Raw genomic sequence first — 115,343 nt, 5'->3', positions numbered from 1 at the left:
CTCACGGGCATCCGTGCTGCGTGATAAACTGTCTACCTCGTTGTTCCAATTCCGCTTGAATTCACGATACGGCAAAAATACGTTATGATAGAAGGTAACAAGATCCTGCTGCTGGTAAGATCCGGAGAATTCCTCCGATGCGCCGTCAGCTTCAATCAGGTGGGAATATTTAGCTTCTGTCTTGTCTGCACCTACTTTCACTCCCGTAAAGAAAGCGGCGAAAGCGCATATCAGGAAAAATACAAAACCTAGCGTGTATAACATTTGAGTGCGGGAGGTACGACTGTTCATAATTAGTGCTCCTTCTTCTATGGAAATTATCTTATGTAAAAACAATATAGAACAGGCAGGTTACAATGAAAAAATTCAAATTAGGTGACATAAAGATTAAAAAAGCCGATCCTCAAGCGTTAACCGACAAGCTGCTGCTGATCAATCTCTACATTACACAGGGCCTTACCTTATTTATCGGTTTGATATGGATATTATTGCAGAAAAGAAATCCGTTTGACATATTAAATTTTCCTAACGGTGTAAATTTTGTGTACTGGGGCCTTGGTTTGGCAGGAATTATGCTGATTGTGGATTTTATTCTGACTTATATTGTACCAGAAGAAAGCATGGATGACGGAGGAATTAACCAGTTGTTGTTCGGCAACCGCCCTTTGTGGCATATTGTTGTTATTGCAGCGGTTGTTTCAGTTTGCGAGGAACTTCTGTTCCGCGGTGCCATTCAGCATGGACTGGGTCCCTACTGGACGAGCATTCTTTTTGCAGTTATTCATGTGCGTTATCTGCGGCACTGGATTCCGACCGGGTGGGTATTCCTCAGCAGCTACGGCCTTGGTTATATATACATCCATTCCGGAACGATTTGGGCACCGATTTTATGTCATTTCTTCATCGACCTGTTCTCAGGTCTGGTGATTCGCTACAGGAGGGTATCATGAGTGACGACTTAAGCCGGGTGAAATCCCGCCAGAAAAAATATAAAGGCGAAGGCCAGGCTCCGGTCAAAGGTAAAAATAGAAAGCAAGCTGCGGTATCTCCCCCCCATGAGTCGGAAGCGCCTGCTCTTGTGCCTGGTACGCTGTCAAGGAAGGCCCGGCATTCCAGCACCGCAGCTAGAACCTCTGTGAAGCATGATAGAGCAGACCAGGAGGGGGAGGATACGCCTTCCCGTGCGCAGTCTTACCCTTCGGAACGTATCCGCCTGAGTAAAATCTTCGTCAACTCGTTGATTGTAATGTTTGTCATGCTGCTCGCTTCGCTCTTTTGGTGGGGATTTGAAGGAGCTCCTGAATTGAGGACTCTATGGTAACCGGCTGGGTAATAATTATTATGGCGGCCCTGCTCCTGTTGCTGGGCGTAGTAGCTGCAATTATGGTAGTTTCGGCATTTAAAAAGAACATTATTGCCGAGGAAATATCTCTCGGTTCACTTCCAGCGGCATTTGACGGTTACCGGATTCTGTTTATCACAGATATTCATCGCCGCCGGTTACCCAAAAAGCTGCTCGACCCCTTACATGGAAAAGTGGATGCTGTTTTTCTGGGAGGTGACCTGACGGAGAAGGGGAGTCCCATAAACCGTCTCGTTGATAATATGGCGCTTGTGGCTTCACTTGCACCTGTGTATGCCGTTCACGGTAACCATGATTACCGGGCAAATATTTCGCTGGTAGACAATATTATCCGCGGCAGCGGGGCCAGCCTGCTGATTGATGAGAATATAACCCTTGAACGGGGAAATGAATGTCTGCTGCTGACCGGTGTGGATTTCCCGAAGAAAGGCGGCAAAAAAGCGTATGCCCCTCTGGCTCCGGTCCCTGAATCACTCTCTTCATGCTGCCGGATTATTCTAGTTCATGATCCGCTTTGGGTGTCCCAGCAGCCCAGCTTGCCCGCAGATCTCATTCTGGCCGGTCATACGCATGGTGGACAGGTGGTTCTGCCATTGATCAGGCAGAGGCATACAGATTTGTTCTATCAACAATATAATGCCGGAATGTACCGGCTTGAGCGGCAGGACAGCTCGGGAGCAATCGTCCAAATGCTAATCAGCCGCGGCTTCGGCACCGCTCATCTCCCGCTGCGCTGGAGCAGTCCGGCAGAAATGCATGTACTGACCCTGCGCAAAGTGCAGGAACCGCTTGAGCAATTTGGCTAAGAGAGCGGATTAGCGGCGCTGGATCGGGTTATGTATACAGATAAACAAGAGGTATCCTCCGCAACATGCGCTGGATACCTCTTGTTTATTGTGTTCTATTAGAACTGAGCTGCAGCAATGCTCAGCGCATCTTCAGCTCAATGCTGCGCGGATCTACGAAGCTGTAACCCTTGGCTTCCAGCTTCGTAAGCAGCGTATCCAATGCTTCCACGGTCCAGGGAAGCTCATGCATCAGGATGTTGCTTCCGGAATGAAGCTGGTCGGTTACATTCGTAATCAGCTTCTCCGTTTTATTGGCATCCTTTTCTTTCATTTCCCAGTCAAGTGATCCTACGGACCAGGTCATATAGAGAAGTCCGTTCTCTTCCGCCACCTTCTTGCCGACATCGCCGCCTGCTCCATGCGGGGGACGGAAGAAATGCGGGGTTTCGCCTACAACTTCTTTGACTATCTTCTGCACATCCTCGATCTGTTTCTTCACCTCTGTATAGGGTTCGTCCTTCAGCTTGATATGATCCCAGCTGTGATTGCCTATAATTCCGCCCCGGCTATGGATAAGCTCAAGCAGCTCGGGATGTTCTTTGACGCGGTAGCCGTTCACGAAGAAGACCGCTTTAGCCTTGTGTTTATCCAAGGTATCCATCAGCGGATTGATCATTTCCGCTTCCTTCGGGCCATCATCGAAGGTCAGCAGGATGACTTTCTTGTTGGTGCCTTCTTCATTCGGAACAATGTCGTAATTTTTGTTCATATGGTACAGAAGCGGGATTTCAGCAGGATTTGTCTCTCCGCTCGCAGTCCATCCAGTGTTTGAAGAGCCGGCTGGTGTCGCCTGAGGTGAGGCGCTTGCCTCCGCAGCATCATTCCCCTGAGAGGCTTGTGCCGTAGCTGATGGCGATGCTGTTTCAGTTGCCGCCGCTGTCGGCTGAGCATTGTTGTTCACTGTCTTGCCGTTGTTGTCGCCGTTGCTGCAGGATGCCAGCAAAATGGCGGCCAGCAGCAGTGCTGATGTCGCTTTAACCACTTTTTTCATCTCGCTTTCTTGTAACTTTGCTGTATGAGTCGGAATCTTTTCGCGAACACTAAGCATGATTTTACCATACAAGGAGGTTAGAGATATGAATACTTCGTCATTTTTATGCGGAGTGGTGATGGGTGCAGCCGCCAGTATGATTATGTCCAAAAAACGCAGCGCCATGATGTCCTCGCTCGGATCAAGCGGTTCGATGCAAGGAGCCGGTGAAAAAGCGAAGGACAAAATTCTGGGCATGGCCATGACCGGATTCGGAAACACCGCAGCCGGCGCCAGCTCCCAGGACAAAGGCTCGCATGAGCCGAAGAGCAGTGCCGATCACAAGGGGGAGTCCACGGTTAAATCCAAGGAAGCCAACCTCAATATGCTGAAGGATTTCATCCGCAGCAACCCTGATGTTAAGCATGAAGTAGAGCAGATTCTCAAAGAAACACATACAGCGATACCGGGTTTGTAACCGCAAAGCAAAGCGTTAGAATCATTTTGGGGAGGATTCCATCCGCAAAATGATTCTTTTTTTATCAATAAACCGCAACAATTGGGTGATTAAATATATTTATTTACGTGCATTTATGGCAGCAAAATGATAACATACATACATAGTAACCATTTTTGGCTCATTACTCGGGACTCATCATACATTAATATCAAATGAGCTTGCAAAAGGAGGATCCTGTCATGAGAATAGAGCGATTAAGTCAAGATAAGATACGGATTTTCCTCACTTTTGACGACCTGAGCGAGCGGGGCATCCAGAAGGAAGATATGTGGCAGGAAGTTCCCAAGGTGCATGACCTTTTTACGGAAATGATGGATCAAGCGTATAGTGAACTTGGTTTTGACGCTACCGGTCCGCTTGCCGTAGAAGTGTTCGCAATGCCCGCGCAAGGTATGGTCGTTATTGTGACCCGGGGGAAATATGATCACCATCAGTACGGTGCGCCCGGTGAAGAAGAATTGCCTGAAGAGATCTATGAAATGGAAGTTACTCTTGAACAAAGCGACTCCATTGTGTATGCATTCCGCGATTTTGAGGTTCTGGTTGAAGCGGCACATGTACTCATCGGCAATATTACTTCCCAGGGGAAACTGTATTCTTATAACAATAAATGGTATCTTTACTTCGATCCGAAGGAATTTGAGGAGCCGGCATTGTCTGGACTTGTTGCCGTATTGGCAGAGTTTGGCGATTCTTCGCCGGTTACCGAGGCCGTACTGGATGAATACGGAAAGACGGTTATGGCCGAAAATGCGATCCAATTGTTGTGCACTCACTTTAAGCGCCAGGAATAACAAATTGAGGAACGGCAGGACAGCGGATGCTTTCTGCCTTCCTTCGACCATTGGAAGATAATGCAGGAGAAATGGGTATAGTTTCAGGGGAGGTTATTCGGTGCTTTGGTTATCGGTGATTTCGTCGGCAGTGGCACCGGGACTTGCCCTGCTGACTTTTTTCTATCTGAAAGACAAGTACGATCAGGAACCGCTGCATATGGTGGTCAAGGTGTTTTTGCTTGGACTGCTGATTGTTTTTCCGGTAATGATCATTCAGAGAGGTCTTACGCTTGGGCTGGACAGTGGACCTTATGTCGATTCTTTTCTGATTTCCTCCGGGGTGGAGGAAGGGTTGAAGTGGTTTGTGCTGTACCATATGATTTACAACCATACCGAATTTGACGAGCCATATGATGGAATACTATACGCCGTGGCGATTTCGCTCGGTTTTGCAACAATAGAAAATGTAATGTACGCCTGGTACAGTCAAGCTTCAATAGGTTCAATGATTATGCGTGCGCTGCTTCCGGTGTCGGGACATGCAATGTTCGGGGTCATTATGGGCTACCACATGGGCAGGGCCAAGTTCTCGAAACCGGGCAAAGGCAGAGGAATATTGCTGGTCTCTCTGCTGCTGCCTTGGCTGTGGCATGGAATCTATGATTTTATCCTGAGCACGTCGCCCAATTACTGGATTTGGTATATCGTACCTTTGATGGCCGTACTGTGGTATGGAGGAATGGGCAAGGTGGCGCGGGCCAACAACCGTTCGCCGTTTCGTTTTCTGAAGCGGGAGGAAGAGGTTAACCTGTAATAGAGATGGACACACTTAAACTTGAAGGGTAGTTCCCGTATGCAAGGAATTCCAGAGAGGAGCGAGGTGTCTTTTTTTTGCGCGTAAAAGTTCGGATTGTCTGTAAGCAGTGCGGCGAGAGCTACATATTAAGAGGAAACAAGGAAGAGGGAATCATCCAGACCGGCTTCAAGCAATGTCTGTGCAACAGCAGCAGCGGATTTCAGATCGAGGAATGTGGCTAAAATGCTGCTTGGAAGTATTCTCTTGATATTATCAGCCTGCCCGGTGCATAAGACTTCTCAGTTATTGTCAAACTAACGGCAATAAGCTACCGAAAGGAGTCTTGCAGCCCTATGTACAAAAGATTAAGTGCCATAATGTTCCCGCTTACCGCGCTTTTGCTGATTGGCGCACTGGTGTGGGGGTATCAGGAGAACCAGGAGAAAAATTCGATTCTGATTAAAGCGGAGAACCAGTATCAACGGGCTTTTCATGATCTCTCCTATCATGTGGAGCGGCTTCATGGAGAGCTGGGAAATACACTTGCCGTCAATTCAGCCTCTAACGGTGTGCACCGCAAAGGACTTGTCAATGTATGGCGGCTTACCAGCGAGGCGCAGAATGAGATCAACCAGCTGCCGCTTACGCTGCTGCCGTTTAGCCAAACGGAGGAGTTCCTCTCCAAGATCTCTAATTTCTCTTACAAAGCGGCTGTCCGCGATTTCACCAAGAAGCCGCTGACTGAGGCTGAGATGGGGAATTTAAAGGCGCTCTATAAGAATTCGGGTGAAATCTCCAAGGATCTGCAGGAGGTACAGAACAAGGTCATCAGCAATAAACTGCGTTGGATGGATGTCGAGTCAGCTCTTGCTACAGAAGAAAAGGCGGAAGACAATACAATTATTGATGGCTTCAAAACGGTAGACAAGCGTGTGGCGGCCTACCCTGAGCTGGACTGGGGCCCCTCTGTTGCCAGTATTTATGACAAGCGTTCTGTCAAGAAGCTCGGGGGTAAACCTGTCACAGCAGAGGATATCAAAGCCAAGGCTGTAAAGTTTGCCGATAGTGGTGCTAATACCAAGGTGGATGTTAGGGAAAATGGTAAAGGAACCGAATGGGCTTCCTATACAGCTACCTTGACATCTCCGAATCACAAAGCTCCCATCAGTATGGATTTCACGGTGGAGGGCGGAATGCTGATTTCGTACAATGACAATCGCGAGGTTGGACCAGCCAAGGTTTCCATGAAGCAGGCTGTTGCCAAGGCCGGGGAGTTTCTGAAGCAGAAGGGCTATGCCGGCATGACGGCAGTCAGCGCTGACAGATATGATAATTTGGGGAATTTAACTTTTGTAAGCAGCAAAGACGGTGTATTGATCTATCCAGAGAAAATGACGCTGCGCGTCGGGCTGGATACCGGAGAAACCGTTGGTTTTCAAGCCAGCGATTATGTCCGTGAGCATCAGGAGAAACGTGAAATTCCAAAACCTGAGCTGTCCCTCGCCAAGGCCAGAGAGAAGCTGAATCCGGAATTCAAGGAGCTGTACAACCGGATGGCCTGGATCGAGAATGAGGATGCCGTCGAACTGCTGACCTATGAATTTGGCGGCAAAATCAACGGTTCACAGTATCGGATATACCTCAATGCGGCGGATGGAAATGAAGAAGCGGTCGAAGAGATTCGCACCTCTTCGGGAGCTCAGGATAAATAAATGAAGCCTGACTGCACAGGATAGTGGAGGGAGAGGCGGTTCCTTTGGGGGATGCCGCCTCTTTTTTTTCTTTCTGTTGTGCAATAATATTTCTAACCGGAGGACAAACGGCCATGCTATAATCATGAAGAATTAATTACTAACTCTGTGGCGGTGACATGATTGTATCCCAAAATTAACGAATATCTATACATACAGATTGCTTCCAGCGATGCGGCTGAAGCAGAACTAGAATATAGATCCAGAATTGCAGATATGGAAGATGAGGCCCTGCTGATTGAAATTCCAATGCAGGCCAGCAACGGGCGGCTGAAAAAGCTGTTTATAGGGGACGAGCTCTCTGTATATTTTCTTACCGAAGGCGGAATCAAAAATTATTTCAACACGCATGTACTCGGCTTTAAAGAGGATGTTATCCGGATGGTCCGGGTGCGCAAACCGGAAACGGATGCCATCTTCAAAATACAGCGCCGCAGCTTCTTCCGTGTAAATGCCGAGCTTGAACTGGCAGTGAAGGATTCGCTGGGCAGCCGTTTTCTGGTGCGGACCGATGATATCGGAGGAGGCGGAGCTTCTTTTCTCAGTGATCCCAAAGTAAAGGTGGAGGTGGGGGACAAACTGTTCTGTTGGCTGCTGGTCCCTTACCGAAATGGCAGCACCGAGCATGTGAACTTTGAAGGTGAGATTGTGCGGATAAAGCAGCTGGAAAGCGGGCGTAATCTAGTCATGTTAAAGTTTGCCGCCATCACGGATTCCGAGCGTCAAAAAATAATCCGTTACTGCTTCGAACGCCAGTTTGATTTCCGCGACCGTTAATGATAGCCGTCTAAACGCCCGGAAAAGGCATCAAAATAGCCTTTTTTATGCTGAATTAATGCTATGCCATTTTGCACTGAGGTATAAACTGTGGTATAATTTTATAAGTCGCAGGCAATGCCTGCTTTTTTCTTGATAAGATCATCAAGTCCCTAGAGATACGTCGGTGGACGTATTTCTTAATGAAAGCGTGTTTGAGGAGGAATGCCCCGTTGGTTAGGCAGGGGACACATACTTACGACAGAATCAACGTCGCCATCGACGGACCTGCCGGGGCAGGCAAGAGCACTGTAGCCCGATTGGTAGCCCAGAAGTTGTCTTACATTTATGTTGATACGGGTGCAATGTACCGGGCCATTACCTGGGATATGCTCCGCAGAGGCATTCAGCCGGAAGATCATGAATCAGTGGATCAAAGGGTCCGCGATATGGTGATTGAGCTTATCCCGGAGCAGGACATCCAGAAGGTGCTGATCAATGGGGAGGACGTAACCCCGCATATCCGCAGTCTTCAGGTTAGCGGCCAGGTGTCGCAGTATTCGAAGATCGAGGGTGTTAGATCCAGACTCAGTCATTTGCAGCGTCAGATGGCGCTTCGCAAGGGGGTCGTAATGGATGGCCGCGATATCGGTACGACCGTGCTGCCGGATGCCGAAGTGAAGATTTTCATGACGGCAAGTGTGGAGGAACGGGCTCTCCGCCGTTACAAAGAGCTGAAGGACACGGAAACAATAACTCTCCAGCAGCTTGAACGCGATATTGCAGCCCGTGACCGTCTTGATGAAGGACGGGAGATTTCACCGCTGCGCCGTGCAGAAGATGCCATTCTTCTTGACACGACCTTTATGGATATCAGGCAAGCCGTGGAAGCCATTGTCTCCCACTGCAGATCTCATGTTGACGGGGAGAGAAATCATTCATGATTTATGCCATTTGCTGTGGGTTGCTTCGCTTGATTTATGCCATCCTGTTCCCGCTGAAGATTGTCGGGAAAGAGAATGTGCCAAAGGAGGGCGGGGTGCTGCTCTGCGCCAACCACATCAGCCTGCTAGATCCAATGACGATCGGCATTAAGCTGGACCGCCAGGTAAAGTATATGGCCAAAGCAGAGCTGTTCAAGGTTCCTGTGCTAGGCTGGCTCATTAATAAGTTGGGCGCTTTTCCGGTGAAACGCGGCGGCGTAAGCAAAGAATCCATCAAAACGGCCCTTAATACGCTTCGCGGCGGACATGTTATGGGTATCTTTCCGGAAGGGACGCGAAACTCTGATTCCGGTGTGGCTAAGAAGGGCGCAGCGAGTTTTGCGCTTCGCAGCGGTGCAGCAGTTGTTCCAGCCGCTATCGTCGGATCCTACAAGCCCTTTCGCCGAATGACTGTCATTTATGGAGCTCCCATTGACCTTAGTTCGTTCGATGGAAAGGGAAGCGAGTCTCTTGAAGAAGTCACTGATGTAATTATGGGGCGTATCCATGAGATGGCCAAGACCGGCAGGCCCAGTGCAAGATAAACGTTGAATCATGTCGCTTTTTTACGGATACTGAGGAATAACGGCATAACCGCTATTTTTTGGAACATACTAACTTAAAAATGTAAGTGATATTTAGGTAATGCTTGTTTTGAACTCTGCTCTACGCGGGTTTAAATAAATGGGGTTTTGAATCGAGGAGGGTAATCACATGTCTGAAGAAACTAGAAATCAGGAAGCTGCGGCTAATGTTGAGAACAACGAAGCCGTAGAAGCAACAGAAACAGTGGAATCCGCTGTACCCGCTGCAGGTAACGAAGAAGAAGTGACAAGCCAAGAAGGTTTGGAAATCATTTCGTTGAAAAAAGGCGATACCGTGAAAGGAACAATCGTCAAAATCGAAGATAACCAAGCTTATGTAAGCATTGGATATAAATACGACGGCGTTATTCCTATTCGCGAATTGTCTTCCGTCCAACTGGACAATGCTGCAGCAGCAGTAGAAGTTGGACAAGAAGTTGAATGCAAAGTTGTCAGCATCAATGACAACAAGGAAAGCCTGGTTCTCTCCAAACGTGCAATTGACAGCGAGAAATCATGGGAAGATCTGGAGAAATATTTTGCTTCCCAGGAAGCGTTCGATGTTACTGTGGCTGACGTTGTCAAAGGCGGCCTCGTAGCTGATGTCGGCGCGCGCGGATTTATTCCGGCTTCCATGGTTGAACGTCACTTTGTAGAAGATTTCAGCGACTACAAAGGCCGCACTCTACGCGTGAAAGTGAAAGAACTGGACCGTGAGAACAGCAAGGTTATTCTTTCCGCCAAAGAAGTGCTGGAAGAAGAATTCGAAGCCAACAAATTGAAGATTATGGCTGAGCTGTCCGAAGGACAAATCATCGAAGGTACTGTGCAACGTCTGACACAATTCGGCGCATTTGTTGATGTGGGCGGCGTTGACGGATTGGTTCACGTATCCGAAATCGCTTGGAACCATGTCGAAAAACCTTCCGATGTTGTTTCCGAAGGCGACAAGGTTCGTGTAAAAGTGCTTAAGGTTGATCCTGAAAAGGGCAAAATCAGCCTCAGCATCAAAGCTGCTGCTCCAGGTCCTTGGGATTCTGCAGCTGGTAAAATCAACATTGGCGATGTAGTTACAGGCGAAGTAAAACGCCTTGTAAACTTCGGCGCGTTTGTTGAACTGCTTCCAGGCGTGGAAGGCCTTGTGCATATCTCGCAAATCTCCCACAAGCACATCGGTACTCCGCATGAAGTGCTCAAAGAAGGACAAGAAGTACAAGTGAAAGTGCTTGACTTCAATCCATCCGAGAAACGCGTCAGCCTGAGCATCAAAGAAACCGAAGAAGCTCCGGCTCCTACAGCAAGACCGGAACGCAGCAACAGCAGAGACAGAGCTCCTAAAGAAGTGCTGAACAATCCTAACGTATCGCTCAGCAACGAAGGACTCAGCTTCACGCTTGCTGAACGCTTCGGCGACAAGCTGGACAAATTCAAGGGTAACAACTAATCCTTTAGATTGTCATACCGGGTAAAGTAATCGGCGAGCCCTCGATAAGAGGGTTCGCCGATTGTGTTTTTACAGGCATGTAAGTCCAAAAGGTACAAGGTACAAGCTGGTTAGCCAATTTAATTGTTTTTTGCTATGATGAGTTACGTAAGGATGACAGGAGGAATGAATATGGCAAGACCCGTTGTGGCCATCGTAGGAAGGCCTAACGTCGGAAAGTCGACGATATTTAACAGGCTGATTGGCGATAGACTGGCCATTGTAGAAGATAAACCGGGGATTACACGCGACCGGATTTATGGCGTTTCAGATTGGAACGGCAAAGCCTTCAGTGTAATTGATACCGGTGGGATTGAAATTGACGGTGAAGACGCGATTCTGAAATCAATTCGTGTTCAGGCGGAGCTGGCGATTGAGGAAGCGGATGTCATCGTCTTTATGTGCGAGGCGAAAAGCGGACTGACCAATGCGGATGAAGAAGTGGCACAAATTCTTTTCCGTTCCGGCAAACCGGTCGTGCTTGCAATCAATAAAGTGGACAATATGAAGCGCACAGATGATATTTATGAATTTTACACCCTGGGAATCGGCGATCCTATCGGCATCTCCGGCAGCCATGGTACCGGAATCGGCGATTTGCTGGATGCGGTAACCGAGAAGCTTCCAGAGCCAACTGAAGAGGAATACGACGAAGATGTGATTCGTGTGGCCCTGATCGGCCGGCCGAATGTAGGTAAATCTTCTTTGGTCAACGCCATTTTGGGTGAAGAACGCGTAATTGTCAGCGATGTCGCAGGGACTACACGCGATGCCATTGATACTCCTTTTGAACGGGACGGGCAGCGCTATGTTCTGATCGATACTGCGGGTATGCGCAAACGCGGCAAAGTATATGAAACCACGGAAAAATACAGCGTGATGCGCGCAATGCGGGCCATTGAGCGGGCTGATGTTGTTCTGGTGGTAATCAACGGCGAAGAAGGCATTATCGATCAGGATAAGCATATTGCCGGTTATGCTCATGATGCCGGGAAAGCTTCGATCTTTGTGGTCAACAAATGGGATGCTGTCGAGAAGGATGACAAGACGATGCAGAACTTTGAGACCAAAATCCGTGATCACTTCCTGTTCATGAGCTACGCACCTGTAGTGTTCTTGTCCGCATTAACGAAACAGCGTCTGCAGAAACTGCTGCCGGTGGTGCAGCATGTCGCCCAGCAGCATGCTCTGCGGATTACGACGCATTTGGTCAACGATGTGGTATCCGATGCTGTGGCCATTAATCCTCCGCCAACGGATAAAGGACGGCGCCTGCGCATCAATTATGTCACTCAGGTTGCTGTCAAGCCGCCGACGATTGTGGTATTTGTCAATGACCCGTCGCTGATGCACTTCTCCTATGAACGATACCTGGAGAACAAAATCCGCGCGGCGTTCAATTTTGAAGGAACACCAATCCGTCTGTTTACACGGCGCAAATCCGAAAACGAAGGTTAGGGGAGAAGAGTAGTGGCGTTTGAACTTCTGGTGATCGTTGTAAGCTATTTGCTTGGCTCTGTCAGCTTCAGTGTATTGCTCGCCCGGCTGCTCAAAGGTATTGATATCCGTCAATACGGAAGCGGCAATGCCGGAGCGACCAATACGCTGCGTGTGATGGGGAAAGGACCGGCAATACTGGTGCTGGTTCTGGACGTACTGAAGGGAATTGCCGCAGTTTGGCTCGGAACCTGGGCTGGCGGCTGGGGAACCTGGATCGCGGTGGCTTGCGGGGTCGCAGCCATCATCGGGCATAATTGGCCGCTCTACTTTCACTTTCGCGGCGGGAAGGGCATTGCAACTACAATTGGCGTAATGGCTACGCTTTGTTTTTGGCCTGCGCTGATCGCAGGGATCATTGCCATCCTGGCCATCGTTATTACCCGCTTTGTGTCGCTGGGCTCCCTGATTTTTGTTGCGCTTACCCCGGTATTCCTGCTGTTTACCGAATTTACAACACCTGAATTGTGGGGAAGCATTATCATTGCAGTTTTCGCTTTCTGGCGGCACCGCAGCAATATTGTGAAGATCTCCCAGGGAAGAGAGAATAAAATCGGCGCTAAAGTCAAGGAGGGGAATCGCGTTGTCTGATAAAGTAACCGTGCTGGTCGCGGGCAGTTGGGGAACTGCGCTGGCTACTGTGCTGGCGGCTAACCACTCGGAGGTTTATCTATGGACACGCAGGTCCGAACAGGCTGCCGAGATTAATGAGGCTCACACGAATGAGCACTTCTTGCCCGGGATTTCTTTGCCCGCTAATATCATCGCAACTACGGATATGGAGACAGCGGTCACCGGTTCCAAGGCGGTGGTTATTGTTGCCCCGTCCTCTGGAATGCGCCAGGTCGCCCGCAGCCTCAAACCTTTCTGGAAAGAAGATATGCTCTGTGTACATGCTACAAAGGGCTTCGAGACGGAATCCATGAAACGGATGTCCACCGTCATTTCCGAGGAGCTGGGCTGTGCTGAAGGCCAGGTGGTTGTTCTATCCGGACCTAGCCACGCCGAAGAGGTGGTGCGCCTGTGTCCTACAACGGTTGTGGTAGCTTCACCGGACGACAGATGCGCTACAGAAGCACAAAGTTTATTTATCAACAATGATTTCCGTGTGTACACCAATCGAGATCAGGTAGGCGTTGAACTGGCCGGAGCACTGAAGAATATCATAGCGCTTGGGGCAGGTCTGTCTGACGGTCTGGGCTTTGGCGATAATGCCAAGGCGGCATTGCTCACCCGCGGTCTTGCCGAGATTTCCCGCGTCGGTGTCGAGCTGGGTGCTAATCCGCTAACCTTTGCGGGTTTGGCTGGACTCGGTGACCTTGTGGTAACAGCAACTAGCCAGCATAGCCGCAACTGGCGGGCCGGTTCGTTGCTTGGCCAAGGGAAACCGCTCTCTGAAGTGCTGGAGTCCATGGGCATGGTAGTTGAAGGGATACGCACCACGGAAGCCGCATACGCTATTTCGCTTAAGCTGGGCGTGCAGATGCCGATCACTGATCAGATCTATCATGTGCTGTTCAAAGGCAAAACGCCGCGCAGCGCCGTCGAGGCCCTGATGGGACGCGACCGCAAGACGGAGATGGAAACGATCTCGCAGGAAACTTGGGAGCAGTGGCATTCCTGATCACGTTCACCTTTTGACGGGGATCCTCATATGTTGTAATGGGGATTGACGGAGGAGGGATGAAAAGTGAGCAAAGATTTTTCCAAGGATGCATTGAACGCCATCAATAAAAAAGCGGGCAAAAACATCACACCAGGTGCCGTCCAAAAGCTGGCCAGTACGGTCAAACCGGGAACAATGCAGAATGAAGCCCAGCTCCGCCAGTTAATTAAGCAGGTGTCATCAATGGCGAAGGTACCGGTCAGCGAGGCTACGGTGCAGGATATCATCAACGCTGTCAAAAAAGGCGGCGCGAATTCGGGCACCATGGAGTCTTTAATGAAAATGATGCTGAAAAAATAGCATTACTCTTCGCGGAGCAAAGAGCAGATGATCCGGAATCAGTCCTGATTCTGTGATCTTTTGCTCTTTTTTTTGAACCCTTAGACTTAGTAGGTTTCATGCCGTAGTCTTCATGATATAATAGTCGCAATCAAATATTGCCGGATGGAGGCGGTTTGTCCATGGATCCGATGACGAAAATGTGGTTGTCGCTAATAGCGATTCTGGTAATGGGATTGTCCGTATTTCTGATAACCTTTGCGCGCAGCAAGACAAAAGGCCTGCTGAGAGCTATATTATCATTAATTGCCTTTGTCATTATGCTGATCGGGCTGTTGGGTGGAGCCGCTTCAATTATGTAAGCATTTACATTGAATTCAGGCAGAAGGTTCTTGGAAGAATCACTGGACTTTTTTTGCAGGAATAGGAAGTGAGTAGATGGCAGATTCGGGAATTCCCTACATATTGGAAGCAGCGCTAGCCTCTATATCCGAGGTGTTAGACCTGAGCTGGCTGGAGAAGCCGCCTGTATGGCTACTGGGAGGAAGCTGCGGGCTTCTGCTGCACGGAGTGCAGCTGAGTGCACCTCCGCGCGACATCGACCTCTACGCCGATCTGGAGGATGCTGAAGTACTTCATTCGGCTCTGAGCTGTTATTCGGTGGACGGAGGTCCGGAAGAAGATTATAGTGGAGGCTGCTATTCGCTGCGCAGCCGTTACCGTATCGGAGATGCGAGGGTAGAACTGGTATGTGGTTTTCAGATCAGCTCGGGCACGCGCCGGTATGCCGTGGATGTTCAGCAGCTTCTGCCGCATGCACTCATCGAGGATTTTAACGGTATCGGCTTCATGCGCCTCATGCCTGCGGCTCACGAGCTGGTGTTCAACCTGCTGCGGTGCAGGGTGGAGCGGTGCAGTGCTATTGCCAATTTTATGAAGGTCAATCTGGCTGTTCATTTACCACTGCTGCAGCAGCTAGTTCTGGAGAATGGACTGGATGAAGCCTTTGGACTGCAATTGGAGAAACTGCTCGGAGTGTCGACATCGATACAGATTTAACAAGAAGCAAAGGAAGGAAGCTATGTCATGAAGCCGCAAAAAGGATGGACTGTCACCTTCCAGCCTGAAGGACGAAAAACAGTAGTGCAGCACGGGGTAACCCTGCTGGAAGCTGCGCGCAAGGCGGGAGTGGTCCTGCCTACCCGCTGCGGCGGCAAAGCCGGTTGCCTGATGTGCAAGGTGACGGTCCCACAGGAAGAGGCGGCTGCCCTTCGGCCGCCGGGGGATGCCGAGCAGCGGAAGCTTGGCGGCTTGCTGGATTCAGGCGTCCGTCTGGCGTGCCAGGCAGCCGTCTGGAACGATTTGAGCGTCATTGTCCCCGAGGACCCGCTCAAAGCCGCAGTACGGCGCAGGCTGGAAGCAGCGCGTCGTGGGGAAGAGGACGGGCTGTGGTAAGCTTGTGAAGTAACTTTTGGAGAATGCTGGAGCAGAAAGGGGCGGACGGAGTGCTTTTCACAGATGGACAGAAGACATCCGGAATCAGAATGGGCTTGCTGCTGGGGATAAGCTTACTGCTCTTAGTTCTCACGGGCTGTATGTACCGCGGAGAACAGAACCAGCCTGCCGGCAATTTCCGCGAGAGTGTCAAGCGGGTTCAGGCGGCAGTGGATGATTATCAGCAGGAGGAAGGTCTGCTGCCGATTCTGAATAGCGAGGAATCTACTCCACGCTATGAGAAATTCGTAATTGATTTGGAGAAGCTGCGCCAAAAAGGCTATTTGGATGAAATTCCGGCTGCGGCCTTTGAGAAGGGCGGCAGGGCCTATTTTCTTATCTTGGACGAAGAAAGTGATCCTACCGTGAAGCTGATGGATCTCGTTACCGTGCAGAAGGTAAATGATGTCTCCCGCCAGGTTAACCGCTACAAATCAGCGCATGGAGGCGCACTCCCGGCAGGGGAGGAACGGTATCCGGGCTTCTTCACCATTGATTCCAAAATGGCGGGAACGGCTGCTATAACGCTGAAGAGCGTCTATTCCGGACAGCCGCTGGAGTTTATCATGGACAAGAACGGTGAAGTGTATGTCGACTACAGCTTTGATATTATGTCTGCCATCGACAAGGAAGGCGCAACACCTGCGGCCAATCAGGATCTGCGGATTGAGCTGGAGCAGGCTTCTTATTATGTACCGGTGAAGTCGTTGCCGTATTTGTGGATTAATGGTCAGCCAGTTCCTCAGCCTCCGGACAGTCCATAGACCGTTTCCAGCCGGCAGCAGTTCCAGAAGTTATTCTGGGACTGTTTTTTTGTATTATCCAGTGCTTCTGAGGAAGCGGCCACATGCAAGGAGAGAGGTAGTTCTACTTGCTACTCCGCGCTCATATGATTGATGAGAAGACTTCCGGGCGTCATGACGCCTGCGGGGGTGCAGAACCTCATTTCGCAAATTACTATACAAATTGCGCAGCTGCGGGTCATAAATCCGTTCCGGATACATATGATGATACTAGTCCAAATGCATGTCCGAGCATTCGGAGTTTAGCGCGGGGCAAAAGTGTTCCGCCCTTAAGCAGCAGCTAGGCTTCGGGCGGACATACGAAAGTCCGGTGGATGTCCTGCAAGGGTCAGATTGCCGGCGGAACGCGAAGTCGATGCTCTTCAGGCATTTTTTCTTCGGAGTAATATGAGGAGGGGATCTCTTTTGGAAAAAGTGGATATTTTCAAGGACATTGCCGAGCGTACCGGCGGAGACATTTATCTTGGCGTCGTCGGCGCGGTTCGCACGGGGAAATCGACGTTCATCAAACGGTTCATGGAGACGATTGTCTTGCCGAACATCACCAGCGAGGCAGACCGGGTAAGGGCAGTGGATGAACTTCCGCAAAGTGCAGCGGGTAAAACTATTATGACAACTGAGCCGAAATTTGTACCGAACAACGCGGTGCAGATCAAGGTTGCGGAAGGGCTGGAAGTGAATGTCCGGCTGGTCGACTGTGTAGGATATGCTGTGGAGGGTGCAAAAGGGTATGAGGATGAGAACGGCCCTCGCATGATCTCCACTCCTTGGTTTGAGGAACCGATTCCTTTCCAGGAAGCGGCGGAAATTGGCACGCGTAAGGTGATTCAGGAGCATTCCACGCTGGGTGTAGTTGTGACTACAGACGGCACGATTGCTGAAATCCCGCGGAACTCTTATATTGATTCCGAAGAGCGGGTCATTGCGGAGCTGAAGGAAGTAGGCAAGCCGTTTGTGCTTGTGATCAACTCCACCCGGCCGCGCAGTGAAGAGGCACAGCAGCTGCGCAGTGAGCTGGCCCTTAAATATGATATTCCCGTTATGACGCTTAGTGCCGCGAATATGACGGAAGACGATGTGACCGGTGTGCTGCGCGAAGTGCTGTACGAATTCCCGGTCCATGAGGTCAATGTGAACCTGCCTAGCTGGGTGATGGTGCTGGGCGAAAATCACTGGCTGCGCAGCAGCTATGAGAATTCCGTCCGCGATACTGTGAAAGACATCCGCCGCCTGCGTGATGTTGACCGGCTGGTCTCCCAGTTTACGGAATATGATTTCATCGATAAAGCAGGGCTTAGCGGAATGAACATGGGCCAAGGTGTAGCCGAGATTGACCTGTATGCGCCGGAAGAACTGTATGATCAGGTTCTGATGGAAGTGGTAGGGGTTGAAATCCGCGGAAAAGATCATCTGCTGCAGCTGATGCAGGACTTCTCCCATGCCAAACGCGAGTATGACCGCTTCTCCGAAGCGCTGGAAATGGTCAAAACAACCGGCTACGGGATAGCCGCTCCTTCACTCGCGGAAATGGCTCTCGATGAGCCGGAGCTGATCCGCCAGGGCTCGCGTTTCGGGGTTCGCCTGAAGGCGACAGCACCTTCGATTCATATGATCCGCGTGGATGTGGAATCGGAGTTCTCGCCGATCATCGGCACAGAGAAACAGAGCGAAGAGCTGGTGCGCTATTTGATGCAGGACTTTGAGAATGACCCGATCAAGATTTGGGAGTCGGATATTTTTGGCCGCTCGCTGCATTCGATTGTGCGTGAGGGTATTCAGGGCAAAATTGCCATGATGCCGGATAATGCCCGCTACAAGCTGCAGGAAACACTTGGACGGATCATCAACGAGGGTTCTGGCGGCCTGATCGCCATCATTTTGTAAGGCATATCTCATAACAAAAAGAGAGCAGGGATTTCCGGCTCTCTTTTTGTTATGTCCGGAGTGGGGGCATATGACATCCGATGGCTTCCCCTCCGCGCTCTTTTCACACGGAAATGCTTCTCTACTTTATGGTTAATAGGAATTTCTTCCATTAATAGTCTCTCATTTTCGGCCTTATTGAGGGTTTAGTAGATACTTTCTGCTCCTTTTTTGAGGAACGCCTTGAAATTATGGGTGGGCTGTATTACTATAAGTTTGTTGCGCTTCTAGGAAGAAGGGCGCCAGTATCTAGCAATAAACGGGATTATCACGTATATTTTGCGTTGAAACGGAAACAGTGTATGATACCGGAAATTTACCCAGGGAGGTGAGAAAACATGAATAAATCAGATTTGATCAACGTAGTAACAGAAGCAACTGAACTTCCCAAGAAAGATGCTACTAAAGCGGTAGATGCCGTTTTCGAAGCGATCACAGGTGCTCTGCAAAGCGGCGATAAAGTACAACTGGTTGGATTCGGAAACTTTGAAGTGCGCGAACGTTCCGCACGTAAAGGCCGCAACCCGCAAACTGGTGAAGAAATCGAAATTCCTTCAAGCAAAGTACCGGCATTCAAACCCGGTAAAGCGCTTAAAGACGGAATCAAATAGAGATTTCTACATATCGATCCTATAGTCTTCCGAGTAACAACTATGCCGCCCTCCAAGGCGGCATTTGTTTTTGCAATCTTTATCCGCAATTGCTTAGAGAAAGCGTATACTCACACAAAACTTAAGTGAATGCTTCCGAAGCTAGTTTTGTACGAAGAAATTTCAAGGAAGTAGATGCTCACAAAACTTAAGTGAATGCTTCCGAAGCCAGTTTTGTACGAAGAAATTTCAAGGAAGTAGATGCTCACAAAACTTTTAGGAGGATCAAAGATGACCGAGAAGAATAATGGCGTTAGCCCTGCACCGTCAGGCAGCGAGTACATCGTGGTGAAGGCCAAAGAGAACGGCGTTCAGGTAATCGGGCTTACCAGAGGACTGGATACGCGCTTCCACCACACAGAGAAGCTGGACAAAGGCGAGGTGCTGATCGCTCAATTCACCGATCATACCTCAGCTATGAAAATCCGCGGCAAGGCGGAAATATGGAGCAAACACGGACAACTGGAGAGCGAAAGCTGAAAAGCAGGCATAGCCTGCTTTTTTTCAAAATATAACTAAGTATAGGCAAGTCCGCAGGATCGTATAAACGCACGGCAAGGCGGAAATTATGGATAAGGGGGCAGGTCATGAACCGGGGCTGGCTAATCGGAACTGTATTGCTCGTGACCACGGCTTCTGCCGTAATTCTGCCGCTGCTGGCGGAGCTCGAACCTTCCTTGCAGAATCAGCGGGGAGTAGTGGAAACCTTCAGCGGTGCAAATACGATTCTCGATAATGATAATCTTGTAGATATACTGAACGGGATCCCATTTACCCTGTCCATTGATAGCGTAGACTTTGATCAGAGCGTCTTGTCACTGGATCTGAAGGTAACAGGCAATAACCACGAGCCTAGGGAACTGTATCAGAATATGGCTCAGGCGATCTCCTTTGCTTTCCAAGACACGGGGAATGTCGATCAGCTGCTCCTGCGCATCGTTGCCGAGGACAAATGGCTGGACACCCGCCGTCTATTGCTTGCCGGGGATATCAGACGCATGGAGTGGTCGCTTCAGCTGCAGCAGAAGCTGGAGGCGTCCGGGAATGATCCGCTGCCAGATGCGCTCAAGAAAGGCTTCCGTATTCGTGAAAGCGAGCTGTGGAAAAGGCAGTTCATTTATCCCTGATGTGGGTAAATGAAACTAGAACGCCCTAGAGTGCGTGACAAAAAAACATGTGATATAATAGACAAGATTGTGAACAAAGATATTGTCATAACGTCAATGGCTTCGGAGGCTGAAATGAAACCGTACCGCATACCACAACTTGCTAAACCTTACACCGACTACGATATGATTCAGCGGCATACGGAATTACCGCCGTTTTCCGATGGGCGTGGTCATTTGTTATATATTTTTCTGAATCACGGCACCCCGGACGGTGCACAAAACGGTGAGTTGTATACTCTGGTAACAGCACTTGTGCAGCTAGGTCTTGATACACATGAGAGCATCGATATATCCCTTGAAGAACCGGGGGGAGACCAGATGCGTTCCCGTCAGCTCAAGGTGCTGGCCGGCGATTACTTCAGCAGCTGGTTTTACCATTTGCTTGCGAAACGTGAACAGATTGAGATGGTGGGCATCTTAAGTACGGCCATTGCCGACTTTAACGTGATGAAAGCCCATCTTTACGGCAAAATGAAGGGGATGCTGCTCTCCGCTGAACAATACCTGCGGCACACGGTACAGCTCAATATGCGGCTGTTCCTTTCTTTTACACCGATGATTGAGGAGTCGCTCACCCAGCTGTGGGAGAAGCTGCTGGCTGAATTCAGCCACTGCGAGACCTTATGTCTGGAACTGCGGCGGTCTGGTAATCCGGCAAGTGCCCGGGAAGGCTATTGTTACTGGAAGGTGATGGAATTAGCCACCGAAGAAGAGCGGCAGCTGCTGGGCGAGCAGAATCTAGATCTGAAGGATTGGAAGAAGCTGAAGCTGAAATATAAATGCGATTCCCTGCTGACCGACAAGCTGCATGGGTCGCTCCAGTCCATACAGGGACTGCTGAAAGACATTAAGGACGAGTACCTGATCAGCGAGCTTAGCTCCGCGCTTGACCACTTTCTCCTGCAGACGAAAATTTCCGGACAAGCGGCCGTGGAGGGGTAGAGAATGACTATAGAGAAAACGTCACCTTTGGGTGACCAGGGCATCAAACCGAAGGAACAATTTGTACACTCCGTATTTGAGAGCATCGCCGGCAAATATGACCTGATGAATGATATTCTAAGCTTCCGCCGCCATAAAGCGTGGCGAAAGTTCACGATGCGCAAGATGGGCATGAAGCGCGGCGATTCCGCTGTAGACTTGTGCTGCGGTACCTGTGACTGGAGTATTGCCTTGGCTGATGCCAGCCAGACCGGAAGTGTTATCGGGCTTGACTTCAGTGCAGGCATGCTGGAGGTAGGCCGCCGCAAGGTGGAAGAGCGCAAACTGCAGGACCGCATTTCACTGGTCCAGGGCAATGCGATGGACCTGCCTTTCGGTGACAACAGCTTTGATTATGCGACGATAGGCTTCGGACTTCGCAATGTGCCTGATCTCGTTCAAGTGTTGAACGAAATGAAGCGTGTAGTGAAGCCGGGAGGAATGGTTGTCTGCCTCGAGCTTTCCAAGCCGATGAAACAGCCGTTCAAAGGCATTTATTATTTTTATTTTCAGCGTGTACTTCCGCTCCTTGGGAAACTGTTTGCCAAAAGATACGAGCAATATAAATGGCTTCCCGAATCATTGGCCCTATTTCCGGACAGAGAGCAGCTTGCGGTGATTTTCCGTGAAACCGGTCTTGAGCAAGTGGAATCCTATCCCTTGACCGGCGGCATCGCAGCATTACATATTGGGCTCAAGGAGAACTGTAATGTTTAAAAAAGTCGGCGTTTTTCTGCAAATGATCAAGTTTGAACATACTGTTTTTGCATTACCCTTCGCATTTATGGGCGCATTGCTCGGTTCAGTTGTCATGTTCGGCACACTCCCTTCCTGGGCCCAGATCGGCTGGGTTGTTATCGCCATGTTTGGCGCCCGCAGCGCGGCCATGGGGCTGAACCGGCTGATTGACCGGATCAGCGACGCCAAGAATCCGCGGACCGCTGGAAGAGCGATTCCCGCAGGGCTGCTGAAGGTTGGAGAAGTAATTATCTTTATTGGGATCTCATTCTTTTTACTATTCTGGGCTGCTTTCAAGCTTAATCCCTTGTCGGCCAAATTGCTGCCGATCGCTGTTTTTCTCCTTGTTTTTTATTCCTTCACGAAGCGATTTACCTGGGCCTGCCATCTGATACTCGGGCTAACCATCGCCTTGGCTCCGCTTGGGGGCTGGGTTGCCGTCACGGGCACTGTGGACTGGACAGCCATGATCTTTTATTTCACGATTGTGTTTTGGACTGCGGGTTTTGATATTATCTATTCCTGCCAGGATGTTGAATTTGATACGAAGGAAGGCCTTTACTCCATTCCGGTTCGCTTTGGTGTTCCACGGGCGCTGGACATTGCGAAGGTATTTCACTTTCTTACGGGCATCGGATTCGTTTCGCTCCTTTTTATCACTGATTTAAGCTGGTGGTATGTAGCAGGGATGCTGATTGCTTACATCATTCTTTTTTATGAGCATCACATTGTGTCTCCAAGTGACTTAAGCCGCTTGCAGACTGCGTTCTTTACCATGAACGGGGTGCTGAGCATCGTGGTGTTCTCATTTACTTTGATTGACCTGGTGGTGCAGTTTTACAAATGACAGAGCAGAAGCCTAAAAATTTCGTTGTAGGAATTACCGGAGCGAGCGGAGGCATTTATGGCGTTCGTCTGACGGAAACCCTGCTTTCATTGGGGTATACGGTCCATCTCGTTGTGAGCAATGCGGGCTGGCGTGTTTTTAAAGAGGAGCTTGGCTTTGCCGCCTCTGACCGGGAAGGCTTTCTGAACGAAAAGTTCAGCGGCTATCCCGGTTCTCTGCTTTATCATAAAGTACAGGACATCGGGGCATCGATCGCCAGCGGCTCCTTCCGCACGGAAGGGATGATTATTATGCCTTGCTCCATGGGTACACTTTCTGCTGTGGCGCATGGCAGCTCCGATAATTTGATGACAAGGGCTGCCGATGTCATGCTGAAGGAAGGGCGCCCCTTGGTCCTCGTCCCCCGGGAGACACCGCTGCATGCCATTCACCTGGAGAATATGCTGAAGCTGTCCCGGCTGGGCGTCAAGCTGATCCCGGCAATGCCTGCCTTTTATTTTGGCCCGGGCAGCATGGATGATCTGATTAACTTTATGGTGGGCAAGGTGCTGGACAGCTTTAACATTGAGCACACTTTATTTCGCAGATGGGGGGAATGAGGGATGGTCAATTCGCAGCATACCGTTATCGGTAAAATCAGCTATACCAACTCATGGCCGGTATTTCACAATTTTCACCCCTCTTCGTTAAGTTATCCTGCAGAGATGGTGAGTGAAGTGCCTGCCATTCTTAATCAGGGCATGGCTGAGGGCACTATCCATGTGGGTGCATTATCTTCCTTTGCCTATGCAGCAGCCAGTGACCGTCTGCTGCTGCTTCCGGATCTATCCGTCAGTGCGGAGGGACCGGTCAAATCAATTCTGCTGTTCTCCCGGATGCCTGTTCAGCAGCTTGGAAACGCGAGGATTGCCGTAACTAATACCTCCGCAACATCGGTGAATCTGCTGAAGATTCTGATGGAGAAAGCCGTTCATGGCAAACCGGAATATATCAGTGCAGAGCCTGATCTGGATCACATGATGGATCAGTCGGACGCCTGCCTCTTAATCGGTGACAATGCGATCAAAGCCTCGTGGCAGAATCAGGGCTACATCGTTACTGATTTGGGTGAACTGTGGAATGAGTGGACTGGACTCAGCATGACCTTTGCCGTCTGGGCGGTAAACCGGGAGGCAGCGAACAGTAAGCCTAAAGCGATTGCCGAAATTGCCGAGGCCTTTGCGGAAAGTAAAAGACGCGGAATCCGCGAACTCGCGCCAGTTATTCGGGAGGCGTGCATGGCTATCGGCGGAACGGCTGCCTACTGGGAAGGATATTTCCGTAATTTATGTTATGACTTTGGGGAAAGGCAGCAGGAAGGTCTGAACCTCTATTTCCGCTACGCCTATGAAATGGGCCTGCTGCCGCAGGAAGTGAAGATGGAGCTTTGGAGCCACAATCTGCTGACACGGGTGAAAGAATGAAACGAATGCAAATATTCGGTTTGCTGAACAAGGATATGGATCTGATCGAAAAAGAGCTGTACCGCAGCGTTCAAGGCGATGATGGTCTGCTGACAGAGACTTCCCTGCATCTGCTGAAGGCGGGCGGCAAACGTCTGCGTCCAGTATTTGTGCTGATGGGCGGCAAATTTGGCCAATATAATCTGGAGAAGCTGAAGCGTGTAGCTATCCCGCTTGAGCTCATACATAGTGCTTCGCTCGTTCACGATGATGTGATCGACGATGCAGAGCTGCGGCGTGGAGAGCTTACTGTCAAAGCGAAGTGGGGCGACAAGATCGCCATGTACACCGGGGACTATATTTATGCGAAAGCGCTCGTTATGACTTCGGAGCTGAAAAATCCCCGCATCCACCAAATCCTTTCCAAGGCGATGGTTGAAATGTCCATCGGAGAAATGGAGCAGATCCGTGATTTCTTCAACAGCGAGCAGAGTGTGCGCCACTATTTGCGGCGGATCCGCCGCAAGACGGCCTTGCTCATCGCGATCAGCTGCCAGCTGGGCGCGCTGGCAGCTGACGCGGAGCCGGAGACAGCCCGGCTGCTCTATAATTACGGATACAACGTCGGTATGGCGTTTCAGATCCGTGATGATCTGCTCGATCTTTCCGGAACGGAGAAGCAAATCGGCAAACCTCCGGGCAGCGATATGCGCCAGGGTAACATTACACTTCCCGTGATCTACAGCCTTGAGGACGACCGGCTTCGCGATTCGCTGCTGGAGGAGCTGGAGCTTATCCGTGAAGGGCAGCGGAGTGTGGGCCGGGCCATTGATCTGATCCTGTCAGGAGAAGGTATTGCCCGCGCAGAAGAGCTGGCTTCACGCTATATAGCCAAAGCACTGGCGGCGCTGGATGAGCTTCCGAACAACAAAACAAAGCGCAATCTGCGGGATATTGCATTTTTTGTAACAGGCAGAGCCTATTAGACTTCGCTCCTCTTTGAAATATAAGCGTTCACAGATGACCGGGTTTCTGATAATATCAGAAAATAAACCACTTGAATTCGCAGCGATGTACTAACCTATTCATAAAAATGGAGAGTGACTCTATGGAAAAAACGTATCTGATGATCAAGCCGGACGGAGTACAACGCGGATTGATCGGGCGTATTGTCGCCCGCCTGGAGGACAAAGGATTTAAGCTGATTGCCGCGAAGCTGATTACTGTCACAGAAGCACAAGCCAAGAAGCACTACGCAGAACACGAAGGTAAAGATTTCTTTCCTGAACTTGTGGGCTTTATCACCTCCGGTCCTGTGTTTGCCATGGTGTGGGAAGGCGATGATGTAGTGGCGCTGTCCCGTCTGCTGATAGGGAAGACCAAGGTAGGCGAAGCGTTGCCGGGTACAATCCGCGGCGATTTTGCCAGCCATACACCGCTTAACCTTATTCATGGATCGGATTCACCGGAAAGTGCTGAACGTGAAATTGCCAATTTCTTTGCTCCGAATGAACTGGCTCACTACAACAAAGACATCCAGGCATGGATGTAACATCAGGCGGGAGGCAGGAGAAGTCATATGGCAGAACGTGAAGAGATTGAAGCAGCAGATCCGGATTACACCGGGTTTATCCATAACGTCAAGCAAAGTACGGGAATCGATCTCGCCCAGTACAAGGAAGCACAGATGAAACGGCGTTTAACTACGCTGCGGATGAAGAACGGCTATCATTCATTTCAGGATTTTTATGCCGCAATGATGAAGGACAAGGCTTTATTTTATGAATTTCTGGACCGGATGACGATTAATGTCTCGGAGTTCTGGCGCAATCCGAACCGCTGGGAAGTCCTGCGGGATGTCATTCTGCCTGATTTGCAGCGCTCGGGGCGCCGGTTAAAGCTATGGAGTGCCGCCTGCTCTACCGGGGAAGAGCCCTATACGCTGGCGATGATTTTATCCGACAAAAATCTTCTTTCCCAGACCGGTATTCTGGCTACTGACATCGATGATGGAGCTCTGGCCAAAGCAAAGCAGGGCCTCTACTTGGAACGATCCTTAAAGGACGTGCCAAAAGATGTAGCCGCCCGTTATTTCGCACCGGAGGGACCGGTGTTCAAGGTCAGCGAGTCACTCAAAAAAAGTATTGATTTCCGCAAGCAGAACCTGCTGCTTGATAAGTTTGACGAAGGGTTTGACCTGATCATTTGCCGGAATGTGATGATCTATTTCACAGAAGAGGCTAAGAATAAGCTCTATCATAAGTTCTCGGACAGTCTGCGCCCGGGCGGATATTTGTTCGTGGGCAGTACGGAGCAAATCTTTACACCTGCGCAGTATGGCTTTGAATCGACGGAAACGTTCTTCTACCGGAAGAAATAGTGCTGTACCGCCCGATCTGGTAAACGTATACTTTCGCTTCTTTTCAGTGATACTGAGTAGTAGATACCCGTACGCTATGCGAAAGGTCGTAAATCCAGATGGACAAAAGCAAGGTCATTGCCGCGTACAGACGCGGCTTCCTTACCGTCCGCGAATGCGGGCAGATTCTAGGCATTGAGGAGCTGCAGCTGCAAAGCCTGCTGCAGCTTGAGGAGAGCAAGACGACATTACCTCCGTCAAACCGGAGGATCGGGGGCTGATTAGAGGCTCTTGACCCCGGACGCTCTGCAGCGCCGCTTTACTCGGAAGAGTATGGCGGCGCTGTTCTTTTATGGATGCGGGGCACCTGATTAGAGGCCATCCCTTTCTTGTCAAAGCGGATTCCCTATACTATAATGAGCAAAGACATTTAAGATTTTAGCGGTTTACAGTTTAAAAGTGTGAAGGGGGAACGCAGCATGAGTTTACGCTATTTAACAGCGGGGGAAACGCACGGCCCCCAGCTTACAGCAATTATTGAAGGACTGCCCAGCAATTTGACACTTAATTTCGAAGAGCTCAATTTTCAATTGCAGCGGCGCCAGAAGGGCTACGGCCGTGGCCGCCGGATGCAAATCGAGAAAGATACCGCACAGATTGTCGGCGGTGTACGCCATGGCTCTACGACAGGAGCTCCTGTAGCGCTGGTAGTAGAGAACAAGGACTGGACACACTGGAAGAACATTATGAATATCGAACCGATTCCCGGCAGCGACGAAGAGAAGCGGCGGGTAAACCGGCCGCGTCCAGGGCATGCGGATTTGAACGGCGGACTGAAATATAATCTTACCGACCTGCGGAATGTGCTGGAACGCTCCAGCGCCCGTGAAACGGCAGCAAGAGTAGCCGTAGGCGCTGTGGCCCGGCAGCTGCTGGCCGCTTTCGGAGTGAAGATTGCCGGACAGGTTATCCGGATCGGCGAGATTGAAGCGCCGGCCAACAATCTTCCGATTGATGAACTGATCGAGCTGACCGAAGCCTCTTCTGTGAGAGTTGTTGATAAAGAGACCGAACAGAAGATGGAGGCTTACATAGACAAGATCAAGGAGGAAGGCGACTCCATCGGTGGAATCGTGGAATGCGTCGTTGAAGGATTGCCTACCGGTCTTGGAAGCTATGTGCAATATGACCGTAAGCTGGATGCAGCTATCGCTGGAGCGGTAATGTCGATCAATGCCTTCAAGGGTGTTGAAATCGGTATTGGTTTCGAGGCAGGTGAACTGCGCGGCTCACAGGTCCATGATGAAATTATGTATGAAGCCTCACGAGGTTACTACCGGGCAAGCAACCGGCTGGGCGGCTTTGAGGGTGGCATGACGAACGGAATGCCGGTTGTTGTCCGCGGAGTGATGAAGCCGATACCTACACTTTACAAACCGCTGCAAAGCGTTGATATTGATACCAAAGAGCCTTTCACCGCGCAGGTGGAGCGTTCGGATGCCTGCGCTGTTCCGGCAGCTTGTGTTGTGCTGGAGAATGTCGTGGCTTGGGAGATCGCGAAGGCATTCCTGGATAAATTCGGCGGCGATTCCCTGGAAGAAATCAGAGCCAACTATAATAATTACTTGTCCCAACTGGAGAGCTACTGATTATGCGCAGTATTACTGTAGAATTGGGAGAACGTTCTTATCCGATCCATATCGGCAGCGGTTTGCTTCAGGGTATCGGTGAACGCTGCCAGGAAGCCGGATTTCCACTGCGCAGTCCGCTGCTGGTTGTCAGTGACAGTGAAGTTGCCCCACATTTTCTGGCCACGGTGGAAAGCTCCTTGCAGACTCAGGGATATACGGTCGTAAGCCATATTATCCCTGCCGGGGAGGCTTCCAAATCTCTGGCCGTATATGAAGAGGTTATCACAACAGCCATTCAGGCTGGTTTGGACCGCAGCTCGGCGGTATTGGCACTCGGTGGCGGTGTGGTCGGTGACCTGGCGGGTTTTGTGGCCGCTTCTTACATGCGCGGTATCGGCTTCCTGCAGATTCCGACAACCATCCTTGCCCATGACAGCAGTGTCGGCGGGAAGGTGGCTGTTAATCATCCGCTAGCCAAAAATATGATCGGCGCCTTCTATCAGCCGTCTATGGTGCTGTATGATCTGGACACGCTCCGTACCCTTCCGCTGCGCCAGATTTCTTCAGGGCTGGCCGAGGTTGTAAAACACGGCCTGATTCTGGACAGGGATTTTGCCTACTGGTGCCGTGATCATGCGGCAGAACTGCTTGAGTTGAACGTAGAAGCGCTTGGTTATGCGCTCGAGCGGGGCTGTGCGATCAAAGCCGCCGTAATCGGCAATGATGAGCGTGAGCATGGACAACGGGCCATACTGAACCTTGGTCATACCATTGGGCATGCGATCGAGGCAGTGGGGGGTTACGGTGTATTCCTGCACGGGGAAGCGATTGCCATCGGAATGGCCGGATCGGCTCTTTTAGCGGCCAAACTGGGCAAAGATAAGTCCATTTATGAAGACACGGTATCTATGCTGTCGGCGCTCGCCTTGCCGGTAAGACTGCCGGCGCAATATGGTGAGGATGAACTGATGGCGGCGATGATGCATGATAAGAAATTCAAAGAAGGCAAAATGACCTTTATCGTGCCAGATTCCATAGGTTCGGTCAGTATTGTCAATGATGTGCAGCAATCATCTGTTCGTGAGGTTATAGCGCAGCTTAAGAAGGAGGAAAGCCCATGGTAAACCGGGGGATACGCGGTGCAACAACCGTAGCGAAAAACGAGGAAAACGAGATCCTGCGTGAAACGGTTGTACTGTTGCGGGAAATCGTCGAACGCAATGACGTGATTGCAGAGGATATTTGCAGCGTATGGATTACGATGACTGCTGATCTGGATGCTACCTTCCCGGCAAGGGCGATCCGTGAGATTGAAGGCTGGGAGATGGTGCCGCTCATGTGTTCCGTCGAAATCCCGGTCAAGGGGAGCCTGCCACAGTGCATCCGCCTCATGGTGCAGGTCAACACCGATAAATCGCAGCGGGATATCCGCCATGTGTATCTGAACGAAGCCCAGAAGCTTCGCCCGGATCTATCACAGAGCAAGTAATAATTTGCAGATGCGGGGTTGTCAATGACCTCCATCATCATGTATAGTGGAGTTAGCCGAGTGAAGCAGAGTTTAGTTTAGATGAGATGAGTATAGCTGAGTTGAGTGCAGGATTTAGTTCGTATAGGCAATCCATTTATTTGTGATTCCCTTCTGGGATTATTTTGGTGTAGAGTTTCACAGCGCTACCCGTCTATTCCCACATAGGAGATATCCGCATATATGGCTCATAATGCCGGTCCTGAGCGCTTTTTCACATACTTACACTTATACAAACCTCTACTTCGGTAGAGGTTTTTCTGTATTTCGGACATAATATCAGATCCCAAGGAGGGTTTTCAAATGACGAACCCAAGAGTCGAAGAAGTAGTGGCGTTGTCCCGGGAGTATAACTTAATTCCGGTCGTAAAGCGGCTGCTTGCCGACATGGAGACGCCGATCCGGCTGTTCCAGCGTTTTGCCGAACAGGATCGTGCATTTTTGCTGGAAAGTGTAGAGGGCGGCATTCAATGGGCCCGTTATTCCTTTATCGGCAGTGATCCGTTCCTCATGATCTCCGGCAAAAAAGGCATCATTCACGTTGAAGTCGGCGGAGAGAAAAAACGGCTCTTGGGCAAGCCGGTCGAGGAGCTTAAAGCGCTGCTCCGCTCTTACCGCAGCCCGAAGCTGGAAGAAATGCCTCCCTTTACAGGCGGAGCCATCGGATTCTTCGGCTATGATCTGCTGCAGTATTACGAGAAGCTGTCGGCACATGCCGTAGATGATCTTAATATGGACGACATCCGCTTTATGTTCTGCGACCGGATCATTGTCTTTGATCATGTGAAGCAGCAAATCCTGCTTGTCGGCAATCTGCACATCAAGGACGGAGATACGGACTCGGACATCCGCGCAGGCTATGAAGAGCTTAGCCGCAAGCTGGAGGTTATGGCTGAAGAGCTGCAGAAGGAAGGACCGAAGGAAAACGTCAACCGGCGCAGCATACCGCAGGATATCGAGCTGGGCCAAATCCACTCCAACCTGACGAAGGAGCAATATATCGGCAATGTGGAGCAGGCCAAGGAGTACATCCGGGCCGGGGATATTTTTCAGGTGGTGCTGTCACAGCGGCTGCACATAGAAACGGAAGTATCGCCACTCCATGTGTACCGGATGCTGCGCACATTGAACCCTTCGCCGTACATGTATTATCTGAAGATGGATGAAGAGATCATTGTCGGCACTTCTCCCGAAGCGCTGGTGAAGGTGGACGGTGACCGGGTCAAAACCCGCCCGATTGCCGGAACCCGTCCTAGAGGCGCGAATGAAGCAGAGGACCGGGAGCTGGCTGAGGAACTGCTGCATGATGAGAAGGAACGGGCAGAACATCTGATGCTGGTCGATCTGGGGCGCAATGATTTGGGCAGGGTCTCCAAGTTCGGCACCGTCAAATGCGATTCCTTCATGGAAATTGAAAAATACTCCCATGTGATGCACATAGTTTCGAACGTATCCGGAACGCTTGACGAGAACAAGGATTTCTTCGACGCCTTCCTGTCCTGCCTTCCTGCCGGCACCGTTTCCGGAGCACCGAAGCTGCGGGCTATGGAGATTATCTCGGAGCTGGAACGCGAAGCAAGAGGCGCGTATGCCGGAGCCATCGGTTATCTCGGATTTTCCGGAAATATGGATTCCTGCATTACGATCCGCACCATTATCTTCCGCAAGGGCCGGGCTTATGTGCAGGCCGGGGCGGGCATTGTCTGGGATTCTGTTCCGGAGAAGGAATATGAGGAGACCCTCAACAAGGCAAAAGGGATGCTGAAGGCGATCCGCATGGCGGAAGCGATGTTCCCGGCTGAGGTGAAAGAAAAACAGGTAATCAACCAGGATTACATGTACGAATATACCCCTTAACCAGGGAATAGCAGAGATGAGCAGAGCAGAGAATGCTCCATAAAACCTAGTGAATGCTTACGAAGCGAGTTTTACTACGAAGATGAGCAGAGCAGAGAATGCTCCATAAAACTTTTAGCGTATGCTTCCGGTGTCAGTTTTGTTCGACGCGGGTTCAGGCTGCATATGCTCACAAAACTTAAGCGAATGCTTACGAAGCGAGTTTTATTACGAAGATGAGCAGAGCAGAGAATGCTCCATAAAACTTTTAGGAGGAAAAGAACTATGGAAGCAAGTCAATTGATGCAATCAGGAATTGCCGGACTGATCGAGGGCAGGGATCTAACCCGCACAGAGGCTCGTGAGCTTATGGGAACAATAATGGAGGGATCGGCATCGCCGGCGCAAATAGGCGCCTTGCTGACCGCATTGCGGATCAAGGGGGAAACGGTGGAGGAGATTACCGGTTTCGCTGAAGCCATGCGCGGTTTCGGCACTCCAGTGCTTACGGAGCGCACCCGGCTGCTGGATACCTGCGGAACCGGCGGTTCCGGAATCCATAAATTCAACATTTCTACGGCCTCGGCGATCATATCCGCAGCCGCTTCGGTCCGGGTCGCCAAGCACGGCAACCGTTCTGCTTCCGGCAGAGCGGGCAGCGCTGATGTGCTGGAAGCGCTGGGCGTCAACATTCATCTGAATGCGGAGCAGGCCCGGCAGTGCCTGGACAGCATCGGTATCTGCTTCCTGTTCGCACAAATCTATCATCCATCCATGAAGCATGCCGCTGCACCCCGCCGTGAGCTCGGCGTCCGGACCGTATTCAACATGCTTGGACCGCTGACCAATCCAGCGGGAGCCGACCGGCAGCTGATGGGCATTTATGACCGCAGCAAGACGGAAACAGTTGCGAATGTGCTGAAGGAGCTCGGCTCCAAGCGGGCGATGATTGTAAGCAGTCTGGATGGTCTCGATGAAATCAGTATTTCGGCACCTACACAGGTATCCGAGCTGAAAGACGGGGCTGTGTTTACCTATGAAGTGACTCCAGAGGAAATGGGCCTCAGCAGACATCCGCTGGAAGATGTGCTTGGCGGAGATGCAGCTGAAAATGCAGCGATTATCACCGCCGTGTTGGCCGGAGAAGTTAATCCTTACCGTGATATTGTATTGGTCAATGCAGGTGCTTGTATCTATGTCGCCGGATTGGCGGATACATTGAGAGATGGCGTAGAGAAAGCAAGAGAAGTAGTAGATTCAGGCGCGGCACTGCTCAAGCTGGAGCAGCTGAAAGTCATGACGAAGGAGCTTGATTATGTATCTTGAACGGATTGTTGCCACCAAAATCAAAGAGGTAGAGGCGCTGGCCGCGACTTTTTCGCTGGCTCAGGCTGAACTTGAAATTTCCGGGCTGCCGTCCACAAAAGGATTCCGTGATGCGCTCACGAAGCGGCGGAACAGAGAGATGGGGCTGATTGCGGAAGTAAAGAAGGCTTCCCCGTCCAAAGGTCTGATCCGGGCGGATTTTGACCCGGTTTCCATAGCGCAAGGCTATGAGGCGGGAGGTGCTGACTGCTTATCCGTTCTTACGGACAGCGAGTATTTTCAGGGCAGCGGTTTATACCTGCAGCAGGTTAGAAAGGCGGTAAGTCTTCCACTGCTGCGCAAGGATTTTATTATCGACGAGAAACAGATTTATGAGGCGCGTCTGCTGGGAGCGGATGCCATCCTGCTGATCGCGGCTATTCTGGACCCGAACCGGCTTGCTAACTTCACAGAGTTGGCTTCCTCACTGGGAATGGACGTACTTATTGAGATTCATGACCGCAATGAACTGGAAATGCTACTGGAGACCGGCAAAGCGGCACATCCGAATGTGCTGCTGGGAATCAATAACCGCAACCTGCATACCTTTGAGACCTCGCTTGCGACTACAGCAGAGCTGGCCACGCTTGCACCTAAGGGAGTGCCAGTGATTAGTGAGAGTGGAATTGCCGGGCCCGGCGATATAGATTATCTGAGCACAACCGGCGCCCTTGGCGTGTTGGTTGGAGAATATTTAATGCGTAAGCAGAACGTGGAGCAGGCGGTGAATGAGCTGCTGGGTCCGGTGCAGGCAGGGAAAGGCCGTGCCGTGCATGAGTGAGACAATGGTAAAAATCTGTGGACTTCAGGACGTTGAAGTGCTAAAATCTATGAAGCGATTACCACTGGATTATGTCGGTTTTGTCTTTGCTCCCAGCCGCCGCAGAATAACCTCGGAGCAGGCAGCAGTGCTTGCCGCGCAGCTTGCGGACTGGCAGGCAGACAAGGCTCCGGAAGCCGCAGGTGTGTTTGTGAACCCTGAACTGGCAGAGCTTCGGGAAATCATGAACGCAGTTCCACTGGGTGTGATACAGCTGCATGGGCAGGAAAGTGCGGAATTCTGCCGTGAGGTTAAGCTGGCGTTTCCGCAGGTACAGGTCTGGAAGGCTCTTTCTGTGGTCAGCCGTGATACGGAACAAGCTTCGGATAGCTATAGTAGCCTGGAAAGCTATGCCGGTGTGGTGGATGCATTGCTGCTGGATACTTATGATCCGCAGGGCGGCGGTTCAGGCCGGACATTTGATTGGGCACGTATTCCTCACTTCCAGCAGGCGGCAGCGGCGTATGGGCTGCCTTTATTTATCGCCGGGGGTCTGGAGCCGAGGAATGTCAGTGAATTGCTTACGGGCTACGCCCCGGATGGCGTGGATGTTTCCAGCGGAGTGGAGAGCGGCGGAATTAAGGATATTGTTAAAATGACAGCTTTTGTGGAGAGGGTGAAGCAATCATGATACAAGTACCGGACATCAATGGGCGTTTTGGTTCTTTTGGAGGCCGCTTCGTTCCTGAAACTTTAATGAATGCACTGATTGAGCTGGAGGAAGCCTACCGCAAGTATTCGGGGGAACCGGCTTTTCAGGAAGAAATAGATTATTTGCTGAAGCAGTATTCCGGACGGGAGACTCCGCTGTATTATGCGGAACGTTTCAGCAAACATATCGGTGAGGCTAAGATCTATCTAAAGCGTGAAGACCTGAATCACACCGGAGCACATAAGATCAACAATGCGATCGGTCAGGGAATATTGGCCAAGATGATGGGCAAAACGAAGGTTATTGCCGAGACAGGTGCAGGCCAGCATGGCGTAGCTACGGCTACGGTGGCAGCGCTCCTTGGGATGGAGTGCAAGGTGTTTATGGGGGAGGAGGATACTCGCCGCCAAGCGCTTAACGTTTTCCGTATGAAGCTGCTGGGGGCAGAGGTTATACCGGTGACTTCCGGATCACGGACGCTCAAGGATGCAGGGAATGAAGCGCTGCGCTACTGGGTCAGCAATGTTGAAGATACCTTTTATATCTTAGGCTCTGCAGTTGGGCCGCATCCTTATCCGATGATGGTCCGCAACTTCCAGCGGATTATCGGCGATGAGACCCGCCGCCAGATTCTGGAGGCCGAAGGCAGGCTGCCGGATCTGCTGGTTGCTGCCGTAGGCGGAGGAAGCAATGCAATCGGTATGTTCTATCCGTTCATGGAGGATGAGAATGTCGGCATGATCGGAGTAGAGGCTGCAGGCAAGGGGATCGATACCCCTTTTCATGCTGCGACAATGAGCAAGGGAACCCATGGAGTATTTCAAGGCTCCCTGAGCTATCTGCTGCAGGATGAACATGGACAGGTTACAGAGGCGCATTCCATCTCTGCCGGATTGGATTATCCGGGAGTTGGCCCTGAGCATTCCTACCTCAAAGACATAGAGCGTGCCCGATACGTGCCGGTTACGGATGAGGAAGCGCTTGAAGCTTTGAAGCTGCTGTGTATGACTGAAGGCATTATTCCGGCTCTGGAGTCGGCCCACGCTTTGGCGCATGTTGCTAAGATCGGACCCACGCTCACCAAGGATGATATTGTAGTCATCTGTCTGTCCGGGCGCGGCGACAAAGACGTGGAATCTATAATGGCCTATACGGAAGGAGCGGGTAAGCAATGACAACGGACACGACAAACCGGATGGATTTGACCTTCCGGCAGCTTAAAGAGGCCGGACGGACGGCCTTGATTCCTTTTCTAACGGTAGGCGATCCGGATCTGAAGACCACGCTTGATATCATTGCCGAACTGGAGGCAGCGGGTGCAGATATTCTGGAGCTGGGCGTTCCTTACTCCGACCCGCTCGCGGATGGTCCGGTGATCCAGCGGGCATCGGCTAGAGCGCTGCGAGGCAGCATTAACCTTCGAACCTGTATGGAAACGGCACTGAAGGCCCGACAGGCGGGAAGCGAGCTTCCGTTCATTTTGTTCACCTATTATAATCCGGTTATGCAGATGGGCTTGGACACCTTTTTTGCAGAGCTTGAGACCCACGAAATCAGCGGCCTGATCATTCCCGATCTGCCTGTGGAGGAGTCCGGGGAGATGCGCCTGCGTAGCCGTGAGGCTGGTGTGAATCTGATACCGCTTGTCGCGCCGACCTCCAGTGAGCGGATTGCCAAAATTGTCTCCGGTGCCAGCGGTTTTGTCTATTGTGTCTCCTCCCTTGGTGTGACAGGCGAAAGATCGTCGTTTCATACCGGAGTGGATGACTTTATTGAATCCGTACGCCGGGCAACAGACTTGCCGGTAGCTGTTGGATTTGGCATCTCGACGGGCGAGCAGGTGGCACGGTTTGCCCGCATTTGCGACGGTGTGGTCGTAGGCAGTGCCATTGTCCGCAAGGTGGAGGATGTGATTCCGCTGCTGGACAATCCGGATACCCGCAGCCAAGGACTGTTGCAAATTCGTGAATTTGTGGCACAATTAAGACCATAACGGTCTGCTAACAGATCTGAGAGCAGCTATCTTACCCATGGAGAGCGAGGAACATAAATGAATCCGAAACCAAATATTATCAACCTCCCTGTCTACAAGCCAGGCAAACCTATTGATGAGGTTAAGAAAGAACTGGGCTTAAGCGAGGTCATTAAACTGGCGTCCAATGAGAACCCCTATGGACCTTCGCCGAGCGCAAAAGCTGCTATTATTGCCGATCTGGACAATCTTTTTCTGTATCCTGATGGCGCGGCCGCTGATTTGACAAGCGCACTGGCAAGCCACCTTGGCGTGGAGAACGACAATATCATATTCGGCTGCGGCTCCGATGAAATCATCGCCTTGATTACACGTGCCTTTTTCCTGCCGGGTGACGAGACAATTATGGCAGATCAGACCTTCTCCGTATACAAGAGCAATGCCGATATCGAAGGTGCTGTTTCGATAGAAGTGCCTCTGGCAAAAGGTACACATGATCTTGATGCGATGCTGGCTGCAGTGACGGAACGGACAAAGGTGATCTGGATCTGTAATCCCAATAATCCAACCGGTACGATTGTGCCTGAAGAGGCGCTGGTCACTTTCCTGAACGCGGTTCCTGCGAATGTAATGGTGGTGCTCGATGAAGCCTACTCCGAATACGTAACAGACCTTTCCTATTCCGACGGAATTAAGCTGCTCGCTAAGTATCCGAATCTGGTTGTGCTGCGCACCTTCTCCAAGATTTATGGGTTGGCTGCACTCCGCATCGGCTATGGTGTTGCAAGTCCGCAGATTATCAAGCTGATTAATCAGGTTCGGGAACCTTTCAACACCTCCCGTCTAGCCCAGGCTGGCGCCTTGGCTGCACTGGCTGACCAGGATTATGTGCAGGAATGCCGCCGTCTCAACAGCGCGGGCATCATTCAGCTTCAGGGAGAATTCAAACGCCTGAGCCTGGACTTTTTCCCGGCACACGGTAATTTCATTATGGTAGATGTACGCAAGCCTGCAACCGAAGTATTCGACGCCTTGCTGCGCCAAGGCATCATTGTAAGAGCAGGCCACAGGCTTTACCCGACTTATATCCGTGTTACTGTCGGGTCGACAGAGCAGAACAAGGCTTTTATCGCCGCTTTGGAGCGGGTCCTTAAAGATCAGAAGGTACAGGTGTAACCTGTACAGACAAGACGATACCTATAGAAGGCAGGTAGTACAAAGAACATGACGACAAAAATAGCCATTTTCGGTGTCGGTCTGATCGGAGGCTCACTGGCCCTTTGCTTCAAAGGCAAGAAGGGCCTGACCGTCGTAGGCCATGCCCATCGTCCTGAATCCGCAATTAAATATGTCAGCAGAGGTGTTGTCGATCAGGCAACACTTTCTGTTGAAGAAGCGGCGCTGGACGCCGATTTTATTTTTCTATGCGTGCCTGTAGGCATGCTGGAGGATTATTTGCAGCAGTTAAGCAAGCTTCCGCTGAAACCCGGCTGCATCATTACGGATGTCGGCAGCACCAAGGCCAGCATTGCCGCCTGCGCGGTTTCACTGGACTTTCCTGATGTGCATTTCATAGGCGGGCATCCCATGGCCGGTTCCGAACGCTCCGGTGTGGAAGCAGCCTCCTCACTGCTGTTTGAGAATGCCTATTATGTGCTGACGCCTCCGCCGGGAGTGCCGGAAGAAGCATATCATGCACTTGAATCCTTGCTATTACATACAAGAGCGCAGATTGTCCGGCTCGATCCTGAACGCCACGATGAAATCGTCGGTGCGATCAGCCATCTTCCGCATATTATTGCCGTCGCGCTTGTGAATCAGATTCACGCCTATGATAATACGGATTCCCTGTACAGTACTTTGGCTGCAGGCGGTTTCCGCGATATCACACGGATTGCTTCCAGCGATCCGATCATCTGGCGCGATATTCTGCTTAACAACCGTACGGTGATGCTGCGCTTGCTGAAGGATTGGAATCAGGAGGTATCTTCATTTATCCAATTGCTGGAGACGGCGGACGGAGAAGGCATTGAGGAGGCTTTCAGCGAAGCTAACGGCTTCCGCAGCCAGCTGCCGGAGCGCCGCAAAGGAATGATTACGCCATTGTTCGATCTCCATATTGATGTTCCCGATCATCCGGGTATTATCGGGCGAATCGCTACGGAGCTGGGGGATCAGGGTATCAACCTTAGCAATGTGCAGATTATTGAAAGCCGTGAAGACGTTCCCGGCATTATGCGGCTGTCTTTCCGTCAAGAGAATGACATGGAGCGGGCTAAGATTCTGCTGCAGCACAACGATTATACGGTATATGTGTAGAAGCCGGGGCGAATGCCCCGGCTTTTTTAAAAATATAGGAATTTATATGCTTCACGCTATATAAATTGTAGTAAGTTATCGGACTCCACGCAAATTAACTGAGTAAACTTCGAAGTCAAAACCCTGTTTGTTTTAGGTTACAGCGCACCTCTGCCTGAAAATGGACAAAAAAAGACCGCTTACAAAGTAAGCGGCTACAATTCACAATGAATTGGAATTGTGCAGTGTTTGGATAGGAGTGGAGAGAAACCATACTGTACTTTTATTATATGTATCCGTTTACATTTTGTCAACACTTTATTTAAACTTTATTTTCCAAATCGCAGGTCAGGCCATTCGGAATTGATAAGAAAGAGCGTTTCGATGACTTTTTATGTGCACAGATGGCAGGCTTTGGAATGAAGCAGGATTCGACTTAATATCCTAAATGTAAAATAGTGTGTTGTTGCCTCGAGTCTATTAATGTCATCCTGTTAGAATCTATGCTATACTGGGTTAAGTATGTTAATAGATTCCTTTCCATAATCATCAAAAAAGAGCCGTGCGGGATGTAAGGAAACCTGTAAAGATGCGTATTTATTTCTGTATTTACATGTGGCATGCCTTTTTTACCGGGTATTTGAATATACATAGGAAGTATTTCATAAAACGGTACAAATTTAGCGTAATAGCGCAACTTTTTAAGCCCCGACCGGTATAAGTAGTTACAGACCGGCCGGGATTAAACGTGCAAGGGCGAGGAGGGCCGAACTCACCATGACGGATTCCCAGTTGATCCAGCTTATTAAGCAAGGAAACACAGAATTATACTCGGAACTGATGCGAAGATACCAACGAAAAATATTGGCTTTTGTCTATCATATGCTTAAGAATTCCCATATGGAGCTGATTGCTGAAGATCTCTGCTCGGAGACCTTTTATAAGGCGTTCCGCAGCTTGCATTCCTTCCGTGAAGTGGATGCTTCATTCTCAACATGGCTGTATACAATCGCCCGCAATACGGTGCTGAGTGAGCTTCGCAAGAATCGTGCAGGCAATGTATCTCTTGAGGAAAGCGGCTATACTCCTGTAGCTCCGCCGGAGGTAGCGCCGGAGCAAGCGGCACTTCGTAAGGAACGGATGATGCTGGTCCGTGAAGCGATCAATAATCTACCGGAGAAGCAGCGTTCTGCACTCATTCTGCGTGAATATGATCAAATGGATTATCAGGAAATCGCCATTATTTTGGATCAGAGTGTCAGCTCCGTGAAATCATTATTGTTCCGTGCCAGGAGCAGTGTGAAGCTCCAGCTCGAGTCCTATTTCTATGAGCCTGAACTTGAAGAGCAGGCTGAGAGGGTGTAAGGCCAATGAACTGCAGGGAAGCGCAAGATTTCATTCCGCTATTGTGGGACGCTCCCCCCACCGACCCCAAGCGGATTGAACTTGAGAGGCATATTGCAAGTTGCCCGTACTGCGCCTCCGAGTGGGCATTGTGGCAGGAGAGCAGTGAGCTTATGCTTGAGGCGAAGGTAGAAGTCAGCGAAGAACGTGCGGAAGCTATAAACCTTAGGGTTATGGAGCGGATTTATCTCGAGAGTCCCTGGCTGATGCCCGGGGACGGGAAATCTGCCGGTAATTCTACAGTTTTCCGCCGCCGGATAAGCCTTTGGATTGCCTGCTTTCTGGCAGTGTTTCTATCGAGCTTCCTATATTTCACTATGTTTAAGACATCCCATAACACAACCACAGCGCAAAGCGGAATTGTGGATACGGGTGTGGCCGGCCTTTCACTAGGATGGTCACCGGCTTATCCTGTTCTTGAATCAGAAGGCGGCATTATCGAGCCGCTTGTAGTAAGTATGGGGCCAACCCATCCACAATATTGGATGATGCTGTCCATGCTAGGGGTAGGCTTATCGATATTTTTGCTCATCCGGTTGAACCGTTACCGCAGACAATGAGGGGCTCCCTTTACTACCAAGTAAAGCGGGCTTTTTTTGTTGTCTTGTTTCCGTGCAGGAAGAGCGAAAAGGCATAATAATCTTTCGAAAAGAAGACATTTGTTTTCATTCATGATACATTATTAAGCAAACATAAAGGAGGGGAAGGGTGATGGCAATGCTTATCGGCTTAGTACGCCATGGGCTGACCGATTGGAATGCGGAAGGAAAGATACAGGGGCAAAGTGATATTCCGCTTAACGATGAGGGCCGGAGGCAGGCTGAGATGCTGGGAGACAGGCTTCTGCAGGAACCTTACCGCTGGGACTACTGCATTACCAGCAGTCTTTCCCGTGCAGCGGAGACAGGGAAGATCGTAGCTGCCAAGCTGGACATTCCACTGCTTGAACCCGATCACCGGATCCGTGAGCGTGCCTATGGGCAGGTGGAAGGCATGACTGCCATGCAGCGGGAGGAGAAGTGGGGCAAAGAGTGGAACCTGCTGTCGCTGGGTCAAGAAACGGATGAACAGCTGCAGGTACGCGGTCTGGCTTTTCTAGAGGATCTATCGGCCCGTTACCCGGAGAGCAATGTGCTGGTAATTTCCCACGGCGGCTTTCTGGCTCAGCTGTACACCGCGCTTTATAAGGACAAGTACACAGAACGTCTTGGCAATCTGTCGCTGACCATTCTGGAGAAGAAGGAACTGGAATGGAGTCCGCTGTTATACAATTGTACACGTCATATCTTGCAAAATCAGCGTTAACCCGAAGCCTCGGGTTATTTTTTTTGCGTAATAAGGAATAAAAAGGGCTGTATTTCCCATAATGGTAGTAAAACGGTGAGGCGATAAAAGATGAATCTGGCGGATATGCTCACTTACGCAGACATTGGTCAGCTTACCGCCATTGCGGGGCGCTACCAGTGCGATTGCAAACGAAATTCTAAACATGATTTGATTCAGAGTATACTGATCACGCTAGGAAGCCGCGATTTCATGGAGACTCATATCCGGGATTGCACCCCGGAGGAACTGCGGTTTCTCAACACACTGTTGTTCGACGAACGCAGCAAATTCAGTCTTGAAGATTTGCTGGCTGCCGCGAGGCAGGCCTGCTTTGATGCACCTGCCGGCAAAACCGGCGGTTACCGTGAGATGGTCAGCCGGTTCAAAAGCGGCGGATGGCTCTTCAGCGGCGCCTCACAGCAGAGCAGATACCTCTTTCAGGTGCCGGAGGATCTGAAGAACCGTTTCCGCGAGAGGATGGGCCAGCATATCAAGGAACATGTGGTCCGGAGCAGCGAGCCAGCGGTATACCGCGGGGAAGGTGACCTGCTGGCGGGCGATCTGCTGATGTTCCTGCGTTATGTGATGGACAATGAGCTGGAGCTGAACCAGGAGGGTGCCCTCTATAAACGTTATCAGCAGGGCGTAATGAACGCGATCCAAGTTCCTGAGCCGCTGCTGGGCAAGGGGGGCTGGAGATTCGGTTACGGCAGAGCATGCGAGCATTATCCGCCAAGAATGGCGCTTCTGTATGATTATGCGAGGCACCGCCGCTATATTTCGGAAGAAGGTTACCGTTTGAAGTTGACCTCGGCAGGTGAGACGCTGCTTGCGGAAGGAAAATCAGAAAGACTGATGCAGTTATTCACCTTTTGGTTAAAACTCTATAAAGGTGCTGTTCCTAATCTTCCATCGCTCGTATACTGGATTAGCGTAAGTGCGGAAGAGTGGGTGAGCGTTTCTTCCTTAGTGGAGGGATTGGGCTGGCTGATCAAACCGTTTTATTATGATGATGCCGCATCGATCCTGGAACAGCGTATTTTGCGGATGATGCTGCATCTTGGAATGATCCGGCTTGGGGAGACACCTGAAGGTCCGGTAGTCCAAATGACGCCATGGGGGACAGAAGCTGCTACTCCGAAGCGACTGCCGAAGTAAGGGGGAGGAAAATGCGGATTGCTTATGGGAATTACATACCGCAGCTCGATGAATCTGTTTACGTGGCAGAAGGGGCTAAGCTGGTAGGGAATGTGAGTGTAGGACAGTATTCAAGTATTTGGTTCAATGCGGTGCTTCGGGGCGATCTTGCTCCAGTCATTATTGGAAAAGGCTGCAACATTCAAGATGGGGTTGTAGGCCATGTGGCGGAGAATTTGCCGCTGATACTGGGGGATGACATATCGGTAGGGCACTCCGCAATCATTCATGGTTGCAGGATAGGCAGAGGCACATTAGTCGGAATGGGTGCGATTGTGTTGAACGGAGCAGAGATTGGTGAATATGCTTTAATAGGAGCCGGATCTCTTGTAACCGAAAACAAAGTGATCCCGCCGTACACCCTTTCCTTGGGTACCCCCGCCAAAGTGGTCCGTGAATTGACCGAGCAGGACTTACTGAGAATGTCACGAACCAGCGAGAGTTATGTGAACAAGGCGAAGGAATATGGAAACTTCTAAACAGCGGAGGTGTATCGAATGGACAAAATGAAGGCTACCTATGAAGTGATGCTAGGGCTTGCGGCAGAAATGGTGTGGGATGAAGCGCTGCGAAAGCGTCGTACCGACATCTTGTACCGGGAGATTGACACAGCGCTGGCGGCCGGAGATAAAACGGCTTTCCGGTATCTGACTGAAGAACTGAAAAGTTTGGCATAAGAGATGCGCTTGGCGCATTTCTTTTTTTGTTTTCCTGTAAAAGAGGGATTTAGCAGTGTCTTCGAGAAAGCAAGGAGAAATGGTTGTCAAAAATGTTTGAACATTTCAGGTTGAGGGGAATGAACAGTAATGAAATTTAGTGATTTTGACAAAAGCAGCTGGGAGGCAAACTGCAAATACTTCGATACCTGCCTGATTCCGTTTACTGGCCTGAAGGGTACGGAGAGTCCGCCGGAGGCGGCAGAGGCACTTGAACGGTTGCGTGATTTGCTGGACTGTATTGAACAACCCTTTCAAGGGCGCATTGTAACCTACCCGGCAATTCAGTACAGCTCAGGTGACAGTTCTCAATACGTAAATGAGATTTGCCGAAAAGTCAAATCCAGTCACTTCCAATATGTCATTGTGGCTTCATCCGATTTGGAACTGTTGTCCAACGAAATTGTTGAAAGCGATTTATTCCTTTCCCTGACTGGATTTGACGCGTCCCGGATAATGTCCTTTAAGAGTCAGATAGGGAGGAAAATTGAGCAGATGTGGCAAGAAGATAAATGAGTTAAATGTGACAAAAAATCAACAATTTATAGAAAAGCACCCCAATATGCCTGTCACAATTTAGACAATATTCTTGACGGGTTTTGGACCCTACGCTATGATTAGGTTGAACTTATATGTCGTGTGACTTATATCATTGTAAACGGATTATTTACAGGAAAAACCTCTGGATAACACTGCAGGTGCCTTCTCCAATTTCTGAATAGGGGGTTACACACAGTATGAGCAGCCATGAAGAAGAGCAGGAGCCGCATCCGCAAGGACCGCCCAGCCTAAAAGAGATGTCACGCAGACAGTTTCTAACCTATACCCTTGGCGGAGCTACCGCTTTTATGGGGGCCGGGGCAGTCCTGCCGATGATCCGTTTTGCCGTAGACCCGATATTACATAAAAAAGGCGAGGGTGAATTCATCAAAATTGCGGAGACCTCTAAAATTACCGATGAACCGCAGGAGTTTACGTTTGAGCTGAAACAGCAGGACGGATGGTATGCCAGTACAGCTACGCTGACAGCCTGGATCCGTAAAAATGAGAGCGGAGAAATTTATGCGCTTTCACCGATCTGCAAGCATCTGGGATGTACGGTCAGATGGAACAATAACAAGTCCTATCCGGATGAATACCATTGCCCATGTCATGGAGCGAGGTATACCAAAGTAGGCAAGAATCTAGAGGTAGCCCCGAAGCCGCTTGACCAGTACAAGACCAAGATTGATGGAGGCTGGGTCTATCTTGGCGATATCGTCCCCAACACCGAAGCTAAGAAGGAGGCGTAAATCTGATGTTTAAAAATGTCTACAACTGGATTGATGAACGTCTGGATATTACGCCGATTTGGAGAGATGTAGCCGATCATGAGGTACCTGAGCATGTCAATCCGGCACATCACTTTTCGGCATTTGTTTATTGCTTTGGCGGACTTACTTTCTTTATTACAGTCATTCAGATCTTATCGGGTATGTTTCTGACCATGTATTATGTTCCAGATATTATAAATGCCTATGCCAGTGTGGAATATTTGCAGACGAAGGTGGCCTTCGGGCAGATCGTCCGAGGTATGCATCACTGGGGCGCAAGTCTCGTCATCGTGATGATGTTCCTTCATACAATGCGTGTATTTTTCACCGGTTCCTACAAGGCACCGCGCGAAATGAACTGGATCGTCGGTATGCTTATCTTTTTCGTGATGCTAGGGCTTGGACTGACCGGCTATTTGCTGCCTTGGGACAACAAAGCTTATTTTGCAACCAAGGTTACACTGGAAATTGCTAATTCTGTACCCGTTATGGGGCCTGTGCTGAAGGAACTGATGCAGGGCGGCACTATTGTCGGCGCAGAAACTTTAACCCGCTTTTTTGCACTGCATGTATTTTTCCTCCCGGCGGTCCTGCTTATTCTGCTCGTCGGACACTTTATTATGATCCGCAGACAGGGTATCTCCGGTCCGCTGTAAGTCAATTGACAGAAAGGGGGAACTGCAGATGGCACACAAAGACAAGGACAACACCAAAGAAAAAGTCGTATTTGTCGGCGATTCCCGTGTCCGCAAGGGTAACGGTTTCATTACACCGCCGGACTATACGGCATATCCGGGCAAATCGGAAGCGTTTATTCCCAACTTCCTATTGAAAGAATGGATGGTCGGTGTTGTCGTGCTGGTGGGCATCCTGGTGCTGACCATTTCAGAGCCGGCGCCGCTAGGCTTCCCTGCGAATGCCAGTGCAACTGTAATTCCGATACCAGACTGGTATTTCCTGTTCCTGTATCAATATTTGAAGCTGCCCTATGCCTCTGGTGACTATATTGTGCTGGGCACACTCGGCGTTACAGGTGTAGCCTTTGGAGCGCTTTTGCTGGCCCCCTTTTTGGATACGGGCCGGGAACGGCGGTTCTACCGCCGGCCGATTGCTTCCTCTTTAATGTTCCTCTCGCTCGCAGCGATCATTTATTTGACGAATACAGCCTGGACGGAATATAAGCATGAAATGGCGTTAACGGATCAAATTCCTGAGGATGTGCAGCGTGAGGAAAAGGCGGCAGAGAACAGAGCCAAAGGTTTGCCGACCACAAGTGTTGTTGAAACGAAGGAAGTAGCCATCGTGGACAAGAGTGATCCGGCGATGGCGCTTTATAAGCAAGCTACCTGTGTCTCTTGTCATGCTGTCGATATGAAAGGTGGAGGTAGTGTGCCTGCGCTTCGTGGTGTCGGCGATACCCATGACAAAGATGCGATTCTTGCGATCATTAAAGAGGGACAGGGGCAAATGCCTCCGATGTATGAAACGGCGGTGGCGGCAGGTCTGACAGAGCAGGATATTGACACTCTTGCCGGTTGGCTTGCCAAACAAAAAAGCGAACAGTAAAATAATGATAAGCGCAAACCTGATCGTGCATGCGGTCAGGTTTTTGGTTGTGTAAATGCAGAGGCTGCCATGATCTAGGAGGTAATGTGTCGATATGCCGGTTCATTGGTTCGAGAGGTTGTTTAAACACCGGGGAGTCATATGGCTGCTCTTTATTGTGAATTTCTTCGGTACGATTTACGGTTACATGTGGTACGGCAATCAATTGGAATATACAGCAGCTAATTATCCTGCCTGGCTGCTTCCGTTCGTTCCGGATAGTCCGACTGCGAGCCTGTTCTTTACTGCCGCTTTATTGCTCCTGTTGTATCCGCCGAAGCGCCTGAAAGGGACACTGCTGCGTGAACTGATAGAAGCACTGGCGGTTCTCACCTCCGTGAAGTACGGAATCTGGGCGGTAAGCATTATTTTTGCCGGGGGATATCAGGGGGACACTGTGAGCTGGAAGGACTGGATGCTGGTCGCATCGCATACCGGGATGGCGGTTGAAGCACTGATCTATGCCCGCTTCTTCGCTTTCCGCAGAATGCTGCCATTGGCGCTGCTCTGGACCCTTGCCAATGACATGGTGGATTATTCGATTGGGATTTATCCGTGGCTGCCTTCTGTGCTGGAGGATGATGTAATAGGGGTGCAGTACTTCACTATTGGTTTAACCTTGCTCAGCGCCGCCGCGGCCTGGATTTTCAGCAGAAGAACCAGGCCCATGGAGAGCTTCAGCAACAGGCGCTGACAGGCTGTTCTATCTCTTGTCCTCCTGCCATACATTTAGGGTAGGAGGGATGTCTCATGCCGCGCAGGGGATATTATGTGCTGACAGGGTTAGTGTTATGCTGGCTGCTTGCCGGAGGGAATAGTGGAAAGGTTATGGCAGATTCTAGTGCTGACGCTGCAGGTTCCGGCTTTGCAAATTTGCTTAGTACCGGGAGTTCCGTAAGCGGAGAATCTCCGGCGCTTACCGGCAGGACTGGAGCACAGCGGCTGGAGCAGGCGGCAGAGGCTTTATACAGCTATGTTCTGGAAGGGAATGTCGCCAAGGCAAGGCAGGAGAGCGAGGAGATTTCACAGATTGTTGTATCCTCATCCTTTGAAGGCCTGACCTCGGTGGAGGGGATAAATGCACTGACGACATTGGTTATGGATCTTAAGACTACAATGGCGGCTGAGCAAATCAATCCCCAGAAGTGGGAAGCTGCCGCTGCCAAGCTCAGGCTCGCTGCCAATAGCCTGAATCATCCAAAGCAACCGATGTGGCTGCAGTACTACAAGCTGATCCGCGAGGATCTGAACGATATGGAGCAAAGTGCTGTTGCTAATAATCTTAAGGATTGGAAAACGGCAGTAACTAGACTGCAAAGCAGATATGACAATATCCGTCCTGCAGTGGTCATCTCCCGCCAGCCGGAGGTGGTGAACGCCTTTGATTCCTGGTTATCTTACGCGGCGGGTATTCCATCCTCATCTCAGCCGATCGAACGCACACGCCTGCTGGAGATCGTTTCTTACGGACAGGACGCTGTCCGGGTGATGTTTGGCAAAGAGAGGGATGAGCCGGCTTTATCTCTGCCGCTGTCTCCGCCGGAGTATGGAGGGTGGGGGCTGCTTGCCGGGGCGTTCATTCTGGCAGCGCTGGCCTATACCGGATACCGGAAGTACCGCGGTGAGAATGAGGAGTGGAAGCCGGTATAGATCCGGCCATGAGGCAGGCGGTGGCAGATCCCGTATGGTTAATAGTTCTGTGACGATATATTTTCTGCGGATTATAAGATGTTGCTAAATAAAAGGCTCCCCCATCATCCATGGGACTGACCCCCGTACATGAGACAGGGATCAAAACACCTTGCAAGTTTAAGCAGCCAGTCGCCGGAAATCCACTGGCGACTGGTTATTTAGTTTCGCTTGAATTCGAATTGAGTTATAGTAAGTAATGTAGTCTCGAACGGTCTGTTCAACGATTGCCGTCGTTGTACACGTGAGATCTTCGAGGTAGAACGTTTCAGACTTTAGGGTGGAATGAAACGATTCGATGGGGGCATTATCAGCGGGCGTTCCCTTGCGGGACATGCTCATGGTAATGCCTTTTCCTTTTACTGCAGCCTGGTACACCTGAGACGTGTACACGCTGCCTTGGTCGCTATGAAGCAGCATATTTGCCCGTTTTGGAAGTTGATTCAGCGTATCCAAAACCAAAGACGTGTCTTGCTTGTCCGCTATACTGTAAGCCACAATCTCCCCATTGTACAGGTCCAGAATGCTCGAGAGGTACAACATCTTGCCTCCAAACGGTAAATAGGTAATGTCCGTGACGAGCTTTTGCAGATGCCCCTCTGCATGGAATTGCCGCTTTAGCAGATTTTCTACTGGATGTGCGGGCTGCCCCGTGGTCTTGCGTTTCTTCATCCTTACGCGGCACTGTAGCCCTTCACGCTGCATAATCTGTTGAACACGTTTGTGGTTTATGGATTCTTCTGCCCGAAGGAGTGCAGTGATTTTCCGGTACCCATATCGGAATTTATGCTGTGCGCAAACCTGCCTTATCTTCTCTACTGTAGCATCTGAACGCTCGGTTTCTACGGCTGCTTTCCAGCGGTAGTAGGTGGCTCTTGCAATCCCAAGCCATGCGCAGGCCTCAGTCACCGTTACTTCTTCTCGAATGGACTCGATCCAGGCAATGACGACTTGTGGTTCCACCCCCTTTCCAGTTCCCTGTACTTTTTTAGCACGTCCAATTGCTGCTTTAAGAATCGGTTCTCCGCCTTTACTTTTTCTAGCTCCGTAGAGTGTTCTGGACCTTTTCCGTAGCTGTACTGTTTACCCACGGGCTGCTCCAGACGATGTACTTCGCCTTTTCGATACCATCTCATCCATGTCTTTAACTGTGTCTTGTTCCGTATTCCGAGTTGCTCCATTACCTCTCTTACCGGAACTCCTGCCAATCTCATCTCGATGGCTTTCATCTTTAATTCTACCGGGTAACTCACTCTAGTTGCCAACGCAAAAACACCTCCAAGATTATCTCCCTATCTTACGACAGGGTTCCATTCTCTTGAAGGTGTTTTGATATGTCTCACGTTACGGGGTCAGTCCCCATCGTGATGATGGCAGGGAAAGCCTTTTTTTGTCCACTCTCTATTAATGATGAATCACATTGATTCATGGATTTAGGTTTGCCGAAACCCCTCCCCCTGTACATCATGCACATCGCTGATGATCACAAAAGCCGTGGGGTCGATGGATTTCACCAGCTGGCTGAGGCGGCGGATCTCCTGGCGGGAGACGACACAGTACACCATGTGTTTCGCCTGCTTGGAGTAAGCGCCGATTGCAGGGATAAGCGTTACGCCCCTGTCCATCTCTGCCGTGATAAGATCGGCAATTTGCGGGGCGTCATCGCTGATAATGGTGAAGGCTTTGGCGGCATATGCACCTTCCTGAATAAAATCAATGACCCGCGAAGAAATAAAGACGGCCACCAGGGTATACAATATTTTTTCCCGGGGAATGTAGAGCAGGGAGGCGCCGATGATGAGAATGTCGACAGCCAGAATAATCTGTCCCATGCTCCAGCCGAACTTGCGGGCAAGAATTCTGGCTACGATATCGACACCGCCGGTGGTCCCGCCGTAACGGAAGACGATCCCAAGTCCTGCGCCAAGCGTCACCCCTGCGTATAATGAAGCAAGAATGAAATCATGCTCGGTGCTGAACGGGACAAGCCAGCCGCCAGCAATCAGTCGTTCAAATACCCAGAGGAAAAAGGTCAACAAACCGATTCCTATACCTGTATAAAAAATCTGGTTTGAGCCGAGCACTTTCCAGCCGAGCAGGAACAGCGGAAGGTTAAGTAGTAAGGTAGTCAGGAATATAGGAAGGTCAAAGGCGTAATTCAGCAGGATGGTAATCCCGGTTACCCCACCTTCCATCAGCTGGTTGGGCACTATAAAATAGAGGAGCCCAAATGCATAAATTGCGGCACCGAGCATAATGGGAGCTACTGTTTTGCCGATCGCGAACAATTTGGATGATTTCATATAATCCCTCGCCTAAGCCTCTTAATGGGCAGTTTGTACTAACATTGCTTTCATGGGGTAAAGCTGTAAATTTAAAAAAGATTTGTCTTCAAAACGTCTTTACGATAACATAGGGGCAAACAGAAGGCAAGAACTCTCAGGGGGGCGAAGAAACAAATTATGGATAAAAGTCTTGGTGATTTGCAGCGTGAAGTCGACGCGTACATCTCACAATTTAAAGAAGGTTACTTCAGCCCGCTGTCTATGCTGGCCCGAATGTCCGAGGAAGTGGGTGAATTGGCCCGTGAAGTAAACCATCAGTTCGGTGAGAAGCCGAAAAAATCCGACGAAGCGGAAAATTCCATTGAATTGGAGCTGGGCGATATTCTGTTCATTACGATCTGCTTCGCCAATTCGCTGGGCATCGATCTGACTGAAGCCCACAATAAAGTCATGCATAAGTTCAATACCCGCGATGCCGGGCGATGGACACTGAAAAACACCGATTAGGCTTCTATAACATATGCTGTACCAAACGAACGGGATTTAGCCGTTAGGATGGTGAGGATATGAATCATAACGATTTTGTAAAAGCGGCCTACCGCTCTATTCTGCGCAGCGATTTCGCCGAAGCGATACACTTCTTTGAGGCAGCTATAGCGGCCAGTCCGGATGATGCCGAGGTGAGATACCGCTGTTCCATTACCTATGCCCGCAGCGGGATGCTGGAGAAGGCGCTGGAGCATGCACTGGCAGCGCTCAAGCTTGATAATGGCAAGCCTGAATATCGGCTGCATCTTCAGCATCTGCAGGCGCTGCAGCTTGTCCAGGAGGCCAAAAGGCTGCTTGAAGATGAAACGGCAGGGACGAATAATCCGTATCATCCGATCACGCTGCTGAAAGAAGCGATTACGCTGGATCCACTATACGGGGATGCATATGTATGGCTCGCCATTGCGCACAGCCGGATGAACGAGCACTTGCAGGCCATCGCCGCGATGAAAGAGGTCATTTCCCTGCATCCGGATGATTCCGGTCTGCGGCAGCTCATGAAGGACCTTCAGAAATCATTGCAAAAATATATCCAATAAACATGGAACCAGTGAAAGCGAGGAGGAAATAAGGGTGAGCGACAAGATCAGAGTAATTGTCTCCGGAGCAGGAGGCAGAATGGGCAAAGAGGTTATAAAGCTGGTGCTGCAGGATGATGAACTGGAACTGGCTGCGGCTGTAGATCGATCGGCAGGCAGTATCGATGCCGGTCGTCTCGCGGGACTGGAAGAATGCGGAGTTAATGTTACATCGGACTTTGAGGCCGCCCTTGCACATAGCAACGGGGATGTGTTAGTTGATTTTACGACTCCTCAATCAGCCTTTGCTAATACGACACTCGCAATTAAATACGGGGTACGTCCGGTGATTGGTACTACCGGATTTACTCCCGAACAAATTAAGGAACTGGACAAGCAATGCCAGGAACAGGGAATCGGCGGGCTGATCGCACCTAACTTCTCCATCGGGGCTATCCTGCTTATGAAGTTTGCCGCCCAAGCTGCCAAGTATTTCCCACATCTAGAAATTATCGAGTATCATGGAGATCAGAAGCTGGATGCTCCATCGGGCACGGCAATCAAGACAGCGGAAATGATTTCTGAAGCGCGTGAGGAGCTGCGTCAAGGCAATCCTCAAGAAGAAGAAATTATTGAGGGCTCGCGGGGCGGCTACTACAACGGCTTCCGCATTCATAGCGTCCGCCTCCCCGGTGTGTTTGCCCAGGAGGAAGTAGTCTTCGGCGGCTTTGGGCAATCGCTTAAAATACGCCATGATTCTTACGAACGGGCTGGATATATGCCTGGAGTCAAGCTGGGTATCCAGAAAGTGATGGAGTACACAGGAATGATCTATGGTTTTGAGCACTTTATAGAATAGACAGGAGAGAAGAACACATGTTGAAGATTGCATTTATCGCACATGACCGGAAAAAAGATGAGATGGTGAATTTTGTAACCGCTTATGAGCATGTATTTACTGGACTTGAGATGTACTCTACAGGAACGACCGGCCAGCGGATTATGGACGAAACCAACCTTCATATCCACCGCTACATGTCCGGTCCGCTGGGCGGTGACCAGCAGATCGGTTCGCTGGTGGCGCAGGATGAGCTGGATCTGATTATTTTCCTGCGTGATCCTTTGATGGCACAACCTCATGAGCCCGACATTACTGCCCTTCTGCGTTTATGTGATGTGTATGGCATTCCGGTAGCGACAAATATTGCTACTGCAGAAATTCTGGTCAAGGCGATTGACCGGGGCGATTTCGGTTGGCGGGAGCTGGTACATAAGTACAAGCCTGGTGTGGACGAATAATGAAGCTGGATATCCTAGTATTCGGCGCTCATGCCGATGATGCCGAGATCGGCATGGCCGGAACCATCGCCAAACATACTGCTGCCGGCCTGAAAGTGGGCTTATGCGATTTGACCGCTGCGGAAATGTCCTCGAACGGAACCGTAGAACGGCGCAAGCTGGAAGCTCAGCAGGCCGCTGATCTGCTCGGTGCCTCACTCCGCACGAATCTGGGGCTCCCTGACCGGGGACTCTGTTTAACAGAGGAGCATCTCTCAGCGGTGACCTCGGAAATTCGCAAATTCGCACCGGACATCGTATTTGCACCTTATTGGGAAGACCGCCATCCTGACCATATTGCTTGCAGCAAGCTGGTGGAAGAGGCTGTGTTTAATGCCAAGCTGCGCAAATATATGCCGGACAAGCCTGCGGTAGCGGCACCGCTGCTTTATTTTTACTTCATTAACGATCTCGGACGGTGTGATCTTATCGTAGATGTGACTGCACAATACAGCATTAAAGAGCAGGCGCTATCCTGCTACCGTTCGCAATTCGAGAAAGCACCGGGTGAGGATATAGTTTCGACCCCGCTTAATGAAGGCTATATCGAACGCGTCCGTTCGCGGGATATGCTGCTCGGACAGCGGAGGCTTATTCCTTATGCGGAGGGCTTCGCCAGTAAAGTGCCGCATGCAGTTGAATTGTTCACCACCGGAGACCGTTAAACACAAAGCTTTATTTCAGCCCGATGAACAACTATAATTAACTCATGTCATTACTAATAGTACTAACATAACATAAGTTTATCGAAGGGGCGGAGCTATGGACCGGCTAAAAATAGGCATCACTTGTTATCCGTCTCTTGGCGGCTCGGGTGTAGTGGCGACTGAACTGGGCAAGCTGTTGGCTGAGAAAGGCCATGAAGTCCATTTTATTACACACAGTATCCCGTTCCGGCTTGGTACGTTTCAGAAAAATATATTTTACCACGAGGTAGAGGTTAACGATTATTATGTCTTCCGTTACCCCCCCTACGATCTGGCGCTGGCTACTAAGATGGCCCAGGTCGCAAAGATGCAGGGGCTGGATTTATTACATGTCCATTATGCGGTCCCGCACGCGGTCTGCGCGTTCCTTGCCAAGCAGATGTTAGGGAATGATATCAAAGTGGTAACGACACTGCATGGTACCGATATTACCGTGCTTGGCCAGGATGAATCGCTTAAGGATTTGATCCGACTTGCCATCAATGAGAGTGATGCGGTGACGGCGGTGTCGCTGGATCTGATTAAAGAGACACGGCGTGTGCTGGATATTACCCGCGATATTGACCTAACTTATAACTTTGTCGATAAACGCGTGTATTATCCGCGTGACGTGTCCGATCTGCGGGGGGATTTTGCTTCACCGGATGAGAAAATCCTGATGCATATCAGCAATTTCCGTCCAGTCAAACGTGTCGGTGATGTGGTTGACATTTTTGCAAAGGTGAGCCATGAGTTGCCTGCCAAGCTGCTGCTGGTGGGTGAAGGGCCCGATCTGCCGAAGATTCAGGCGAAGATCAATGAGATGGGTCTGGAAGACAAAGTTCGCTTTCTCGGTAAGCAGGATGATATTGCCCAGGTCATTTCCCTGGCCGACCTCCTGCTGCTGCCTTCCGAGAAGGAAAGCTTTGGCCTTGTAGCCCTGGAAGCGATGGCTTGCGGAGTGCCGACAATCGGCTCGCAGGCTGGCGGCATTCCCGAATTGATCCAGCATGCCAAAACCGGGTTCCTGGCTCCCATTGGCGATACAGCCGCCATGGCTAAATATGCCGTTCAGCTGCTCTCGAATGAGGACATGATAGAGCAGTTCAGAAGAGCTTGTCTGGAGCGGTCCTGTAACGATTTCAGCAGAGACATGATTACGAATCAATATGAGGATATTTATTACCGTGTGCTTGGGCGAAAGGTGCTCGGAATGGATAAAGTCCGGGGGTAAGGGGTGCTTCATGGAATGGAAAATGGCACCATCCGGCATGGCAGAGGCGGCAGGCAAAGTGATTGCCACCCTGCATGCAGCCGGCCGTGAGGCTTATTTTGTCGGCGGCTGCATCCGTGATGAGCTGCTGGGCAGACCGGTGCATGATATGGATCTTACGACTTCGGCACTGCCGGAAGAAGTAATGGCCATGTTCACACGTTGTGTCCCGACCGGGCTTGCACACGGCACGGTTACCGTATTGCAGGATGGATATAGCTTTGAAGTAACGACGTACCGGACGGAGAGCGGCTATGCTGATCACCGCCGCCCGGAGCACGTCTTTTTTGTAAGCGATGTGCAGGAGGACCTGCGGCGGCGTGATTTTACGATCAATGCCATATGCTGCGGCCTGGACGGGCAGCTGGTCGATCCTTTTGGCGGAGCTGCTGACCTGAAGCATCGCCTGATCCGCTGTGTGGGCACGGCGGAGGAACGCTTTGACGAGGACGCGCTGCGCATGCTGCGCTGCGTGCGGTTCGCGTCTGTGCTGGACTTCGCCATCGCTAAGAATACGTGGCGGGGGCTGCTGCGCCAGCGTGACAAGCTGGCGCATATTGCTGTGGAGCGTCTCCGCGCGGAGCTGGAGCGCATGATAGAGGGGCCGCATCCTGCGCGCGGCCTCGGTCTTCTCGCGCGCAGCGGCTTGCTGCCGCGCGGCAAAGCCCCGTTCCCTTGGACCGGCAGTGACATGGCGGCAGCCGCCGCCCTGCTAGCCGGGATCGGGGAACTGCCCGGCGCCCTCCTGCGGTGGGCGCTCCTGCTCCATGCCCTGAAGACGCCGGCCGCTGAGGCCGACGCCCTGATGCGGGCATGGACGTTCCCGGGGGCGACGCGCAGCGCCGTCACCTCGGTGCTGCGTGTCCGCGAAGCCTGGACCGCAGCGCTTGCAGAGGTGCCGACGGAATCTCCGGGCGGCACCGAGGCGCTTCGGCGGCGCTGGATCGCCGCCGTGCTGGCCTTGGGCACGTCAGCCACCGAAGGGTGGCTGACGCTGCTGGAGGCGGTGCCGGAGGCCGCCTCCTATCAGCAGCGTCTTGGCCTGGCCCAAGCCGGGCCCGGAGCAGCTGTGCAGCTGCATGTGGACATGCCAGGGTTAGGCAGTGCCTTGGCCGAGCAGGTTGATCCATCAGAGCCTAAGACGGATAACGCCGCCGTGCAGCCATCTGGAGCCCCGGCGCTCTCCACGGGTCTCCTGCGGTCCTGGAGCGCATCAATGCCGCTGCAGACCTTGGCAGAGCTTGCGGTGACAGGCAATGAGCTGGCCGAAGCTTTGCAGAAACGTCCCGGCCCGTGGCTGGGAGAGCTGCTGCATGCGCTGCTGCAGGCCGTAGCGGCTGGAGATATTGCTAACAATAAACAATCATTGCTTCAGGAAGCAAAAAGGATGGATAACGATGAATAGCGATGAAACGCCGGGGCTTTCCGGGCTGAACAGAGATACTTTTGTTTCGGGCTGGAACCGAAGTGTACAGCGACTGGAATCGGTGGTGTCTACGCAGGAGGAAGCCAAGAGGCTCGCCGAAAATGGCGCTCCGGAAGGAACGGCTATTATTGCCGAGGAACAGACCGGCGGCCGCGGGCGGATGGGCAGAAAGTGGCATTCACCGCGCGGCAAAGGCATTTGGATGAGTGTGGTGCTGCGACCCAATCTTCCGCTGTCACTGACGCCGCAGCTGACGCTGCTGGCTGGCGTAGCCGTCTGCCGCGCCATTCGCGAGATCAGCGGCGTGCAGGCCGGCATCAAATGGCCGAATGATCTGCTGGCAGGCGGACGCAAAATTTGCGGAATTCTGCTGGAATCATCGCTCAGGGAAGGCGGCCTTCATTATTGTATCGCCGGAATCGGCATTGCGGTGAATTTGACGGAGGACGACTATCCGGATGATCTGCGAGGAGTCGGCACTTCGCTGCTGATCGAAGGGGGAGGCATTCCCGTTGACCGCAAGCAACTCACGGAAGCGGTGCTGGCCGAGCTGGAGTTTTTGTACACCCTTTACATAGAACGGGGCTTTAAGCCTGTTCGTGAGCTTTGGGAATCCATGTCGGTCACCTTGGGGCGCCAGGTGTACTTTAATACACCCGAGGGACGCAGCGAAGGTACTGCGGTCGGTTTGGATGACGGCGGCGGGCTGCTGCTAAGGGATACTGCCGGGAATATCACCTGCATATTATCAGGTGAAATTGAAATGATCCAGTGACAAGGGTTCCATGCCTTGTCACATTTTTTTGGTGTAATTAGCAGCGGTTTTTGTTATAATATGTTCAGAGACGGTATCGCAGGGTCGAGCTGTACTCATTCAAGCAAGCTGTACAACAGCAATTTGCTTTTCGGATTCACCTTCATAACTGTATTTCCACGGTTACGTTGGATTCTGCTCTGAGCCGTAAGGACCGAGACAGAAGGGACGATCGCGAGTGACTCTTTTTTGCCCTTCGGACCTTTTTAGCGGACCATGCTAAAAGGTTTTTTTGTTTGCGCGTTTACGCGTATTTTAACTACGAAAAGGGGAATGGGAGCAAATGGCAGACAAACATGCACTGAATATTGTGAAAATGAAAAAAATGAAAACGGACGGTGTGCCGCTGAGCATGCTGACCGCTTATGATTATCCTTCAGCCCTGCTGGCCGAAGAAGCGGGGATCGATCTGATTCTGGTCGGTGATTCGCTCGGGAATGTTGTACTGGGTTATGATACAACCCTTCCGGTAACGATTGACGATATGGTCTATCACACACGTTCCGTGGCGCGTGGTGCGCAGAATACGTTCATTGTGGCGGATATGCCGTTTATGACGTATCACGGCAGCATTGACGAGACGCTGCGCGGTGTGCGCAGACTGATGCAGGAAGGCCGGGCGCAAGCCGTTAAAATGGAAGGCGGGCTGGAAATTTGCGGGGCTGTATCTGCCGTTGTTGCGGCCGGTGTTCCGGTGCTGGGCCATATCGGTCTGACACCGCAGTCGGTCAACATGATTGGCGGCTACCGGATCCAAGGCAAGGACGCGAAGGATGCGCAACGGCTGATGGATGAGGCCAAAGGACTTGAAGCTGCCGGGGCTTTCGGCATTGTGCTGGAGCTGGTTACGGAAGAAGTGGCTGAGGCGATTTCCAAAGCGGTCAGCATTCCAACCATCGGGATCGGCGCAGGCCGGTACTGCGACGGACAAGTCTTGGTCTTCCACGATCTGCTGCAATATGCTTCACCTTACCGGGAGAAGCGTTTCGTTAAGACCTACGCTGATGTAGGCAGCCTGATCCGTGAGGGAATCGGCAGCTACATACAGGAAGTGAAGAACCGTTCCTTCCCGGCGGAGAATCATGTATTTAATGCGGATGAAACTGTATTGGAATCTTTATACGGCGCTGCCGGAAAAGGAGCGAAATAAGATGAGAGTCGTTAGAACGATTGAACAGCTGCGTGAAGCGCTTGAATATATGCGTAAGGGCGGGCATACTCCCATCGGCTTTGTGCCGACCATGGGATACCTGCATGAGGGGCATGCAAGCCTGCTGCGCCGCGCAGGGGAAACGAGCAGTACGGTAGTGATGAGCATTTTTGTTAATCCGCTGCAATTTGGGCCAAATGAGGACTTTTCCTCTTATCCGCGTGACGAGCAGCGTGATTTGGAGCTTGCAGAGCGTGAAGGAGCCGACATCGTATTTATTCCCAGTGTGGAAGAGATGTACCCTCAGCCGATCCGCACCCAGGTATCGGTCTCTTCGCTGACCACACAGCTGTGCGGGGCATCCCGCCCCGGGCATTTTGATGGAGTCACCACAGTCGTAAGCAAGCTGTTCAATATGGTACAACCCGATTACGCCTTTTTCGGACTCAAGGATGCCCAGCAAGTGGCGGTTTTGCGCCGGATGGTAGCTGACCTGAATATGAATGTTGAAATCGTGGCCTGCCCGATCATCCGTGAAGGCGACGGACTCGCGCTTAGCTCACGCAATGTGTATTTAAGTGCAGAGGAACGCAGCCAGGCTCTGGTATTGTCCCGTTCGCTGCGTGAGGTTCGCCAATCCATGGAAGAAGGCAAGGTCCGGACGGTTGACGATGCCCGGAAACTGCTGGTGTCGGTCATTTCTGCTTCTCCGCTTGCCGTCATTGATTATGCGGAAATATTGACCTTCCCGGGCCTGGAAACGCTGGATGGTGCTTCATTGCTGAGTGATGCTGACGGCGAAATCATTATTGCACTTGCCGTGAAGTTTGGCAGAACCCGTCTGATTGACAATAATGTATTTAATCCCAAGGAGGTTGCGACCCTTGTTTAGACATATGATGAAATCCAAAATACACCGGGCAACGGTTACCGAAGCCAATTTGAATTATGTGGGCAGTATCACCATCGACGAGAACCTGATGGAAGCAGCTGATTTGCTTGAGAACGAAAAGGTACAGATTGTCGACAACAATAACGGCTCCCGGCTGGAAACCTATGTCATTCCGGGACCACGCGGCAGCGGTGTCATTTGTTTGAACGGAGCAGCGGCCCGGCTTGTTCAGCCTGGGGATACTGTCATCATCATCTCCTACGCGATGCTTTCCGCCGAAGAATTGGCAGGGCATAAACCAACTGTAGTTTTTGTGGATGGCGAGAACAAGCCGGTGAAGCTGGCCGATCATGAGATTCATGCTACTATTGCTTAATCACCAGACCTAAGCCATGTAATCAATGGCAGGGATGAAGAGCCCCCCACTTGCGAAAAATGAAGGCAGGCAAGCTTAGGCTGATTTCATTTTCAGTAAGGGGGGATGTCCCATGTTTCAACAATTATTTGCTGAGATGAATAAGATGCTTCAGGAGATCGCCACGGATTACCCTACTTCGGAGGGTGCCCGCCGGGATGACCTTTTATGCAAGTACAACATGCTTCACCGGCTTAGCGATGAGGTTATGGACGAGTGGCTCGCCTTTGCCGAGAAGTTGAGTCAGTTCCGGGAACATGCGGAATTTCCGCCACAGCCGGACGAAGAGATGCCACAGCAGGAAGCACCTGAGCTTTTCATGGATTCTTTTGTCAGAGGGCAGGGCTACTACAAGCTGTTGATGTACCGGAAGTGTATTGATCAATTTAAGGAAGTTATTGCGCAGCACCCCGACAGTCTGGCGGCACGCCTGTATTTGGCCATGGCCTATCTGCAGGAGGGCGACGGGGAGACCGCATGGGGGCATCTGGATCATATGCTTGCGCTGATTCGCGAAAGCAAGCTGAAGGCGATGATCTACAATGCGCTGGGGTGCATCAGGGCTTCTCAGGAACGCTTCAATGAGGCAAAGGAGCTGTTCAGCCTTTCTTTGCTTCATGACCCGTCACTCCCGGAACCGAATGTCAATCTGGAGGTTTGCCGCAGGCGGGGAGGGAAGCTGCAATTCGGAAAACAGCTTGTTTCGCTTTTGTAATCATAGCCCACTCATTTAAGCGATGCATCCACTTCAACAAGCGGTGTGCATCGCCTTTTTTCGTAACTTCTGTTATGCTGATAAAGAGTCTCAAGTGAAAGGGAATAGAACTTATAATGAAATTTGCCGTGCTTGATTTTGAAACTACGGGAACCCAATCTGTGGGTGAGATCATCCAGGTTGGCCTTGCCATTATAGAAGAAGACCGGTCCATCTCCCGGGTGTATGGTTCTTACGTCAAGCCCGGAACACCGATTCCTCCTTTTATTACGGGCTTGACCGGTATCACCGATGAAGATGTGAAGGATGCGCCAGAGCTGGATGAGATGATGATGGAGCTCGTCCCGCTGCTTGACGATGTAGTGCTTGTTGGACATAATGTTGCTTTTGATTTCCATTTTTTGCAGAATGCTTTAGACCGCTGCGGCTATTTGCCGTTTCAGGGACGGATTCTGGATACGATCGATTTCCTTAAAATATGCTTTCCGTCACTAACGACCTATCAGCTGGGTGCGGTAAGTAACCATTTTGGCATCACTCATGACCGTCCGCACCAGGCGGACAGTGATGCTGAAGCTACAGCGATTGTGTTGCTTAAATGTCTCGAAGAGCTGTATAGTTTGCCTCTGCTGACCATTCAGCGTCTTAACGAGCTGTTTGCCGATGAAGACAGTGACTTGGCCTGGTATTTTGACGGCCTGCTGCGGGAGCGCGAGATGGAGACCTTCCAGCCGGAAGGAGAGCTGAATTTTTACCGTCAGCTTGCACTGGCTGTAGGCGACTGGACTGAGCTGGCGCCTCCAAGAGAAGAAGGTGTTGGCAATCCTGTGGAGAATGTATCCTTTGAGGATTATATGGCCGAGGTGACCAAACGGCTTAAGGATACGCTTCCGCAATATGAAAGCCGGGAAGCCCAGGAGATCATGATTGGCGAAGTGAATACGGCCCTTCAGGAGGACAAACATCTGCTTATCGAGGCAGGCACCGGAACCGGCAAATCGCTCGGTTATCTGCTGCCGGCCATTTATCAGAGCGTACGTACCGGGCAGAAGGTTATGGTCAGCACCCATACCATTAACCTTCAGGATCAGCTGCGCGAACGCGATATCCCGCTTCTGACCAGTGTTGTGCCTTTCCCGTTTAAGGCTGCGATATTCAAGGGGAGAGGGCACTATTTGTGTCTGCGCAAGTTTGAACATAAAATAAATAAAAAAGACTTCGTAAGTCCCCGGGAAGAAGCGCTTACGGCAGCGCAAATGATCGTATGGCTGACCCAGACGGAATCGGGTGACGATGAGGAGCTGAATTTGAGCGGTCGCGGCGGGGATTTCTGGGAGACGGTAGCCAGTGATACCGATTCCTGTCTGGGCCGTTCCTGTCCGTGGTTCCGCAAATGCTACTACCACCGGGCCAAACATGAAGCAGGGATTGCCGATGTGGTCATTACCAATCACTCCAAGCTGTTCGCAGACGTCAAAGCCGGGCACCAGCTGCTTCCGGCTTATGAGCATCTTGTCATTGACGAGGCCCATCATTTGGAGGATGTGGCGGGCAAGCATCTGGGCATGCAAATGAAGTATTTCACGGTAGCTCACACGCTTACAAGGCTGTATAAAGACAGCCGCAGCGGCCAGCTGCCGGCACTGCGTCAGACTCTGCAGTCCTCGGGCAGTGAGCAGGCTTCGGAGTGGAGCGGCGTAATTGATAAAATCTATCCCGACCTGCTTACCGTGAAGGAAACTTGGGATACACTGAGCGACAAGCTGTTCGGCCTATTGCCCGAACGCAGCGATGCAGCGGCAGGTGAAGCCGGCCAGCTGGTCACACGCCTGCTTCCCGGCAGCAAGCCCAAAGATTGGGAAGAGCTGGCGGCGCTGGAGAATACGCTGCACTTAGCCCTGAGCGACATCATCCGCAGGGGTGACAAAATGCTCAGCGAGATGCGCGATACGGAGAGTCAATCGTCTTCGGACAGCCTGGTGACCGATATCGGAGGCTTATTCAAGGATTTGGCATCCATCCGGGAACAAATCCGCTTCTTTATGGGTCTCAGTGACGATAATATCGTGTACTGGATGGAAGGGAGCGGCAACTACCGGGGCAAGTCGCTTCAGCTCTACGCCGTGCCTGTCGATGTAAGCAGCCAGCTCAAGGATCTGTTCTTCGACAAGAAGAAGAGCATAGTGCTGACCTCGGCCACGTTATCGGTCGACAAGTCCTTTCAGTTCATGATTGACAACCTTGGTCTTTCTGAAGCCTCAGAGCAAGGGCGTCTCATGACATCGCTGCTGCCTTCACCGTTCAAGTACCGTGAACAGGCGCTGCTTGTCATCCCGCGCGATTTCCCCAGTGTTAAGGGCAGCGTAGGCGATGCGCGTTTTGTAGACAAGCTGGTGCATTCGCTGGCTGAAGCGGCGGCGGCGACCAAGGGGCGGATGCTGGTGCTGTTCACCTCCTACAAAATGCTGCGCCAGGTTTATGATCCGCTGAAAGAGGCCTTGGCTTCCCAGGACATTACGGTTTTGGGCCAGGGTGTGGAGGGAGGCAGCCGCAGCAAGCTGATCCGGCGTTTTCAGGACAGCTCTGCATCGGTATTGCTTGGAACAAGCAGTTTCTGGGAAGGAGTCGACATCCCTGGCGAGGCGCTGACCTGTCTTGCGATTGTAAGGCTGCCGTTTCAGCCGCCGAATCATCCGCTTGCTGAGGCAAAGGCAGAGCTTCTGCAGGCCCAGAAGAAGAATCCTTTTATGAAAATGTCTGTTCCACAAGCAGTGATCCGGTTCAAGCAGGGTTTTGGACGATTGGTTCGTACAGCGCAAGACCGGGGAATTGTTATTGTATATGATACCAGGGTCATCGAAGCTTATTACGGGAAGTACTTCCTGTATTCACTCCCTGGTCCGAAGATGGAGCACATGCTTACCGATCAGATGGTTCCGCGGATTGCGGAATGGCTTGACGAGGGCGGCGTTTCCTAATCTGTCATTGTTTATAAATTTTTTTTATCTCTTTGTGCCATAGGCTGTGTCCCGTTCGTGGAGCGGGCACTGCACGTGGTTATCATACGATATCGCGTCAGTGCAATTCTAAATTAGGAGGAGAAAACATGAAATCGGATAAAATATCGGAGGCCGTCGTTCGCAGACTCCCAGTGTACCTGCGTTTCCTGAACGATCTCCAAAAGCGTGAAATCTCAACCGTTTCTTCTCAGGAACTCGGGCAGAAGCTGGACCTTAATCCGGCGCAGATTCGTAAGGATCTGGCCTATTTTGGTGATTTCGGCAGAAAAGGCATTGGATATGACGTGTCTTATCTCATCGAAAAGATCCGTCATATTCTGAAGCTGGATCAACAAATCAATGTGGCCCTGGTAGGTGCCGGTAACCTCGGTCATGCCTTGTCCAATTACAATGCTTATCTGAAGGATACTATGAAAATCACCGCTGTATTTGATTCTTACGCTCCCAAGATTGGACAAAAGATCAACTCTCTTACGGTTCAGCCAATGGAGGAGCTGAGTCAGACCATCCGTGATCAGGGAATCCGGATCGGGATCATCACTGTACCGGACAGCGAGGCACAGAATGTGGCTGATATTCTGGTAGAATCGGGCATCGAGGCGATCCTGAATTTTGCACCGGTCATTCTGAAGACACCTGCAACCATCCGGATTCATGCTGCCGACTTTACGACTGATCTGCAAAGTCTGGCGTATTATTTACATGATGGAAAGGAAGGAATTACAGATGAGCAGCAATAAGATGATAATTGCAAACGGACGTTTTCTGGTTCCCGGAAGCGAGAAGCCGGTCCTGAGCGGTTATATGACTATAGAAAATGATTTGATCACATACATAGGGGAAGAGAAACCCGTTTTTGAACAAGGCACAGTGACGCTCGACGGCAGCCGCCTGCTGTTCATGCCGGGTCTGGTCAATACCCATGGCCATGCTGCGATGTCGCTGCTGCGCGGCTACGGGGATGATATGGTCCTTCAAGCCTGGCTGCAGGAGAAAATGTGGCCGATGGAGGAGAAGTTTACGGGAGATGATGTCTACTGGGGCACTTCCTTATCCGTTCTGGAGATGCTGAAAGGCGGCACAACCACCTTTTTGGATATGTATGATCATATGGACCGGGTGGCCGAGGTGGTCGAACATTCCGGCATCCGTGCGGTGCTGATGCGCGGTGTTATTGGTCTATGTCCTGAAGAGGTGCAGAACCAGAAGCTTGCGGAAGCTGTTGCGTTCGCCCGCAACTGGCACGGCAAGGCTGACGGCAAAATTACAACCATGATTTCACCGCATGCCCCGTATACTTGTCCTCCGGACTTTTTCATGCGGTTTGTGCAGGCAGCACATGATCTGGACCTGCCGATGCATACGCATATGTCGGAAACGCTGCGTGAAGTGGAGCAGAATGCCGCTGATTACGGCCTGCGTCCTGTAGCGCACCTGGAGAAGCTGGGAATGTTCACCCGCCCGTCCTTAATCGCCCATGGTGTCCATCTGAACGATGAGGAGATCGAAATCCTCGCCCGCCACAAGGTGGGGGTGTCCCATAACCCGGGCAGCAACCTGAAGCTGGCCAGCGGGGTTGCGCGGGTGCCTGAGCTGCTGAGAGCCGGAGTCAAAGTTTCGCTGGGTACGGACGGGGCGGCAAGCAACAATAATCTCGATATGTTCGAGGAAATGCGGCTTGCAGCACTGATCCATAAGGGCGTCAGCGGGGATCCTACCGCAGTTCCCGCACCGGAAGCGCTGCTGATGGCCACGCAGTACGGGGCGGAATCAATCTTCCTGAACCAGGTGGGCCGCCTTGCAGCAGGGATGAAGGCTGATTTTATTGCGATTGATATCGACCAGCCCCATTTACTGCCGCATAGCGACTTGCTCTCCCACGCCGTGTATTCGGCCAGCGCCAAGGATGTCGAGCATGTCTGGGTGAACGGCAAGCAGATTGTGAAGCATGGTCAGTGCCTGACACTGGACGAGGAAGAAATCCGCCGGAAGGCGCAAGAAACTTTTGAAGGGCTGCTGAAGCGTTAATTCGACTGCCGCCGTAGTTGACATTATGACGTTTCATATATTAAGGAAAGGAAGCTGCATTTTGAGGAAAAGGAAAAAATGGCTTCTGCTGGGGATCGCTCTGTTTCTGCTCATTTTGTTCGGTCTAAGCCAATTTTATGCCTATATCATGAAGGACCAATGGAATGAACGCAGCGCGGCCAAAGAAGTTGCCAAGACCCGGGCGGGACTTACTGAGATATCCAAGGCGCAAAAATCGGTATGGGACGAAAATTCAGTGTACTGGGTGCTGACAGGGAAAAATAAAGCCGGTACGGATCTGATGGTGTGGGTACGTTTCACCGTAGACGGTAAGCCGGCCGGCGGTGATAACGGAGTTTATGCGGAAGAGCTGGCCAAAGGAACCTCGGAGAAGCAAATCCGCTCGATTATAGCCTCCCAGCTACCCGGCGTCGATATTAAACGGCTGCTTCCGGGAGTATATAATGGAGAGTACGCCTGGCAGCTTTTTTACAAGCAGGAGGGACGTTATTATTACAAGTTCTTTCGTTTTGCGGATGGTACAGCAATCGGGGATGGATATACTTTGCCGAGCAAGTAGAGGCAGGCTTGCAATAACAAATGAAAAGCGGACAAAGCGGACCAGTGCTTGTCCGCTTTTTTGCATAATATTGCTAATAAGTTGAACTAAAGCGCAACCGAGGCAAAAGCAGCAGAGGGGAATTTTGGAACTGTAGGAGCGATAGGCATTTTTTTACTCTGACATTTTGTGAAATTTATATCCTATCTTTTTTCAAGGTATCCCAATTTGATCCGGTTGCTGCTAAAGAGTTAAACCGCCGGAACCCCGTAGACCCACCGGCTTTCAAAGAAGATTATGATTTTGTTCAGGTGAACTCAGAAATGCTTGAGGCAGGAGTACATAAAATAAGGCGCGATATTACGTTGTCCTGTTCCAGAGAAACCGCAAAAAACGCCTGGGTTCAGCATGAGCTGGCTGCCAGAATCAAGAATTACATAACGCAGAGAATTCAGGGGGGGCTATGGAGAAGAATTCCATGGGTGCAAGATATTACAAACTGTCTGAACTCTTGAAAGGTGAGAAAATTGTAACAAGCAGTAGATAAAATTAGTTGATGATGGGGGAAGGTCGTGGATTATTTAACGTTAGCGGTGTACGTAGTTTCTCTTGCAGTTGGATTGGGAGCAGTGAAATATGGGAGAATGAACAAAAGGAGGAAGCTGGTGGCTCTTGGCTTTATTATCCTTTCCTTTGAAATAGCCTTGCCAGTCCTTTCATTTGCCGCCGGGTTTATGGATGCTGTGGGTATATATTGATGATACTGAGTACATAACGAAGTATATACAAATAGCAATATCGAAGTCAGGAGAAATTAATATATTAGCAGAATAGAAAAGGGCCTGAATGGATTAATCATTCAGGTCCTTTTTGCCGATAAAGGAGCAAGGATTGAAGGGAATGCCCAGAAATTAGTATCAAAAATTTTAAATATATTCACACTTTCGTGCGAAATCGTATATACACCTGTGATATACTTCTACTTGTATTAAGACATGCTTAAGAGCATGTCAGTCTCGGATGGGCGCTAGACACGCTATTTATTGCAAATCATATATTTAAGTTTGGTCAACTTGAGAGGAGGACGTTTCTTGAAACTGCGTCTTGTGCCTGTACTGCTAACGTCTCTGTTGTCTGCTGCACTGCTCTTTGGCAGCTTTTATGCTTATCGTCAATTTGCGGTCCATGAGCCGCTTGATAAGATAGTATCGGCTTATGAAGGTGTTAATCATTCACATATTACTATTAACCGCAATGAGGTAACCTTGAAACTGGATTTGAAACCTGGCACGAAATTGCGCGAGCTGGTGCAATACGTGAACACTGAAGGCAAGTCAGCCATTAATGGACGGTCGCTCAAGCTGGACGTTGATCAGCATTCCAGTAAACTGCTGGACGAATATTGGGATAAAGCGATGTTCTCAGTAGCAGAAGCGATGGAAAGCAAAAAGTATACACTTATACCTGCTAAACTAGATGGATTGAAAGAGCAATTTCAGGAATACAAGAATGTAACTGCAACAACTGAAATTGATGACAACAACGTCTATGTGAGCCTGAGCAACGGTGAAGAGAGCAAGTTCATCATTTTACCGCGTGCAGCGGCAACGATGGGAGTGTGGAACAATGCCTAAGTGGTGGAAAGAGATTATAGCCGGATTTGTTCCGGTCCTGCTGATATTTATGGCTTTTGTGGGCATTAACATTATTCCTGTCATCATAGCAGCCGGTATGGTTTGTGCACTCCTGGTGATCGCCCATTTGCGCGGCGGGTTGACGGTGAATGCGGGCGGGGACAAGAAACGCAAGAAGAATGGCCCTTCCAAGCTTACGTTTGAAGAAATCGGCGGTCAGGATAACGCGAAGCAGGAGTTGCGGGAAGCGCTTGATTTCCTGATCCGGCACGAAGAAATCAGCAAGTTCGGGATTCGTCCGCTTAAAGGGATCTTGCTTACAGGCCCTCCGGGAACTGGTAAAACGCTGATGGCCAAGGCTGCGGCTCATTATACCAATTCCGTGTTCGTTGCCGCTTCAGGCAGTGAATTCGTGGAAATGTACGTCGGTGTCGGTGCCGGACGTGTCCGTGACTTGTTCAAGGATGCCCGGACCCGTGCAGTGAAAGAGAATAAGCAAAGCGCCATTATCTTTATTGATGAAATTGATGTTATCGGCGGCAAACGTGAAGGTGGCCAGCAGCGTGAATACGATCAGACGCTTAATCAGCTGCTGACCGAGATGGACGGGATCTATAACAATGATACACCGCGCATTCTGCTTGTTGCGGCAACAAACCGCAAGGAAATGCTGGATTCAGCGCTGCTGCGTCCCGGCCGCTTTGACCGTCATATCCAGGTGGATATGCCTGACAAGAAGGGCCGCAAATCAATCCTCGATCTGCATGCCAAGAATAAGCCGCTGCATGCTGAGGTGAATTTAGACAAGATCGCCGAGGAAGCCTACGGATTCTCCGGTGCACAGCTGGAGAGCGTCATGAACGAAGCGGCGATTTATATGATGCGCGAGAAACTGACCGAAGTCGAGCAGCGCCATCTGGCGATGGCGATTGACAAGGTGATGATGGGCGAGAAGACTGACCGCGAAACCAATCATGAAGAGAAACAGCGGGTGGCCATCCATGAGCTTGGACATGCTATTATGGCGGAGCTGCTGCGTCCGGGCAGCGTCAGCCAGGTTACCTTGACTCCGCGTGGACAAGCACTTGGTTATGTTCGTCATAACCCGCAAACCGAGCAGTATTTGTATACCAAGGATTATCTGGAGAATCAGATTATGATCGCGCTTGGCGGAGCAGCTTCCGAGGAGATGTATTATGGGGGCCGCAGCACAGGTTCACGCGGCGATTTCGATCAGGCGCTGAATATTGTCGAGACCATGATGAAGTCGGGACTCACGTCACTTGGGATCGCCAACCTGGAAATGGTAACTACAGAAGAGCTGATGAAGGAAAATAGCAAGATTCTGGATGAGCTCATGGTTCGTACCCGGGACCTGCTGGAGAAGCAAAGAAATGTATTTGATTACTCTCTTGACATTTTAATGAAGGAAGAAGTCCTCTCCGGAGAGCAATTTCGTTGTCAATTTCGTGACAGTGTCCTTTTACCGGCATAATTCTTTATGCCGGTTATTTTTTTTTACTTTTCAGACATGCTAAGATATTATTATATGTCGGGCTACATATTTTTTACGACAGAAAAGGTACAATACAAAAGTATAGATACCTGAAAGGATGGAGACTTTTTTATGAATTTTAAAAAAATAGGTGTCATCGGCGGTGGCACAATGGGACAAGGGATTGCTGAAATGCTGGCAGCCAAGGGTCTTGATGTTATGCTGGTGGAGAAAAACACGGAAAGACTGGAATACTCCTACGAAATGATCGAGACAAGTCTTGATAAACAATTGGAGAAATGGGCGATTACCCAAGCAGAAAAGAAACTGATTCTTAGCCGCATCCAAAAAGTGACACATTTCGCCGAGCTCAGCTCGTGTGATATGGTCATCGAAACAATTACGGAAGACCTGGAAGCTAAGCAAAAAGTATTTAATCAGCTCGACCAAGTGTGCCCGAGCCACATTATTCTTGCCAGCAACACGTCAACGCTCAGCTTGACGGAGCTTGCCAGCTCTACAATGTACCCGGAACGCGTAATCGGCATGCATTTCATACATCCGGTAGGTAAGGTGGATCTTGTGGAGATTGTACGTGGACTGAAGACATCTGACAGTACCTTCGAAGACACCAAAGCTTTTGTTGACGAGGTCGTTGAGAAAAAAGGCGTAATGATTTATGAATCCCCAGGATTTGTTAGTTCGCGCCTTATTTGCTTGTTCATTAACGAAGCTATGCATGTTCTGCAGGAAGGTGTCGCTTCCCCAGAGGATATTGACGACGCAATGCGCATCGGTTATCAGTTCCAGTATGGACCGCTTGAAATGGCTGACCGTTTCGGTCTGGATTCGATTCTTGCCGCACTGGATAACATGTTCCGTGAGTATGGGGAACTGAAATACCGTCCATCGACTATTCTTAAGAAGATGGTGCGTGCGGGACAACTGGGCATGAAATCGGGCGAAGGCTTCTTCAAGTATGACAAGGATGGTGACCGTGTATGAACGTATTAGTAATTAACTCAGGAAGTTCTTCTTTGAAATATCAGTTGTATAATATGACAGATGAATCTGTATTGGCCAAAGGGCTGGTAGAACGCATCGGGATGGATTCTTCCATTCTGAACCATAAGCCAACAGGCAAACCGGAAGTCACTGAAGTCAGTGAAATTCTGGAACACAATACCGCCATCCGCAAGGTTCTGGCTTGCCTGACAGACAGCGAGCATGGCGTAATCAGTTCGATCGAAGAAATTAATGCCGTAGGCCACCGTGTAGTTCACGGGGGAGAATTCTTCAAGGAATCCTCATTGGTTGATGGCGATGCCAAGTCGAAGATCCGTCAATTGTTCGACCTTGCTCCACTGCATAACCCGGCTGCTGTGATGGGGATTACGGCTACAGAAAAGAATATGCCCGGCGTTCCGCAGGTTGTTGTGTTTGATACAGCCTTCCACCAAACGATGCCTGAGAAGGCTTATATGTACGCTATCCCAAGAGTGCTCTACAACAAATACAAAGTCCGCCGCTACGGAGCACACGGCACCTCGCATGATTTTGTCAGCAAAGCTGCAGCGGAATATCTTGACCGTCCGCTCGAGGATCTGAAGATTATTACTTGTCACATCGGTAATGGTGCCAGTGTTACTGCGGTTAAAGGCGGAGTATCTATTGATACTTCCATGGGGATGACACCACTGGAAGGTCTGATGATGGGAACACGCAGCGGTGATCTTGACCCGGCAATCGTTCCTTATGTGATGAACAAGGAAGAGCTGTCCGTAGGCGAAGTGAATTCCATGCTCAACAAACATAGTGGATTGCTGGCTATTTCTGGCATCAGCAGTGACATGCGTGATATTATTGATGGTGCAGAAAAAGGCGAGCCTAACTCTACGCTTGCTTTTGAAATGTATGAATACCGTCTGCGCAAATACATCGGTTCTTACGCAGCAGCTATGAACGGTGTGGATGTTATCGTGTTCACTGCCGGCGTGGGTGAGAATGCATCCCTGTTGCGCGAAAGAGTGTTGAATCAGCTTACGTTCCTCGGAATCGAACTGGATACAGAAGCCAATAAGGTTCGTTCCGGTGATCCGCGCCGCATCTCTACAGTTGATTCCAAGGTGCAGGTGCTTATAGTACCGACGAACGAAGAGCTTGTTATTGCACGCGATACCTATCGTATTGTGCAAGGGGTTAACGGCTAAACTAGAGGAGAGATCGTAGGCATGGCAAACAAGAGTGTAATTAAACGCGTTAATGAACATGTCGGAGAGAGTGTTGTTATCGGCTGTTGGGTAAACAACAAGCGCTCCAGCGGTAAAATTCAATTCCTGCAGCTCCGGGATGGTACAGGCTATATCCAGGGGGTTGTTGTAAAATCCGAAGTGCCTGAGCAGGTCTGGGATGATGCCAAAAGCCTTACCCAGGAAAGTTCCTTGTATGTGACCGGCATTATCCGCGAAGAGCCGCGTGCTCAATCGGGATATGAGATGACCGTGACGGGCATCGAGGTTCTGCATCTTACCGAGAACTACCCGATCACACCGAAGGAGCATGGCATCGATTTCCTGATGGATCATCGTCATCTCTGGCTCCGCTCCGCGAAGCAGCGGGCCGTACTGGTGATCCGTGCAGAGATTATCCGCGCTATTCAGCAGTTCTTTAATCAGAACGGGTTCACAAAGGTGGATCCGCCGATCCTGACACCGACATCGGCTGAGGGCACTACCAACCTCTTCCACACGAAATATTTTGATGAGGATGCTTATTTGACGCAGAGTGGCCAGCTTTATATGGAAGCTGCAGCAATGGCGCTGGGCCGCGTGTATTCCTTCGGTCCTACTTTCCGTGCTGAGAAATCAAAGACCCGCCGCCACTTGATCGAGTTCTGGATGATCGAGCCGGAGATGGCTTTCACGGATCACGAAGAAAGTCTGAAAGTTCAGGAAGAATTCATCAGCTTTATCGTACAATCGGTACTGACCAACTGTCGTGCTGAGCTGGAAGCGGTAGGCCGCGATGTCTCCAAGCTGGAGAATATCAAAGCGCCGTTCCCGCGTATTACTTATGATGATGCGATTAAGTTCCTGAACGATAATGGTCATGAAATTGCCTGGGGCGACGATTTTGGTGCGCCGCATGAAACCGCAATTGCTGAAGCCAATGACAAACCTGTCTTTATTACGCATTATCCGGCTTCGTTCAAGGCTTTCTACATGAAGCCGCATCCTGAGCGTCCTGAAGTTGTACTCTGTGCGGATATGATTGCTCCGGAAGGTTACGGGGAGATTATCGGCGGATCGCAGCGGATCGACGATCCGGCATTGCTGGAGGAACGTTTCAAAGAACATAATCTTTCGATGGATAGCTATAAATGGTACATGGATCTGCGCACCTACGGTTCAGTGCCACACTCCGGCTTCGGTCTTGGACTCGAACGCACAGTGGCCTGGATTTGTGGTCTGGATCATGTGCGAGAAACGATACCGTTCCCTCGTACGCTGTACCGTCTCTACCCGTAAGGGCATAAAGGGGGCTGGTGCATGGACGGCAAAGGATGGAGTACATGGGGCGAAGGAATGGCTGCTGGTCTTCAGAATGGAATGGCCATCATTCCTTATGCACTCTTGAAGCATTACCGGAAGCTGAATCTCAGCGGCAGTGAGGCGATGCTGCTGATTCACCTTCTGTCGTTCCGGCAGGTAGAGGGCATCGACTTTCCTTCGCTGGAGGAACTGCAGGCTGTAACAGGCCGAAGTATCGCTGTCATAGCGGGAGAACTGCAGAAGCTCATGAAGGAAGGGTTTATCAGCATCGACGAAGATAATGATGAGCTGAGAGATATCCATTATGAGCGCTACAACTTCTCTGGAATGTATACAAAGCTGGGTGCTTATCTGGCTGAAGCTGCGAAAGAGGCTTTAGAGGATAAGAACGCTGGAACGGCTCCTTCACGCGAGGCAGCCCGCTTTGCTACCGGTTTTCCCGTTCTGGACGGGGGATACGGCAGAACGGCTGTCGCTGTACCCGGCAAGGCCGCTGATGAGAGCCGTAGTCTGTTCAGTATCTTCGAGAAGGAATTCGGCCGTCCACTGTCTCCGATGGAATGTGAAACAATCTCCGGCTGGGTGGATCAGGACCGGTACCCGGAAGAGCTGATTCTGCTTGCCTTAAAAGAATCGGTATTCGCCGGGAAGGTTCATTTCCGCTATATTGACCGCATCTTGCTGGAATGGGCCCGCAACCGGGTGAAAAACGCCGAGGATGTTAAGAACTACACACAGAAGTTCCGCAGTGGTGGAAGATAGCGGCACAAACGGAAGAATCCTGTTGCTGGGAATAAAGCAACAGGGTTCTTTTTTGTTGTTTGCAACAATCGAAGTGAGGATGAGGTTAAAAAAGCTGAATAATAAGAAGCCCGCGCCATTCCGTGAGGAAAGTGGCTGCGGGCTTCTGTGCGATCCTGAGTTGCATGGGCTGGAGTTTAGGACAGTTCCTTCTCCAGCGCAACACCCATCTCGCGTGAGCGTTCTGCACAGCGGTTAACTGCGGCTATGACCGATTCGAAGAAGTCGGCCTTTTCAAGCACCTCAATGGCTGCTTGCGTTGAGCCGTTTGGCGAAGTGACCTTCTTGCGCAGTGCTGCCGGTTCCTCACCCGTCTGCTGCACCATACGCGCAGCGCCGAGGACAGTCTGCACGGTCAGCTCGGTGCTTTGCTGCGGTGGAAGTCCGCCGCGGATGCCGGCAGCGATCATCGCTTCCATCATGTAGTAGATATAAGCCGGACCGCTGCCGGAAATTCCGGTTAAGGTCTCCATTCGTTCTTCCTCAATCACAGCTGTAATACCAACGGATTCAAAGATGTTGAGCGCCGTACGGCGTCCTTCTTCATTAACTTCTTTGGAATACACAATTCCTGTAGCTCCAAGGCCGATGGAACTGGAAGTGTTGGGCATCGTACGCACAACAGGCTGAGAGGTGCCCAACAGGCCATGAATCGTGCGGACGGTCAGACCGGCTATTACGGAGATCACCAGCTGATCCGGTGAGAGCACAGATCCTAATACGCGCAGCGCTTCGGCAGCGTCCTTGGGCTTCATCGCCAGGACAATGACTGGAGCCGTCCGCAGATGTTCAATTTTTTGTTCCGGATCATTGCAGCCAAGCACGCCATAACGGCTGCGCAGCTCAGCCAAACGCTCGTTGCTGCTGCGGTTCAGCATAACGATATTGTTGGAATCAATGACATTTCGGGCAATCATGCCCCGTACAATTGCTTCTGACATTGAGCCTGCGCCATAAAAAAGAATTTTATGATTGATCAGTGGAATTGCGGGTTGCTGACACATGGCTAAAAGTCCCCCTTGTTCTTTGTACTAACTCCGGATTTGGCCGGAGCCATATATTTTATATTTGCATGAAGTGAGCGCGGGCAGGCCCATCGGGCCGCGGGCGTGCAGCTTCTGGGTGCTAATTCCGATTTCGGCGCCGAATCCAAATTCAAAGCCGTCTGTGAAACGGGTCGAAGCATTATGGTATACAGCTGCTGCATCCACTTCCTGCAGGAAACGGGCTGCATGTTCAGTATCTTCGGTTACAATACACTCGGAATGTTTGGTACTGGACTCGGCAATATGCCGCAGCGCTTCTTCCAGTCCGCTGACTATCCGGACGTTAAGAATATAATCATTGTATTCTGTCGCATAATCCTCCGCAGTAACCGGCAGTGCCCAAGGTACAAGGGCAACCGTTTCCGGACAACCGCGTAATTCTACAGAAGCTGTGCGGAAGGATTCCGCAAGGGAAGGTAAATATTGTATGGCAAAGTCGCGATGAACGAGTAGCGTCTCCATGGAATTGCATACGGACGGGCGCTGGGCTTTGGCGTTCAGGCTGATTTGCTCTGCCATATCAGGACGGGCACTTGCGTCGAGATAAGTATGGCATATACCCGCACCTGTTTCAATTACCGGAACAGTAGCGTTGAGCACAACATTCTGGATCAAGGAACTTCCGCCGCGCGGGATAATGACATCCAGCAGCCCGTTAAGTTTGAGCATCTCATCGACGGAGGAACGGTTTGGGTCCTCAATCAGCTGCAGTGCACCAGGCGGCACCGCGGTTTGGGCCAAGGCGGCATGCAGCACTTCAACAATTTTGCGGTTCGAGGACAGGGCAGAAGAGCCTCCCCGCAGAACTACGGCATTGCCTGTCTTAAGGCAGAGACCGGCCGCATCCACGGTAACATTGGGACGGGCTTCGTATATAATCCCGATCACGCCAAGGGGTACGCGGATTTTCTCAATGGAGAGACCGTTCGGACGGTTGATGGTTTCCAGCGTGTCGCCGATAGGGTCGGGCAGCACGGCGATTTGCTGCAGACCTTCTGCGATGCTGTTGATCCGTCCGACATCAAGGGCGAGCCGGTCTAGCATCGACTCTGGAGTGCCGGCCAGCCGGCCGCGTTCCAGATCTTCGCCGTTAGCGGCAATGATGGCTTGAGCTTCGCGGCGCAGGGCCTCCGCCATTACTAGCAGCGCTTCATTTTTTTGACCGGTAGTCAGGCTTGCCAGTACACCGGTTGTTTCTTTGGCCAATGTGGCTTTATTCACGACTTCACTCATATCCGTTCCTCCTAAAGTTTTATTAGCCAAGCGTTCAGAAACGTCTTTTATTATGTCTGAATCAACATATTGTTGACTTACTTAGGGTCAATCATCAACCCGGACGTTACCGTAAAGTAATCCATTCATCACGGTGGATGACCTCAAGCCGGTGTACTTCGCCCAGCTTAGGCACAATCTCACGGCTGGGAAGCCCCTGAATGCTGCGGAGCTGGGCGTCATCATAATTCACAATGCCCCTTCCCAGCAGCTTGGCGTCTGGACCGAGTACTTCTACAACGTCGCCGGAGTGGAAGCTTCCTTCGATCCGCTTGACCCCTACGGGGAGCAGACTATGGCCCCCGTGGAGCAGTGCTTCAACGGCTCCGTCGTCCACATAGAGGGAACCAAGCGGCGTGGACATGAAACCGAGCCACTGTTTTTTGACGGGGAGAGAAGAGAGTGTGGTGGCAAAATAGGTGCCTTTGCCGTCGCCTGTTGCCGCCAGCTCCAGATCGCCGGGTTCGGTGGCTCTGCCGATAAATACCGGCACTCCGCCACGGGTTGCAATCTTCGCGGCATCAATCTTGGAGCGCATGCCGCCTGTCCCTACGCTGGAGCCTGCACCGCCGGCGATTGCATAAATCTCCGGTGTAATTTCCTCCACTTGCCGGTAACGAACGGCATCGGGATGCTTGCGCGGGTCTCCGCTGTATAATCCGTCCATATCCGTGAGGACGAGCAGACGCGTTGCCTTCAGCAGGTTGGCAACCAGAGCGGAGAGAGTGTCGTTGTCGCCGAATTTCAGCTCGTCGACAGATACGGTGTCGTTCTCGTTAAATACCGGTACGGCACCCTGGCGGAGCAGTTCTTCCACCGTCATTACGGCGTTGTTCATCGCCCGCCTGCTGCAGAAATCGGTGCGGGTCAGCAGGATCTGTGCAGTGGGTATTCCCTGCTGCGCGAACGCTTCCTGGTACGCCTGCATCAGCAGGACCTGTCCAACCGCCGCCGCTGCCTGCTTCTCATGCAGAAGCTTCGGACGGGACGGGTAGCCGATGCCGCGGAATCCGGCCGCTACAGCGCCGGAGGTTACTAGCAGGACCTCGCAGCCAGCCTGGCGGAGTGCGGCAATCTCGGCAGCGAAGAAGGCCACGGCGGAACGGTTTAACCCGCCCTCCGGACCGGTAAGTGAGCTGCTGCCGATTTTGACTACGATTCGTGTCGTCATTGTTCTTCACTTCCTTCTTAAAATAATAAAGATAACCCAGAAAACGACAAAAAGCCCCCATCCTAAGACTTAGCAAAGGACGAAAGCATTGATTACTTCCGCGGTACCACCTTCATTGATGAGGGTTCATCCGACTTCATTCTCATAACGGGAGTTTCCGTCCTGCAGGGGCAGGCCGCTCGGGGGTAGGATTCAGAAATGATAACCGCGGTAAATCCTCTCAGCCTGCCGGAATTTACTCTCTGCTCGCGGATAGAGACATTTTCTTACTGGTCCCGTCTGCACGTTTCACTATTTGACATTTAGAATACCACGGTAAAGTGTGGTTTGCAAAGGGAGAACGAACTAATATTTTTTGGGAATAGCGGGAGTTTCCAATATTATGTTTATTCTCCGGGAGAATTTTAGAATCAGGCCATTCGGGAGTTTGTAGAGGAGAAAGCCGGTGATTCCGGAACAAAGGGACCGCTTGAATACAAAAAAATGCCCTTTCGTTTCCATTGCCGGAGCCGAAAGGGCATTTTTAAGGCGACACAATAATCATTTTGTTCTGTGCTACTCATCTGCCAGACCGGCAACGGTTGCTTTGAAAGTGCCGATGAAGGCTTCTGCGGCTTTGGACAAATAGCGGCCCCTGCGGTACGCAATCACCAGGGTTCGGCTTGGCACTGGTTCGGCCAGCGGCAGATAGACGGGAACAAACTCGCTGCGCGGGGCACGGGCGATAAAGTGTGGCACGAGTGTAACGCCCATTCCGGTAGCTACGAGGGATTGAACCGTCTCCATATTGTTGCTTTCAAACACGATGCGCGGCTCAAATCCGGCTTCGCGGCATAGCTCCACCGTCATTTTGCGGAACCCTTGGCCTTCTTTAAGCACGATGAACGGCTCATCCTTTAATTCTTCAAGAGAGGTGCGTGTACCCTTTGTGCTCCGGGAAGCCAAAGGATGCTCCGGCGGCACGGCCAGATCAATCCGTTCTTCACCAAGCACCTCGTAAGCAAGAGTGGGGATTTCCAGCGGGAGCGAAAGCAGGCTGAGATCAGTCTGGCCGCTTGCAGTCAGTTTCTCGAGATTCATTGAAGAATCCTCAAGCAGTGTAATTTCCACATCGGTATATTTCCGCTTGAACACTGGGAGTACATGGGGCAGCAGATGTGCTCCGGTGATCGGCATGCTGCCTACCACCACACTTCCCGTACGAAGCTGGGAAATATCAGACATTTCCTGGCGCAGCAGCTCCACAGCGTCGATAATCGCTCCTGCCTGTTCCACAAACTTGTGCCCGGCATGGGTAAGCTCTACCGAGCTAGTATTGCGCTGAAACAGCATGACCCCAAGCTCTTTCTCCAGCTTGGACAGCTGCTGGCTGAGCGAGGGCTGGGCGATATGCAGTTTATCCGCAGCACGGGAGAAGTTCCGTTCCGCCGCGATTTGCAGTGCATACTGTAATTGTCTTAGTTCCATTAGTAAGCTCCTTGAATGAACATCATTGCTTATAAGTATAACCTATAGTAAGTCAGTTTAATATAGGTTGGGTGACCTGGCCAGAAGATGGTGTATTCTACAATACTCCGCGAAAGTACATGATGTGCTATTTCCTAGTCCGGTCAAACCATTAGCTTATAGGCCTACCCTATCAGTTCTATAGAAATCATATCTTGGAATTATAAACGGGGCGATGTTATATTTAGATCATTCAAGAGGGACTCCACACTCTCTTCCATTGAACGATTCTACTATATGAGGTGAAGACATGAGCAAGAAGACAATGTTTGAGAAGATTTGGGATAATCACGTAATCCATCAAGAGGAAGGTAAGCCTAGCATTATTTATATTGATTTGCATCTGGTTCATGAAGTTACCTCTCCACAGGCCTTCGAAGGTCTCCGTCTCAGCGGACGCCAAGTCCGCCGTCCCGGCCTTACTTTTGCTACCATGGATCATAACGTCCCTACGAAAGACCGTTACAACATTACAGATCCGATCTCCAAACAGCAGATTGACACGCTGTCGCAGAATTGCCGTGATTTCGGAGTCAGATTGTTCGACCTGAATGATATCGATCAAGGTGTCGTGCATGTTATGGGCCCGGAAATCGGCCTGACACATCCCGGCAAAACCATTGTCTGCGGCGACAGCCATACTTCCACGCACGGAGCATTCGGCGCACTGGCCTTTGGTATTGGCACAAGTGAAGTTGAGCATGTTCTGGCTACCCAGTGCTTGCAGCAATCCAAAGCCAAAACGATGGAAGTCCGCTTCATCGGCAACCGTAATCCTGGAGTGACTGCCAAGGATATGATTCTCGGTGTCATTGCCAAATACGGCACTGATTTTGCAACAGGCTATGTTATTGAATACACGGGCGAATCCATCCGTGAGCTGTCGATGGAGGAACGCATGACCGTCTGCAATATGTCAATCGAAGGCGGGGCAAGAGCGGGGCTGATCGCTCCAGATGAAACTACCTTCAACTACCTGCGTGATCGCCAATATGTCCCTCAGGGTGCCGCTTATGATGCTGCCGTTGAAACTTGGAAAGGCCTTGTAAGCGATGAAGGTGCAGAATATGACACAATTGTTGAGTTTGATGTGGAATCTTTGATTCCGCAAGTGACCTGGGGAACTAGCCCGGGCATGGGCACAGACATCAATTCCAGTGTGCCGAACCCTGCTGATTTCCCGACTGAAAATGAACGTAAAGCCGCTGAAAAAGCGCTTGAATATATGGATCTGGCACCAGGCACACCTATTTCGGAAATTCCGATTGATTATGTCTTTATCGGTTCCTGCACGAATGGCCGGATTGAGGATTTGCGTGCTGCAGCCGAAGTAGCCAAAGGACACAAGGTATCCGACAAGGTTACGGCAATTGTTGTACCGGGCTCCGGACGTGTGAAGCTGCAGGCGGAGAAGGAAGGTCTCGATGTAGTGTTTACGGAAGCAGGTTTTGAATGGCGCGAAGCGGGCTGCAGCATGTGCCTGGCGATGAACCCGGATGTACTTCAGCCTGGACAACGCTGCGCATCGACCTCGAACCGCAACTTTGAAGGACGCCAGGGCCGCGGTGGACGCACGCATCTCGTATCCCCGGCAATGGCCGCAGCGGCTGCAATCAAGGGGCGTTTCACCGACGTCCGCGACTGGAACTACAAGACGGAAGCCGTCAATTCATAGAAATCGTAGAGAGAGCGGGAGGATACAACAATGGAAGCTTTTAAGAAATTAACAGGAATCGTTGCCCCGGTTGACCGGGTAAATGTAGATACGGATGCTATTATTCCGAAGCAGTTTTTGAAACGGATTGAACGGACTGGATTTGGACAATTTCTTTTTTATGAATGGCGTTTTGACGAAGCGGGCAATGACAATGCCGCTTTTGAGATGAATAAACCGCGCTATAAAGGCGCATCTGTATTGATTTCGCGGGCCAACTTCGGCTGCGGCTCCTCCCGGGAGCATGCGCCGTGGGCGATTATGGACTATGGCTTCAAAGTAGTAATTGCCCCATCTTATGCAGATATTTTTTACAACAACTGCTTCAAGAACGGGATTCTTCCGATCAAACTGTCGGAATCGCAGGTCGATGAGCTGTTCAGCCGTACGGCAGCCTATGAAGGCTACAACCTGACGGTTGACCTTGAGAACAACACGCTCAGCGATGAATACGGACTGGTGATCAGCTTTGAGCTGGATGAGCACCGCCGCCAGTTCCTGCTGCAGGGGCTCGATGATATCGGGCTGACACTTCAGCATGCGGATGAAATCGCCGCCTACGAGGAGCGCCACGCGGCAAAGCTGTTTTCGTAAGCGATGTAAAGAGCACGTCCAGTCATAGGGGAAACGGAGTTTTATTCCTGAAGAATACGTAATCTTTACAAATTTTACACAAAACTTCTATTTCCGGGTGTCGGAAATAGAAGTTTTTTTGCTATAATCGATATATTCATTGCCGCAGAAGGCAACTTTTGGAGATTTCTGTCGTCTTAATCTTATCTATGTATCTATCATTTACCAGAAGGAGAGGAAAAGAAAGGATGAGAAGAGCCGGACAACGGGTGTTATTTTTGCTGCTGCTGCCACTGTTACTGCTATCATTCGCCGGCCATGAAGCTGCCGCCGCCGGAAGCGGGACAGGCAAGATTATTATGGATAATCAGGAGCTGACAATGCCCAAAGGCGCCAAAATTGAATATGTCGATGGAAGCGTTATGATTCCTATTCGGGTTGTTGTGGAGAATCTGGGGTTCAAAGTCGACTGGGAGCCGAAGTCGCGTAAAGTAACCGTTCAACAGGATGGCAGAAGCGTGCTGCTGGCCGTAGGAAGCAAAACGGCTGAAGCCGATGGAACTACACTAGCTCTAAATGCGGCACCCAAGCAGAATAATGGAACTGTACTAGTGCCTATCCGATTTGTAAGTGAGCAATTTGGGCTTATAGTGGGCTGGGACAACAGCGACAAAACTGTCTATTTAAGCGGCGGTTCTACAAGCGGTACGGACATTTCTGCAACTCCAGCGCCGTCCGCCAGCTCAACACCGGCGCCTGTTTTGAGTCCAAGTCCAACCCCTGTCCCGAATGAAACTGGATCAGAGGGAGAGATCGTGACAGGAACCGCAGGCCCAACACCAACGCCGATCCCCGGCAGCGGCGGTACGATAGTTACGTCTCCTCAGATCATGGGGGCGGTGTTCAGCGAAAATCGTTTGATCGTTTCCGCCACGGGTGGAGCCAAGCCTACTGTTACCAAGATGAGCGGCCCTGACCGGATTGTGGTTGATTTCCCCAATACCTCGTTCGCGGCGGATTTCGTTGGCAGTCTGCCTGGCACAGCCCCTAACGGCAGTCCGCAAGGCAAGCTGGATGTTACCGGTTACCCATTGATTTCGGAAGTCCGTTATGCGCTGTTCAGTTCCAATCCCTCTACCGTAAGGTTCGTTATTCAAACGATCGGAACACAGCCATATCAGGTAAGTACTGACGACAGCACCGGGCTGGTTACAATTGATTTAAATGTAGTGGCTAATGGAGGCAGTACTACCGTAGGACCGGGAATTACAGGCAAGCCGGTTGTCGTTCTCGACGCAGGACACGGCGGTAAACAATCTGGAGCCGTTAGCCTGACAGGGAAGCTGGAGAAAAACTTCAATCTCTCAGTTGTGAATAAGGTTGGGGCACTGCTTCTGCAGGAAGGTCTGGTCGACGTGGTGTTTACCCGCACAGATGACAGTACACTCGGTCTGCAGGACCGGGTCGTAATTGCTGAAGCAAAACAAGCGAACCTGTTTATTTCAGTGCATGGAAACTCGCTGGACCTTAAATATCCCAACAGGGAAAAGATCAATGGCAGTGAGACCTACTATTCCCGTACTGAAAGTCTGCCGCTCGCCCAGGTCCTCCATAAGCATCTGGTCGCGGGAACAGGCTTCAAGGACAACGGGATCAGGAGCAAAAGTCTGCATGTTACAAGAGAAACTACAATGCCGGCAGTGCTGCTGGAGGTAGGTTATCTTACCAATCAGGGGAATGAGGCGGGCATGTATGATAGCCAGCTTCAAGACAGGCTGGCTAGGGAAATCGTAGCCGGAATTAAGGAATATTTGGGATTATAGATATAGAATCTTGTTAATAGAGCGCGGAATTACTAGCTTTTTAATGGGATTTATTCGCAACTTTTAGCGGATACCAGCGTCTAATCAATGTCGAGGGTTGTCAATGGCGAGATCATCATGAACGCCGTTCTCTGGCGGAATACTAGATTCTTAGAGGTGAAGAATGAAGAAATTTGCTTTTACGCTGTTGCTGCTGCTCTTTGTACTGGTATTGCCGGAGCATGGACATGCTGCTGCCGGGAATAAGATCTATCTGGATGGCCAGGAGCTGACAGCAGGGCAGGATGCGCCGGTCGAAAATGTAAAGAACTCAGTTATGGTGCCGCTAAGAATGATCGCCGAAAACCTTGGCTATAAGGTGGATTGGGATCAGAAGAGCAAGACGGTTACAATTGAACAGCAGGGCAAGACGATCAAACTGATCGTGGATCAAACGGCAGCTTTCGTTGATGACAAAACCGTGATTCTCACGGCGGCGCCAGTAGCGCGCGGAGGTACTACACTCGTTCCGATCCGGTTTGTCAGCGAGCAGTTTGGCCTTACTGTCACCTGGGATAACGCCCAGAAGACTGTAAACATTATTACCCCGGAAACTGGCGGTAATAACACCGGTTCAGAGGGAAGTTCTGGTGACGGTGGATCAACCGTCGTTGTTCCTCCGGCAGAGTCGACAAGCGGCCTGACAATGGTGAATGGCATCAGCTTCAGCGAGAACCGTCTAACCATTGCAATGGATGGTAGCTCCGCGCCGAATATAACAAAGATGACAGGGCCGGACCGGATTATTATCGATCTGCCAAATGCCACGTTCTCGGATGTGTTCGGAAGTGGACAAGAACTTGACCCTAACCTGAATGGCAAACTTGCTGTAACGGATTACCCGGATGTATCAGGTGTACGTTATTCTTTGTACAGTACAAGCCCTTATACCGTCCGCTTTGTAATTGATTTGAACACTTCCAAGAACTATAGTCTTGAAGTATCAGGTGATGCCTCCAAGCTGGTTGTGGTTGATCTGAATGCGCAAAGCACAGAAGATACGACGACACAGCCCGGCAATAACGGCCGGAAGCTGGTGGTGCTGGATGCCGGCCATGGGGCCAAGGATTCCGGAGCTGTAGGGGTTACCGGTAAATATGAGAAGAATTTTAATTTGGCCGTTGTTCTTAAAGCAGCAGAACTGCTGAAACAGGAGAATAAAATCGATGTAGTTCTTACTCGCAGCGATGATACGTTCCTGGAATTAAAAGACCGTGCGGGTATGGCCAATAAGCTTAAGGCCGATCTGTTTATTTCCGTCCATGCGAACAGCAGTGGTTCATCGGCTGCAAGTGGAACAGAAACATATTATCAGCGGGAAGCAAGCAAGGCACTGGCGAAAGTGATGCATAAGTATCTTGTCAAGGCGACCGGGCTTAGCGACCGTGGTGTGAGGTATGGCAATTTCCACGTCATTCGTGAGACGACAATGCCTGCCGTACTACTTGAAGTAGGTTACTTAAGCAATAAAGGCGATGAATCGCTGTTGTTCTCGGAAACATTGCAGAACAATGTGGCAGCATCCATGGTCAGTGGGATTAAGGAATATCTGGGAATGTAACAGCAAACTTAGCGGCAGATGAGAGCTGCAAAGCCAGCTTTCGGCCTGATTTGCAGGCGAAAGAGGCTTTGCAGTTCTGTCTGCCCGTATTCATCTAGAGGGGGTAAATGTTGATGAACAAAAAACTGACATATGCAGGGGTTGCAGCACTTCTTCTACTGGTGATCTCAGGCTGCGGAGACAAGCCGGCTGCAGCACCGGCTGATGAAGCGGGGCAAAATTCTCCTGCAGTCGTTAGCGGAGCCGAAGGAAATAACGGAAATGGAGACAGCAACAGCAATAGCAATAACAATAACAACAGTAATGCAGGAGGACTCAATACACCCGCCACTGCCGAGCCGGTTAGCACCGATGCTCCTGCTGCAACAGACAAGCCCGTTGAAGTCGACAAACAAAGCCAGAGCATTTCCGCGTACTATACGGATTCGCAGCAGATGGAACTTGTGAAGGCTGCAGCAAAGATAAGCTTCGCAAATGATACGGAGAAATATACTGAAGCCTTCAAAACGCTTCAAAACAGCGATAAGGCAGATATGATCCCGTTATGGAGCGGTATTGAGCTTAAATCACTTAAATTTACAGATGGACAGATTGTGATGGACATTCATAAACCGGCTGAGGCTCAACTGGGTGCAGGCGGTGAATCCATGGCCATCAGTGCGCTGGCTCAACTCTTCTTCCAGTTCGAAGAAGTGAAAAGCGTTGAGCTTCTGGTAGACGGTGAGCAAGTGGAAAGTTTAATGGGGCATGTGGATTTAGAACATCCAATTACCCGGGAGAACAGCGCATTATAAACGTCGCACAGGATTTTTGGGAATGTTTGCCGAATTACTAATATACCATTTACATGAAGCATAGAGAGGGGAATAACCTATTGTCCGGTCATAAAAGATCCAATCACTCTATTAAAGCTTATTCCACCAAAGCGGCATCTGCTGTTCTGGCCGGCGCTATGGTGCTTGGCAGTGCGGGGGCTGTATTCGCTGAGAGCGCAGCAACTGCTGCCCCTAAAGCTACTGCTGCGCCAGCAGCAACAGCTACCCCAAAAGCTACAGCAACGCCAGCAGCAACAACTACACCAAAAGCTGCGGCAACGCCTACAGCAACAGCTACACCAAAAGCTGCGGCAACGCCTACAGCAACAGCTACACCAAAAGCTACGGCAACGCCAGCAGCAACAGCTACACCGAAAGCTACGGCAACGCCAGCAGCAACAGCAGCTCCAAAAGCTACGGCAACGCCAGCAGCAACAGCTACACCGAAAGCTACGGCAACGCCAGCAGCAACAGCAACTCCAAAAGCTACGGCAACGCCTACAGCAACAGCAGCGCCTGCAGCTACAACTGCACCTACAGCTACGCCGCCTGCAGCTGCACCAGGATTGTTCAGCGATGTAAAAACAGGCTTCTGGGCAGAAAAACATATCTATAAGCTGGCAGCACAAGGTCTTGTTGTCGGAAATAACGGATTATTCCGTGCGGGTGACTCTGTTACCCAGCAGGAAGCTGTCCTGATCGCACTTCGCTTCATGAAGCTTGAGGACAAAGTAAATACCGCCACTGACGTGGTGCTTCCGACTAATTTCCAGGTGTCCAATTATTTTAAGCCGTTTGTTGTGCTGGCATTCCAGCAGGGCCTTCTGGACAAGACGGTTGAAATGTCGGCGGATAATCTAAAGACATCCTGGGGCGACCGCAAGGCATCACGTGAATGGATTGCCGAATTGCTGGTCCGTGCTCTTGGCAAAAACTCCGAAGCGGGCGCAGTATCAGGCAAGCCGACTAGCTTCGCTGATGATGCCAAGGTTTCGGCGAATAAACGAGGTTACGTGAACACTGCCGTAGAATTGGGACTGGCCAATGGTCTTGACGGCAACCGATTTGATCCACAAGGAGCAGTAACCCGTGCACAAGTGGCAACTTTCTTCAGCCGCGCAGAAGCATTTAACACTATAGGGTATGACAACACAGTCAAAGGGAGCATCAGTGCCCTGAAGGACGGGAAAATGACCGTTTACAGCAACGGTTCACCGTCTGTCTTCAATTTGACTCCCGTAACTGCATACTACACTAGTACGGCAGACACAAGAATCAATCTGAATGATGTTCAGCCATATACCAAAGTAACCGTTATTGGTGCAACCTATAATGCAGCTTATGTTGAGGTGACAGATCCTGCCCAGCAGGTGGTAAGTGTCGAAGGGAACTTTGCCAAGATCACTCCAAGTACGATTTGGCTTGATTCTGCTACGGGATATGACCAGTACAGCTATGATACTGATACTTCTTTTGTAGATGTAAATGGAAGCACGATTAGTTCCGGAGCCATTACGGCAAACAGTAAAGTTACCTTGCTGCGTGAAACTTTCACAGGAACTAATAAGGTGGTAAAGGTTCAGGTGACCTCGGGCGTTGTGAACAAAACGACTACAGGGACAATTCAAAGTGTGGATCAGGCAGCAAAAAGCATCACGTTCAAAAATGCTTCCGGAATTGCAGAAACGTTCAAGTGGGAAGACGGGGTTACACTGTTCAGTTCGCAAAACGCAGTTTTGCTGCCAGCCGACCTGAAGACCGGAACTGCTGTGAAATATACGATAAATAGCAATGTCATCCGTTCGGTGGAAGTGACTTCAGGCACGGAGCGAACGGTAGAGGGATCGATTTATGAGCTTACAAGCTCAAGCATTATTTATAAAAAGTCTGACGGTGCTCGCGAAGTGAAGCTGCTGGCTACATCGCCGGCGCCGACAATTGTGATACCTAACGTTACTAACCCGGTAATCGGTGATCTGCTTGCCGATGCGAACAGTGGAGACAATGTTCGGATTACCCTCAACAGCTCTGATCAGGTGACAAAGATTGAAGTGCTGAACCGCCAGATGGATGAATTTATCGGTGCGACTGTAATTGCTTTTAATAGCAAGACAAAGCTGCTGACAGTTATGGACGGCAAAAGTAAAGCACATCTGGTACAGATTGATGACAAGACAAAACTTGCTTTTGACGAGGGCATTACCACATCATTGACTACTATGGGGATTTATCTCTACGAAGGGCGCAGGGTGGACGTAAAAGCTGTCGGCCAGCGGGCCCTTTCGGTAGAAACCAGCACCAAATATACAGGAACCCTGTCCGAGATTAATACAACAACCAGAACGATTGTTCTGAAGCTCGCAGGAGGGCAAACTCTTACCCTGGGTTATCCACAGGTAATTGATATTCTCGGACGTACATCTTCTGCCATCACAGATATACCTCTTAACTCTTCGGTAACCGCAGTGCTTACGAGCAATCAGGATGTCATCTCAGTGCTTAAAGTGAACTCATCAGTGCAGGTTGAAATCACTACTCTTAATGCACCAATGAATAAGCTGGGTGTGAAATGGTCCGGAGGAACGCTTGAACTGAATACTTTGACTTTAACGATGACCAATGAAGCAGGACAAACCCTTAAAATTGGCGACTTGAAGGTCGGTGATTATGTGAATCTGGCCGTAAGCGGCAGCACTCCAGTATCACTTCAGTATATCAAGCAGAATACTGGTGTTGTGTCGTCAGTAGATGCAGCTGCGGGTTCATTCGTGCTTAAGGATTATGCAGGCACCTCCCAGACGATTGCAGTCAGCGGTGGCGTAAAAATTATCCGTGACGGTGTTACTACGACAGGTCTCGGCAGTCTGACTACAGCTGACCGGGTAGATGTCCGCAAAGATGCTGACGGGTCAGTGATCGTCACTGTACTGAAGCAGCTTACCCGCTCGGTTTCGCGTTACGACAGCCTAAATAACCAGATCGTAACCAAACGCTCTTCTCTGAGCGATACGAATTATCAGTTTGCGATCACTTCGAGTGTATATATTCACCAGGGTGACACGACTTTATCCGTGCAATCTCTCAAAGAAAATGATAATATTATATTGTATTTCAAAAACGATGTCTTAGTTGAAGTCGTGAAACAATAGTGGCAATGGTGATTTTCCGTGAGAAACACCGTCTTGATCCAGGAGATTGTCTGGATCAAGACGTTTTTTTTGAAATATAAGCAGTTATACTTGTTAATATTTCATTACATCAGAGAAGATACGCTCGTCTGGTTTGTTGAGTGTAAATACTCCGTGGAGGGGACGCCGGTGAAAGTTGCAGAGGTCCGCCACATTCTGGATACGATTCGAGACATGTTTCCTGATGCGCATTGCGAGCTGAATCACAGCAACGCTTTTGAGCTAACCATTGCGGTGCTGCTGTCAGCCCAATGTACGGACGCAACAGTGAACAAAGTGACCGAGGACCTGTTCCAAAAGTACAAAACCCCTCTTGACTATATTTCCGTGCCGCTGGAGGAATTGGAGAGGGATATCCGGCGTATCGGCTTGTATCGCAATAAGGCTAAGCATATTCAAAGCCTGTGTTCTATTCTTATAGAGCAATATGGCGGAGAAGTGCCACAGGCTCATGACTTGCTGGTAACATTGCCGGGGGTCGGCCGCAAGACTGCGAATGTCGTTGTGTCCAACGCTTTTGGCGTACCTGCGATTGCTGTGGATACCCATGTGGAACGGGTAGCCAAGCGGCTCGCACTTGCGGGCTGGAAGGATTCCGTACTGGAAGTGGAGAAGAAGCTGATGAAGGCGGTGCCGCGTGAGGAATGGACACTTACACATCATCGGCTGATCTTTTTTGGCCGCTATCACTGCAAAGCCCAGAATCCAAGTTGTCAGGTTTGCCCGCTCTTGGATGTATGCCGTGAGGGCAAGAAACGTATGAAAACAGCTGTAATCAGGAAAGATAATGATGTATTAAAGGCAAGCAAAAAGTTAGAGATGAAGAAGAGGATGGGATAGAGATGAAATGCATTTCTGTATATACCAATAATTTTGAAGCTTTTTCCGATATTTTTGACCGTGTAGTGGAAAGTCCGTTGGAAGAAAATGAAGAGCAGGAAGTAGAAGGCATCACGATCAGCCATTCCGGCGATGTGCCTGAGCATTACCTGGAGCGGATGTCCCAGAAGCCTGAAGTGGTTGTTATGAGAGACAAATCCCGTGGTCTGACCATTCTGCAGCACGGTAAAGTATTCGAAATTCTGCTTCCGGTACTGGAAACAGCGTAATAGGATTTACACACAAAGAGCCGGCCTTGGGGCCGGCTCTTTGTTCGTCATACGTTATTGAAAACGCGGGTATCTTTAGGGGAATGAGCTTAAGCTGAGAACTTCCTTAAACGCAAGGAGTATGCAATATAGACCATGGTGGAAGGTACGAATGCCATGACGCACAACGTTAAGACTACGAAAGATGTGTTTTCCAGAAGTAAATTGTTCCATACCTTTGTAGACAGGAATCTTAAAGCAATACTTCCTAAGGTCAGCAGCAGTGTTACAAAAGCTGCTATTTTGCTGATTCGGGCAACCTTGGTATATTTATCATAAACAGTCGCACGGTCGGTATGGATAGGAACAGTTCCCGGTTCTGCCGAGAAGATATGGAGATCTCCAGCGGAGCATACATAAGTCCAGCCGCTGTCTGCAAAAATATTATGGTACTCTGCTTCCTCCTCCTTCGGCAATTCACGTATATCCAGACAGTAAATCTGCTTATGCGGCGTTCCCCTGCGGATTACGTAACCAAACAAAGAGAAATGATCCAGAAACCAGCCTTTTTCTGACAGTGTGCTCAATTTGTTCATATCTGCATCCTCGGCAAAGGCCAGACCCTTCGATATTACATAACGCGTTTGTTTATCCTTCTTCATGAGATTATTCCTCCTTCGCAGCTTGTAATGCGGCATTCCCGTGTGCAACCATTCTAAGTCTCCGTTCGATTTCAGCTGTAATAATTAGCTCTCCACTCTGGGTAATCTGATAAGTCTTCCGCCGGTCATCGTCGTCCTCATTCAATAGGATATAGCCTGATTTCTGCATTTTCTTGATTAAGGTGTAAAGTGTTGCAGGCCCGATTTTAACTTCCCCGTCTGTCAATTCTTCAATATATTTCATGATCGCATAGCCGTGTTTCGGAGTGAGTAAGGCAAGCAGGATGTAGTAAGCCGAATCAGTCAACTGTTCGGTCTGCAGTGAATTAGCTCTGGACATTGGCACACCTCCATTTTCTATAATAAAAGGTATATCTGATATGGATATATCCATTAGCGATATATCTAATATGGATATAATAATTCCATAATATTGCATTGTCAAGTCAGGGATGCATAATTTTTAGTCAACTGAATTTTGTAAAGGTTTATAGGGGATTTTGTAATTCGTGAATATTTGATTTGTGGCAAACTGGTGATAAAATGTAATTATTCTAGTTATGCCATTTATTTTTACGTTAAGATATATTTATTTTAGATATCGCTTTATGAAGGCTAAGTACATAGACTTCAAATAAAGTCGATTTTTTCTAGGATGCAGCGGAGGTGGATATAGTGGCAGCAGAACAAACCAAGATTAAAACAGAGAATGTGACGGATTCGCCGCTTACTCTGCTGGGAGCGCTGATGGAACGGTGGGGAGCGACAGAAACGCAGCGGGTACTCTCCGATTTGGAGAGTAAAGAGTGTGCCCGTGAGCTGACACTCGCCTTTTGCGGACATTTTTCGGCAGGGAAGTCGAGTATGATTAACAGGTTATGCGGCAGCAATGTACTGCCTTCCGGACCCGTTCCGACCAGTGCCAATGTCGTGTCTATACGCAGCGGAGCGCCCCGTGTACGGCTCTATCCCAAGGTGGAAGGACAGAATGAGACAAATTCCGCATGGGAGACCACACCGGAGAAATTGCAGGAATATTGCCGTAAGGGCGGTGATTATTCAGCGATTGAAGTCTGGGAGGATGTGCCTTTGCTTGGAGCACATGGTGTTCTGATGGACACCCCGGGGGTTGATTCCACGGATGACGGGCATCAAGCCGCGACGCGCTCCGCACTGCATTTAGCCGATGTGGTGTTTTATGTGATGGATTACAATCATGTGCAGTCGGAGAATAATCTGGCTTTTGCCAAAAACCTCAGTGATTGGGGCAAACCGCTGTATCTTATTATCAATCAGATTGACAAGCACCGTGAACAGGAAATTGCCATTGAAGCCTACCGGCAGCAATTGGAAAGCGCTTTCCACGAATGGGGAATTCAATCCGCAGGTATTTTGTTCACTTCCCTTAAGAACATGGAGCATCCGCTAAATCAATGGGACGGTCTGCTTATGCTGATTCGCCAGCTGCTGGATCAGCGGGAGGAGCTGCTTGGCTACAGCTTGTCCCGCTCAGTGCATCATGTGGCCGATGCGGTTGTGACAGAATACCGCGAGCAGCAGCAGGAGGAGCGCGAGGCGCTGCTGGAAACATCGGGCGGTGCGGATGAGTACTCCGTGGAAAGAGCGTTTCAGGCTTGCAACGAAGAACGTAAGGAGCTTGCAGAACTGCCTGATCAGTCAATCCTAACGTTGCGCAACGTACTTGATGCGCTGCTGGGCAACAGCAATCTGATGCCTGCCGATGTAAGAGAAGCTGCGGGTGCTTATGCTGAAAGCATGGCTCCCGGCTTCCGGCAGGGCCTGCTGTTCACGGCTGCGAAACGGGAGAAGGTGCAAGCAGAACGGCTAAAAGCCTGGCACGGACTGCAAACGCGGGAAATCACCGCCCAACTGGAATGGCATATTCTTCAGTTGATCCGGGAATGGGCTGAAGACCTTGGAGTATGGGAGGAGGGGGCCGAGAATCTGCTCAAGCAAAGTTTACCGGCGGTGAGCCAGGAGTGGCTGGCGGCTGCGGTGAAGCCGGGAACCGGGGCCTCGGGCGAGGCGTTGCTTAATTTCACCCGCACGCTTGCGGCTGAAATTAAAGCCCAGTTCCGCCGGGCTGCCCTGTCTCTTGGCGATGAGCTGCTGGCGAAGCTGCCGCCGCTGCTGGAAGAGCGGCGCACCGAGCTGTCGCGCCGCGAAGAAGCCCTGCAGCGGCAGGCGCGCGCACTCGCCGCGCTTGCTGCCCTTGACCGCGCGGCGGATGCCCGCGCGGCAGAGCTCGCGGCGCTATTGCCGCCGCGCCGGACCCTCACCCCCGGCACTCTGCCGGAGGTGAGGGTTGCCCCGCGGGCAGGCGCCAGCATCGCCGCACCGCGAGTGGTCCAGCCGCTGCCGGGCGCAGCGGCCGGAAGGCCTGCCGCCGCAGCCTGGGCGGCAGGGCCGGTCTCGCCGGCGGGCGGACGCCGCCGGCTCACGAAGGCCGCAGCGGCGCTGAGCGCTGCGGCAGAGCTGCTGCGCGGCGAGCCGGCCATGGCCTCGGCGGTGCGCAGTCTCGCGGCACGGGCGGAGAGCATCGCCGCCGGCCGCTTTACGATGGCGCTGTTCGGAGCGTTCAGCGCCGGTAAATCCTCCTTCGCCAATGCGCTGCTGGGTGAAGAAGTGCTGCCTGTGTCTCCCCACCCCGCGACAGCAGCGGTGAACCGCATCCTGTCACCGGAAGGGGAGTTCCGCCATGCCAGCGCGGTGGTAACGATGAAGACCGCGGAGGATTTCTGGGAAGACATCCTCCATTCCTTCAGCGTACTGCAGCTTGCGCCCCCGCAGCGGCAGAGCTGGACCGCTGAGGTGGCAGGGCTGAAGGTCAGCGGCCTGCATCCTTCCGCCCTGCCGCATGCCGGATTCCTGTGGGCGGCCGCTGCGGGCTGGTCAGAAGCGGAGGGACTGCTCGGAACGGTGCGGACTGTTGATCTGCAGGAATACCGTGGACTGGTCGCCGAGGAGACCCGGGCCTGTTTTGTGCAGGGGATTGACCTGTATTATGACTGTCCCTTGACCGCGAGCGGCATTGTGCTGGTGGATACCCCTGGCGCGGATTCCCTGCATGCCCGTCATACCGGTGTAACCTTCGGTTACATGAAGAATGCGGACGCGATATGTTTTGTGACCTATTATAATCATGCCTTTTCCAAAGCGGACCGTGGTCTGCTGGCCCAATTGGGAAGAATTAAAGACAGCTTCGCGCTGGATAAAATGTTCTTTATCATCAACGCTTCTGATTTGGCCGCAGACGAAGCGGAGCTGGAAGAGGTGAAGGGGCATGTCGCGCAGAACCTGCGTGCCGGCGGCCTTACCTCGCCGCGGATATATACCTTGTCCAGCCTGCTGGCGCTGCAAGGCAAAGCAGACCACAACCGGGAAGCTTATGAAAGCTCCCGTTTCCAGACCTTTGAAGAGGCGCTTGCGGAATTCGCGGGCGGAGAACTGCCGCGGTTGTCGCTTGCAGCCGCGCAAGAGAACATTGCCTCCGTGCGCAGGCGGGCGGAAGAATGGCAGAAGCTGGCTGAGATGGAGGCAGGCCGGCGGGAAGCCGGGCTGCTGGAGCTGCAGGAACGCCGCCGCACCGCAGAAGCACGGCTCACGGCGCTTTCCGCCGAGGAACGTCCGCTGCGCGACCTTCGCCGGGAAGGTGAAGAACTGCTCTATCATGTGCGGCAGCGGATTGGCTTTGCCTTTGGCCGTTTCTTCCAGGAATCCTTCCACCCTTCCGTGCTGCGTGAGGATAGCGGTAATCTGAAAGATATCTTTACAGCCTGTGGCAGAGAGCTGGAACGCACCCTTGAGCGTGAACTGGAACAGGAATTGTGGGCGACTACCCTGCGCCTGGAAGCGGCAGGTCAAAAACTCGTGCGGACGGCAGCTTCATCAGCCGCATCGGAACTGTCGATTTCGGCTCAGGAGCTTCAGCTCATGGACAATGCCGAAGAACACTGGCCTTCCCCGGATAAGCTGGAGTGCCGGTTATCCCCTCTGGACTGGGCAGCATTATGGGGCCGCTTCAAATCGCCGCGTCATTTCTTTGAGGGCCCGGGGCGCAATGAAGTCAGAGCCTCAGCGGACCCTTGGCTGAAGGAAGCAGTTGCCGGAGCCGCCGGGACGCAGGAAGGTTTATTATTGGATTTTTATACGGGTGTAGCGGAGCAGGCGTTGAAACGTTCGGCAGACATACTCCGAGCAGCTCTGGCTGAGCGGGAGGAAGTGATGTCCGGTCTCTTGAAAGGGGGTGATTCTGCGGAACATTGGGGCCAAATAGGCCATCAATTAAATGTTCTGGAGAGAAATTTCGACGATCTCGTAGACGGAGATCTGTGAAGATTGTAGGAAAATGTCGAAGAAGGCTTGCAATCTGGTCGTTGATGGAAGAAAATAAAGAAGCCTGAAAATTTACAATGAAAACTGCGACATTTACAGAAAAAGAGAGTCAGCAGTCAAATTAGCCGAAAGAGGTTGGAGTCGACAATGTGGGGAGCTCCTTTTTCAGCTCAAAGCCGTAAGCTGCTGCTCTTGGGCAGCGGGGAATTGGGTAAGGAAGTCATTATCGAAGCTCAGCGCCTTGGCGTAGAGACCGTAGCTGTGGATCGTTATCAAGATGCCCCGGCGATGGGTGTAGCCCATCGCTCCTATGTAATTGATATGCTGGACGCGGACGCGCTTAAGACGCTCATCCGTGCCGAGAAGCCTGATTTGATTGTGCCCGAGATTGAGGCTATTGCCACTCATGCGCTGCTGGAGCTGGAGGCGGAAGGATTCTTCGTAGTCCCGACTGCACGTGCAGCCCGGCTGACCATGGACCGGGAGGGTATCCGGCGTTTAGCGGCTGAAGAGCTTGGCCTGCCGACCGCGGCATACCGCTTCGCGGACAGTCTGGACGAATTACGCCAGGCAGTGGAAGAGCTTGGCACACCCTGTGTGATCAAGCCGATTATGAGCTCCTCCGGCAAAGGACAGAGCGTCTGCAAGAAACCAGGTGATGTGGAGGACTGCTGGAATACGGCTCTGGAAGGAGCGCGGGCCAAAGGGACACGGGTCATCGTGGAGGCTTTCGTTATGTTTGAAAGTGAGATTACCTTGCTTACGGTCCGATCGGCAAGCGGAACTGTATTCTGTCCGCCGATCGGCCATATCCAGAAGGACGGCGACTATGTAGAGTCCTGGCAGCCGCATCAGATGAGTGAGCGCACGCTGGCAGAAGCTCAGAATATCGCCAAAACGGTAACTGATCAGCTTGGAGGCCTTGGTATTTTTGGAGTGGAGCTGTTTCTTACAGAGCAGGGAGTATTGTTCAGTGAAGTATCGCCCAGACCGCATGATACCGGCATGGTTACAATGATTACGCAGGATTTATCGGAATTCGCTCTGCATGTCAGAGCCATTCTTGGATTTCCGCTGGACTCGGTTGCGCTTGTAACACCGGGCGCTTCGGCTACCCTGAAAGCACAAAAAACCGGACAGGCTTTTGCCATATCCGGAATCGGCGAAGCGCTGGCGCTTCCCCGTACGCAGGTTAGGGTATTCGGCAAACCTGAAATCCGTCCTGGACGGCGGATGGCAGTAGCCCTCAGTGCAGCGGAAGATGTAGAAATCGCGCGGACTACCGCCAAACAGGCGGCGTCTATGCTAAAAGTGGAGGTATATGAGAATGAACAGTAGTACTCAGGAGCAAGTACTGCAAATTCGCAAATGCGGCATGAATGATCTGGAGAGAGTAACAGCCCTTCTGCGGGAATTCGGCTATCCGACAACACTTAGCGTGATGAAAGAGAGAATGGAAGGCATGGAGAATGATCCGTTCCATTGCACACTGGTCGCTGAACTGGACAATGAAGTTGTGGGAATGATTGGACTTCGGCAGGTGAAATCCTATTACAAACATGCGGATTGTATTACGGAAATCAACGCGCTGATTGTATCAGAGGAGCTTAGAGGCAACGGCCTCGGCAAAAGATTGGTAGCTGCAGCGGAAGAATGGGCCCGCGGGCAGGGTTGCTGCCAGCTGTTCCTTCGAAGCGGTAACCGTGTGGAACGTGCGCCTGCGCATGCTTTTTACCGTCATATGGGTTTCGAGCAGACTACCGGCTACCGCTTCAATAAAGCATTGCTGTAAATCTAATACGTACAATCATCCCCATCCCGGCAACCGGGATGGTTTTTTTTTTCGTCGTAGAGGTAAACCCCACCGTTCTGAGCTGAAGAATATCATTCCCTCAATTTGCTTATGTATACCCGTCCATTGCCACTGTATAATGAATTTGCTGAACCGGCGGAATAGCCATTCAGTATCTTTTACCCCTTACTTAAGTTAAACATAGATAGAGTTAATCGAATCAGCTAGAATAGTTTTATAATTATCTAAACAGAAATTATAAGAGGGATGAAGCATGTATAAATTGATTCTTGCCGAAGACGAAGAGGATGTAAGAGAAGGGATTATCGCACAGATCGACTGGGGCAGCTATGGTTTTGAGGTTGTAGATCAGGCGGAGAATGGCCGTGAGGCTGCGGAATCAATCGACCGCCTGCTGCCGGATGTGGTCGTGACCGACATCCAGATGCCATTTATGAACGGACTGCAGCTGTCCGAATGGATCCGCAGCCGTCACCCCAATACGAAGATCATAATTCTCACCGGCTACGATGAATTTGAGTACGCCCAGAAAGCGATTAAACTGCAAATTGACGAATATATTCTGAAACCGTTTTCTTCTCAGGAGCTGATCGACACACTGCTCAAGGTTAGAAAAACCATAGAGGCGGAAATCGCTGAGAAAGAAAATGTGTTTGTGCTGAGCGAGCATTACCGGAAGAGTCTGCCTGTGCTTCGTGAACAATTCCTCTCCTCGCTTGTTTCCCGTAGGCTGCGGCCCGTGGAAATCGCCGAGAAAAGTGCGGAATACGGCATCAACCTCTCTGGTGAGAGCTTTCAGTCTTCGGTAATCAGCATAGATTATATCCGTTCGGAGAAGAATGCAGGAGTTATCCAGAGTCTGCCCGTATCCCTGCGTGACACCGGCGACCGCAATTTGCAGCTGTTCGCAGTGCTTAATATTGCCGAGGAAATTTGTCTGAAGTATGGTTTCGGCAAAGTATTTATACACCGGGATGATGTCGTGCTGCTCTCGGTCAGCATGGAGAAGGATGAGGCGGAGATTACCGGAAAAACCTTTGCGATTTTGGAGGAGATCCGGCAAAATGTACAGCGTTTTCTAAAGCTGACGGTGACCTCAGGAGCAGGAACTGTATGCCATACAGCGTCTATGCTGTTCAATTCATTCGGCGATGCGCTGCAGGCACTTGATTACCGCCTCATTCTCGGCAACAACAGAGTGATCTGGATCGAAGATGTGGAGTCAAGATCCAATCAAATGCTGGCTTATGACGAGCTGACCCAACAATCGCTGATCCGCACGATCAAGCTGGGCACGCTACAGGAGCTGAAAGAGGTTGTCGATGAATTGTTCGGGGGACTGGACACCGCGCAGGTTTCGACCCAGGACTATCAGGTGTTTCTGCTGGAGATCATCACCTCGATTCTACGGGTGGCCAAGGAGTCAGGCAGTGAGACCACCGATTACATCGGATCAGGGCTGTCTTCGCTTACGGAAATCCATAAATTCAACAATATGGGCGAAGCTAAGCAGTGGATTATCCATGTGTGCAGCCGGCTGATGGATTCTATTGCTTCGGAGCGGCAGTCGAGCTACAAACAGCTGATTGACCAAGCCAAGGAATACATCAGGGGTCATTATGAGGAGTCCGACATCTCGATCGGCAAAGTTTGCCAGCATTTGCATATCAGTACGGGATATTTCAGCAGCATTTTTAAGAAAGAGATGAAGATGACCTTTGTCAGCTATCTACTGCAGATCCGTCTGGAAGCTGCCAAGGAACTGCTGCGCTCAACAGAGCTGAAGGCTTTTGAAATTGCCGAAAAAATCGGTTTTGCCGACCCGAATTATTTCAGCTTCTGCTTCCGCAAGAAGTATGGACAATCTCCCAAAGAGTATAAGAACAGCTCCCGGGGAGGATAGCCATGAACAGGCCGAAGGCTTATTTTTTTCCGCTTCGCCCGCAGCAAGGCAGACGCGGCAAAACAAGGATATCCTCCAAACTGCGGAGTATTCAGCTTATCATTACGGTGTCGTTCACAGCGATTACTGTGCTGGTTGCGGTGATCGTCAGCTTCATGCTGTACAACAAGTTTGCGAAGACAGCCGAGGAGAATGCCAATCTGAATATGCAGCAGATCATAGAGCAGGTGAATTATAATCTGGAGCTGTATGTCAAAGGAATGAGCAATATTTTTGAGACGGCGGAGGAACAGGTCACGACCAGTGCCTCTATTGATTCCCCGCTGCTGTACGAACGGATGGATACGCTGATGAACAGCAGAGAAGACTTGGTGTCGGTCGCCGTGTTTACGCTGCAGGGGAAATATGTGGTTGGGACCCCGGGCCAGAACATGCGCCTGAATACACAGCTGGAAAGTCAGAGCTGGTTCACCACCGCCAAAAAAAGCTCGGAGATTTCCTATTCCGCACCGCATATCCAAAATTTATTCAAGGGGAGCTATACCTGGGTTGTCTCCATCAGCAAAATGATTCAATACAGAGAAAACGGAGAATTGAAAACCGGCATCCTGCTGATCGACTTCAACTTCCGGACGATTGATGAGCTGAGCCGGCAGGTCAAGCTTGGCAAAAGAGGATACGCATACATTTTGGACTCGCTGGGCAATATCGTTTATCACCCGCAGCAGCAGCTGATTTATGCCGGTCTAAAGTATGAGAACGTGGAACCGGTGCTGGAGTATGCTTACCGCAGCTATCTGGATGAATCAACAGGAGAGAAACGTTTTATCACCGTACGCACGCTGGCCGAAACCGGCTGGAAAATCGTTGGTGTCGCTTATTACGATGAAATTGTGACTACGAAACGGGATCTGAATCAATTTCTGGTCTGGTTTCTGGCCGCTGTTATTCTTGGCGTCATTGCTGTCTCCGTCTTCCTGTCCTGGCTCATTGCCAGTCCGATCCGCAAGCTGGAGCGGACCGTCAAGCAGGTAGGTGAGGGTGACCTGAATACTCCGATCAATGTCAGCGGCGCTTATGAGGTTGAACAGCTGTCGCGGCGCTTTAACCTGATGCTCCAGCGGATCCGCCAGCTGATGGACCAGATTATTTATGAGCAGGAGACCAAGCGCAAAGGTGAGCTTGAAGTACTGCAGTCGCAGATCAACCCGCACTTTTTGTACAACACGCTGAACTCTGTCATCCGGCTTGCCGAACGGGGCAAAAACGAGGAAGTGGTCACGATGATCCAATCGTTGTCGAAGTTTTTCCGGATCAGCCTGAGCAAGGGGAATAATATTATTACCGTGCAGGAAGAGCTGGACCATATCCGCCATTATCTTGTCATCCAGAGCTTCCGCTTCAAGAATAAATTCCGCTTTGAAATCAAGGCGCAGGATGAGGTGCTCCAGTACCAGACGATCAAGCTGATTCTGCAGCCGATTGTAGAAAATGCACTGTATCACGGGATTGAAATGCTGCCGGACGAAGGTCTGATCTCCATTAGTGCCGAGCTTCAGCATGGCTTAATTGTCATCACAATCAGCGACAACGGTCTAGGAATGCCGAGGGAAATGCTGAATATGATCTTGAGCGGCGGGACCAAAAGCGGCAGCGGCTCTGGTGTAGGCGTGCGGAATGTGAATGAACGGATCAGACTTTATTACGGACGCGAATTCGGTCTTGCATTTGAAAGCGAGCTTGAGGAAGGCACAACGGTCACTATTACATTCCCGGCAATCCAAACCGCAGAGGGGCCGGAGCCGCAGAAGGAGGATGAATCATCTCCATGAGAAGCAAACGATTGTGGCTGATCCTGCTGCTTTGTCCGGTGCTGTGGCTGACGGTCACTTCCTGCTTCAATACGTCTCCCGCCGCTTATATCAGCACCAATAAAACGCATAATATTGATATGATTGTCAAGATGAACAAAGGGGATTACTGGAACACGGTTAAGCTCGGTGCTGAAGCCGCCGCCAAGGAATTTAATGTCAAGCTGACGTTCAAGGCACCTGATTCTGAGAGTGAGATTGATAAGCAGATTACCATGGTTGAGGATTCTATTAATCAAAAGGCAGAGGCGATTATTTTGGCAGCCAGCAGCTATATGGGATTGGCCCAGGTAGTGGATCAGGCCGCCTATTACAAAATCCCTGTTATTTCCGTCGATGCCGAGGTTGGTTCGGCCAGAGTCAAAGCCTACGTGGGTTCAAATGGCTATGAAGCCGGACAGAAATCAGCGGAAAGACTGATACAGCTGTTGAACGGATATGGTGAGATTGGAATCATCAATTTCACCAACTCCTCTCAGAACGTGCAGCCGGAATCCAGCGGACCGATTGATTATGGAGCCCGGGACGCAGAAGAAAGGGAAAAGGGTTTCCTGAACTATGCGGCCCGTTATCCGAATGTTAAGGTCGTGCAGATTTCCTACACCTCCTCGAATACAGCCAATGCGGAATCATTGACCCGGGACATGCTCCAGAACCATCCCGATTTGCGCGGAATCGCCACATTGAATGAAACGGCGTCGCAGGGTGCGGGCAAAGTACTGCAGAATCTGAAGCAGCATAAGGTTAAAATGGTGGCCTTCGACAGCTCTCCCTCGATGATGGAAATGCTTCAGGACGGAACCGTCCAGGCAACTGTGATCCAGAATCCGTTCAGCAACGGTTATCTGGCCGTAAAATATGCAGCCCAAGCCCTGGAAGGCATCGACATTCCGGAGCGTGCGGATACTGGCACCAAGCTGATTGACCTGGAAAACATGCTATGGCCCGAGAATCAAAAGCTGCTGTTTCCTTTTGTCCGGTAGCATAGGGAACTCATTAGAATATTTATTGAATACAGTAGGATTTTATATTCGCAACTGTGCTTTTTTCAGGCATAATGATGTACCTGGGACAGATCCGGCATGAGAAAGATTTACCCTCGGGAGGTCAATTAGTGATGAAAAAAAAGTCTTCCGTTTTATTCGCCGTGTTGCTGGGTGCTGCTATGTCCGGCTGCGGGGGCAGCTCTGCGAATACCGGCGGCAGCGCTGAGGCAATCCCTGGTGGTACCGGCTCAGCTCCAAAAATTGGCGTAGCCATTTATAAATTCAGCGATACGTTTATGGCCGGTGTCCGCAAATCGGTTGTGGCGGCAGCTAAAGGCATCGCAGCTGTGGACATTGTAGACAGCAAAAACTCCCAGCTTACGCAAAATGATAAGGTTGACGTTTTCATTACCAAGGGATATAAAGGCATGCTGATTAATCCGGTTGACCGCACTGCCGCAGGCGTCATCATCGACAAAGCAAAAACAGCCGACATTCCGGTTGTCTTCCTTAATCGTGAACCGTTTCCGGAAGATATGAAGAAATGGGACAAGGTGTATTATGTAGGCGCCAAAGCGGAAGAATCGGGCACCATGTCCGGCCAGATTATCGCGGAATACTGGAAATCCCATCCAGAAGCCGATAAGAACGGCGACGGAGTGCTTCAATATGTCATGCTGAAGGGCGAGCCGGGACACCAGGATGCCGAGCTGCGCACCAATTATTCCATTCAGGCGATTGAAGATGAAGGTATCAAGGTCGAGAAACTGGCGGAAGACAGCGGAATGTTCGACCGGGTGAAGGGCCAGGAGAAAATGGCGGGCTTTCTGAAGACCTGCGGAGACAGGATAGAAGCTGTGCTTGCCAACAACGACGATATGGCCCTCGGTGCAATTAAAGCTCTAAAAGCTGACGGATATTTTTCCGGCGGGAAATACATGCCGGTAGTTGGTGTAGATGCGACAGCTCCGGCCGTTAAAGCACTGAAAGAGGGAACCATGCTGGGTACTGTGTTAAATGATGCCCATATTCAAGGCAAAGCAGCAATCCAACTTGCGGCGGTTCTCTCTAGAGGCGAAGCGCCAACCAAACAAAATATTGGTTTCGATATTACCGATAACCAGTATGTATGGATTCCCTATAAGAAGATTACCAGAGACAATGTCGCCGATGTCGAATAATTAGGAAAGCGTCAGACCTTACAACCACACACCATTTCTCCTTGACCACATATCCTATAGGCAAAAGCCCTTGTAAAGGAGAGCGACGGGATGCTGAGGATTAAGCTGAATGAGCTGGCGAAAGGAACGGATAACAGCCTGCTGCAGACGGAAGTGTGGAGATGGGACGGGATTGGCTGGAATGAATGTATTCCTCAGCAGGAAGAGGATTTCATCCGTGCGGATGATGATCTGTTCGTAACGATTCCTGCAGAAGCGGGTTTGTATCGGGTAGATTACTCCAAAAAGCCTGTAGAGGCGCTTTATTTCCTGCCTGAGGTGGATGACAGTGAGCTGCGGGCGGATTTGCTGCACCCCGCTCCTTTTAAGCTTAAAGAGGGGACTCGTTGGGGGTACATCAACAATGAAGGACGGACGGTTATTGAACCAAGGTATGAATATGCTGAGGATTTTCAGGAGAACGGCCTGGCGATTGTGCAGCGCAACGACAAGAGCGGCCTGATTGACAGCTCCGGGCGGGAGAAAGTGAGACCGGCCTATTCCTTTATTGCCCCTTTTTCAGAAGGCCGTGCTGTGGTTTCCGATGCCAAAGGCTATACGTTGATTGACGAAAGAGGCAAGCAGGTTACAGCAGCGCGTTATGATTACTTAAATTCGCTGCATGAAGGGCGTGCGATGTTCTCCAAACAAAGTACAACGGGTACTTCCCACTACGGATATCTGGATGCCCAGGGAAAGGAAGTACTGCCTGCGGTTTACGAGGACGCCAGTGATTTCATGAACGGAACGGCACTGGTCAAGCTGGGCGAAAGGGAGTTTGCGCTGATAGACCCGCAAGGCACCGTGCTGCATACGTATAAATATCCATTTGTAGGTTATCCGGGGGATGGCCTGCTGGCATACCAGGCTACCGAGAACGGTAAATACGGATATCTGCGGATAGACGGAAGCATCGCAATAGAGCCGCAGTATACAGCTGCCCTGCCATTTTCTGCGGGAAGAGCGGTGATCAATACGGCAGAGAATTATGGCAACGCCTATGGCCTGATTGACAAGCAGGGTAAGCTCGTAGTCCCGGCCCAGTATTATGAAGTTCAACAGCTGGGTGAAGACCGGGTGGCATTGGGTACACCAGTGTATCCAGACGAGCCTTACCGCGGTTCCCGTTATGCTATCGCTGATGCGGTAACCGGCAGAATCCTCAGTACTCACCCCTTGCTGGGTGTGAACAATTATCAGAATGGACTCGCCTCAGTGTTTGACGCCACAGATACCTATTTCATCGACAAAAGCGGAAAAAAAGCAGCTCAGCCGCCTGTAATTGCCGGTTCAGGCACACTTTCCTTCAGCGGAAGTCTGATCAGGGCTGACGTGGATCAGCGGACAGCCTATTACGACCGGCGGGGCAATCAGGTATGGAAGCAAAATGGAGTCATAACGCTCCGGCCGCCTTATTCAGTGCTGGAGAAGAAATACAAACCGAATAGAGACTATTTAGTATATTATCCGGTTATCGAAGGGATCGCAAACTCCGAGGTCTCCAGAGAAGTAAATGACAAGCTGCGCAGCCTGTCCCTTGCCGAAGGAGCGGGGACCGGTGAAGGCACGCAGGATTACAGCTATACCGGGGATTTTGCCGTCTCCTTCTTCCGCAAAAATCTGCTAGTCCTGGAATTGAGCGGCTACAAGTACCCTTTTGGCGCTGCCCATGGCATGCCTACCCGGATTTATGTTCATATCAATTTGCGCAACGGCAAGTTTTATGCTCTTCGTGACCTGTTCAAGCCGGGCAGCAAATATGTGGCGAAGCTCAGCGCAATTGTCGGCAAACAGATTACGAACGATCCCCAGTACTCCTACGTTTTTCCGGACACCTACAAGGGGATTACGGCGGATCAGCCCTTTTTTGTTGATGAAGAAGCACTGTATCTGTATTTCGCTCCTTACGAGATCGCCCCGTATGCTGCTGGTTTCCCGACATTCCGCATTCCTTATGCAGAAATCATGGGTCTGATCTCGACCGAAGGCGAGTTCTGGCAGTCTTTCCATTAAGCTTCCAGCTACAAAGATAACGTCTAAACCTGTACAGAATGTACAGCGAAGTCAATAGGAGGCTGCTGTCCTGATTAGGATGGCGGCTTTTTTGTTGGTATTGGAGTAGAAATGTACAAGCCGTCTGCTTGCCTATCTGGCAATCTATTAATGTAAAAATTTAGAAGCGCACAGCTGAGAGATTTATGCTACAATGACTGAGGAACAGATTACAACTTTGTAATATTTGGAGCCTATTACTTCGGCCGACAGCAACATAACAAATACATCATGAACAAGGAGATGGCAGAATGAAGAGCAAAACTTTAAGAGCAATGATAGGTGGAAGTGTGGCGGCAGTGATGGCGCTTAGCATTTCTCTTCCAATACAGGCAAATGCAGAGGCAGGCAATACTGCAACTGGAGCACCAACTAATTTCGCACAATTCATGCAATATTTTAACCAATATAGCCTTAAGGGATTTCCTTTTTCCAATACGACAGTGACAGTTTACAAATCTCAACCGGTTGTTGTTCCGACAAACACACCTGCACCCGTTGCTACAGCTAAACCAACAGCGACACCTGTAGCGACAGCTGCACCAACGGCAACACCAGTAGCAACGCCTGTAGCGACAGCTAAACCAACGGCAACGCCAGTAGCGACACCAAAACCAACGGCAACACCAGCAGCAGTCAGCACTCAAGAGTCCTATATCCAGCAAATCGTTACGCTTGTGAATAAGGAACGTGCGACAGCAGGGCTGTCTCCGGTCAGCGCTTTGGAAAGCCTGAACAAAGTGGCCGCAGCTAAAGCAACCGATATGCGTACGAATAACTACTTTTCGCATACATCCCCGACGTACGGATCGCCTTTTGATATGATGGCCACTTTTGGCGTTACTTATCGGGCTGCCGGGGAGAACATTGCAATGGGCCAGAGAACTCCGCAAGAAGTAATGACGGCCTGGATGAACAGTGAGGGACACCGTGCCAATATTCTGAGTGCGAACTTTAACTACATCGGCGTAGGTTTCGACAACAATTACTGGGTTCAGGAATTCATCGGAAAATAAACCTTATGAAAAGTACAAAACCCGTTCTCCGGCATTGCCGGGGGCGGGTTTTGTACTGTTTAAGATCTTGAAAACGTTTACTGATATTGATATGTTAGAAGAATCTTAGTTATGGAGAGGTTTGCGAAATGTGTTGTGAGGCTTAAAGTGATCAGTTATACGTTTCAAATGAACACTTCCCCCCCTTGTTTAGCTTGAGAGGAGCAGCAATGGATAAAAAATTAATTGATTTCAAGCAGAAAATTGCCGAGTATTTTCCTCAGATGAATATTACCTCAATAAAATCCGGCTTTGACCATGGATTGCATAATGATTTGATTCTTGTGAACGACGAATTAGTGGTGAGGTTCGCAAAAGATGATGCTGCAAAAAAGCTGCTAGAGAATGAATACAGGTGTATTCGCCTCTTAAAGGACAAGACAAACGTGCCTGTACCCGACATGAGCTGTGTTGATTACGGCGTCGTGTGTTACCCTTATATTCACGGTCAGCCATTATTCCGTCATCGCCTCTTTCAGCTCGATGCCGCGGAGCAACAATCAATCATGGAGCAGATCGCGGATTATATGAAACAAATTCACACAATACCTTTGGCGGAAGTGAGGAGGGCAGGCATTGCAGTTTCCCTGGCATCCACAGACGATCCATCTGAACACTATCAGAATATCATGAATGGTTATGAACGCATTAAAAGGGAATTATACCCCCACATGAGACCCTATACGAGATCTTGTGTGGATGCGGCCTACAAAGGACTAGAAAATGGTTCCGAGTGGTTTGACTATACGCCATGCTTAATCCACGGTGACTTGGCTCTGGAGCATTTTATTCTTGATGAGGATTATAAGAATATCACAGGTATATTGGATTTTGGTGTTGCAGGAACCGGCAATCCGGCGCATGATATGGGCGTATTACTGGATGGACTGGGTGAACGCTTTACGTCGCTAATGTGTCCTGTTTACCCCGATTTGGATATAGTTCTATCACGTGCTAGAGTGGGACTTTGCAGTGCCGGCTGGCATTTACGAGGGAATGATACCGGCGATATATTCTGGCATTTGACGCATCTCATGACGGCAAAAGATATTCATTATTGATTTAACTTCTTTTCCCGGAGCCGAAATAAAGAAGCAAGGACACTCTCCTTGCTTCTTTATGCTGTGATCTGATTGATATAGGGGCAGCCCGCAGCTTGCCGATTAAGAGCTGGCTCAAAGGAAAAGACCATATTTTTTTTGAGAAAAATATGCTTTCAATTGATATAATAGACTATTAAGGACAAAAATCGCCAAATTTCGCTTGAGCGGTGGATATTTGCAAATTAAGTATAGAAGAATTATGTTTATCTACATAGTTAAGAAGTTTGTAAAATGTGGAACACTGGAGATAAGAACTGGCATACGGAGGGATGGCTTTGAACGACTCAAAATGGACCTGGCGCACTGTGAGCCTGATTTCCATAGCAGCAACGTTAGTTTTGATCGTTGGGTTTGGATATGCGGTGAACGATATTATATACCCGAAGGGTGAAGTTCTTTCAACCTCTTTGCCGCAGGAAACACCGGTTCCCACGGCGGCAAGCAGCGATGAAATGAAAATATTGGCACTTGGCGACTCTTTGGCCAAAGGCACCGGTGACAACACCGGAAACGGTTTTGTAAAGCGGACACTGGACGGTCTGTCTGCTGGCGGAGGCAAGGCGGAGCTGCTTGGCAATATGGGCATCAACGGGCTGACAACCGCAGGCCTGCAAAGCAAGCTCAAAGAAGAAGGTTTTCGGTATGCCTTGCGGCAGGCCAACGTCGTGCTGGTCTCGATTGGGGGCAATGATTTGTTCAGGGACTCGGATATAATGGGAACGGGCAGTGCAGAACAGGGAACAACATCAACGGAGACAGGGAGTCCTGCGGACATTGCTTCAATGCCTGGAGCAGAACCTTCTGAAACAGGGACTGTGAGCGGGAAGACCGGCTCATCCGGGACAAGCGTTCCTTCGGCAACTGAAGATGAGGTGACGCCGGAGTCGCTGCTGGCCGCGCTGCCAGACGCTTCGAAACGGCTTGGCGGGATTCTGGAGAGCATTGCCGAGATCAATCCGCAGGCGCAAATTTATTATGTCGGATTATATAATCCGTTTGGAGATATCGAGGATCTGCTGGTGCCCGGCAATCAAGCGGTTACCACCTGGAATAACGCGGCAATGGATATCATTAACACACACAGCAATATGACACTCGTTCCAACCTTTGATTTGTTCAACCGCCATCTGGATAAGTATCTTTCAAACGATCATTTTCACCCGAACGGCGACGGCTATCAGCGGATGAGTGAACGAATCATACAGGCTGTGCGCTAAGGATGTACTTCACCGCAAGTCAGAAATGATCGTAGCAAGGAGTTGTGAGAACATGGATAAAGACATAAGCGGAGAAGCCGGGACAGTTATTCTGTCAGTGGAAGGTGTCCGCAAAAAAATCGGCCGGAAATGGATCATTGATGATGTTACCTTCAACGTGAAGCAAGGGGAAATCTTCGGTTTCCTTGGACCCAACGGGGCCGGCAAAACAACTACAATCCGTATGCTTGTGGACCTGATTCGCCCAAGTGAAGGAAAGATAACCGTCTGCGGCTATAACGTTAACCGTGAACCGGAAAAAGCGCTGCAATATGTTGGCTCGATCGTAGAGAATCCGGAAGTGTATACCTATCTGACAGGCTGGGAGAATCTGCAGCATTTCGCCCGCATGCAGCCAGGTGTGGACAAGGCGCGAATTGCTGAGGTAGTGGACATTGTCCGGCTGGACCAGCGTATTCATGACAAGGTGAGCACCTATTCTCTGGGGATGAGGCAGCGGCTTGGAATTGCCCAGGCGCTGCTGGGCCGTCCCCGGCTGCTGATTCTGGATGAGCCGACAAACGGGCTGGACCCTAAAGGGATCAAAGAATTGCGCGAATTTATCCGCGAGCTTGCTGCGGAAGGTCTTGCGGTATTTGTATCGAGCCATTTGCTGAGCGAAATTCAGCTGCTGTGCGACCGGGTTGCGATTATCAGCAAAGGCCGCGTGCTGGCGGTTGGCGGGGTAAATGAACTGGTTGCGCGCAATTCCCCTTATGTGCTATGGGATCTGGAGCCTTTGGACAGGGCAAGAACGATACTGGCCGGACGTCCTGACATCAAGCTTCTCGAACTGGATGAGGTTACACTTGACGACTCTGTCATTGCCGGAATGGGCGCGAATTCCCTCATCACGGTCATGGATGAAGACCTGATTCCGGAGATTGTTGCGGTGCTCGTCACAGCGGAAGTGGAAGTTAGCGCCGTGCATAAAATAAATCCCACACTGGAACAGCTATTCTTGAAGCTAACGGAAGGTGAAACTATTGATTAATTTGCTTCCGCTCATCCGTAATGAGTGCCTGAAGATTATAAAAAAGAAACGGTTTTATGTTATACTGCTAATTCTGGTCGTACTTGTGCCTATGTTTACCTATGCACAGATGCGTATAGCCGAGCGCAGCCGGGACAAGTTTAATTCGGACTGGAGACTGGAGGTACAGCAGCAGATTACCGATAATCAAAATTCACTAGGCAGCGACCGGATTCCCGAGGAATGGAAGTCCTACCGGCGGATATTCGTCCAGCAGCTGCAGTATTATCTGGACCATGATGTCAATCCGAATGAGCCCAGCGGGGTTACCTTTACCCGCGAGTTCCTGGACAACTCGGTCTCCTTGTTCATTCCGCTGCTGATTATGGCAGTAGCCTCAGATCTTGTATCCGGGGAAAGGACGACCGGTACAATTAAGATGCTGCTGACCCGGCCGGTTAAACGCTGGAAGGTGCTGTTCAGCAAGCTGGCGGCGCTGCTGATGTTCGTCTCCTTGATTGTACTGTCGGTGTTTGCAATCAGCTATCTGATTTCGGGGCTTGTTTTTGGGTACAAGGGCTTTAATCTTCCTGTATTTACCGGGTTCCAAATCAGCGGAGATGCTGTGGATATGTCGGCTGTCCATTCCGTACCGCAGTGGAAATACCTGCTGATGCAGGGCGGATTAATCTGGTTCGTGAGCGTAGTCGTCGCCCTGCTGGCATTTATGGTGTCGGTGCTGGTGCGCAGCACAGCGGCAAGCATCGTGGTGATGATGGCCGCACTGATCGCCGGAACGATTCTGACCAATATGGCTTCGGCCTGGACGACGGCTAAATATTTATTCATGGTTAATCTGGGATTAACCGGGTATTTGGCCGGAACACCGGCACCGATTGAGGGGATGACACTGCCTTTTTCCATGGCTGTACTGGCCGTTTGGGGGATTTCTGCAGTAATCATTTCATTCGCCGTCTTTACGAAACGGGATATTTTGAATTAGAATGTACAAAGTGAACCAAAACGTTTGTTTGCATTTCATAGATAGAGAGAAAAGAAGGAGGAGCATGAATGCTCGAACAGATCGATATGTTTGCAAAAGTCTCTAAGAACGCCGAAACAGGCCGGACTGGATACGATGCTGACGACATTCAAGTGCTCGAAGGTCTGGTTGCGGTCCGCAAACGGCCCGGCATGTATATCGGCAGTACGAGTTCCTCGGGACTGCACCATCTCGTATGGGAAATAGTGGATAACGCCGTAGATGAGCATTTAGCCAAGTTTTGCTCGAAGATTGATATTACACTACGCAAGGACGGTTCGGTTACCGTCATTGATAACGGCCGGGGAATCCCGACCGGGATGCATAAGACCGGAGTGCCTACACCGCAGGTTGTTTTCACGATCCTGCATGCCGGTGGTAAATTCGGCGGCTCCGGGTACAAGAAATCGGGCGGTTTGCATGGCGTAGGGGCTTCAGTTACCAATGCGCTGTCCGAGTGGCTGGAAGTCGAAATTTATCGTGACGGCAAAATCCACCGCCAGCGCTTCGAATATTGGGTAGATGCAAAGGGGAAAGAGCATGTCGGTGAGCCTGTTACCGGTCTTGAGGTGCTGGGAAATACGAATAAGACCGGTTCGAAGATTACCTTCAAGCCGGATATTCGCGTCTTCCCGAATGGCATTGCCCTGAACTATGATACCCTTGCAGAACGGGTGCAGGAGATCGCCTTTCTGAACTCCGGGCTGCGGATTAATCTAAGTGACGAGCGCAGCGGCCGCCAGGATGAATTTTTCTATGAAGGCGGAGCAAGCCAGTTCGTGCAGTTTCTCAATGAGGGCAAGGATGTGCTGCATGACGTCATCCATTTCAGTTCGGAGAAGGATGATATTGAGGTAGAGGTGGCATTGCAGTATAACGCAGGTTATACCGAAACGCTGGCCTCCTTCGTCAATTCGATTCCTACGCGCAGCGGGGGAACACATGAGACCGGCTTCAAGACAGCTTATACCCGCGTGCTGAATGATTATGCCCGCCGGACACAGCTGCTTAAGGAGAAGGACAAGAACCTGGAGGGCAATGATCTGCGCGAAGGCATGATGGCGGTAATCAGCGTCAAGATGTCCGAGGTAGAATTCGTCGGCCAGACGAAGGATCAGCTCGGAAGCGCTTCTGCCCGCAGTGCCGTCGACTTTATCGTGTCCGAGAACATGGCCCGTTTCCTGGAGGAGAATCCGCAGGTGGCGCAAAGCCTGCTGAAGAAATCCATCCAGGCCTCCAGAGCCCGTGAAGCGGCGCGTAAGGCCCGCGATGAAATCCGCAGCGGCAAGAAACGCAGTGAAAGCTCCAACCTGGGCGGCAAGCTCTCACCTGCGCAGTCCAAGGACGTTACGCGTACAGAGCTGTTTATCGTCGAAGGCGATTCCGCCGGAGGATCAGCCAAGCAGGGGCGTGACTCCAAGATTCAGGCTATTCTGCCGCTTAAGGGCAAGCCGATGAATCCGGAGAAGGCCAAGCTGCTGGACATTCTTAAGAATGATGAGTACAAGGCGATTATTTCCGCAATCGGTGCGGGAATCGGTCCGGATTTTGCCGTAGAAGACAGCAATTATTCCAAAATTATCATTATGACCGATGCTGATACGGACGGTGCGCATATTCAAGTGCTGCTGCTGACCTTTTTCTACCGGTACATGAAGCCGTTGATTGACGCCGGCAAGGTGTTTATCGCCCAGCCGCCGCTGTATAAGCTGACCCGCAAATCAGGTAAGCTGGAGACGGTACGTTACTCCTGGAGCGATGAGGAACTGCAGAATTACCTCAAGGAATTCGGCAAAAACTTCGAGCTGCAGCGGTACAAAGGACTCGGCGAGATGAATCCCGACCAGCTGTGGGAGACGACGATGAACCCGGAATCACGCACGCTGCTTCAGGTGCAGATTGAGGACGCCGCAAAGGCGGAGCGCCGCGTATCCACGCTGATGGGCGACAAGGTCGATCCCCGTAAGCGCTGGATTGTCGAAAACGTCGACTTTACCGAATTTGTAGAGTAGTGTGCAAGTGACGATTATCCCGATTGTTAAAAAGAGATTGGTGATCTGAGGAACGAAGGGAAGTTTGGAACTGCAGAAGCGTCAGCGTTCGCCTTTATTCTCGAATTTCACCCGTAAAGCGGGTCAAATTGAAGAAATTCGGGAATAACAGCGATCGGAAGTCCAAACATTCCCCGCAGTGACAAGGGATCACCACACTTTTTTTAGGCGGGCAGTTTGAGGAACAGAAGGTGAGCCAAGTGAGCAGTTTATCAGAACAATTTTCACCGGCTTTTCTGGAAGAGGTCGTCGGTGACCGCTTTGGCCGGTATTCCAAATATATCATTCAGGACCGGGCGATTCCGGACGTGCGTGACGGGCTGAAGCCTGTACAGCGCCGGATTCTATACGCCATGTACGATTCCGGGAATACCCCGGACAAGCCGTACCGTAAATCCGCCAAAACCGTCGGGGATGTCATGGGTAATTATCATCCCCACGGGGATTCGTCGATTTATGACGGAATGGTGCGGATGGCGCAGCCTTGGAAGATGGGCCATGTGCTTGTGGACGGACATGGCAACTGGGGCTCAATGGATGATGATCCGGCAGCCGCGATGCGGTACACGGAAGCCCGCCTGTCGCCGATTGCCATGGAGATGATGCGCGACATCGAGAAGCGCACCGTGCTGTTCAAAGATAACTTTGACAACACAGCCAAGGAGCCAGTGGTGGTTCCTTCACGTTATCCGAATCTGCTGGTCAACGGAACGAGCGGCATTTCTGCCGGATTCGCCACGGAGATCCCGCCCCATAATTTGCGTGAGGTCATTGATGCCTGTATCGCGGTGATGCAAAAGCCGGAGATTGAGCTCGAGGACATCATGACATTTATCAAAGGTCCGGATTTCCCGACAGGCGGTACGATTATGGGCGGCGAAGGAATTATGGACGCCTACCGTACCGGCAAAGGCCGCATTTACCTGCGCTCCAAGACAGAGATTGAGAATCTGCGCGGCGGCAAACAGCAGATCGTTATTACGGAAGTGCCGTTCCAGATCGTGAAATCACGATTGGTCACCTCCATGGAGAACATCCGTCTGGAGAAGAAGATCGAAGGCATCGCCGAAGTCCGCGACGAAAGCGGACGGGAAGGCCTGCGCATTGTGGTGGAGCTGAAGAAGGAAGCCGACGCCCAGGGCGTGTTGGCTTATCTGCTAAAGAAAACCGACCTGCAGGTCACTTATAACTTCAATATGGTGGCGATTGTCAACAAGGCTCCGCAGCAGCTTGGCCTCAAGGCTATCCTGCAAGCCTATATCGCCCATCAGCGTGATGTGGTTACCCACCGCACCCAGTTCGACCTGGAAAAAGCAGAGGACCGCGCCCACGTCCTGGAAGGGCTTGTAAAGGCATTGAACATTCTGGATGAGGTTATCGCTGCGATCAAGGCATCGAAGAACCGCCAGGATGCCCAGAACAATCTGGTATGGATGTTCGGCTTCAGCGAACGCCAAGCCGATTCCATCCTTACCTTGCAGCTGTACCGTCTGACCAATCTGGAGATAAACTCGCTCCAGAAGGAACTGGACGAAATGCAGGCGCGGATTGCTATGTTGCGCGGCATCTTGGACAGCGACAAAAAACTGATCGCCGTCATCCGCAAGGAACTGCTGGAGATCCGTGATAAATACGGGATAGACCGCCGCTCGCTTATTCAGGGCGAGGTTGAAGAGCTGAAGGTCAGCCTTGAAGTACTGGTGAACGCCGAGGATGTGCTTGTCGCACTTTCGGCCGATGGTTACATCAAACGGACCGGAATGCCTTCGTTCACGCGTTCGGGCAGTGAACGCCAAGCCTCCGGTGTTAAGGAAGGCGACCATATCGTCAAGCTGCTGGATCTCAATACAAGGGACAGCCTGCTTGTATTTACCCGCAAAGGGCAATATTTCCTGCTTCCGGTTCATCAGATACCGGAATTCAAGTGGAAAGAGCCCGGCACGGCAATCGTGAACGTCATCAGCCTGGCAAAAGGGGATGGCATTGTCAGCGTGCTGCCGGTGGGCAATCTGGAGGAGCCTAAGGCGAGTCTGGTTTTCGTCACGCGTAAGGGCCAGGTCAAACGTACGGAGCTCAAGGAGTACTCTACGAGCCGTTCCGGAGCCGTGGCTGCCTGCAAGGTGGCTGATGGCGACGAGATCATTACAGTGGCGCTGAGCAGCGGAGACAAGGACATCGTGCTTGTGACCCGCGAAGGGATGAGCATCCGGTTCCGCGAGAACGAAGTCAATCCGATGGGCCGTGTGGCCAGCGGGGTCCGCGGTATTCAGCTTCGCGAAGGCGATGAAGTGGTTTCCTGCTTCTGGGTAAGCGAAGACGAAGGCGAAATACTGGTTGTCTCTGACCTTGGATATGCGAAACGGACACTATTAGTGGATTATCCGTCGCAAAGCCGCGGCGGCAAAGGGATGCCGACCTTCGAGTTCAAGGAAGGCAAACGGGTCAAACCGAACGGCAGCAGGCTGGCAGGGGCATTCCACTGTAAGGAGCCGCTGGAGTTAGTCGCCTTTACCCGTGATGGCTTGCATCATCAGTTTTCTTCTGAGGCTGCTCCGCTGGGTGATCGCCGTTCTACAGGCAAACAACTTGTTCCGGTTGAGAAGAAGGATGAGATCATCACTCTTTTACCTGCAATTAAGTAATTCGTATGCACTGCAACAGGGCTAACATACAAAAGGCGTTTGACGGCTCCTCACGGGCTGGCCACAACGCCTTTTTGTATAGGTAAAGTAACGGATAACAAGGGTTTTGGTTATTTATTTTTTCGTTTTGCAGGAAATGGAATTTCTTTCTCGAAAATGTAGATATACCGGATTGAAATCCGCAGGGAAAGGAAGGAGTAACTGTGCATTCCTCAGAATTCAGTAAGATTTGGCATAAAATATTGAAGGACTATAAGCTACATATGGATAGCAAGCTTGCGCCTACGCTGACAGATGCCCAACTCACCGTGCTTGAATTGCTTCAGGAACGTGACGCAATGAAGCCTTCTGATCTGGCCCCGCATCTCGCGACCAGCCCGGCGGCGGTGACGATGCTGCTTGACCGGATGGAGAAGCATAATTTGATTGTGCGTGAACGCGATGCAGCGGACCGGCGGATTGTCTGGGTGAGCATCACGGAGAACGGACAGAAAGAGACCGAACGCGGACTTCAGATCCGCAGTGATTTTTTTGCCGAAGCGCTTGATCCGATTTCTTCACATAATCAGCAGCTGCTGCTTTATCTGATGGGCAAGATGGCGGTTGCTCCAACGCCGGAAGGCTCTACACCCTGAACCTAAACTTGGATCTTATGAATACTTATATAAGCTCAAAAAACAGGCCATCCGTTAACGGATGGCCTGTTTTTGCAAATGCCGGGGCCACAGATTCCAGGGGAAAGTCTGCGGCGGCAGCGAGATAAGCTCGATTTCTTCTTTGGTAACCGGATGCGGAAAGCCGACCAGCGCGGACCAGAGGGCAATTTGCTGCCCCGGTCTGTTCACCGCCGAACCGTATTTCTGATCCCCGAACAAGGGACAGCCGATTCCGGCAAGCTGCACTCGGATCTGATGCGAACGTCCGGTAAGCAGGTCTATCTTCAGCAGAGTATAGCCCTCCGCGCTGCCCAGCACCGTATAATCCAGAATGGCCTCTTTGCCGCCCGGTGTTCCTTTGCGGACAATGGTAACTGTATTGCTCTTGGCATCCTTGAGCAAGGTATTGATCAGACGGCCCTGGGAGGCCGGAGGTTGGCCGTGCACCACGGTCAGGTAGACTTTATGGAAGCTGTGGGTACGGACGCTTTCGGACAGCCGTGAAGCGGCTTTGGATGTCTTGGCGAAGATCATCGCACCTCCGACTGGACGATCCAGCCGGTGAACGAGCCCCATGTACACATTACCGGGCTTGTTAAAGCGTTCCTTCACATCTTCCTTAAGCAGGCTCAACAAGTCTGCATCGCCAGTAGCATCCTCCTGTACGGGGATATTTACGGGCTTCACGATGCCGAGAAGGTGATTGTCCTCGTACAGAACTTCAAAG

Annotated in this window: 114 protein-coding genes (2 of these 114 running past the window's edge); 103 read left to right on the top strand and 11 right to left on the bottom strand. The window is 50.8% G+C overall.

The window, feature by feature from the left end:
- Nucleotides 1-291: the 5' end (the start) of a hypothetical protein gene (locus NST99_RS22670; RefSeq protein WP_341094563.1), read on the bottom strand. Its footprint begins 618 nt before the window's first position; only the first 291 of its 909 coding nucleotides appear in the window; the start codon lies at nucleotides 289-291; its stop codon lies off the left edge, out of view.
- Between the two features lie 65 nt (nucleotides 292-356).
- On the opposite strand from NST99_RS22670, the gene NST99_RS22665 reads away from it, so the two are divergent.
- Genes NST99_RS22665 through NST99_RS22655 form a run of 3 tightly spaced genes read left to right on the top strand, consistent with a single transcriptional unit; the run spans nucleotide 357 to nucleotide 2,169 of the window.
- Entirely contained in the window at nucleotides 357-950 is a 594-nt protein-coding gene (locus NST99_RS22665; protein WP_341094561.1) for a CPBP family intramembrane glutamic endopeptidase, read from the top strand.
- Complete coding sequence (locus tag NST99_RS22660; protein ID WP_341094559.1) at nucleotides 947-1,321, top strand: hypothetical protein; 375 nt, start codon at nucleotides 947-949, stop codon at nucleotides 1,319-1,321. Before NST99_RS22665 ends, NST99_RS22660 begins: the two co-directional genes overlap by 4 nt.
- The gene (locus NST99_RS22655) at nucleotides 1,315-2,169 is read left to right on the top strand and encodes a metallophosphoesterase (protein ID WP_341094558.1); all 855 of its coding nucleotides are present in this window, start codon (nucleotides 1,315-1,317) and stop codon (nucleotides 2,167-2,169) included. Before NST99_RS22660 ends, NST99_RS22655 begins: the two co-directional genes overlap by 7 nt.
- A gap of 121 nt (nucleotides 2,170-2,290) precedes the next feature.
- Here the strand turns inward: NST99_RS22655 and NST99_RS22650 are convergent, their stop codons facing one another.
- Nucleotides 2,291-3,202: a polysaccharide deacetylase family protein gene (locus NST99_RS22650; RefSeq protein WP_341094556.1), complete on the bottom strand. Its 912-nt coding sequence runs from the start codon at nucleotides 3,200-3,202 to the stop codon at nucleotides 2,291-2,293.
- A gap of 85 nt (nucleotides 3,203-3,287) precedes the next feature.
- On the opposite strand from NST99_RS22650, the gene NST99_RS22645 reads away from it, so the two are divergent.
- The 53 genes from NST99_RS22645 to NST99_RS22385 all read left to right on the top strand — a co-directional run bounded on the left by NST99_RS22645 (nucleotide 3,288) and on the right by NST99_RS22385 (nucleotide 47,991).
- Nucleotides 3,288-3,659: a hypothetical protein gene (locus NST99_RS22645; protein WP_341094554.1), complete on the top strand. Its 372-nt coding sequence runs from the start codon at nucleotides 3,288-3,290 to the stop codon at nucleotides 3,657-3,659.
- Nucleotides 3,660-3,880: 221 nt separating this feature from the next.
- The gene (locus tag NST99_RS22640) at nucleotides 3,881-4,495 is read left to right on the top strand and encodes a genetic competence negative regulator (protein ID WP_038594550.1); all 615 of its coding nucleotides are present in this window, start codon (nucleotides 3,881-3,883) and stop codon (nucleotides 4,493-4,495) included.
- A gap of 100 nt (nucleotides 4,496-4,595) precedes the next feature.
- Nucleotides 4,596-5,291: a glutamic-type intramembrane protease PrsW gene (prsW, locus tag NST99_RS22635; RefSeq protein ID WP_038594548.1), complete on the top strand. Its 696-nt coding sequence runs from the start codon at nucleotides 4,596-4,598 to the stop codon at nucleotides 5,289-5,291.
- Between the two features lie 77 nt (nucleotides 5,292-5,368).
- Nucleotides 5,369-5,515 (top strand): hypothetical protein, encoded by a 147-nt coding sequence (locus NST99_RS22630; protein WP_341094552.1) that lies wholly within the window; start codon nucleotides 5,369-5,371, stop codon nucleotides 5,513-5,515.
- Between the two features lie 111 nt (nucleotides 5,516-5,626).
- On the top strand, nucleotides 5,627-6,985 hold the full coding sequence (ypeB, locus tag NST99_RS22625; RefSeq protein ID WP_341094551.1) for a germination protein YpeB: 1,359 nt from the start codon (nucleotides 5,627-5,629) through the stop codon (nucleotides 6,983-6,985).
- 162 nt (nucleotides 6,986-7,147) lie between these two features.
- Nucleotides 7,148-7,801: a flagellar brake protein gene (locus NST99_RS22620; protein WP_341094549.1), complete on the top strand. Its 654-nt coding sequence runs from the start codon at nucleotides 7,148-7,150 to the stop codon at nucleotides 7,799-7,801.
- A gap of 212 nt (nucleotides 7,802-8,013) precedes the next feature.
- On the top strand, nucleotides 8,014-8,724 hold the full coding sequence (cmk, locus tag NST99_RS22615) for a (d)CMP kinase (protein WP_341094547.1): 711 nt from the start codon (nucleotides 8,014-8,016) through the stop codon (nucleotides 8,722-8,724).
- Nucleotides 8,721-9,308 (top strand): lysophospholipid acyltransferase family protein, encoded by a 588-nt coding sequence (locus tag NST99_RS22610; RefSeq protein WP_341094544.1) that lies wholly within the window; start codon nucleotides 8,721-8,723, stop codon nucleotides 9,306-9,308. The genes cmk and NST99_RS22610 overlap by 4 nt, the downstream gene beginning before the upstream one ends.
- 169 nt (nucleotides 9,309-9,477) lie before the next feature.
- Nucleotides 9,478-10,791 carry a 30S ribosomal protein S1 gene (gene rpsA, locus NST99_RS22605; protein ID WP_341094542.1) on the top strand — a complete coding sequence of 438 codons (1,314 nt, stop codon included), beginning with the start codon at nucleotides 9,478-9,480 and terminating at the stop codon, nucleotides 10,789-10,791.
- A 171-nt stretch (nucleotides 10,792-10,962) separates the two neighbouring features.
- The gene (gene der, locus NST99_RS22600; RefSeq protein WP_341094541.1) at nucleotides 10,963-12,288 is read left to right on the top strand and encodes a ribosome biogenesis GTPase Der; all 1,326 of its coding nucleotides are present in this window, start codon (nucleotides 10,963-10,965) and stop codon (nucleotides 12,286-12,288) included.
- A gap of 12 nt (nucleotides 12,289-12,300) precedes the next feature.
- Nucleotides 12,301-12,918 carry a glycerol-3-phosphate 1-O-acyltransferase PlsY gene (gene plsY, locus NST99_RS22595; RefSeq protein ID WP_341094539.1) on the top strand — a complete coding sequence of 206 codons (618 nt, stop codon included), beginning with the start codon at nucleotides 12,301-12,303 and terminating at the stop codon, nucleotides 12,916-12,918.
- Entirely contained in the window at nucleotides 12,911-13,951 is a 1,041-nt protein-coding gene (locus NST99_RS22590; protein ID WP_341094536.1) for an NAD(P)H-dependent glycerol-3-phosphate dehydrogenase, read from the top strand. Before plsY ends, NST99_RS22590 begins: the two co-directional genes overlap by 8 nt.
- Before the next feature lie 66 nt (nucleotides 13,952-14,017).
- Nucleotides 14,018-14,293 (top strand): stage VI sporulation protein F, encoded by a 276-nt coding sequence (locus tag NST99_RS22585; RefSeq protein ID WP_038594530.1) that lies wholly within the window; start codon nucleotides 14,018-14,020, stop codon nucleotides 14,291-14,293.
- 161 nt (nucleotides 14,294-14,454) lie between these two features.
- Nucleotides 14,455-14,634 carry a DUF2768 family protein gene (locus NST99_RS22580; RefSeq protein ID WP_341094534.1) on the top strand — a complete coding sequence of 60 codons (180 nt, stop codon included), beginning with the start codon at nucleotides 14,455-14,457 and terminating at the stop codon, nucleotides 14,632-14,634.
- Nucleotides 14,635-14,710: 76 nt separating this feature from the next.
- The gene (locus NST99_RS22575) at nucleotides 14,711-15,331 is read left to right on the top strand and encodes a hypothetical protein (protein WP_341094533.1); all 621 of its coding nucleotides are present in this window, start codon (nucleotides 14,711-14,713) and stop codon (nucleotides 15,329-15,331) included.
- A gap of 27 nt (nucleotides 15,332-15,358) precedes the next feature.
- The gene (locus tag NST99_RS22570; protein ID WP_341094531.1) at nucleotides 15,359-15,727 is read left to right on the top strand and encodes a 2Fe-2S iron-sulfur cluster-binding protein; all 369 of its coding nucleotides are present in this window, start codon (nucleotides 15,359-15,361) and stop codon (nucleotides 15,725-15,727) included.
- A 23-nt stretch (nucleotides 15,728-15,750) separates the two neighbouring features.
- Nucleotides 15,751-16,530, top strand: coding sequence for a hypothetical protein (locus NST99_RS22565; RefSeq protein WP_341094530.1), 780 nt, complete (start codon nucleotides 15,751-15,753; stop codon nucleotides 16,528-16,530).
- Between the two features lie 444 nt (nucleotides 16,531-16,974).
- Nucleotides 16,975-18,453: a stage IV sporulation protein A gene (gene spoIVA / locus NST99_RS22560; RefSeq protein ID WP_038594524.1), complete on the top strand. Its 1,479-nt coding sequence runs from the start codon at nucleotides 16,975-16,977 to the stop codon at nucleotides 18,451-18,453.
- 377 nt (nucleotides 18,454-18,830) lie between these two features.
- On the top strand, nucleotides 18,831-19,103 hold the full coding sequence (locus NST99_RS22555; RefSeq protein WP_019909963.1) for an HU family DNA-binding protein: 273 nt from the start codon (nucleotides 18,831-18,833) through the stop codon (nucleotides 19,101-19,103).
- A gap of 270 nt (nucleotides 19,104-19,373) precedes the next feature.
- Nucleotides 19,374-19,622 (top strand): trp RNA-binding attenuation protein MtrB, encoded by a 249-nt coding sequence (mtrB, locus tag NST99_RS22550; RefSeq protein WP_038594522.1) that lies wholly within the window; start codon nucleotides 19,374-19,376, stop codon nucleotides 19,620-19,622.
- Between the two features lie 107 nt (nucleotides 19,623-19,729).
- Nucleotides 19,730-20,269 (top strand): hypothetical protein, encoded by a 540-nt coding sequence (locus NST99_RS22545; protein WP_341094527.1) that lies wholly within the window; start codon nucleotides 19,730-19,732, stop codon nucleotides 20,267-20,269.
- Between the two features lie 9 nt (nucleotides 20,270-20,278).
- A complete protein-coding gene (locus tag NST99_RS22540; RefSeq protein ID WP_341094525.1) occupies nucleotides 20,279-21,253 on the top strand; it encodes a heptaprenyl diphosphate synthase component 1 in 975 nt (324 codons plus the stop codon).
- A 3-nt stretch (nucleotides 21,254-21,256) separates the two neighbouring features.
- Complete coding sequence (locus NST99_RS22535; protein ID WP_341094522.1) at nucleotides 21,257-22,009, top strand: demethylmenaquinone methyltransferase; 753 nt, start codon at nucleotides 21,257-21,259, stop codon at nucleotides 22,007-22,009.
- Nucleotides 22,002-22,877: a UbiA-like polyprenyltransferase gene (locus NST99_RS22530; protein WP_341094520.1), complete on the top strand. Its 876-nt coding sequence runs from the start codon at nucleotides 22,002-22,004 to the stop codon at nucleotides 22,875-22,877. Before NST99_RS22535 ends, NST99_RS22530 begins: the two co-directional genes overlap by 8 nt.
- A complete protein-coding gene (locus NST99_RS22525) occupies nucleotides 22,874-23,476 on the top strand; it encodes a UbiX family flavin prenyltransferase (RefSeq protein WP_341094518.1) in 603 nt (200 codons plus the stop codon). Before NST99_RS22530 ends, NST99_RS22525 begins: the two co-directional genes overlap by 4 nt.
- A gap of 3 nt (nucleotides 23,477-23,479) precedes the next feature.
- Nucleotides 23,480-24,340 (top strand): menaquinone biosynthetic enzyme MqnA/MqnD family protein, encoded by an 861-nt coding sequence (locus NST99_RS22520; protein WP_341094517.1) that lies wholly within the window; start codon nucleotides 23,480-23,482, stop codon nucleotides 24,338-24,340.
- A complete protein-coding gene (locus NST99_RS22515; RefSeq protein ID WP_341094515.1) occupies nucleotides 24,337-25,305 on the top strand; it encodes a polyprenyl synthetase family protein in 969 nt (322 codons plus the stop codon). Before NST99_RS22520 ends, NST99_RS22515 begins: the two co-directional genes overlap by 4 nt.
- Before the next feature lie 122 nt (nucleotides 25,306-25,427).
- Nucleotides 25,428-25,871, top strand: a complete 444-nt coding sequence (ndk, locus tag NST99_RS22510) for a nucleoside-diphosphate kinase (protein WP_076109858.1) — start codon at nucleotides 25,428-25,430, stop codon at nucleotides 25,869-25,871.
- A 27-nt stretch (nucleotides 25,872-25,898) separates the two neighbouring features.
- Entirely contained in the window at nucleotides 25,899-26,699 is an 801-nt protein-coding gene (locus NST99_RS22505) for a CheR family methyltransferase (protein ID WP_341094513.1), read from the top strand.
- A gap of 98 nt (nucleotides 26,700-26,797) precedes the next feature.
- Nucleotides 26,798-26,959 (top strand): hypothetical protein, encoded by a 162-nt coding sequence (locus tag NST99_RS22500; protein WP_179091700.1) that lies wholly within the window; start codon nucleotides 26,798-26,800, stop codon nucleotides 26,957-26,959.
- Between the two features lie 198 nt (nucleotides 26,960-27,157).
- Nucleotides 27,158-28,327, top strand: a complete 1,170-nt coding sequence (aroC, locus tag NST99_RS22495) for a chorismate synthase (protein WP_038594501.1) — start codon at nucleotides 27,158-27,160, stop codon at nucleotides 28,325-28,327.
- Nucleotides 28,328-28,329: 2 nt separating this feature from the next.
- Complete coding sequence (aroB, locus tag NST99_RS22490; protein ID WP_341094511.1) at nucleotides 28,330-29,433, top strand: 3-dehydroquinate synthase; 1,104 nt, start codon at nucleotides 28,330-28,332, stop codon at nucleotides 29,431-29,433.
- Nucleotides 29,427-29,798, top strand: a complete 372-nt coding sequence (aroH, locus tag NST99_RS22485; protein WP_341094509.1) for a chorismate mutase — start codon at nucleotides 29,427-29,429, stop codon at nucleotides 29,796-29,798. Before aroB ends, aroH begins: the two co-directional genes overlap by 7 nt.
- Before the next feature lie 342 nt (nucleotides 29,799-30,140).
- Nucleotides 30,141-31,694 carry an anthranilate synthase component I gene (trpE, locus tag NST99_RS22480; protein ID WP_341094507.1) on the top strand — a complete coding sequence of 518 codons (1,554 nt, stop codon included), beginning with the start codon at nucleotides 30,141-30,143 and terminating at the stop codon, nucleotides 31,692-31,694.
- Between the two features lie 264 nt (nucleotides 31,695-31,958).
- On the top strand, nucleotides 31,959-32,999 hold the full coding sequence (gene trpD, locus NST99_RS22475; protein ID WP_341094505.1) for an anthranilate phosphoribosyltransferase: 1,041 nt from the start codon (nucleotides 31,959-31,961) through the stop codon (nucleotides 32,997-32,999).
- On the top strand, nucleotides 32,989-33,819 hold the full coding sequence (gene trpC / locus NST99_RS22470) for an indole-3-glycerol phosphate synthase TrpC (protein WP_341094503.1): 831 nt from the start codon (nucleotides 32,989-32,991) through the stop codon (nucleotides 33,817-33,819). The genes trpD and trpC overlap by 11 nt, the downstream gene beginning before the upstream one ends.
- Nucleotides 33,812-34,489, top strand: coding sequence for a phosphoribosylanthranilate isomerase (locus NST99_RS22465; RefSeq protein ID WP_341094501.1), 678 nt, complete (start codon nucleotides 33,812-33,814; stop codon nucleotides 34,487-34,489). The genes trpC and NST99_RS22465 overlap by 8 nt, the downstream gene beginning before the upstream one ends.
- Nucleotides 34,486-35,685: a tryptophan synthase subunit beta gene (gene trpB / locus NST99_RS22460; protein ID WP_341094499.1), complete on the top strand. Its 1,200-nt coding sequence runs from the start codon at nucleotides 34,486-34,488 to the stop codon at nucleotides 35,683-35,685. Before NST99_RS22465 ends, trpB begins: the two co-directional genes overlap by 4 nt.
- Nucleotides 35,682-36,503: a tryptophan synthase subunit alpha gene (gene trpA, locus NST99_RS22455; protein ID WP_341094498.1), complete on the top strand. Its 822-nt coding sequence runs from the start codon at nucleotides 35,682-35,684 to the stop codon at nucleotides 36,501-36,503. The genes trpB and trpA overlap by 4 nt, the downstream gene beginning before the upstream one ends.
- Nucleotides 36,504-36,560: 57 nt before the next feature.
- Nucleotides 36,561-37,658, top strand: a complete 1,098-nt coding sequence (gene hisC / locus NST99_RS22450) for a histidinol-phosphate transaminase (RefSeq protein WP_341094495.1) — start codon at nucleotides 36,561-36,563, stop codon at nucleotides 37,656-37,658.
- 48 nt (nucleotides 37,659-37,706) lie between these two features.
- Nucleotides 37,707-38,801, top strand: coding sequence for a prephenate dehydrogenase (locus tag NST99_RS22445; protein WP_341094493.1), 1,095 nt, complete (start codon nucleotides 37,707-37,709; stop codon nucleotides 38,799-38,801).
- 756 nt (nucleotides 38,802-39,557) lie between these two features.
- Entirely contained in the window at nucleotides 39,558-40,145 is a 588-nt protein-coding gene (locus NST99_RS22440) for an RNA polymerase sigma factor (protein ID WP_038594474.1), read from the top strand.
- A 5-nt stretch (nucleotides 40,146-40,150) separates the two neighbouring features.
- On the top strand, nucleotides 40,151-40,744 hold the full coding sequence (locus NST99_RS22435; RefSeq protein ID WP_341094491.1) for an anti-sigma factor: 594 nt from the start codon (nucleotides 40,151-40,153) through the stop codon (nucleotides 40,742-40,744).
- A gap of 157 nt (nucleotides 40,745-40,901) precedes the next feature.
- Nucleotides 40,902-41,489, top strand: coding sequence for a histidine phosphatase family protein (locus NST99_RS22430; protein WP_341097725.1), 588 nt, complete (start codon nucleotides 40,902-40,904; stop codon nucleotides 41,487-41,489).
- A 90-nt stretch (nucleotides 41,490-41,579) separates the two neighbouring features.
- Nucleotides 41,580-42,668, top strand: a complete 1,089-nt coding sequence (locus tag NST99_RS22425; RefSeq protein WP_341094489.1) for a hypothetical protein — start codon at nucleotides 41,580-41,582, stop codon at nucleotides 42,666-42,668.
- 11 nt (nucleotides 42,669-42,679) lie between these two features.
- Nucleotides 42,680-43,186 carry a gamma carbonic anhydrase family protein gene (locus NST99_RS22420; RefSeq protein ID WP_341094486.1) on the top strand — a complete coding sequence of 169 codons (507 nt, stop codon included), beginning with the start codon at nucleotides 42,680-42,682 and terminating at the stop codon, nucleotides 43,184-43,186.
- Between the two features lie 18 nt (nucleotides 43,187-43,204).
- A complete protein-coding gene (locus tag NST99_RS22415) occupies nucleotides 43,205-43,384 on the top strand; it encodes an IDEAL domain-containing protein (protein ID WP_341094484.1) in 180 nt (59 codons plus the stop codon).
- A gap of 129 nt (nucleotides 43,385-43,513) precedes the next feature.
- Nucleotides 43,514-43,939 carry a DUF2487 family protein gene (locus NST99_RS22410; protein ID WP_341094482.1) on the top strand — a complete coding sequence of 142 codons (426 nt, stop codon included), beginning with the start codon at nucleotides 43,514-43,516 and terminating at the stop codon, nucleotides 43,937-43,939.
- A 221-nt stretch (nucleotides 43,940-44,160) separates the two neighbouring features.
- A complete protein-coding gene (locus NST99_RS22405; RefSeq protein ID WP_076109842.1) occupies nucleotides 44,161-44,715 on the top strand; it encodes a QcrA and Rieske domain-containing protein in 555 nt (184 codons plus the stop codon).
- 5 nt (nucleotides 44,716-44,720) lie between these two features.
- Nucleotides 44,721-45,392 carry a menaquinol-cytochrome c reductase cytochrome b subunit gene (gene qcrB, locus NST99_RS22400; RefSeq protein WP_038594453.1) on the top strand — a complete coding sequence of 224 codons (672 nt, stop codon included), beginning with the start codon at nucleotides 44,721-44,723 and terminating at the stop codon, nucleotides 45,390-45,392.
- A gap of 28 nt (nucleotides 45,393-45,420) precedes the next feature.
- Nucleotides 45,421-46,302, top strand: coding sequence for a c-type cytochrome (locus NST99_RS22395; RefSeq protein WP_341094479.1), 882 nt, complete (start codon nucleotides 45,421-45,423; stop codon nucleotides 46,300-46,302).
- Nucleotides 46,303-46,396: 94 nt separating this feature from the next.
- The gene (locus tag NST99_RS22390; protein WP_341094477.1) at nucleotides 46,397-47,035 is read left to right on the top strand and encodes a DUF1405 domain-containing protein; all 639 of its coding nucleotides are present in this window, start codon (nucleotides 46,397-46,399) and stop codon (nucleotides 47,033-47,035) included.
- 56 nt (nucleotides 47,036-47,091) lie between these two features.
- Complete coding sequence (locus NST99_RS22385) at nucleotides 47,092-47,991, top strand: sporulation protein YpjB (protein ID WP_341094475.1); 900 nt, start codon at nucleotides 47,092-47,094, stop codon at nucleotides 47,989-47,991.
- 159 nt (nucleotides 47,992-48,150) lie between these two features.
- Here NST99_RS22385 and NST99_RS22380 read toward each other — a convergent pair.
- Both NST99_RS22380 and NST99_RS22375 read right to left on the bottom strand, forming a co-directional pair.
- Nucleotides 48,151-49,295 (bottom strand): IS3 family transposase gene (locus tag NST99_RS22380; RefSeq protein WP_341092810.1). Its coding sequence is split into 2 segments (ribosomal slippage): nucleotides 48,151-49,022 and nucleotides 49,022-49,295, totalling 1,146 coding nucleotides; the frame shifts between segments, so codons are not numbered across the junction.
- Nucleotides 49,296-49,463: 168 nt separating this feature from the next.
- On the bottom strand, nucleotides 49,464-50,333 hold the full coding sequence (locus tag NST99_RS22375; RefSeq protein WP_341094473.1) for a YitT family protein: 870 nt from the start codon (nucleotides 50,331-50,333) through the stop codon (nucleotides 49,464-49,466).
- A 159-nt stretch (nucleotides 50,334-50,492) separates the two neighbouring features.
- Here NST99_RS22375 and NST99_RS22370 point away from each other — a divergent pair, with 159 nt between their 5' ends.
- The 23 genes from NST99_RS22370 (at nucleotide 50,493) to NST99_RS22260 (ending at nucleotide 73,140) form a co-directional block, all read left to right on the top strand.
- Nucleotides 50,493-50,822: a nucleotide pyrophosphohydrolase gene (locus tag NST99_RS22370; RefSeq protein WP_038594447.1), complete on the top strand. Its 330-nt coding sequence runs from the start codon at nucleotides 50,493-50,495 to the stop codon at nucleotides 50,820-50,822.
- Nucleotides 50,823-50,881: 59 nt separating this feature from the next.
- On the top strand, nucleotides 50,882-51,403 hold the full coding sequence (locus NST99_RS22365; RefSeq protein WP_340897447.1) for a tetratricopeptide repeat protein: 522 nt from the start codon (nucleotides 50,882-50,884) through the stop codon (nucleotides 51,401-51,403).
- 34 nt (nucleotides 51,404-51,437) lie between these two features.
- A complete protein-coding gene (gene dapB / locus NST99_RS22360; protein WP_341094472.1) occupies nucleotides 51,438-52,241 on the top strand; it encodes a 4-hydroxy-tetrahydrodipicolinate reductase in 804 nt (267 codons plus the stop codon).
- Between the two features lie 17 nt (nucleotides 52,242-52,258).
- Nucleotides 52,259-52,681, top strand: coding sequence for a methylglyoxal synthase (gene mgsA / locus NST99_RS22355; RefSeq protein WP_341094470.1), 423 nt, complete (start codon nucleotides 52,259-52,261; stop codon nucleotides 52,679-52,681).
- A complete protein-coding gene (bshB1, locus tag NST99_RS22350; RefSeq protein WP_341094468.1) occupies nucleotides 52,681-53,385 on the top strand; it encodes a bacillithiol biosynthesis deacetylase BshB1 in 705 nt (234 codons plus the stop codon). Before mgsA ends, bshB1 begins: the two co-directional genes overlap by 1 nt.
- Nucleotides 53,386-53,482: 97 nt before the next feature.
- Nucleotides 53,483-54,640, top strand: a complete 1,158-nt coding sequence (gene bshA, locus NST99_RS22345; RefSeq protein ID WP_341094466.1) for an N-acetyl-alpha-D-glucosaminyl L-malate synthase BshA — start codon at nucleotides 53,483-53,485, stop codon at nucleotides 54,638-54,640.
- Between the two features lie 10 nt (nucleotides 54,641-54,650).
- Nucleotides 54,651-56,084, top strand: a complete 1,434-nt coding sequence (locus tag NST99_RS22340) for a CCA tRNA nucleotidyltransferase (protein ID WP_341094464.1) — start codon at nucleotides 54,651-54,653, stop codon at nucleotides 56,082-56,084.
- Nucleotides 56,077-56,880, top strand: coding sequence for a biotin--[acetyl-CoA-carboxylase] ligase (locus NST99_RS22335; protein ID WP_341094462.1), 804 nt, complete (start codon nucleotides 56,077-56,079; stop codon nucleotides 56,878-56,880). The genes NST99_RS22340 and NST99_RS22335 overlap by 8 nt, the downstream gene beginning before the upstream one ends.
- Before the next feature lie 322 nt (nucleotides 56,881-57,202).
- Nucleotides 57,203-58,069, top strand: coding sequence for a 3-methyl-2-oxobutanoate hydroxymethyltransferase (gene panB / locus NST99_RS22330; RefSeq protein ID WP_341094461.1), 867 nt, complete (start codon nucleotides 57,203-57,205; stop codon nucleotides 58,067-58,069).
- 1 nt (nucleotide 58,070) lies between these two features.
- Nucleotides 58,071-58,961, top strand: a complete 891-nt coding sequence (panC, locus tag NST99_RS22325) for a pantoate--beta-alanine ligase (RefSeq protein WP_341094459.1) — start codon at nucleotides 58,071-58,073, stop codon at nucleotides 58,959-58,961.
- Nucleotides 58,954-59,337 (top strand): aspartate 1-decarboxylase, encoded by a 384-nt coding sequence (gene panD, locus NST99_RS22320; RefSeq protein WP_038594422.1) that lies wholly within the window; start codon nucleotides 58,954-58,956, stop codon nucleotides 59,335-59,337. The genes panC and panD overlap by 8 nt, the downstream gene beginning before the upstream one ends.
- 112 nt (nucleotides 59,338-59,449) lie before the next feature.
- Nucleotides 59,450-60,091 (top strand): tetratricopeptide repeat protein, encoded by a 642-nt coding sequence (locus tag NST99_RS22315; RefSeq protein WP_341094456.1) that lies wholly within the window; start codon nucleotides 59,450-59,452, stop codon nucleotides 60,089-60,091.
- A gap of 116 nt (nucleotides 60,092-60,207) precedes the next feature.
- Nucleotides 60,208-63,069: an ATP-dependent DNA helicase DinG gene (dinG, locus tag NST99_RS22310; protein WP_341094455.1), complete on the top strand. Its 2,862-nt coding sequence runs from the start codon at nucleotides 60,208-60,210 to the stop codon at nucleotides 63,067-63,069.
- Between the two features lie 89 nt (nucleotides 63,070-63,158).
- Nucleotides 63,159-63,851, top strand: a complete 693-nt coding sequence (locus NST99_RS22305) for a redox-sensing transcriptional repressor Rex (RefSeq protein WP_341097724.1) — start codon at nucleotides 63,159-63,161, stop codon at nucleotides 63,849-63,851.
- Nucleotides 63,838-65,139: an amidohydrolase gene (locus NST99_RS22300; protein ID WP_341094453.1), complete on the top strand. Its 1,302-nt coding sequence runs from the start codon at nucleotides 63,838-63,840 to the stop codon at nucleotides 65,137-65,139. Before NST99_RS22305 ends, NST99_RS22300 begins: the two co-directional genes overlap by 14 nt.
- A 61-nt stretch (nucleotides 65,140-65,200) precedes the next feature.
- Complete coding sequence (locus NST99_RS22295) at nucleotides 65,201-65,719, top strand: cell wall elongation regulator TseB-like domain-containing protein (protein WP_341094451.1); 519 nt, start codon at nucleotides 65,201-65,203, stop codon at nucleotides 65,717-65,719.
- A 551-nt stretch (nucleotides 65,720-66,270) separates the two neighbouring features.
- Nucleotides 66,271-66,456 carry a hypothetical protein gene (locus NST99_RS22290; protein WP_341094448.1) on the top strand — a complete coding sequence of 62 codons (186 nt, stop codon included), beginning with the start codon at nucleotides 66,271-66,273 and terminating at the stop codon, nucleotides 66,454-66,456.
- Nucleotides 66,457-66,789: 333 nt separating this feature from the next.
- A complete protein-coding gene (locus tag NST99_RS22285; protein ID WP_341094447.1) occupies nucleotides 66,790-67,332 on the top strand; it encodes a hypothetical protein in 543 nt (180 codons plus the stop codon).
- Nucleotides 67,325-68,827 carry an AAA family ATPase gene (locus NST99_RS22280; RefSeq protein ID WP_341094445.1) on the top strand — a complete coding sequence of 501 codons (1,503 nt, stop codon included), beginning with the start codon at nucleotides 67,325-67,327 and terminating at the stop codon, nucleotides 68,825-68,827. The genes NST99_RS22285 and NST99_RS22280 overlap by 8 nt, the downstream gene beginning before the upstream one ends.
- Before the next feature lie 132 nt (nucleotides 68,828-68,959).
- Nucleotides 68,960-69,832 carry a 3-hydroxyacyl-CoA dehydrogenase family protein gene (locus NST99_RS22275; RefSeq protein ID WP_341094443.1) on the top strand — a complete coding sequence of 291 codons (873 nt, stop codon included), beginning with the start codon at nucleotides 68,960-68,962 and terminating at the stop codon, nucleotides 69,830-69,832.
- Nucleotides 69,829-71,037 carry an acetate/propionate family kinase gene (locus NST99_RS22270; protein ID WP_341094441.1) on the top strand — a complete coding sequence of 403 codons (1,209 nt, stop codon included), beginning with the start codon at nucleotides 69,829-69,831 and terminating at the stop codon, nucleotides 71,035-71,037. The genes NST99_RS22275 and NST99_RS22270 overlap by 4 nt, the downstream gene beginning before the upstream one ends.
- Nucleotides 71,038-71,058: 21 nt before the next feature.
- Nucleotides 71,059-72,354, top strand: a complete 1,296-nt coding sequence (asnS, locus tag NST99_RS22265; protein WP_038594390.1) for an asparagine--tRNA ligase — start codon at nucleotides 71,059-71,061, stop codon at nucleotides 72,352-72,354.
- A gap of 21 nt (nucleotides 72,355-72,375) precedes the next feature.
- Nucleotides 72,376-73,140, top strand: coding sequence for a DnaD domain-containing protein (locus tag NST99_RS22260; RefSeq protein ID WP_341094439.1), 765 nt, complete (start codon nucleotides 72,376-72,378; stop codon nucleotides 73,138-73,140).
- 176 nt (nucleotides 73,141-73,316) lie between these two features.
- Here the strand turns inward: NST99_RS22260 and proC are convergent, their stop codons facing one another.
- The 4 genes from proC to NST99_RS22240 form a co-directional block, all read right to left on the bottom strand.
- Nucleotides 73,317-74,183 (bottom strand): pyrroline-5-carboxylate reductase, encoded by an 867-nt coding sequence (gene proC / locus NST99_RS22255; protein ID WP_341094438.1) that lies wholly within the window; start codon nucleotides 74,181-74,183, stop codon nucleotides 73,317-73,319.
- Nucleotides 74,184-74,210: 27 nt separating this feature from the next.
- Nucleotides 74,211-75,458 carry a glutamate-5-semialdehyde dehydrogenase gene (locus NST99_RS22250; protein WP_341094436.1) on the bottom strand — a complete coding sequence of 416 codons (1,248 nt, stop codon included), beginning with the start codon at nucleotides 75,456-75,458 and terminating at the stop codon, nucleotides 74,211-74,213.
- 106 nt (nucleotides 75,459-75,564) lie between these two features.
- Entirely contained in the window at nucleotides 75,565-76,668 is a 1,104-nt protein-coding gene (proB, locus tag NST99_RS22245; protein ID WP_341094435.1) for a glutamate 5-kinase, read from the bottom strand.
- Between the two features lie 555 nt (nucleotides 76,669-77,223).
- Nucleotides 77,224-78,135 carry a LysR family transcriptional regulator gene (locus tag NST99_RS22240; protein ID WP_341094433.1) on the bottom strand — a complete coding sequence of 304 codons (912 nt, stop codon included), beginning with the start codon at nucleotides 78,133-78,135 and terminating at the stop codon, nucleotides 77,224-77,226.
- Between the two features lie 289 nt (nucleotides 78,136-78,424).
- On the opposite strand from NST99_RS22240, the gene leuC reads away from it, so the two are divergent.
- The 8 genes from leuC to NST99_RS22200 all read left to right on the top strand — a co-directional run bounded on the left by leuC (nucleotide 78,425) and on the right by NST99_RS22200 (nucleotide 88,996).
- Entirely contained in the window at nucleotides 78,425-79,849 is a 1,425-nt protein-coding gene (gene leuC, locus NST99_RS22235) for a 3-isopropylmalate dehydratase large subunit (RefSeq protein WP_341094431.1), read from the top strand.
- 30 nt (nucleotides 79,850-79,879) lie between these two features.
- Entirely contained in the window at nucleotides 79,880-80,482 is a 603-nt protein-coding gene (leuD, locus tag NST99_RS22230) for a 3-isopropylmalate dehydratase small subunit (protein ID WP_341094430.1), read from the top strand.
- Nucleotides 80,483-80,709: 227 nt separating this feature from the next.
- Nucleotides 80,710-82,284: an N-acetylmuramoyl-L-alanine amidase gene (locus NST99_RS22225; protein WP_341094428.1), complete on the top strand. Its 1,575-nt coding sequence runs from the start codon at nucleotides 80,710-80,712 to the stop codon at nucleotides 82,282-82,284.
- A 163-nt stretch (nucleotides 82,285-82,447) separates the two neighbouring features.
- Complete coding sequence (locus NST99_RS22220; protein ID WP_341094426.1) at nucleotides 82,448-83,884, top strand: N-acetylmuramoyl-L-alanine amidase family protein; 1,437 nt, start codon at nucleotides 82,448-82,450, stop codon at nucleotides 83,882-83,884.
- A gap of 113 nt (nucleotides 83,885-83,997) precedes the next feature.
- Nucleotides 83,998-84,678: a GerMN domain-containing protein gene (locus NST99_RS22215; protein ID WP_341094425.1), complete on the top strand. Its 681-nt coding sequence runs from the start codon at nucleotides 83,998-84,000 to the stop codon at nucleotides 84,676-84,678.
- An 80-nt stretch (nucleotides 84,679-84,758) separates the two neighbouring features.
- Entirely contained in the window at nucleotides 84,759-87,848 is a 3,090-nt protein-coding gene (locus NST99_RS22210; protein WP_341094421.1) for an S-layer homology domain-containing protein, read from the top strand.
- A gap of 168 nt (nucleotides 87,849-88,016) precedes the next feature.
- The gene (nth, locus tag NST99_RS22205; protein ID WP_341094420.1) at nucleotides 88,017-88,727 is read left to right on the top strand and encodes an endonuclease III; all 711 of its coding nucleotides are present in this window, start codon (nucleotides 88,017-88,019) and stop codon (nucleotides 88,725-88,727) included.
- 2 nt (nucleotides 88,728-88,729) lie between these two features.
- Nucleotides 88,730-88,996 carry a hypothetical protein gene (locus NST99_RS22200; protein WP_038594340.1) on the top strand — a complete coding sequence of 89 codons (267 nt, stop codon included), beginning with the start codon at nucleotides 88,730-88,732 and terminating at the stop codon, nucleotides 88,994-88,996.
- An 89-nt stretch (nucleotides 88,997-89,085) separates the two neighbouring features.
- On the opposite strand, the gene NST99_RS22195 is transcribed toward NST99_RS22200, so the two are convergent.
- Entirely contained in the window at nucleotides 89,086-89,637 is a 552-nt protein-coding gene (locus tag NST99_RS22195) for a DUF2812 domain-containing protein (RefSeq protein WP_341094417.1), read from the bottom strand.
- A 4-nt stretch (nucleotides 89,638-89,641) separates the two neighbouring features.
- Nucleotides 89,642-89,977 (bottom strand): PadR family transcriptional regulator, encoded by a 336-nt coding sequence (locus NST99_RS22190; RefSeq protein WP_341094416.1) that lies wholly within the window; start codon nucleotides 89,975-89,977, stop codon nucleotides 89,642-89,644.
- 335 nt (nucleotides 89,978-90,312) lie between these two features.
- Here NST99_RS22190 and NST99_RS22185 point away from each other — a divergent pair, with 335 nt between their 5' ends.
- The 16 genes from NST99_RS22185 (at nucleotide 90,313) to NST99_RS22110 (ending at nucleotide 114,595) form a co-directional block, all read left to right on the top strand.
- A complete protein-coding gene (locus tag NST99_RS22185) occupies nucleotides 90,313-93,993 on the top strand; it encodes a dynamin family protein (RefSeq protein WP_341094415.1) in 3,681 nt (1,226 codons plus the stop codon).
- Between the two features lie 147 nt (nucleotides 93,994-94,140).
- Complete coding sequence (purT, locus tag NST99_RS22180; RefSeq protein WP_341097723.1) at nucleotides 94,141-95,331, top strand: formate-dependent phosphoribosylglycinamide formyltransferase; 1,191 nt, start codon at nucleotides 94,141-94,143, stop codon at nucleotides 95,329-95,331.
- Nucleotides 95,321-95,785, top strand: a complete 465-nt coding sequence (locus NST99_RS22175) for a GNAT family N-acetyltransferase (RefSeq protein ID WP_144024272.1) — start codon at nucleotides 95,321-95,323, stop codon at nucleotides 95,783-95,785. Before purT ends, NST99_RS22175 begins: the two co-directional genes overlap by 11 nt.
- A gap of 274 nt (nucleotides 95,786-96,059) precedes the next feature.
- Complete coding sequence (locus NST99_RS22170; protein WP_341094413.1) at nucleotides 96,060-97,709, top strand: response regulator; 1,650 nt, start codon at nucleotides 96,060-96,062, stop codon at nucleotides 97,707-97,709.
- 2 nt (nucleotides 97,710-97,711) lie between these two features.
- A complete protein-coding gene (locus NST99_RS22165) occupies nucleotides 97,712-99,541 on the top strand; it encodes a sensor histidine kinase (RefSeq protein WP_341094412.1) in 1,830 nt (609 codons plus the stop codon).
- On the top strand, nucleotides 99,538-100,563 hold the full coding sequence (locus tag NST99_RS22160) for a substrate-binding domain-containing protein (RefSeq protein WP_341094410.1): 1,026 nt from the start codon (nucleotides 99,538-99,540) through the stop codon (nucleotides 100,561-100,563). The genes NST99_RS22165 and NST99_RS22160 overlap by 4 nt, the downstream gene beginning before the upstream one ends.
- A 134-nt stretch (nucleotides 100,564-100,697) precedes the next feature.
- Complete coding sequence (locus NST99_RS22155; protein ID WP_341094409.1) at nucleotides 100,698-101,747, top strand: galactose ABC transporter substrate-binding protein; 1,050 nt, start codon at nucleotides 100,698-100,700, stop codon at nucleotides 101,745-101,747.
- 90 nt (nucleotides 101,748-101,837) lie between these two features.
- On the top strand, nucleotides 101,838-103,799 hold the full coding sequence (locus NST99_RS22150) for a WG repeat-containing protein (protein WP_341094407.1): 1,962 nt from the start codon (nucleotides 101,838-101,840) through the stop codon (nucleotides 103,797-103,799).
- Between the two features lie 290 nt (nucleotides 103,800-104,089).
- A complete protein-coding gene (locus NST99_RS22145; RefSeq protein WP_341094405.1) occupies nucleotides 104,090-104,854 on the top strand; it encodes a CAP domain-containing protein in 765 nt (254 codons plus the stop codon).
- A 209-nt stretch (nucleotides 104,855-105,063) separates the two neighbouring features.
- Nucleotides 105,064-105,954, top strand: a complete 891-nt coding sequence (locus NST99_RS22140; RefSeq protein ID WP_341094403.1) for a phosphotransferase family protein — start codon at nucleotides 105,064-105,066, stop codon at nucleotides 105,952-105,954.
- Between the two features lie 317 nt (nucleotides 105,955-106,271).
- Nucleotides 106,272-107,213, top strand: a complete 942-nt coding sequence (locus NST99_RS22135) for a GDSL-type esterase/lipase family protein (RefSeq protein ID WP_341094401.1) — start codon at nucleotides 106,272-106,274, stop codon at nucleotides 107,211-107,213.
- Nucleotides 107,214-107,265: 52 nt separating this feature from the next.
- Entirely contained in the window at nucleotides 107,266-108,246 is a 981-nt protein-coding gene (locus NST99_RS22130; protein ID WP_341094399.1) for an ABC transporter ATP-binding protein, read from the top strand.
- The gene (locus NST99_RS22125) at nucleotides 108,239-109,228 is read left to right on the top strand and encodes an ABC transporter permease (RefSeq protein WP_341094398.1); all 990 of its coding nucleotides are present in this window, start codon (nucleotides 108,239-108,241) and stop codon (nucleotides 109,226-109,228) included. The genes NST99_RS22130 and NST99_RS22125 overlap by 8 nt, the downstream gene beginning before the upstream one ends.
- Nucleotides 109,229-109,296: 68 nt before the next feature.
- On the top strand, nucleotides 109,297-111,279 hold the full coding sequence (gene parE, locus NST99_RS22120; protein WP_038594314.1) for a DNA topoisomerase IV subunit B: 1,983 nt from the start codon (nucleotides 109,297-109,299) through the stop codon (nucleotides 111,277-111,279).
- 239 nt (nucleotides 111,280-111,518) lie between these two features.
- A complete protein-coding gene (gene gyrA, locus NST99_RS22115) occupies nucleotides 111,519-113,960 on the top strand; it encodes a DNA gyrase subunit A (protein ID WP_341094395.1) in 2,442 nt (813 codons plus the stop codon).
- Nucleotides 113,961-114,163: 203 nt separating this feature from the next.
- A complete protein-coding gene (locus tag NST99_RS22110; protein WP_038594308.1) occupies nucleotides 114,164-114,595 on the top strand; it encodes a MarR family winged helix-turn-helix transcriptional regulator in 432 nt (143 codons plus the stop codon).
- A 54-nt stretch (nucleotides 114,596-114,649) separates the two neighbouring features.
- On the opposite strand, the gene NST99_RS22105 is transcribed toward NST99_RS22110, so the two are convergent.
- Nucleotides 114,650-115,343, bottom strand: partial view of an RluA family pseudouridine synthase gene (locus NST99_RS22105; protein WP_341094392.1) — the 3' portion only. Its footprint extends 53 nt past the window's final position; the window shows 694 of its 747 coding nt (coding positions 54-747); its start codon lies off the right edge, out of view — the gene reads right to left on this strand; the stop codon is at nucleotides 114,650-114,652.

Source organism: Paenibacillus sp. FSL L8-0470, from assembly GCF_038008625.1.
Taxonomy (GTDB): Bacteria; Bacillota; Bacilli; order Paenibacillales; family Paenibacillaceae; genus Paenibacillus_AQ.
Note: the sequence above shows the minus strand (reverse complement) of the source record. Positions and strands in the feature narration are given on the sequence as shown.

What these genes read in the sequence shown, in the direction of transcription:
- NST99_RS22665 (WP_341094561.1), top strand. Translation starts at nt 357, where the DNA reads ATGAAAAAATTCAAATTAGGTGACATAAAGATTAAAAAAGCCGATCCT.
- NST99_RS22660 (WP_341094559.1), top strand. Translation starts at nt 947, where the DNA reads ATGAGTGACGACTTAAGCCGGGTGAAATCCCGCCAGAAAAAATATAAA.
- NST99_RS22655 (WP_341094558.1), top strand. Translation starts at nt 1,315, where the DNA reads ATGGTAACCGGCTGGGTAATAATTATTATGGCGGCCCTGCTCCTGTTG.
- NST99_RS22650 (WP_341094556.1), bottom strand. Translation starts at nt 3,202, where the DNA reads ATGAAAAAAGTGGTTAAAGCGACATCAGCACTGCTGCTGGCCGCCATT.
- NST99_RS22645 (WP_341094554.1), top strand. Translation starts at nt 3,288, where the DNA reads ATGAATACTTCGTCATTTTTATGCGGAGTGGTGATGGGTGCAGCCGCC.
- NST99_RS22640 (WP_038594550.1), top strand. Translation starts at nt 3,881, where the DNA reads ATGAGAATAGAGCGATTAAGTCAAGATAAGATACGGATTTTCCTCACT.
- ypeB (WP_341094551.1), top strand. Translation starts at nt 5,627, where the DNA reads ATGTACAAAAGATTAAGTGCCATAATGTTCCCGCTTACCGCGCTTTTG.
- NST99_RS22610 (WP_341094544.1), top strand. Translation starts at nt 8,721, where the DNA reads ATGATTTATGCCATTTGCTGTGGGTTGCTTCGCTTGATTTATGCCATC.
- rpsA (WP_341094542.1), top strand. Translation starts at nt 9,478, where the DNA reads ATGTCTGAAGAAACTAGAAATCAGGAAGCTGCGGCTAATGTTGAGAAC.
- der (WP_341094541.1), top strand. Translation starts at nt 10,963, where the DNA reads ATGGCAAGACCCGTTGTGGCCATCGTAGGAAGGCCTAACGTCGGAAAG.
- NST99_RS22580 (WP_341094534.1), top strand. Translation starts at nt 14,455, where the DNA reads ATGGATCCGATGACGAAAATGTGGTTGTCGCTAATAGCGATTCTGGTA.
- NST99_RS22575 (WP_341094533.1), top strand. Translation starts at nt 14,711, where the DNA reads ATGGCAGATTCGGGAATTCCCTACATATTGGAAGCAGCGCTAGCCTCT.
- NST99_RS22570 (WP_341094531.1), top strand. Translation starts at nt 15,359, where the DNA reads ATGAAGCCGCAAAAAGGATGGACTGTCACCTTCCAGCCTGAAGGACGA.
- NST99_RS22565 (WP_341094530.1), top strand. Translation starts at nt 15,751, where the DNA reads ATGCTGGAGCAGAAAGGGGCGGACGGAGTGCTTTTCACAGATGGACAG.
- NST99_RS22555 (WP_019909963.1), top strand. Translation starts at nt 18,831, where the DNA reads ATGAATAAATCAGATTTGATCAACGTAGTAACAGAAGCAACTGAACTT.
- mtrB (WP_038594522.1), top strand. Translation starts at nt 19,374, where the DNA reads ATGACCGAGAAGAATAATGGCGTTAGCCCTGCACCGTCAGGCAGCGAG.
- NST99_RS22545 (WP_341094527.1), top strand. Translation starts at nt 19,730, where the DNA reads ATGAACCGGGGCTGGCTAATCGGAACTGTATTGCTCGTGACCACGGCT.
- NST99_RS22540 (WP_341094525.1), top strand. Translation starts at nt 20,279, where the DNA reads ATGAAACTAGAACGCCCTAGAGTGCGTGACAAAAAAACATGTGATATA.
- NST99_RS22535 (WP_341094522.1), top strand. Translation starts at nt 21,257, where the DNA reads ATGACTATAGAGAAAACGTCACCTTTGGGTGACCAGGGCATCAAACCG.
- NST99_RS22530 (WP_341094520.1), top strand. Translation starts at nt 22,002, where the DNA reads ATGTTTAAAAAAGTCGGCGTTTTTCTGCAAATGATCAAGTTTGAACAT.
- NST99_RS22525 (WP_341094518.1), top strand. Translation starts at nt 22,874, where the DNA reads ATGACAGAGCAGAAGCCTAAAAATTTCGTTGTAGGAATTACCGGAGCG.
- NST99_RS22520 (WP_341094517.1), top strand. Translation starts at nt 23,480, where the DNA reads ATGGTCAATTCGCAGCATACCGTTATCGGTAAAATCAGCTATACCAAC.
- NST99_RS22515 (WP_341094515.1), top strand. Translation starts at nt 24,337, where the DNA reads ATGAAACGAATGCAAATATTCGGTTTGCTGAACAAGGATATGGATCTG.
- ndk (WP_076109858.1), top strand. Translation starts at nt 25,428, where the DNA reads ATGGAAAAAACGTATCTGATGATCAAGCCGGACGGAGTACAACGCGGA.
- NST99_RS22505 (WP_341094513.1), top strand. Translation starts at nt 25,899, where the DNA reads ATGGCAGAACGTGAAGAGATTGAAGCAGCAGATCCGGATTACACCGGG.
- NST99_RS22500 (WP_179091700.1), top strand. Translation starts at nt 26,798, where the DNA reads ATGGACAAAAGCAAGGTCATTGCCGCGTACAGACGCGGCTTCCTTACC.
- aroC (WP_038594501.1), top strand. Translation starts at nt 27,158, where the DNA reads ATGAGTTTACGCTATTTAACAGCGGGGGAAACGCACGGCCCCCAGCTT.
- aroB (WP_341094511.1), top strand. Translation starts at nt 28,330, where the DNA reads ATGCGCAGTATTACTGTAGAATTGGGAGAACGTTCTTATCCGATCCAT.
- aroH (WP_341094509.1), top strand. Translation starts at nt 29,427, where the DNA reads ATGGTAAACCGGGGGATACGCGGTGCAACAACCGTAGCGAAAAACGAG.
- trpE (WP_341094507.1), top strand. Translation starts at nt 30,141, where the DNA reads ATGACGAACCCAAGAGTCGAAGAAGTAGTGGCGTTGTCCCGGGAGTAT.
- trpD (WP_341094505.1), top strand. Translation starts at nt 31,959, where the DNA reads ATGGAAGCAAGTCAATTGATGCAATCAGGAATTGCCGGACTGATCGAG.
- trpC (WP_341094503.1), top strand. Translation starts at nt 32,989, where the DNA reads ATGTATCTTGAACGGATTGTTGCCACCAAAATCAAAGAGGTAGAGGCG.
- NST99_RS22465 (WP_341094501.1), top strand. Translation starts at nt 33,812, where the DNA reads ATGAGTGAGACAATGGTAAAAATCTGTGGACTTCAGGACGTTGAAGTG.
- trpB (WP_341094499.1), top strand. Translation starts at nt 34,486, where the DNA reads ATGATACAAGTACCGGACATCAATGGGCGTTTTGGTTCTTTTGGAGGC.
- trpA (WP_341094498.1), top strand. Translation starts at nt 35,682, where the DNA reads ATGACAACGGACACGACAAACCGGATGGATTTGACCTTCCGGCAGCTT.
- hisC (WP_341094495.1), top strand. Translation starts at nt 36,561, where the DNA reads ATGAATCCGAAACCAAATATTATCAACCTCCCTGTCTACAAGCCAGGC.
- NST99_RS22445 (WP_341094493.1), top strand. Translation starts at nt 37,707, where the DNA reads ATGACGACAAAAATAGCCATTTTCGGTGTCGGTCTGATCGGAGGCTCA.
- NST99_RS22440 (WP_038594474.1), top strand. Translation starts at nt 39,558, where the DNA reads ATGACGGATTCCCAGTTGATCCAGCTTATTAAGCAAGGAAACACAGAA.
- NST99_RS22435 (WP_341094491.1), top strand. Translation starts at nt 40,151, where the DNA reads ATGAACTGCAGGGAAGCGCAAGATTTCATTCCGCTATTGTGGGACGCT.
- NST99_RS22430 (WP_341097725.1), top strand. Translation starts at nt 40,902, where the DNA reads ATGCTTATCGGCTTAGTACGCCATGGGCTGACCGATTGGAATGCGGAA.
- NST99_RS22425 (WP_341094489.1), top strand. Translation starts at nt 41,580, where the DNA reads ATGAATCTGGCGGATATGCTCACTTACGCAGACATTGGTCAGCTTACC.
- NST99_RS22420 (WP_341094486.1), top strand. Translation starts at nt 42,680, where the DNA reads ATGCGGATTGCTTATGGGAATTACATACCGCAGCTCGATGAATCTGTT.
- NST99_RS22415 (WP_341094484.1), top strand. Translation starts at nt 43,205, where the DNA reads ATGGACAAAATGAAGGCTACCTATGAAGTGATGCTAGGGCTTGCGGCA.
- NST99_RS22410 (WP_341094482.1), top strand. Translation starts at nt 43,514, where the DNA reads ATGAAATTTAGTGATTTTGACAAAAGCAGCTGGGAGGCAAACTGCAAA.
- NST99_RS22405 (WP_076109842.1), top strand. Translation starts at nt 44,161, where the DNA reads ATGAGCAGCCATGAAGAAGAGCAGGAGCCGCATCCGCAAGGACCGCCC.
- qcrB (WP_038594453.1), top strand. Translation starts at nt 44,721, where the DNA reads ATGTTTAAAAATGTCTACAACTGGATTGATGAACGTCTGGATATTACG.
- NST99_RS22395 (WP_341094479.1), top strand. Translation starts at nt 45,421, where the DNA reads ATGGCACACAAAGACAAGGACAACACCAAAGAAAAAGTCGTATTTGTC.
- NST99_RS22390 (WP_341094477.1), top strand. Translation starts at nt 46,397, where the DNA reads ATGCCGGTTCATTGGTTCGAGAGGTTGTTTAAACACCGGGGAGTCATA.
- NST99_RS22385 (WP_341094475.1), top strand. Translation starts at nt 47,092, where the DNA reads ATGCCGCGCAGGGGATATTATGTGCTGACAGGGTTAGTGTTATGCTGG.
- NST99_RS22375 (WP_341094473.1), bottom strand. Translation starts at nt 50,333, where the DNA reads ATGAAATCATCCAAATTGTTCGCGATCGGCAAAACAGTAGCTCCCATT.
- NST99_RS22370 (WP_038594447.1), top strand. Translation starts at nt 50,493, where the DNA reads ATGGATAAAAGTCTTGGTGATTTGCAGCGTGAAGTCGACGCGTACATC.
- NST99_RS22365 (WP_340897447.1), top strand. Translation starts at nt 50,882, where the DNA reads ATGAATCATAACGATTTTGTAAAAGCGGCCTACCGCTCTATTCTGCGC.
- mgsA (WP_341094470.1), top strand. Translation starts at nt 52,259, where the DNA reads ATGTTGAAGATTGCATTTATCGCACATGACCGGAAAAAAGATGAGATG.
- bshB1 (WP_341094468.1), top strand. Translation starts at nt 52,681, where the DNA reads ATGAAGCTGGATATCCTAGTATTCGGCGCTCATGCCGATGATGCCGAG.
- bshA (WP_341094466.1), top strand. Translation starts at nt 53,483, where the DNA reads ATGGACCGGCTAAAAATAGGCATCACTTGTTATCCGTCTCTTGGCGGC.
- NST99_RS22340 (WP_341094464.1), top strand. Translation starts at nt 54,651, where the DNA reads ATGGAATGGAAAATGGCACCATCCGGCATGGCAGAGGCGGCAGGCAAA.
- NST99_RS22335 (WP_341094462.1), top strand. Translation starts at nt 56,077, where the DNA reads ATGAATAGCGATGAAACGCCGGGGCTTTCCGGGCTGAACAGAGATACT.
- panB (WP_341094461.1), top strand. Translation starts at nt 57,203, where the DNA reads ATGGCAGACAAACATGCACTGAATATTGTGAAAATGAAAAAAATGAAA.
- panC (WP_341094459.1), top strand. Translation starts at nt 58,071, where the DNA reads ATGAGAGTCGTTAGAACGATTGAACAGCTGCGTGAAGCGCTTGAATAT.
- NST99_RS22315 (WP_341094456.1), top strand. Translation starts at nt 59,450, where the DNA reads ATGTTTCAACAATTATTTGCTGAGATGAATAAGATGCTTCAGGAGATC.
- dinG (WP_341094455.1), top strand. Translation starts at nt 60,208, where the DNA reads ATGAAATTTGCCGTGCTTGATTTTGAAACTACGGGAACCCAATCTGTG.
- NST99_RS22300 (WP_341094453.1), top strand. Translation starts at nt 63,838, where the DNA reads ATGAGCAGCAATAAGATGATAATTGCAAACGGACGTTTTCTGGTTCCC.
- NST99_RS22280 (WP_341094445.1), top strand. Translation starts at nt 67,325, where the DNA reads ATGCCTAAGTGGTGGAAAGAGATTATAGCCGGATTTGTTCCGGTCCTG.
- NST99_RS22275 (WP_341094443.1), top strand. Translation starts at nt 68,960, where the DNA reads ATGAATTTTAAAAAAATAGGTGTCATCGGCGGTGGCACAATGGGACAA.
- NST99_RS22270 (WP_341094441.1), top strand. Translation starts at nt 69,829, where the DNA reads ATGAACGTATTAGTAATTAACTCAGGAAGTTCTTCTTTGAAATATCAG.
- asnS (WP_038594390.1), top strand. Translation starts at nt 71,059, where the DNA reads ATGGCAAACAAGAGTGTAATTAAACGCGTTAATGAACATGTCGGAGAG.
- NST99_RS22260 (WP_341094439.1), top strand. Translation starts at nt 72,376, where the DNA reads ATGGACGGCAAAGGATGGAGTACATGGGGCGAAGGAATGGCTGCTGGT.
- proC (WP_341094438.1), bottom strand. Translation starts at nt 74,183, where the DNA reads ATGTGTCAGCAACCCGCAATTCCACTGATCAATCATAAAATTCTTTTT.
- NST99_RS22250 (WP_341094436.1), bottom strand. Translation starts at nt 75,458, where the DNA reads ATGAGTGAAGTCGTGAATAAAGCCACATTGGCCAAAGAAACAACCGGT.
- proB (WP_341094435.1), bottom strand. Translation starts at nt 76,668, where the DNA reads ATGACGACACGAATCGTAGTCAAAATCGGCAGCAGCTCACTTACCGGT.
- NST99_RS22240 (WP_341094433.1), bottom strand. Translation starts at nt 78,135, where the DNA reads ATGGAACTAAGACAATTACAGTATGCACTGCAAATCGCGGCGGAACGG.
- leuC (WP_341094431.1), top strand. Translation starts at nt 78,425, where the DNA reads ATGAGCAAGAAGACAATGTTTGAGAAGATTTGGGATAATCACGTAATC.
- leuD (WP_341094430.1), top strand. Translation starts at nt 79,880, where the DNA reads ATGGAAGCTTTTAAGAAATTAACAGGAATCGTTGCCCCGGTTGACCGG.
- NST99_RS22225 (WP_341094428.1), top strand. Translation starts at nt 80,710, where the DNA reads ATGAGAAGAGCCGGACAACGGGTGTTATTTTTGCTGCTGCTGCCACTG.
- NST99_RS22220 (WP_341094426.1), top strand. Translation starts at nt 82,448, where the DNA reads ATGAAGAAATTTGCTTTTACGCTGTTGCTGCTGCTCTTTGTACTGGTA.
- NST99_RS22215 (WP_341094425.1), top strand. Translation starts at nt 83,998, where the DNA reads ATGAACAAAAAACTGACATATGCAGGGGTTGCAGCACTTCTTCTACTG.
- NST99_RS22200 (WP_038594340.1), top strand. Translation starts at nt 88,730, where the DNA reads ATGAAATGCATTTCTGTATATACCAATAATTTTGAAGCTTTTTCCGAT.
- NST99_RS22195 (WP_341094417.1), bottom strand. Translation starts at nt 89,637, where the DNA reads ATGAAGAAGGATAAACAAACGCGTTATGTAATATCGAAGGGTCTGGCC.
- NST99_RS22190 (WP_341094416.1), bottom strand. Translation starts at nt 89,977, where the DNA reads ATGTCCAGAGCTAATTCACTGCAGACCGAACAGTTGACTGATTCGGCT.
- purT (WP_341097723.1), top strand. Translation starts at nt 94,141, where the DNA reads ATGTGGGGAGCTCCTTTTTCAGCTCAAAGCCGTAAGCTGCTGCTCTTG.
- NST99_RS22175 (WP_144024272.1), top strand. Translation starts at nt 95,321, where the DNA reads ATGAACAGTAGTACTCAGGAGCAAGTACTGCAAATTCGCAAATGCGGC.
- NST99_RS22170 (WP_341094413.1), top strand. Translation starts at nt 96,060, where the DNA reads ATGTATAAATTGATTCTTGCCGAAGACGAAGAGGATGTAAGAGAAGGG.
- NST99_RS22165 (WP_341094412.1), top strand. Translation starts at nt 97,712, where the DNA reads ATGAACAGGCCGAAGGCTTATTTTTTTCCGCTTCGCCCGCAGCAAGGC.
- NST99_RS22160 (WP_341094410.1), top strand. Translation starts at nt 99,538, where the DNA reads ATGAGAAGCAAACGATTGTGGCTGATCCTGCTGCTTTGTCCGGTGCTG.
- NST99_RS22155 (WP_341094409.1), top strand. Translation starts at nt 100,698, where the DNA reads ATGAAAAAAAAGTCTTCCGTTTTATTCGCCGTGTTGCTGGGTGCTGCT.
- NST99_RS22150 (WP_341094407.1), top strand. Translation starts at nt 101,838, where the DNA reads ATGCTGAGGATTAAGCTGAATGAGCTGGCGAAAGGAACGGATAACAGC.
- NST99_RS22145 (WP_341094405.1), top strand. Translation starts at nt 104,090, where the DNA reads ATGAAGAGCAAAACTTTAAGAGCAATGATAGGTGGAAGTGTGGCGGCA.
- NST99_RS22140 (WP_341094403.1), top strand. Translation starts at nt 105,064, where the DNA reads ATGGATAAAAAATTAATTGATTTCAAGCAGAAAATTGCCGAGTATTTT.
- NST99_RS22130 (WP_341094399.1), top strand. Translation starts at nt 107,266, where the DNA reads ATGGATAAAGACATAAGCGGAGAAGCCGGGACAGTTATTCTGTCAGTG.
- parE (WP_038594314.1), top strand. Translation starts at nt 109,297, where the DNA reads ATGCTCGAACAGATCGATATGTTTGCAAAAGTCTCTAAGAACGCCGAA.